General features: G+C 64.0%; 97 protein-coding genes and 2 pseudogenes (2 of these 99 only partly in view). 68 read left to right on the forward strand and 31 right to left on the reverse strand.

The window, feature by feature from the left end; translation table 11 throughout:
* From BLQ92_RS17970 to BLQ92_RS17990, 5 genes are all read right to left on the reverse strand, one after another.
* On the reverse strand, positions 1-589 hold the start of the coding sequence (locus BLQ92_RS17970; protein ID WP_090685879.1) for an efflux RND transporter periplasmic adaptor subunit. It extends 629 nt beyond the left edge of the window; the window shows 589 of its 1,218 coding nt (coding positions 1-589); its start codon is at positions 587-589; the stop codon falls past the left edge of the window.
* Positions 579-3,830: an efflux RND transporter permease subunit gene (locus tag BLQ92_RS17975; RefSeq protein WP_090685880.1), complete on the reverse strand. Its 3,252-nt coding sequence runs from the start codon at positions 3,828-3,830 to the stop codon at positions 579-581. The genes BLQ92_RS17970 and BLQ92_RS17975 overlap by 11 nt, the downstream gene beginning before the upstream one ends.
* A 235-nt stretch (positions 3,831-4,065) precedes the next feature.
* Complete coding sequence (locus BLQ92_RS17980; RefSeq protein ID WP_090685881.1) at positions 4,066-4,740, reverse strand: response regulator transcription factor; 675 nt, start codon at positions 4,738-4,740, stop codon at positions 4,066-4,068.
* A 28-nt stretch (positions 4,741-4,768) separates the two neighbouring features.
* A complete protein-coding gene (locus BLQ92_RS17985; protein ID WP_090685882.1) occupies positions 4,769-5,692 on the reverse strand; it encodes a LysR family transcriptional regulator in 924 nt (307 codons plus the stop codon).
* 308 nt (positions 5,693-6,000) lie between these two features.
* The gene (locus tag BLQ92_RS17990; protein WP_090685991.1) at positions 6,001-6,369 is read right to left on the reverse strand and encodes a hypothetical protein; all 369 of its coding nucleotides are present in this window, start codon (positions 6,367-6,369) and stop codon (positions 6,001-6,003) included.
* Positions 6,370-6,652: 283 nt separating this feature from the next.
* On the opposite strand from BLQ92_RS17990, the gene galU reads away from it, so the two are divergent.
* Entirely contained in the window at positions 6,653-7,546 is an 894-nt protein-coding gene (gene galU, locus BLQ92_RS17995) for a UTP--glucose-1-phosphate uridylyltransferase GalU (protein ID WP_090685883.1), read from the forward strand.
* A 38-nt stretch (positions 7,547-7,584) separates the two neighbouring features.
* Here the strand turns inward: galU and BLQ92_RS18000 are convergent, their stop codons facing one another.
* Positions 7,585-8,037, reverse strand: coding sequence for a GDP-mannose mannosyl hydrolase (locus BLQ92_RS18000; RefSeq protein ID WP_090685992.1), 453 nt, complete (start codon positions 8,035-8,037; stop codon positions 7,585-7,587).
* Between the two features lie 154 nt (positions 8,038-8,191).
* A complete protein-coding gene (locus tag BLQ92_RS18005) occupies positions 8,192-10,732 on the reverse strand; it encodes a hypothetical protein (RefSeq protein WP_143016624.1) in 2,541 nt (846 codons plus the stop codon).
* Positions 10,733-11,771: 1,039 nt separating this feature from the next.
* Here BLQ92_RS18005 and BLQ92_RS18010 point away from each other — a divergent pair.
* From BLQ92_RS18010 to BLQ92_RS18050, 9 genes are all read left to right on the forward strand, one after another.
* Complete coding sequence (locus tag BLQ92_RS18010) at positions 11,772-12,770, forward strand: GlxA family transcriptional regulator (protein WP_090685885.1); 999 nt, start codon at positions 11,772-11,774, stop codon at positions 12,768-12,770.
* A 117-nt stretch (positions 12,771-12,887) separates the two neighbouring features.
* Positions 12,888-14,432 (forward strand): mannose-1-phosphate guanylyltransferase/mannose-6-phosphate isomerase, encoded by a 1,545-nt coding sequence (locus BLQ92_RS18015; protein WP_090685886.1) that lies wholly within the window; start codon positions 12,888-12,890, stop codon positions 14,430-14,432.
* Positions 14,433-14,595: 163 nt separating this feature from the next.
* On the forward strand, positions 14,596-15,984 hold the full coding sequence (locus tag BLQ92_RS18020) for an undecaprenyl-phosphate glucose phosphotransferase (protein WP_090685887.1): 1,389 nt from the start codon (positions 14,596-14,598) through the stop codon (positions 15,982-15,984).
* A gap of 94 nt (positions 15,985-16,078) precedes the next feature.
* On the forward strand, positions 16,079-17,176 hold the full coding sequence (locus BLQ92_RS18025; RefSeq protein ID WP_090685888.1) for a polysaccharide biosynthesis/export family protein: 1,098 nt from the start codon (positions 16,079-16,081) through the stop codon (positions 17,174-17,176).
* A gap of 83 nt (positions 17,177-17,259) precedes the next feature.
* Positions 17,260-19,491 carry a polysaccharide biosynthesis tyrosine autokinase gene (locus BLQ92_RS18030; protein ID WP_090685889.1) on the forward strand — a complete coding sequence of 744 codons (2,232 nt, stop codon included), beginning with the start codon at positions 17,260-17,262 and terminating at the stop codon, positions 19,489-19,491.
* Between the two features lie 141 nt (positions 19,492-19,632).
* The gene (gene gmd / locus BLQ92_RS18035; RefSeq protein WP_090685890.1) at positions 19,633-20,751 is read left to right on the forward strand and encodes a GDP-mannose 4,6-dehydratase; all 1,119 of its coding nucleotides are present in this window, start codon (positions 19,633-19,635) and stop codon (positions 20,749-20,751) included.
* Positions 20,752-20,816: 65 nt separating this feature from the next.
* Complete coding sequence (locus BLQ92_RS18040; protein ID WP_090685891.1) at positions 20,817-21,773, forward strand: GDP-L-fucose synthase family protein; 957 nt, start codon at positions 20,817-20,819, stop codon at positions 21,771-21,773.
* A gap of 1 nt (position 21,774) precedes the next feature.
* The gene (locus tag BLQ92_RS18045) at positions 21,775-22,920 is read left to right on the forward strand and encodes a glycosyltransferase family 4 protein (RefSeq protein ID WP_090685892.1); all 1,146 of its coding nucleotides are present in this window, start codon (positions 21,775-21,777) and stop codon (positions 22,918-22,920) included.
* Positions 22,921-23,025: 105 nt separating this feature from the next.
* On the forward strand, positions 23,026-24,384 hold the full coding sequence (locus BLQ92_RS18050) for a glycosyltransferase WbuB (protein ID WP_090685893.1): 1,359 nt from the start codon (positions 23,026-23,028) through the stop codon (positions 24,382-24,384).
* A 25-nt stretch (positions 24,385-24,409) separates the two neighbouring features.
* On the opposite strand, the gene BLQ92_RS18055 is transcribed toward BLQ92_RS18050, so the two are convergent.
* Positions 24,410-24,922 (reverse strand): hypothetical protein, encoded by a 513-nt coding sequence (locus BLQ92_RS18055; RefSeq protein WP_090685894.1) that lies wholly within the window; start codon positions 24,920-24,922, stop codon positions 24,410-24,412.
* A 278-nt stretch (positions 24,923-25,200) separates the two neighbouring features.
* Here BLQ92_RS18055 and BLQ92_RS18060 point away from each other — a divergent pair, with 278 nt between their 5' ends.
* Both BLQ92_RS18060 and BLQ92_RS18065 read left to right on the forward strand, forming a co-directional pair.
* Positions 25,201-25,830 carry a DapH/DapD/GlmU-related protein gene (locus BLQ92_RS18060; protein ID WP_090685993.1) on the forward strand — a complete coding sequence of 210 codons (630 nt, stop codon included), beginning with the start codon at positions 25,201-25,203 and terminating at the stop codon, positions 25,828-25,830.
* Between the two features lie 280 nt (positions 25,831-26,110).
* Entirely contained in the window at positions 26,111-27,859 is a 1,749-nt protein-coding gene (locus tag BLQ92_RS18065; protein WP_090685895.1) for a GMC oxidoreductase, read from the forward strand.
* Here BLQ92_RS18065 and BLQ92_RS18070 read toward each other — a convergent pair.
* Positions 27,797-29,014, reverse strand: coding sequence for a glycosyltransferase (locus BLQ92_RS18070; protein WP_090685896.1), 1,218 nt, complete (start codon positions 29,012-29,014; stop codon positions 27,797-27,799). The genes BLQ92_RS18065 and BLQ92_RS18070 overlap by 63 nt on opposite strands.
* Positions 29,015-29,056: 42 nt before the next feature.
* On the reverse strand, positions 29,057-30,472 hold the full coding sequence (locus BLQ92_RS18075; protein WP_090685897.1) for a hypothetical protein: 1,416 nt from the start codon (positions 30,470-30,472) through the stop codon (positions 29,057-29,059).
* A 490-nt stretch (positions 30,473-30,962) separates the two neighbouring features.
* Between BLQ92_RS18075 and BLQ92_RS18080 the strand changes: the two genes are divergently transcribed.
* Positions 30,963-32,129, forward strand: a complete 1,167-nt coding sequence (locus tag BLQ92_RS18080; protein WP_090685898.1) for an acyltransferase family protein — start codon at positions 30,963-30,965, stop codon at positions 32,127-32,129.
* 69 nt (positions 32,130-32,198) lie between these two features.
* Here the strand turns inward: BLQ92_RS18080 and BLQ92_RS18085 are convergent, their stop codons facing one another.
* The gene (locus tag BLQ92_RS18085; protein ID WP_090685899.1) at positions 32,199-33,449 is read right to left on the reverse strand and encodes a glycosyltransferase; all 1,251 of its coding nucleotides are present in this window, start codon (positions 33,447-33,449) and stop codon (positions 32,199-32,201) included.
* 135 nt (positions 33,450-33,584) lie between these two features.
* Here BLQ92_RS18085 and BLQ92_RS18090 point away from each other — a divergent pair, with 135 nt between their 5' ends.
* From BLQ92_RS18090 to rfbC, 3 genes are all read left to right on the forward strand, one after another.
* Entirely contained in the window at positions 33,585-34,832 is a 1,248-nt protein-coding gene (locus tag BLQ92_RS18090; protein WP_090685900.1) for an oligosaccharide flippase family protein, read from the forward strand.
* On the forward strand, positions 34,832-35,905 hold the full coding sequence (locus BLQ92_RS18095; RefSeq protein WP_090685901.1) for a glycosyltransferase family 4 protein: 1,074 nt from the start codon (positions 34,832-34,834) through the stop codon (positions 35,903-35,905). Before BLQ92_RS18090 ends, BLQ92_RS18095 begins: the two co-directional genes overlap by 1 nt.
* A gap of 128 nt (positions 35,906-36,033) precedes the next feature.
* Positions 36,034-36,585, forward strand: coding sequence for a dTDP-4-dehydrorhamnose 3,5-epimerase (gene rfbC / locus BLQ92_RS18100; RefSeq protein ID WP_090685994.1), 552 nt, complete (start codon positions 36,034-36,036; stop codon positions 36,583-36,585).
* Positions 36,586-36,627: 42 nt separating this feature from the next.
* On the opposite strand, the gene BLQ92_RS18105 is transcribed toward rfbC, so the two are convergent.
* Positions 36,628-37,524 carry a LysR family transcriptional regulator gene (locus BLQ92_RS18105; protein ID WP_090685902.1) on the reverse strand — a complete coding sequence of 299 codons (897 nt, stop codon included), beginning with the start codon at positions 37,522-37,524 and terminating at the stop codon, positions 36,628-36,630.
* Positions 37,525-37,614: 90 nt separating this feature from the next.
* Between BLQ92_RS18105 and BLQ92_RS18110 the strand changes: the two genes are divergently transcribed.
* The 4 genes from BLQ92_RS18110 to BLQ92_RS18125 all read left to right on the forward strand — a co-directional run bounded on the left by BLQ92_RS18110 (position 37,615) and on the right by BLQ92_RS18125 (position 42,036).
* The gene (locus BLQ92_RS18110; protein WP_090685903.1) at positions 37,615-38,493 is read left to right on the forward strand and encodes an alpha/beta fold hydrolase; all 879 of its coding nucleotides are present in this window, start codon (positions 37,615-37,617) and stop codon (positions 38,491-38,493) included.
* 46 nt (positions 38,494-38,539) lie between these two features.
* Positions 38,540-39,958 carry a 3-isopropylmalate dehydratase large subunit gene (leuC, locus tag BLQ92_RS18115; RefSeq protein WP_090685904.1) on the forward strand — a complete coding sequence of 473 codons (1,419 nt, stop codon included), beginning with the start codon at positions 38,540-38,542 and terminating at the stop codon, positions 39,956-39,958.
* On the forward strand, positions 39,951-40,571 hold the full coding sequence (leuD, locus tag BLQ92_RS18120) for a 3-isopropylmalate dehydratase small subunit (protein ID WP_090685905.1): 621 nt from the start codon (positions 39,951-39,953) through the stop codon (positions 40,569-40,571). The genes leuC and leuD overlap by 8 nt, the downstream gene beginning before the upstream one ends.
* 106 nt (positions 40,572-40,677) lie before the next feature.
* Complete coding sequence (locus tag BLQ92_RS18125; protein WP_090685906.1) at positions 40,678-42,036, forward strand: dicarboxylate/amino acid:cation symporter; 1,359 nt, start codon at positions 40,678-40,680, stop codon at positions 42,034-42,036.
* Here the strand turns inward: BLQ92_RS18125 and BLQ92_RS18130 are convergent.
* On the reverse strand, positions 41,999-42,991 hold the full coding sequence (locus tag BLQ92_RS18130) for an EamA family transporter (RefSeq protein WP_090685907.1): 993 nt from the start codon (positions 42,989-42,991) through the stop codon (positions 41,999-42,001). The two genes, BLQ92_RS18125 and BLQ92_RS18130, sit on opposite strands and share 38 nt — an antisense overlap.
* Before the next feature lie 70 nt (positions 42,992-43,061).
* Between BLQ92_RS18130 and BLQ92_RS40685 the strand changes: the two are divergent.
* From BLQ92_RS40685 to BLQ92_RS18145, 3 genes and pseudogenes are all read left to right on the forward strand, one after another.
* A pseudogene (locus BLQ92_RS40685) lies at positions 43,062-43,187 on the forward strand (LysR family transcriptional regulator); the annotation flags it as partial.
* A gap of 168 nt (positions 43,188-43,355) precedes the next feature.
* Entirely contained in the window at positions 43,356-43,790 is a 435-nt protein-coding gene (locus BLQ92_RS18140) for a hypothetical protein (protein WP_090685995.1), read from the forward strand.
* Positions 43,791-43,808: 18 nt separating this feature from the next.
* A complete protein-coding gene (locus tag BLQ92_RS18145; protein WP_244106396.1) occupies positions 43,809-44,183 on the forward strand; it encodes a hypothetical protein in 375 nt (124 codons plus the stop codon).
* A gap of 156 nt (positions 44,184-44,339) precedes the next feature.
* Here BLQ92_RS18145 and BLQ92_RS18150 read toward each other — a convergent pair whose 3' ends face one another.
* Positions 44,340-44,501, reverse strand: a complete 162-nt coding sequence (locus tag BLQ92_RS18150) for a DUF1328 family protein (protein ID WP_074265082.1) — start codon at positions 44,499-44,501, stop codon at positions 44,340-44,342.
* A 280-nt stretch (positions 44,502-44,781) separates the two neighbouring features.
* Between BLQ92_RS18150 and BLQ92_RS18155 the strand changes: the two genes are divergently transcribed.
* On the forward strand, positions 44,782-46,221 hold the full coding sequence (locus BLQ92_RS18155; protein WP_090685909.1) for a hypothetical protein: 1,440 nt from the start codon (positions 44,782-44,784) through the stop codon (positions 46,219-46,221).
* A gap of 8 nt (positions 46,222-46,229) precedes the next feature.
* On the opposite strand, the gene BLQ92_RS18160 is transcribed toward BLQ92_RS18155, so the two are convergent.
* The gene (locus tag BLQ92_RS18160; protein WP_176860769.1) at positions 46,230-47,654 is read right to left on the reverse strand and encodes a sensor domain-containing diguanylate cyclase; all 1,425 of its coding nucleotides are present in this window, start codon (positions 47,652-47,654) and stop codon (positions 46,230-46,232) included.
* Positions 47,655-47,787: 133 nt separating this feature from the next.
* Here BLQ92_RS18160 and BLQ92_RS40060 point away from each other — a divergent pair, with 133 nt between their 5' ends.
* From BLQ92_RS40060 to BLQ92_RS18205, 9 genes are all read left to right on the forward strand, one after another.
* Positions 47,788-48,036 (forward strand): hypothetical protein, encoded by a 249-nt coding sequence (locus BLQ92_RS40060; RefSeq protein ID WP_175772748.1) that lies wholly within the window; start codon positions 47,788-47,790, stop codon positions 48,034-48,036.
* Positions 48,037-48,729: 693 nt separating this feature from the next.
* Positions 48,730-51,564: a polysaccharide deacetylase family protein gene (locus tag BLQ92_RS18170; protein WP_090685912.1), complete on the forward strand. Its 2,835-nt coding sequence runs from the start codon at positions 48,730-48,732 to the stop codon at positions 51,562-51,564.
* The gene (locus tag BLQ92_RS18175; RefSeq protein ID WP_090685913.1) at positions 51,554-55,513 is read left to right on the forward strand and encodes a tetratricopeptide repeat protein; all 3,960 of its coding nucleotides are present in this window, start codon (positions 51,554-51,556) and stop codon (positions 55,511-55,513) included. The genes BLQ92_RS18170 and BLQ92_RS18175 overlap by 11 nt, the downstream gene beginning before the upstream one ends.
* A 118-nt stretch (positions 55,514-55,631) precedes the next feature.
* Positions 55,632-56,183: a penicillin-binding protein activator LpoB gene (locus BLQ92_RS18180; protein ID WP_090685914.1), complete on the forward strand. Its 552-nt coding sequence runs from the start codon at positions 55,632-55,634 to the stop codon at positions 56,181-56,183.
* 55 nt (positions 56,184-56,238) lie between these two features.
* Positions 56,239-57,732 carry a PelD GGDEF domain-containing protein gene (locus BLQ92_RS18185; RefSeq protein WP_175772747.1) on the forward strand — a complete coding sequence of 498 codons (1,494 nt, stop codon included), beginning with the start codon at positions 56,239-56,241 and terminating at the stop codon, positions 57,730-57,732.
* Complete coding sequence (locus BLQ92_RS18190) at positions 57,725-58,738, forward strand: hypothetical protein (RefSeq protein ID WP_090685915.1); 1,014 nt, start codon at positions 57,725-57,727, stop codon at positions 58,736-58,738. Before BLQ92_RS18185 ends, BLQ92_RS18190 begins: the two co-directional genes overlap by 8 nt.
* The gene (pelF, locus tag BLQ92_RS18195; RefSeq protein WP_090685916.1) at positions 58,735-60,363 is read left to right on the forward strand and encodes a GT4 family glycosyltransferase PelF; all 1,629 of its coding nucleotides are present in this window, start codon (positions 58,735-58,737) and stop codon (positions 60,361-60,363) included. Before BLQ92_RS18190 ends, pelF begins: the two co-directional genes overlap by 4 nt.
* Positions 60,363-61,736 (forward strand): exopolysaccharide Pel transporter PelG, encoded by a 1,374-nt coding sequence (gene pelG / locus BLQ92_RS18200; protein ID WP_090685917.1) that lies wholly within the window; start codon positions 60,363-60,365, stop codon positions 61,734-61,736. The genes pelF and pelG overlap by 1 nt, the downstream gene beginning before the upstream one ends.
* 21 nt (positions 61,737-61,757) lie before the next feature.
* Positions 61,758-62,687: an endo alpha-1,4 polygalactosaminidase gene (locus BLQ92_RS18205; RefSeq protein WP_090685998.1), complete on the forward strand. Its 930-nt coding sequence runs from the start codon at positions 61,758-61,760 to the stop codon at positions 62,685-62,687.
* Positions 62,688-62,696: 9 nt separating this feature from the next.
* Here BLQ92_RS18205 and BLQ92_RS18210 read toward each other — a convergent pair whose 3' ends face one another.
* Positions 62,697-63,347: a LysE/ArgO family amino acid transporter gene (locus tag BLQ92_RS18210; RefSeq protein WP_090685918.1), complete on the reverse strand. Its 651-nt coding sequence runs from the start codon at positions 63,345-63,347 to the stop codon at positions 62,697-62,699.
* A gap of 98 nt (positions 63,348-63,445) precedes the next feature.
* Between BLQ92_RS18210 and BLQ92_RS18215 the strand changes: the two genes are divergently transcribed.
* A complete protein-coding gene (locus BLQ92_RS18215) occupies positions 63,446-64,339 on the forward strand; it encodes a LysR family transcriptional regulator ArgP (RefSeq protein ID WP_090685919.1) in 894 nt (297 codons plus the stop codon).
* 52 nt (positions 64,340-64,391) lie between these two features.
* On the opposite strand, the gene BLQ92_RS18220 is transcribed toward BLQ92_RS18215, so the two are convergent.
* On the reverse strand, positions 64,392-65,342 hold the full coding sequence (locus tag BLQ92_RS18220; protein ID WP_090685920.1) for a LysR substrate-binding domain-containing protein: 951 nt from the start codon (positions 65,340-65,342) through the stop codon (positions 64,392-64,394).
* Between the two features lie 119 nt (positions 65,343-65,461).
* Here BLQ92_RS18220 and BLQ92_RS18225 point away from each other — a divergent pair, with 119 nt between their 5' ends.
* Together BLQ92_RS18225 and BLQ92_RS18230 are read left to right on the forward strand one after the other, a co-directional pair.
* Positions 65,462-66,634, forward strand: a complete 1,173-nt coding sequence (locus BLQ92_RS18225) for a M20 aminoacylase family protein (RefSeq protein WP_090685921.1) — start codon at positions 65,462-65,464, stop codon at positions 66,632-66,634.
* 56 nt (positions 66,635-66,690) lie between these two features.
* Entirely contained in the window at positions 66,691-68,112 is a 1,422-nt protein-coding gene (locus tag BLQ92_RS18230) for an MFS transporter (RefSeq protein WP_090685922.1), read from the forward strand.
* A gap of 91 nt (positions 68,113-68,203) precedes the next feature.
* Here BLQ92_RS18230 and BLQ92_RS18235 read toward each other — a convergent pair whose 3' ends face one another.
* Complete coding sequence (locus BLQ92_RS18235; RefSeq protein WP_090685923.1) at positions 68,204-69,448, reverse strand: MFS transporter; 1,245 nt, start codon at positions 69,446-69,448, stop codon at positions 68,204-68,206.
* Complete coding sequence (locus tag BLQ92_RS18240) at positions 69,445-70,425, reverse strand: PRC-barrel domain-containing protein (RefSeq protein ID WP_090685924.1); 981 nt, start codon at positions 70,423-70,425, stop codon at positions 69,445-69,447. The genes BLQ92_RS18235 and BLQ92_RS18240 overlap by 4 nt, the downstream gene beginning before the upstream one ends.
* Positions 70,426-70,952: 527 nt before the next feature.
* Here BLQ92_RS18240 and BLQ92_RS18245 point away from each other — a divergent pair.
* The 3 genes from BLQ92_RS18245 (at position 70,953) to BLQ92_RS18255 (ending at position 73,342) form a co-directional block, all read left to right on the forward strand.
* Entirely contained in the window at positions 70,953-72,335 is a 1,383-nt protein-coding gene (locus tag BLQ92_RS18245) for an NCS2 family permease (RefSeq protein ID WP_090685925.1), read from the forward strand.
* Positions 72,336-72,581: 246 nt separating this feature from the next.
* The gene (locus BLQ92_RS18250; RefSeq protein WP_090685926.1) at positions 72,582-73,007 is read left to right on the forward strand and encodes an ArsR/SmtB family transcription factor; all 426 of its coding nucleotides are present in this window, start codon (positions 72,582-72,584) and stop codon (positions 73,005-73,007) included.
* On the forward strand, positions 72,914-73,342 hold the full coding sequence (locus tag BLQ92_RS18255; RefSeq protein ID WP_090685927.1) for an SRPBCC family protein: 429 nt from the start codon (positions 72,914-72,916) through the stop codon (positions 73,340-73,342). Before BLQ92_RS18250 ends, BLQ92_RS18255 begins: the two co-directional genes overlap by 94 nt.
* A 75-nt stretch (positions 73,343-73,417) precedes the next feature.
* On the opposite strand, the gene BLQ92_RS18260 is transcribed toward BLQ92_RS18255, so the two are convergent.
* The gene (locus tag BLQ92_RS18260; protein WP_090685928.1) at positions 73,418-74,293 is read right to left on the reverse strand and encodes a helix-turn-helix transcriptional regulator; all 876 of its coding nucleotides are present in this window, start codon (positions 74,291-74,293) and stop codon (positions 73,418-73,420) included.
* A 162-nt stretch (positions 74,294-74,455) separates the two neighbouring features.
* Here BLQ92_RS18260 and BLQ92_RS18265 point away from each other — a divergent pair, with 162 nt between their 5' ends.
* Both BLQ92_RS18265 and BLQ92_RS18270 read left to right on the forward strand, forming a co-directional pair.
* Entirely contained in the window at positions 74,456-75,274 is an 819-nt protein-coding gene (locus BLQ92_RS18265; RefSeq protein WP_090685929.1) for a carbon-nitrogen hydrolase family protein, read from the forward strand.
* 267 nt (positions 75,275-75,541) lie between these two features.
* On the forward strand, positions 75,542-76,903 hold the full coding sequence (locus BLQ92_RS18270) for an APC family permease (RefSeq protein ID WP_090685930.1): 1,362 nt from the start codon (positions 75,542-75,544) through the stop codon (positions 76,901-76,903).
* A gap of 81 nt (positions 76,904-76,984) precedes the next feature.
* On the opposite strand, the gene BLQ92_RS18275 is transcribed toward BLQ92_RS18270, so the two are convergent.
* The gene (locus tag BLQ92_RS18275) at positions 76,985-77,167 is read right to left on the reverse strand and encodes a hypothetical protein (protein ID WP_090685999.1); all 183 of its coding nucleotides are present in this window, start codon (positions 77,165-77,167) and stop codon (positions 76,985-76,987) included.
* 190 nt (positions 77,168-77,357) lie between these two features.
* Positions 77,358-78,260: an NAD-dependent epimerase/dehydratase family protein gene (locus BLQ92_RS18280; RefSeq protein ID WP_090685931.1), complete on the reverse strand. Its 903-nt coding sequence runs from the start codon at positions 78,258-78,260 to the stop codon at positions 77,358-77,360.
* Between the two features lie 144 nt (positions 78,261-78,404).
* On the opposite strand from BLQ92_RS18280, the gene BLQ92_RS18285 reads away from it, so the two are divergent.
* The 8 genes from BLQ92_RS18285 (at position 78,405) to hutG (ending at position 87,998) form a co-directional block, all read left to right on the forward strand.
* Positions 78,405-79,292: a LysR family transcriptional regulator gene (locus BLQ92_RS18285; protein WP_090685932.1), complete on the forward strand. Its 888-nt coding sequence runs from the start codon at positions 78,405-78,407 to the stop codon at positions 79,290-79,292.
* 316 nt (positions 79,293-79,608) lie between these two features.
* Positions 79,609-81,132, forward strand: coding sequence for a histidine ammonia-lyase (gene hutH / locus BLQ92_RS18290; RefSeq protein WP_175772745.1), 1,524 nt, complete (start codon positions 79,609-79,611; stop codon positions 81,130-81,132).
* A gap of 40 nt (positions 81,133-81,172) precedes the next feature.
* Positions 81,173-81,868 carry a histidine utilization transcriptional repressor HutC gene (hutC, locus tag BLQ92_RS18295; protein WP_090685933.1) on the forward strand — a complete coding sequence of 232 codons (696 nt, stop codon included), beginning with the start codon at positions 81,173-81,175 and terminating at the stop codon, positions 81,866-81,868.
* Between the two features lie 65 nt (positions 81,869-81,933).
* A complete protein-coding gene (gene hutU, locus BLQ92_RS18300) occupies positions 81,934-83,622 on the forward strand; it encodes a urocanate hydratase (protein WP_090685934.1) in 1,689 nt (562 codons plus the stop codon).
* A 17-nt stretch (positions 83,623-83,639) separates the two neighbouring features.
* Entirely contained in the window at positions 83,640-84,245 is a 606-nt protein-coding gene (locus tag BLQ92_RS18305) for a HutD/Ves family protein (RefSeq protein WP_090686001.1), read from the forward strand.
* Positions 84,246-84,280: 35 nt separating this feature from the next.
* On the forward strand, positions 84,281-85,531 hold the full coding sequence (gene hutI, locus BLQ92_RS18310; RefSeq protein WP_090685935.1) for an imidazolonepropionase: 1,251 nt from the start codon (positions 84,281-84,283) through the stop codon (positions 85,529-85,531).
* A gap of 42 nt (positions 85,532-85,573) precedes the next feature.
* Positions 85,574-87,040 carry a formimidoylglutamate deiminase gene (locus tag BLQ92_RS18315; protein WP_090685936.1) on the forward strand — a complete coding sequence of 489 codons (1,467 nt, stop codon included), beginning with the start codon at positions 85,574-85,576 and terminating at the stop codon, positions 87,038-87,040.
* A gap of 145 nt (positions 87,041-87,185) precedes the next feature.
* Complete coding sequence (hutG, locus tag BLQ92_RS18320; protein ID WP_090685937.1) at positions 87,186-87,998, forward strand: N-formylglutamate deformylase; 813 nt, start codon at positions 87,186-87,188, stop codon at positions 87,996-87,998.
* A gap of 117 nt (positions 87,999-88,115) precedes the next feature.
* On the opposite strand, the gene BLQ92_RS40065 is transcribed toward hutG, so the two are convergent.
* On the reverse strand, positions 88,116-88,259 hold the full coding sequence (locus BLQ92_RS40065; protein ID WP_175772744.1) for a hypothetical protein: 144 nt from the start codon (positions 88,257-88,259) through the stop codon (positions 88,116-88,118).
* A gap of 258 nt (positions 88,260-88,517) precedes the next feature.
* Between BLQ92_RS40065 and BLQ92_RS18325 the strand changes: the two genes are divergently transcribed.
* Positions 88,518-89,183: a hypothetical protein gene (locus BLQ92_RS18325; protein ID WP_090685938.1), complete on the forward strand. Its 666-nt coding sequence runs from the start codon at positions 88,518-88,520 to the stop codon at positions 89,181-89,183.
* Between the two features lie 13 nt (positions 89,184-89,196).
* Here the strand turns inward: BLQ92_RS18325 and BLQ92_RS18330 are convergent, their stop codons facing one another.
* Together BLQ92_RS18330 and BLQ92_RS18335 are read right to left on the reverse strand one after the other, a co-directional pair.
* Positions 89,197-90,225 (reverse strand): D-alanine--D-alanine ligase family protein, encoded by a 1,029-nt coding sequence (locus BLQ92_RS18330; RefSeq protein ID WP_090685939.1) that lies wholly within the window; start codon positions 90,223-90,225, stop codon positions 89,197-89,199.
* Positions 90,226-90,384: 159 nt separating this feature from the next.
* A complete protein-coding gene (locus BLQ92_RS18335) occupies positions 90,385-91,239 on the reverse strand; it encodes a LysR substrate-binding domain-containing protein (RefSeq protein WP_090685940.1) in 855 nt (284 codons plus the stop codon).
* A gap of 154 nt (positions 91,240-91,393) precedes the next feature.
* Between BLQ92_RS18335 and BLQ92_RS18340 the strand changes: the two genes are divergently transcribed.
* The 3 genes from BLQ92_RS18340 to BLQ92_RS18350 all read left to right on the forward strand — a co-directional run bounded on the left by BLQ92_RS18340 (position 91,394) and on the right by BLQ92_RS18350 (position 96,368).
* On the forward strand, positions 91,394-92,617 hold the full coding sequence (locus tag BLQ92_RS18340; RefSeq protein ID WP_175772743.1) for an aspartate aminotransferase type Ic: 1,224 nt from the start codon (positions 91,394-91,396) through the stop codon (positions 92,615-92,617).
* Between the two features lie 91 nt (positions 92,618-92,708).
* Entirely contained in the window at positions 92,709-94,103 is a 1,395-nt protein-coding gene (locus BLQ92_RS18345; RefSeq protein WP_090685941.1) for an MFS transporter, read from the forward strand.
* Between the two features lie 168 nt (positions 94,104-94,271).
* The gene (locus BLQ92_RS18350) at positions 94,272-96,368 is read left to right on the forward strand and encodes a DUF3857 domain-containing transglutaminase family protein (protein ID WP_208449392.1); all 2,097 of its coding nucleotides are present in this window, start codon (positions 94,272-94,274) and stop codon (positions 96,366-96,368) included.
* Here the strand turns inward: BLQ92_RS18350 and BLQ92_RS40690 are convergent.
* Both BLQ92_RS40690 and BLQ92_RS18360 read right to left on the reverse strand, forming a co-directional pair.
* A pseudogene (locus BLQ92_RS40690) lies at positions 96,362-96,922 on the reverse strand (undecaprenyl-diphosphatase); the annotation flags it as partial. The gene BLQ92_RS18350 and the pseudogene BLQ92_RS40690 sit on opposite strands and share 7 nt — an antisense overlap.
* 78 nt (positions 96,923-97,000) lie before the next feature.
* A complete protein-coding gene (locus BLQ92_RS18360; protein WP_090685942.1) occupies positions 97,001-98,155 on the reverse strand; it encodes a branched-chain amino acid ABC transporter substrate-binding protein in 1,155 nt (384 codons plus the stop codon).
* A 73-nt stretch (positions 98,156-98,228) separates the two neighbouring features.
* Between BLQ92_RS18360 and BLQ92_RS39445 the strand changes: the two genes are divergently transcribed.
* Positions 98,229-98,615 (forward strand): hypothetical protein, encoded by a 387-nt coding sequence (locus BLQ92_RS39445; RefSeq protein ID WP_143016625.1) that lies wholly within the window; start codon positions 98,229-98,231, stop codon positions 98,613-98,615.
* 32 nt (positions 98,616-98,647) lie between these two features.
* Positions 98,648-99,070 (forward strand): hypothetical protein, encoded by a 423-nt coding sequence (locus BLQ92_RS18365; RefSeq protein ID WP_090685943.1) that lies wholly within the window; start codon positions 98,648-98,650, stop codon positions 99,068-99,070.
* 17 nt (positions 99,071-99,087) lie between these two features.
* On the opposite strand, the gene BLQ92_RS39450 is transcribed toward BLQ92_RS18365, so the two are convergent.
* The 3 genes from BLQ92_RS39450 to BLQ92_RS18375 form a co-directional block, all read right to left on the reverse strand.
* On the reverse strand, positions 99,088-99,459 hold the full coding sequence (locus tag BLQ92_RS39450; RefSeq protein WP_143016626.1) for a hypothetical protein: 372 nt from the start codon (positions 99,457-99,459) through the stop codon (positions 99,088-99,090).
* 83 nt (positions 99,460-99,542) lie between these two features.
* Positions 99,543-100,073 carry an OsmC family protein gene (locus BLQ92_RS18370; protein WP_090685944.1) on the reverse strand — a complete coding sequence of 177 codons (531 nt, stop codon included), beginning with the start codon at positions 100,071-100,073 and terminating at the stop codon, positions 99,543-99,545.
* A gap of 32 nt (positions 100,074-100,105) precedes the next feature.
* On the reverse strand, positions 100,106-100,921 hold the full coding sequence (locus tag BLQ92_RS18375) for a class I SAM-dependent methyltransferase (RefSeq protein ID WP_090685945.1): 816 nt from the start codon (positions 100,919-100,921) through the stop codon (positions 100,106-100,108).
* Between the two features lie 130 nt (positions 100,922-101,051).
* Here BLQ92_RS18375 and BLQ92_RS18380 point away from each other — a divergent pair, with 130 nt between their 5' ends.
* The 13 genes from BLQ92_RS18380 (at position 101,052) to BLQ92_RS18440 (ending at position 114,976) form a co-directional block, all read left to right on the forward strand.
* Positions 101,052-102,575 (forward strand): winged helix-turn-helix domain-containing protein, encoded by a 1,524-nt coding sequence (locus tag BLQ92_RS18380; RefSeq protein WP_090685946.1) that lies wholly within the window; start codon positions 101,052-101,054, stop codon positions 102,573-102,575.
* A 332-nt stretch (positions 102,576-102,907) separates the two neighbouring features.
* On the forward strand, positions 102,908-103,240 hold the full coding sequence (locus tag BLQ92_RS18385; protein ID WP_143016627.1) for a hypothetical protein: 333 nt from the start codon (positions 102,908-102,910) through the stop codon (positions 103,238-103,240).
* Between the two features lie 129 nt (positions 103,241-103,369).
* Positions 103,370-103,762 (forward strand): DUF4087 domain-containing protein, encoded by a 393-nt coding sequence (locus BLQ92_RS18390; protein ID WP_208449390.1) that lies wholly within the window; start codon positions 103,370-103,372, stop codon positions 103,760-103,762.
* A gap of 357 nt (positions 103,763-104,119) precedes the next feature.
* A complete protein-coding gene (locus BLQ92_RS18395) occupies positions 104,120-104,851 on the forward strand; it encodes a class I SAM-dependent methyltransferase (protein ID WP_090685948.1) in 732 nt (243 codons plus the stop codon).
* Positions 104,852-105,001: 150 nt separating this feature from the next.
* Entirely contained in the window at positions 105,002-105,409 is a 408-nt protein-coding gene (locus BLQ92_RS18400; protein ID WP_090685949.1) for a YunG family protein, read from the forward strand.
* An 86-nt stretch (positions 105,410-105,495) separates the two neighbouring features.
* A complete protein-coding gene (locus BLQ92_RS18405; RefSeq protein ID WP_090685950.1) occupies positions 105,496-106,143 on the forward strand; it encodes an HAD family hydrolase in 648 nt (215 codons plus the stop codon).
* 133 nt (positions 106,144-106,276) lie between these two features.
* Entirely contained in the window at positions 106,277-106,957 is a 681-nt protein-coding gene (locus BLQ92_RS18410) for an HAD family hydrolase (RefSeq protein WP_090685951.1), read from the forward strand.
* Positions 106,958-108,000: 1,043 nt separating this feature from the next.
* Positions 108,001-108,948 (forward strand): choline ABC transporter substrate-binding protein, encoded by a 948-nt coding sequence (locus tag BLQ92_RS18415; RefSeq protein WP_090685952.1) that lies wholly within the window; start codon positions 108,001-108,003, stop codon positions 108,946-108,948.
* A gap of 29 nt (positions 108,949-108,977) precedes the next feature.
* Complete coding sequence (locus BLQ92_RS18420) at positions 108,978-109,661, forward strand: histidinol-phosphatase (protein WP_090686005.1); 684 nt, start codon at positions 108,978-108,980, stop codon at positions 109,659-109,661.
* A 42-nt stretch (positions 109,662-109,703) separates the two neighbouring features.
* On the forward strand, positions 109,704-111,329 hold the full coding sequence (locus tag BLQ92_RS18425) for a Na/Pi cotransporter family protein (protein ID WP_090685953.1): 1,626 nt from the start codon (positions 109,704-109,706) through the stop codon (positions 111,327-111,329).
* A 344-nt stretch (positions 111,330-111,673) separates the two neighbouring features.
* Positions 111,674-113,119: an IS1182 family transposase gene (locus BLQ92_RS18430; RefSeq protein WP_090685954.1), complete on the forward strand. Its 1,446-nt coding sequence runs from the start codon at positions 111,674-111,676 to the stop codon at positions 113,117-113,119.
* 965 nt (positions 113,120-114,084) lie between these two features.
* On the forward strand, positions 114,085-114,510 hold the full coding sequence (locus tag BLQ92_RS18435; protein ID WP_175772741.1) for a GNAT family N-acetyltransferase: 426 nt from the start codon (positions 114,085-114,087) through the stop codon (positions 114,508-114,510).
* A gap of 223 nt (positions 114,511-114,733) precedes the next feature.
* Positions 114,734-114,976, forward strand: coding sequence for a hypothetical protein (locus BLQ92_RS18440; protein ID WP_090685956.1), 243 nt, complete (start codon positions 114,734-114,736; stop codon positions 114,974-114,976).
* A 122-nt stretch (positions 114,977-115,098) separates the two neighbouring features.
* Here BLQ92_RS18440 and BLQ92_RS18445 read toward each other — a convergent pair whose 3' ends face one another.
* On the reverse strand, positions 115,099-115,343 hold the end of the coding sequence (locus BLQ92_RS18445) for a hypothetical protein (RefSeq protein ID WP_090685957.1). Its footprint extends 262 nt past the window's final position; 245 of the gene's 507 nt are visible here — the last part of the coding sequence; the start codon falls outside the window, past its right edge; the stop codon is at positions 115,099-115,101.

Below are 115,343 nucleotides of genomic sequence, written 5' to 3' on the forward strand. Positions count from 1 at the left end.
ACGGCGCGGTGATCCGCTTGAACGACTCCAGCGCTTCGAGGCGGTTGACGTTCGCCTGCGCGGCCGCCACGGTGGCTTGTTTAGCGGCGAGGTCGCTGGTCTTTTCGTCGGTGTCCTGCTGCGACACCGAGTCCTGCTTGAGCATCTCGGTCCAGCGTTTGGCCGTGGACGCCGCGAGCTTTTCGTTCGCCTGCGCATTCTGCAGATCGGCCTTGGCCTGCACCAACTGCTGGTCGAGGTCGGGCGTGTCGATCAGGCCGAGCAACTGGCCGGCTTTCACATGCGTGCCGATATCGGCGTACCACGCATGCAGATAGCCGGGCACGCGGGCATAGATCGGCGCGTTGACGAAGGCGGACAGATGACCCGGCAGGATCAGCGATTGCGTCGCGCCCTGGCGGTTCGGGGTATAGGCGACCACGGTCGGCACGGCCTGCTCGGCGGACCAGGTGGTCATTTCCTGCTTGGCGTGCACGCGGCTGAAGATGCCGGTTGTCACGACGCCCGCGGCGGCGAGCAGCACAACGATGCCGACCAGCTTCAGATGGCGCAGCCGCTTCGGCGAATTGATCTCGATCTCAGTGGACATGCATGACTCCGGTTTCGGAAGTAGGGTGATCTTTATCTTTGGCGGGAGGGTGCTTCGCCGCATCGCGACGGTGCACAAGGCTGAACACAACCGGTACGAACAGCAGGGTGGCGAAGGTCGCGCAGATCAGGCCGCCGATCACGGCGCGGCCCAGCGGTGCGTTCTGCTCGCCGCCGTCGCCGAGGCCGAGCGCCATCGGCGCCATGCCGATGATCATCGCGAGCGCGGTCATCAGTACCGGGCGAAAGCGCGTGAAGCCGGCTTCCATGGCGGCGACGAGCGCATTGCCGGTGACCGCGAGCCGTTCGCGGGCGAAGCTCACCACCAGAATGCTGTTGGCGGTGGCCACGCCCATGCAGAGAATCGCGCCAGTCAGCGCGGGCACCGAGAGCGGCGTATGCGTGGTGAACAGCATCCAGACGATTCCGGCGAGTGCCGCCGGCAAGGCCGTGACGATCACGAAGGCGTCGGACCACGAGTGGAAGTTGACGACGATCAGCATGTAGATCAGCACGATCGCGCCGATGAGACCGAGCGAGAGTCCGAGGAACGCGCTATTCATCGTCTCTACCTGGCCACGCAAGGTGACGATCGAACCCTTCGGCACGTCTTTGGCGGTCGCGTGCAGGATGTGCTGGACATCCGCGGCCACCGCGCCGAGGTCGCGCCCCTGAGTGGTCGCAAACACGTCGTAGAGCGGCTCGATGTTGTAGTGCGAGACGACCACGTCGCCCACCCCGCGCTCGATCGTGGCGATGCCGCCGAGGATCTGCGACTGGCCGTCCTTGCCGGTGACAGGCAGGTTGTTCAGTGCCGAGAGCGATTCCATCCGGTATTGCGGCGTTTGCGCGACGATCGGATACGACACGCCGTTATGCGGATTGAGCCAGTAGGTCGGCGACACCTGGCTCGTGCCGGAGAGACTCGCCACCACCGAATTGGTGACGTCCTGCTCGGTGATGCCCAGTTGATCCGCCCGCGAGCGGTCCACCGAGACGGTGAACTGCGGATACGTCGAAGCCTGCTGGATGCGCGTATCGGCAATGCCCGGGATCAGGCGCATACGGCGCATCACTTCGCTGGCATAGCGATGGTTGGCGTCCTGATTCGGCCCGGCCACCTGCAGGTCGATCGGTGCGGGCGAGCCGAAGTTCAGAATCTGACTGACGATATCGGCAGGCAGGAACGAGAAGGTCGTGCCGGGGAATTCGCGCGGCAGCAGCTTGCGCAAGGTCTTGACGTAACCGGCGGTGGGCGCATGATTTTCGTTCAGCGAAATCATGATGTCGCCGTCTTGCGGGCCCGTGGTGCCGCTATTGTTGTAGGTCAGATTGATACCGCTATTGGGCAAACCGATATTGTCGATGATGCTGCCCAGTTGATCGGGCGGCACCACCCGGCGCACGGCGTTCTCGACATGGTCGAACTCGGCGGCGGTGTCTTCGATGCGCGTGCCGATCGGCGCGCGGACATGAATGGCGATTTCGCCCGAATCGATGTCCGGAAAGAAGTTACGGCCAAGCCACGGCGCGAGCAGGAACGAGGCGCCCACCACGATCAGAAAGCCGGTCACGAAGCGCTTGCGGTTCGTCAACGCGAGACCGAGCACGATGCGGTAGATGCCGCGCACGCGTTCGAAACGATGTTCGAAGCCGCGCTGAAACCGCACCAGCGGATTGCGCGAAGGGGGCGCATGGTGATGGCCGTCGTGCGACTCCATCATGGCCGCCAGTTCGCCGGAGGCATGACCGCCCGAGGCATGCGGGCGCAGCAGGTACTGCGCGAGCATCGGCACGAAGGTGCGCGACAGCACGAACGAGGCGACCATCGCGAAGATCACGGCCTCGGCCATCGGCACGAACAGGAAGCGGGCGATGCCGTTCAAAAGCAGCATCGGCACGAACACGATACAGATACACAGCAGCGAGACGAAGGCCGGCCCGACGATTTGCGCGGCGCCGTCCATGATCGCGCTCCTGACGTCCTTGCCTTGCTCGAGGTGCCAGTTGATGTTTTCGATCGTAACCGTGGCGTCGTCCACCAGAATCCCGACCGCCAGCGCGAGCCCGCCCAGCGTCATCACGTTGAGCGTTTCGCCCATCGCGGAGAGACCGGCTATCGCTGCCAGCACGGCAAGCGGAATCGACGCCGCAATGATCAGCGTCGAGCGCCAGCTACCGAGGAACAGCAGGATCATCAGCGAGGTCAGCGCCGCGGCGATGATGCCTTCGCGCGCCACGCCGCTGACGGCGCCTTTCACGAAGGTCGACTGATCGCCCATCGTGACGAGTTTGAGTCCGGGCGGCAGCGTCTCCTCGATGCGCGGCAGTTGCGCCTTCACGCCCGCGATGATGTCGAGCGTCGAGGCCGAGCCGTTCTTCAAGATGCTCATCAGCACCGCACGGTGGCCGTCCACGCGCACGATATTCGTCTGCGGCGGATAGCCGTCGCGCACATGGGCGACGTCGCGAATGTAGATGGTTGCGCCGTCCACGGTCTTGATCGGCAGGTTGTTCAGGTCCTGCAGCGCGAGCGGGCTGTTGTTCAGCTTGATGTTGTATTCGAAGCGGCCGATCTTCTCGGTGCCGGCGGGGATGATCTGGTTCTGTTGCGCCAGCGCGTCGGCCACATCCTGAGCGGAGAGCTTCTTCGCCTGCAGCGCTTGCGGGTCGAGGTCGATCTGCACTTCACGGGTCTTGCCGCCGTACGCAGTCGGAATCGCCACGCCGGGCACGCTCAGCAGTTGTGGGCGAATGAAGTTAGTGGCGTAATCGGCGAGCTTCTGTTCGTCGAGCGTGTTGCTGGTGAGCGCTAGTTGCAGCACCGGCACGGTGGAGGCGTTGTAGTTGAGAATCTGCGGCGGCGTCGTGCCAGGCGGCATCTGCTTCAAGACGGTTTGCGAAACCGACGTCACCTGTGCGGTGGCGGTGCGAATATCGACGGTCGGTTGAAAGAAAATCTTGACGATGCCGTAACCGCGGAACGATTGCGACTCGATGTGCTGGACGTCGTTGACGGTGGTGCCGAGCGTGCGCTCATAGTAAGTAACGATGCGCCCGGCCATGTCGTCCGGTTGCAGGCCCGCGTAGTTCCACACCACGCTGATCACGGGGATACGGATGTCGGGAAAGATATCGGTCGGCGTGCGCAGTGCGGATAGCGGGCCGATCAACAGGATCAGCAACGCAAGCACGATAAACGTGTAAGGGCGCGTTAAGGCTAGCCGGACAATTTTTAACATCGAAAGCTGCTCCGTTCGTGCGTCAGTCGCTTAGGGCAAGTCCGGATGGTGGATTGCCCGATGTCGGTATTCTGGAGAGCAGGCCCTAACACGCGGCCACTAAAAGAATGAAACAAGTTTTAGCTGGGCGACATCACGAACAAGGCGCCGTTGCAGCGCCTGAAGCGCCGCGTCCTGCATGCAGAACGGGCGCTTGATCAGGGGAAGAAATGACGACCGCGAGTGCGCTTGCGCGTCAACCGAACAGATAGCCGGAGCCGCGAATCGTGCGGATCAGCGGGCGCTCGCCGGGCGTGTCGACTTTCTTGCGCAGACGGCCCACGTGCACGTCGATCAGGTTGGTGCCCGGATCGAAGCGGCAACCCCACACGGCCTCGAAAATCATCGTGCGCGTCAGCACCTGGCCGGCGTGACGCATCATGAATTCGAGCACGCGGAACTCGGTGGGTTGCAATTCGAGTTCGCGCTTGCCGTGGGTAACGCGGCGGCGCACGAGGTCGAGTTCCAGCGCGCCGGTGCGCAAAAAGGTTTCGGCCTTCGCATTACGCGGCCGGCGGCGCAGCAGCACCTCGACGCGCGCAAACATCTCGTCCGCCGAGAACGGCTTGGTCAGATAGTCGTCGCCGCCGGCCCGCAGCCCTTGAATGCGGTGGTCCACATCGGACATTGCGCTCATCACCAGCACGGGGGTTTCCATGCCGACGCCGCGCATGGTGGCGACAATCGTCAGTCCGTCGAGGTCGGGCAGCATGCGGTCGAGCGTAACGACGTCGTATTCGCCGGCCATCACCTTGGCCATGCCTTCGCGGCCGGTGCGCGCTACGTCGACCGAGAACCCGCTTGAAGTGAGCGTGCGTACGATGTCGTCCGCGATCAGTTCATCGTCTTCGATCGTCAGTATCTTCGGCATAGTTCGCGATAGGTTTTATTACAGTCCATCAAGCCACGACCCGCAGCGCAACAGGCTTGTCGGGCGCGCGATACTGGCTCACCGCGAAGTCGATAAAACTGCGCACCTTCATCGACAGATAGTTGCGGCCGGAGTAGAGGATGGACACATGACGCGGGCCGCCGTTCACTTCGTACTGTTCGAGCACGGGTACGAGCGTGCCGTGAGCGAGGTCGTCGGTGACGGATGGCAGCGGCAGCAGGGCGATACCCATATGGTTGAGCGCGGCGACGCGCACCATCGCGCTGCTGGTGGCCGTTAGCGCGCTGCCGGTGTTGACGCGGTAGACCCCGTTGGCGTCCGCGAATTCCCAACTGCGCGAACTGCCGTCGGAAACGGTCAGCAGGCCGTGCCGGTTCAACGCGGCCGGGTCGCGCGGCGTGCCGTGACGGGCCAGATAGGCGGGCGAGGCCACCGTGACTTCCTCCATGCTGGTGAGCGTGCGGCTTACCAGGGTGGAGCTGGCCAGACGCCGGTCGTCGGAGAAGCACACGTCGAAGCCGCCTTCGACCATATCGATATGCGTGTCGTAGGTGGTGACGTCAAAGTCGACGCGCGGATGCAGCGTGCGATACGAAGCCAGCAGAGTGCCGAGGCCCGAGGTGGCGAAGGTCATCGGCGTGGCGATGCGCAGCGTGCCGCGCGGGTCGCGCGTGGTCTGCACGAGGTTCGACTCCATTTCATCGAGCTTCTCGATAATGGTGCGGCAGCCGTCCAGATACTCCTTGCCCACTTCGGTGAGCGACAGGCTGCGCGTGGTGCGGTTGAGCAGGCGCATGTTCAGATGTGCCTCGAGCATGCTGACACTGCGCGTGACGGCGGCTGCCGACATGCCCAGTTGTCTCGCGGCCAGATTGAAGCTGGCGAGATCGACTACGCGTGTAAAGACACGCATCGCTTGGAGCTGGTTCATGGGCTGACACTAGGAAAGGACGATGCGTGCATCATGGACGCTCGCGGCTAACACGGGGCAGCCAGCTTGATTAAGTCTTTTTTAATTTTATGCAATGTTCATGAACTGCGTGGGGCGCCTAGCGCGCTTGCCACACGTTGCGCGGGTCGCCTTGCAAAAGCGACAGGCAAAAAAAGAGCGCGGCCTAAGCCGCGCTTCTAAGGAGATCTTGAAAAAGACCGCAGTGACGCGGACAACAAAGTATAGATCGCAGCCTGCTAGCTGGGAGTGCGAACTTTGAAATACATTGCTGCGCGAAATGGAATGAATCAATTCATCAACGCATGCGCCTCTTCCGTTTGCAGCGCTTCGAGATGTTTGCCCAAGGCTTCGTTGAGTTTGGCGAGAGAGGGCGTGGGCAGCGCGAAACCGGCCCAGCCGAGACCCGTGTGGCGCATGAACAGCACAGCGCCGTCGTAGAGCGGATGCTTTTCGGTGTGCCAGCAAGGGTCCATTTCGATCACATATTGGTGTGTGCGCGACGGCTCCTTCGGCACCTCGGGTCGCATCGCGGCGCGGATCAGGCTCAGACGCTCGATCACCGCGTCGACTTCTTGCGCGCCGAGCAGCACGGCGTTTTGATCGATTGCGACCCGGACTGCGTTGTCGCCGTACTCGTTCATCATCTCGATGGTCATCGCCATGTCCCGACTCCTCAGACGTATTTCGATGCGGAAATTATGGAGCGGGGCCGCGCTGCGAAGGTTGAAAGAGGGCAATCGTTTGATGAAACTTTGTTTAAGGAGCGCGTCCGTCCCACATGGCGCCACTTCGGGATAGGGTCAGGAACGGCGGCAAACGGCGACATGTTGGCAGGCGGCCTCGACGTCTGAAGAATAGTCTCGAACTCATTTAGCGGGAAATCCGGCTTCAGGCAGCATGCAACCGGGACGATTCGTCACAAAAGGGGAGTGAAGAAAAATGCGCAACGTTCATAAGGCGGTGTTTCCGGTCGGTGGGCTCGGTACGCGGTTTCTGCCCGCCACCAAGGCGAGTCCCAAAGAGATGCTGCCGGTGGTCGACAAGCCCTTGATACAGTATGCGGTCGAAGAGGCGATCGCCGCGGGCATGACGGAAATGATCTTTGTGACCGGCCGCGGCAAGCGCGCGATCGAAGATCACTTCGACAAGTCGTACGAGATCGAAGCGGAACTGATGGCGCGTGGCAAACAGGAACTGCTCGATCTGGTGCGCGGCATCAAGCCGAGCCACGTCGACTGCTTTTATGTGCGCCAATCCGAACCGCGCGGCTTGGGGCATGCCGTGCTGTGCGCGGAGAAACTGATCGGCGACGAGCCGTTTGCCGTGATGCTGGCGGACGATCTGATCGACGGCCGTCCTCCCGTGCTCACGCAGATGATCAGCGTGTTCGATCACTATCACTGCTCGACGCTCGGCGTGGAAGAGATCGAGCCGCAGGACACGCGCTCGTACGGCGTGATAGAAGGCAAGGCGTGGGACGACCGCATCTTCCGGATGTCGGGCGTGGTGGAAAAGCCGGAACCGGCGCTGGCGCCCTCCAATCTCGGCGTCGTAGGGCGCTACGTGCTGACGCCGGGCATCTTCGATCATCTGCGCAAAACCCGGCCCGGGGCCGGCGGCGAGATTCAGCTCACCGATGCGATCCAGTCGCTGCTCGCCGACGAACAGGTGCTCGCCTATCGCTATCGCGGCACGCGCTTCGATTGCGGCAGCAAGATCGGTTACCTGAAAGCGACCGTGGAATTCGCGCTCAAACACCCAGAGGTGAAAGCGAGCTTCGAGGCGTATCTGAATGCGAAGCTCGCGGCGGACCATCCGGAGCTGACGCTGTGAGGTAAGGGCGCACGGGGCGCACAGGGCGCAGGCGGCGCTCAGCGAAAATACGCCTTGGTATTTTCATGCACGTCGGGGCAGACCAGCAGCTCCGACGGCGCCATCCATACATAGTCGCTGTGTTGTTCGAAGCGCCCGATCGGCGCGGCATCGCGCAGCACCAGCATATAGCCGAGCACCACGTAGTGGGTTGAAATATCGGCTGCGCCGGCAAAATTGTCGTCGTAGTGGTGTTCGAACACGCCACGAAAACAAGCCGTGCTCTGCGAGACATTCTCCAGCCCGAGTTCCTCGCGCACGATGCGGCTAAAGGCGCCGTTCAGCGATTCGTCCTTGCGGATCCGCCCGCCCGGCACGAACCACGTGCCGCGCGCCGGCCGGTTGACACGCCGCCCCAGCAGCACGCGGCCACGATCGTCGACGACGATCAGGTCGATCGAGATGAGCGGCGTAAGGCGGACGACGTCGAGAAATTCCGGTCGCGCAAGCATGGGCTCGTTCAACTCCTGATTCATGTGGCGGGTTGCGCTCGTCATCCCGGTCTCTGCGCAATGACGCGGTGCGTTCAGTCTAGCGTCTCGCGCTAGCGCGCCCGTGTGCCGCACCCCTGCCAAATGCGCCGAAGTCTCTGCGAGCGAGGACAAATCACTGGGCGACATAGCCCGTCGGGACGGTGACGTTGGCTTTCGCCACGCTTGCATTGGCCGAGATCACATAGATCGGCGCTTCGGTGAGCGTGAGCGCGGCGATGCCGTTGCTATAGGAAAGGCTCGACGGATTGCCCATCATGTCGAGCACGCTCACCTGGCCGGAGGTGCCCGGCGCGTCGACCTGCAGGCTGTACGGCATCTGATAGGTCGAACTGAAACCCTTGCTCGCATTCCAGACGGCATTGTTGTGGGTCCACAGCGCGGTGATTACCGCGCCGCCATTCAGTTGCTGGAACGCATACGCATAGACGCCGGCCGGTACGCCATTCACCGGCCCGAGCGTATTGGTGCCGTCGATGATGCGCGTCATCGCGGCGGTCACCATGGCTGCCGGTTTGGGGCTGATCGCCGCCGGGCCGAAACCGCCTTGCTGGTCGGCCAGATCGAAGAACAGTCCGTAGCCGATCTGCCCCGGAAAATCCGTCGCGTAGAACAGATAGGTCACGTCGGCGCCTTCGCCGAGCAGAATCAGGTGGGTGCGGGCCACCAGCGCCCCTTGTGCGTACAGGACATTCGGGGTCGGCGAATTCGGGCCGTACTTCGAGCCGATGTCGTAGCTGATGCCGGTTTCGGTGACGAACAGGCGCGCGCCGGGCTTGAGAGTGGTGGCAATCTGCTGGCGCAGCGCCCGCATGGTGGCCGGCAGCGATTGCGCCGCCTTTGCCGGGTCGGGATCGCCGACGAGCCGCTCGGGCGGGTGCGAGGGCGAGGTGCCGACGTCGTAATAGCCGTGGATCGACACGCCGTCGAGATAGCGGGAGATGCCGAGCGGCGCGAGCCGTTGCAGCCATTGCGTATTGGTGGCGACCGAGGCGTTGGTGGTGCCCATGATCACCGCGTCGGGATCGGTTGCGTGAATCGCTTCCCAGGTGGCCTGATAGAGCGCGACCAGATTGGCGTCGGTGTCGCGCCATGGCAAGCCGCTGTTGTAATCGGGCTCCCAGGTCACCTGATAGTAGTTGCGCGACTGGTGCGGAAAACGTTGCGCGCGCACCTGGTTCGATTCCTGCCCGACCCGGTTCATGAAGCTCTGATACGCCGGCAGCGAAACGGGTAGATAGCTGTGGGTGGCCGCATGGGTGGGGCTCGCCCAGGCCGGAATGCCGTCGAGCTGGATCAGGCGCATCAGGTCGCCCGGGCGGAACACCGGCGCGAGCGGATACGCGGCGGCGTTGAAGGTGTTCGGCCCGTTCGGCTCCATCATGTACCAGTTGCGATTGTCGTTGACCCAGCGCAGCCCTAGATCGGGATAGAGCGGCCGGTAGCCGTCGCCTGAACAGCAGCTCTGGCCAGGCGTGACATACGCCGCGCCCTGGCCGCCGAAACGGTGTAGATCCTCGCGCGCGTAGGTGGGTGGCGCCAGCACGCCCGTCAGGTTCGGCAGCACGCCGAAGGTTGCCATGCCGGCTGGGCGCGTGCCGCGCGTCGGCAGACCGGCGCCCGCCGTGCTGAGGCTGGCCGACACGGCAAAGTAGCCGGCCAGCGTGGAAATGCAACTTAGCGACACGACTTGTGGACCGCTCGCCACCCCGAACTGGCCGGAAGCGCGCACGTTGCTCCATGCGTCGAGGATCTGCCAGTCGAGCGTGTCGCTCTGATTCGCCCGAGTGGTCAGATTCACCACAAAGGGGCGGCCGTTGGCGAACATGCGAGTGCCGTCGCTGCCGGGCGTATCCGCTTCGACCAGGGCGCCGTTCGGCGCAGTATTGACGGGGTCGGACGGCGCGCTGCAGGTCAGCGCGTTGCCGCTCGGCGTAGCGGTGAGCGACGGCGCGCTCGGCGTGGCGGCGATGCCGCTGTCGTACCAGCAGCGCTTTTCGGTGCCGGGCGCGGGATCGCCGAACACGCCATTGTCGCAAGGCGTGCCGCCGTTAAAGGTCAGGATCACGTATTGTGTATCGCTGCCGTATTTGACCGCATGCGTACCCGAAAAAGTGCATACGCCGTGCTCGGCGGCGCAGGCCGTCCACGTGATCGCGGCGTGCGAGGTCGCAATGGCGGTGGCGGGTGCGCCAGACGTTGCGCCAGACGTTGCGCGCGCCCCCGTGTGCTCCACGGCGGACGCCGGCGCCATGGCCGGTGAGTTCTCGGCCGTAGCGCCGGGATGCACGATCCAGCAGTGTTTCGGCATGCCAGGCGAAGGGTCGCCGAACACGCTGTTGTCGCACGGCTTGCCGCCTGTCAGCGTGAGCACCACATAGTGGCTCGGCGTGCCGTAGCGGATCTGCTCGGTGCCGCTGAAGCTGCAGAAGCCGTGCTCGTCTGCGCACAGCGTGGTGGCCGTCGTCCCCGCAGCCGTGCTCGACGGAGCCGGCAGAGCGGCTGCGGCCGCAGCGCTCGCCGCCTCGTTGTGCGGACTGCAGGCGGCGAGGGCGAGCGCAACCAGCAGTTGTAGTGTGGCCAGCCAGCCTCCCGCACCCCGGGCAGGGCGCACGGGGCGTGCGGCATCGAGCTTCGGGGCCGGCGGGTGTCTCATGATGAGTCGACCAATGACTGACGGCAGCGTCACGGCCAGCATAATGGATACGGACCTGGCATACCACGACAAAGCCCAGGCCATGAGAGCAAAAAAGTCGTACGTCATGCGCGTTCCTCGCCTGCCTGCTGGCAGTGCTGACGCAGGATGCAATGGTGTGATCGTACGATCTTTGCAGAGTAAGAGCTACGCATTTACGCTGGCGTAATTAGTATGAACTGCGAACTATCGGACCGAAATGTCAAGCGCTGTCCGAAAGCACCAGGCTAGCTCCGCCACGCGTTCATATCGCCGCGCGTATGCGCAGCGCCGCGGCAATGCGCAAAGGACAATAGATCAGACGTATGGAATTAACGTGCCGTTTCAGAATTGAAACACTTTCGTCAGTCGCAGCCTTTGTATCGCTTTGTATAGTTTTGAAACAACTTTGCTGGCGGGTTGTAAATAGGCTATTTCAGAGCATTCGCTAAAATAACCAATGCCGGGTTTCTTCGCCCGTGTCGCGAAAGGCGATCCGCAGCCACCCATCTAATTTCACGTTTGAAACATTTTTAGCTGTTTGGCGGGGCGCCGGAACCGGCCGGTGCCCGCAACCCCGCCTTGCGTCAAGGATGGTACGAGGCATGCTTGCTGCGATGCATCATAAAGTTTCACTCAGGCCATCGTACGAGGATTCTCCTAAAGAACTCCTGCCGCCCGCAGCGCAACATCGCCGTCCCCGGTGATTTCGCCTGCCGTACTGGCTTGCGCTCGTCCAGCAGACCGAAGATTCGTCGGATGTTTAGTGCGCCCTCGAAATACCAGGCGTAACTGGATTTCAAACGGATCAAAGTCGCGATTAGCCAAGCTGTTGTACGTTCGCACCAAATTTCCAATTTGCGAATTTATATATAGCGACGCAATCCGCCAACATCGCGCGCATTTCGGTCACTGCCATCAACGGCGATTTTCGGCGTGGATATGATGCAGTGCAATGCTATTAAAAGGTTAGAAAATCAGAAGATTCGGTTCGCAACGCATGACATGGTAGGGGAAGATCATGCCGCATATGTCCGTTGATACTGCGAGAATCACCTGGCTGCACACGCCTAGTGTGAATGTGCGATGTGCGGCGCGCCGCGTCGGCATCCTGCTATTCGACCGCTTCGGCCTGCTGGGAGCAGGTATCGTGGCCGAAATGTTCCATACCGCCAACGAAATCGCCACCGTGCATGCCGGCGATGATCCCCCCTACGAAGTGCAGTTCCTGTCGATGGAAGGCGGTAGCGTGGCCAGTTCGTCGTCGGCGCGGATGTGGACCGATGGCATCGATGCACGCTACAGCATGGGCTTCGACGTGCTGTTCGTGGCCGGCGGCTACGGCGCCAACGTGGCGGCTCGCGACGAGCACCTGCTGGGCTGGCTGCGCTCGGTGCGCGCCCGGACCCGCACGATCGAACCGATTGCAGAAGGCCACATGGTGCTCGCGGCGGCAGGGCTTGCCGAGCACGACGACCTGCGCCATGCGAGCCCGTATCTGCCGCACGCTTCGAGCGACAGTGCGCTGGGCGAGTCCAACGATCGGCACGATGCGAGCAAGAGCGCGCTGATGTTCATCAAACGCGATCTCGGCCTCGATGTGGCCCGCAACGTGGCGGACCGCGTGATGCCCGGCATGGGGGCGGCGTTGATGCCGCGCCTCGCCGAAGGCGGCACCATGAGCGTCGGCGAGAAGATCCGTCAGGCGGCCCGCTGGATGGAGGCCAACTGCGACCGGCCGGTGTCGGTAGCCGATGCGGCGCACGTGGCGGCCATGAGCGAGCGCAATTTCCTGCGCCGCTTCAAGCACGAGATGCACGTCACGCCGTCGGATTATCTGCTGCAGGTGCGCTTGCGCATCGCCTGCAATTTCCTCACGGAAACTGAATTGCCCGTGGACAAGATTGCACGGCGCAGCGGCACCGGCAACGGCGACCGTCTGGCGAAGATCTTCCGCAAGCGCATGGCCCTCTCGCCGACGGAATACCGCGCACGCAGCCGTACCGTCACTCAGGAATAGGCACGGCAGGCTCGCGCGAGGCCAGTGGGCTACGCCCCCCGGATTGAGGGCGCGAATCTCGAGCGATGCGAGCGTAAAGGGAAAAGCACGTCCTATTTAGTAATAGGAGTACTAAAAATGGTAAATGCGTACCGGGATGACGCCGATCAAGACGGCAGCACCGGCGACGGCGCCGACCGGCTCGCAGCGAGCGAGCCGCGGGAGAGTTGTCTGAGCATTGCCCCTGTGATCCTCGCCGGCGGTTCGGGAACCCGGCTCTGGCCGCTGTCGCGCGAGCACTATCCGAAGCAGTTGATCGACGTGATCGGCACGCATTCGCTGCTGCAGGACACGGTGCGGCGCCTCGACGGCTTTCCGGCGCAGTGGACGGTGCGGCCCATGCCGATCATCGTCTGCGGCGACGAACATCGTTTCGTGACGGCCGAGCAGTTGCGCGAAAGCGGCGTCGCGGCTCACCTGGTGGTGGAACCGGCGCGGCGCGATACCGCTCCCGCTTTGACGCTCGCCGCCGCGCTGGCGGCGGCCGACGGCGAAGACACGATTCTGGTGGCGATGCCGGCCGACCATGCCATGCTCGACAGCTGCGCCTTTCAGCAAGCGGTGGCGCAGGCGGCGCTGCATGCGCAGCGCGGCGCGATCGCTACGCTCGGCGTGCCGCCGACACGGCCCGATACTGCATTCGGCTATATCCGCCTCGGTACCGAAATCGAACCGGGGACTTATCGGATCGACCGTTTCGTCGAAAAGCCCGCGCTCGAACTCGCCGCGCAGTATGTCGCGTCGGGCGCGTACTGGTGGAACAGCGGCATCTTCGTGGTGCGTGCGTCAGTGTGGCTTGCGCTCGTCACGCGTCTGCAGCCTGCCATGGCGGACGCCTGTCTTGCCGCGGTCACCAATGGCCACGCCGACGGCCCATTCTTCCGGCCGCAAGCCGAAGCGTTTGCGAAGGCGCCGTCCGATTCGATTGACTATGCGGTGATGGAGCGGCTCGGCACCGCCGGTCCGGCAGGCGAGCCGTTCGAAGGCGTAGTGGTGCCGCTGGTGGCCGGCTGGTCCGATCTGGGTTCGTGGGATGCCGTGTGGGATGCGCTCGACAAGGACGCCGCCGGCAACGTTGCGCGCGGCCGGGTGCTGTTCGAAGGCGCGACCTCTTCGTATGCCCACTCCGAAGGACGCCTCGTGGCCTGCGTGGGCACCAACAATATCGTGGTCGTCGAAACCGCCGACGCTGTGCTGGTAGCCGACCGCTCGCACGTGCAGGACGTCAAGGGGCTGGTGGCGCGCATCAAGGCCCAGCATTCGCCCGAAGCGGAGGAACACCGCAAGGTGCATCGCCCATGGGGCTTTTACGATTCGATCGATCACGGCGACCGCTTCCAGGTGAAGCGCATCGTGGTCGACCCCGGTTCCCGGCTCTCGTTGCAGTTGCACCACCATCGCGCCGAACACTGGGTGGTCGTGCGCGGCACGGCGATGGTCACACGCGGCGAAGATCGCTTTCTGATGAGCGAAAACGAGTCGACTTATATCCCGCTCGGGGTGCGGCACCGGCTCGAGAACCCCGGCAAGGTGCCGCTCGAAATTATCGAAGTGCAATCGGGATCGTACCTCGGCGAAGACGACATCGTGCGCTTCGACGATACGTACGGCCGCTGCAATTGAGTCTGGCCGATCTGGCAAGCGCGGCCGGCAAAAGCGGTGGGTAAGAGCATTGGGAACAGGCAGTCGGTTGGGAACAGGCAGTGGGCAGGAGTGGTTGGCACGAGCAGTTAGCAAAACCTAGTGGGCAAAAACCGTTTCAATGCAGTTGGGTGGGGAGAGAAAAATGATCAAGCCTGAAGCATTGGCCGCGCGCCTCGTGGATGTCGTGCTGGTCGTTTCGGGCGCGGCTATCGCGTCCCATATACGCTTCGACGAAATCGGGCAGAGCAGCTTCTATTACGCCTTCGTCGCGTTCTCGGCGGCGTTTGCACTCGCGCTTTTTCCCGCCTTCGGTGTTTATGAATCGTGGCGCGGCCGCTCGAAGATAGGTCTGGTGGGGCAGGTGTCGCTGGCCTGGCTGACCGTGCAGACCTGTGCGCTGGTGCTGATGTTTACCTTGCACCGCAGCGACTTCGTCTCGCGCCTGTGGTTTGCCTACTGGACCGGTACAACCGGGGCGCTGTTGATCTTCTCGCGTGTGGCCGTGCATCGTGTGCTGGCCCGGGTGCGCCTCGCCGGTATGAATTTGCGCCAGGTGGCGGTGGTGGGGCGCGGCGCGCATGCGGCGGCGCTGGTGCGCAAGATCGACGGCTGCACCGCAGCAGGCTTTCGTACCGCGGCGGTGTTCGACGTGGCGCACGACACGCCCGTGCTCAGCGCCGTGATTCCTTCAGTGCCGTCCTTCGACGACTTGCACAGCTTTGCCGACTACATCCGCGCCCAGGACGTGCACGAATTGTGGCTGGCGCTGCCGCTCTCGGAAGAGCACACCATTCACGAGTGCGTGAAAGAGCTGCGCGACGACCTCGTCAACATCCGCTTCATGCCCGACCTGCGCAGCGTGGCGATGTTCGAGAGCACGATGATCGACCTGCTCGGCGTGCCGGCCATCAACCTGGTGGCCTCGCCGCTGTCACAGACCTCGCAGTTGCAAAAGGAAATGTTCGACCGCCTGTTTGCAGCTGTCGCGCTGATCTCGCTCGCGCCCTTGCTGCTGACGATCGCGATTGCGGTCAAACTGTCCTCGCGCGGGCCCGTGCTGTTCAAGCAGAAACGCAAGGGCGCGGATGGCCGCGTCTTCACCATCTACAAGTTCCGCTCGATGCGCCTGCATACCGAGACGCCCGGCTCGCTCGCCCAGGCGACGCGCCACGACGCCCGCATTACCCGGGTCGGCGCGTTCCTGCGCCGCACCAGTCTCGACGAGCTTCCCCAATTCTTCAACGTGCTACGCGGCGATATGTCGGTCGTCGGGCCGCGCCCGCACGCGCTCGAGCACGACGATCTGTACCAGAAGGTAGTGGCGGGCTATATCCAGCGCTACCGGATCAAACCGGGCATTACCGGCTGGGCGCAGATCAACGGCTTTCGCGGCGAGACCGACAAGATCGAAAAAATGGAGCGGCGTGTGGAGCATGACCTGTATTACCTCGGCAACTGGTCCTTTGCGTTGGACATGCGCATCATCGCAGCAACAATCGTCAAGGGCCTGGTGCATAACAACGCTTATTGACGCAGTGAGGGAGACTAACATGTGTCGAATAACAAAAGCAGTGTATAGGGCCGTTCTGGTGCACACGGCAGTTCAGCGTGCGCGCGTGCTTGGCATGATGGCGGCGTTTGCAGTCTTGACGGCGTGTTCGGTTGTGCCTGGCCAGCGTATGGTTCAACCGCCAACCCTGCCGGTTAGCAATACTGACGATGGCAAGGCCACTGGGGCCGAACAGATTCCGATCACCGATATTACGCTGGCGACCGTCCAGCAGGAGCAGCAGACCATGGTGAGCGGCGACGGAAACGATCTGGCGCCGCTATTCGCCGAGTCGGGCCCGTACAAGATCGGCCCCGGCGACGTGTTGCAGATCACGGTGTGGGACCACCCGGAACTGGCCGCCGCACAGGGCCAGCCGGTTGCGCCCACGCGTCCATCGGATGCGGCGTTGGGCTTTCTGGTCGACCATGAAGGCAACCTGCAGTTTCCGTATGTCGGCACGCTGCACGTGGCCGGCGACAGTGCCGAGCAGGTGCAGCGCAAGATCACAGCCGATCTCGGCAAGGTCATGGTGAAGCCGCAGGTCACGGTGCGCGTCGCCTCTTACCGCGCCTCGCAGATCTATATCGACGGCGAAGTGCGCGCGCCGGGCTCGCAGTCCATCAACGACATCCCGATGACCTTGACCGAGGCGATTAACCGGGCGGGCGGCTTTGCGCCGAGCGCGGATCAAGGCCATGTGGTGATCGTGCGCGGCGACAAGACCTATTACGTCAATGTCGCGCAGATGCTGCACAACAACCAGAACCCCTCGAGGATCGTGCTGCAGAACGGCGATCTGCTGCGTATCGAGGCGCGTGAAGACTACGGCGTCTACGTGATGGGCGAAGTCAACAAGCCGGCGACGGTGCTGCCGATGAAGAACGGCAAGCTTTCGCTCGGCGAGGCGATCTCGCAGGCGGGCAGCCTGAATAACACCACGGCCGACGCGAAGGAACTCTATGTGATTCGTGGCGGCCCCGGCCTCAAGCCGCAGGTCTGGCATCTCGATGCCACTTCGCCGGTCTCCATGCTGCTCGCGAACCAGTTCGAGCTGCAGCCGAAAGATGTGGTGTATGTGGACGCGGGCGGGCTGGTGCGCTTTAACCGTGTGCTGAACCTGTTGTTGCCGTTGGTCAATGCAGGATTGACCGCGGCGATCGTTACGAAGTAAGCCGATGCCGGGAACGTTGGGGAATGACGGACCCGGCGCCGTGCGCCGATTCAACGCAATTGTTGTGCGGGATTGATGACACCATGGCTACTAATTTCGAAAACCGATATGTCGATGTCCAGAGCAGTGACGAACTACGCCTGTCGGACTACCTGGCGGTGATCTCGCAGCATTGGCGGATGATCCTCGTGGTCACGCTGTCGGCCTTGCTGATCGGCACCCTGGTGGCATTCGTGCAGACCCCGGTGTACCGTGCCGACGCCATGATCCAGGTGGAAGACACCGCCAACGATGGCAACGGCAACGCCAACGGCAACAAGGACGCGCTGCAGACGATGGCGTCGATCTTCGACACCAAGGCGGTGACTTCGGCGCAGATCGAGTTGATCCGCTCGCGCCTCGTGCTGGACGAGACGGTGCGCAAGCTGCATCTGGACATTACTGCCGTGCCGCGCCATTTCCCGCTGATCGGCAATCTGCTGGCGCGCTGGCGCGGCGGCGACGGCCTCGCCGCGCCGCTGTTCGAGATGCCGCAGTACGCATGGGGCGGCGAGCAGATCGCCGTGACGCTGTTCGATACGCCGAAGGAAATGTACGGCAAGCCGTTCGTGCTGACCGTGCAGCCCGACGACTCCTTTGCGGTGACCGACGAGAAGGGCGCCGAGGTGTTGCGCGCGCGGGCCGGGCAACTGGCGGTCGGCACCACCTCGCAGGGGCCGGTGCGTCTGCAGGTCGATCAGTTGACCGCCCGTCCGGGTACGCAGTTCGAACTGGCGCGCGCCTCGACGCTCGATACGGTGAACAAGCTGCAAAAGGAACTCAACGTGGTTGAGACGAGCGTGCAGTCCGGCATCATCGCCGTGACGCTCGAAGGCGGCAATAGCGAGCTGACGGCGGCGGTCGTCAACAGCATCGCCCGCCAGTACGTGCAGCAGGATATCGACCGCAAGTCGGCCGAGGCGGAGCACACGCTCGCCTTTCTCGACCAGCAGTTGCCGCAACTGCGTACCGAGCTCGACCAGGCCGAGCAGCGTTACAACACCTTCCGCAACAAGCAGGGCACGGTCGACCTGAGCGAGGAAAGCCGTCTGCTGCTGCAGCAGATCGTGGAGAACAAGACCAAGCTGGTGGACCTGCAGCAACAACGCGCCGAACTGGCGACACGCTTTACCGCCGCTCACCCCGCGGTTGCCGCGCTCGACGCGCAGATCGCCCAGTTGCAGGCGGTGCAGGGCGGACTGACGCATAACGTCTCGACCCTGCCGGACACCGAGCAGACCGCGCTGCGGATGTTGCGCGACGTGCGCGTCGATACCGAGCTTTACACAAACCTGCTCAACAGCGCGCAGCAGTTGCGCATCATCAAGGCGGGCCAGGTAGGTAGCGTGCGCGTGGTCGACTACGCCGAACCGGCCGACGACCCGGTGCGGCCGCAACGCTTGCTGCTGATCCTGATCAGCGGTGGTCTCGGCCTCGTGCTCGGCATCCTCGCGGCGTTCACACGCAAGACGCTCTATGGCGGCGTGCAGAACACCACGGAAATCGAGGCGCTGCTGGGCGTGCCGGTCTGCGCGGTGGTGCCGCGCAGCAACCTGCAGCTGCGCGTGCAACGTAACGTCGGCCTGCGCCGCGCGGGTGTGCATGTGCTGGCCGCCCAGGCGCCGGACGACGTCGCCGTAGAGGGCGTGCGCAGCCTGCGCACCACGTTGCAATACGCGCTGGTGTCGGCGCGCAATAACGTGGTGATGCTAACCGGCTCGCGGCCGGATGCGGGCAAGTCGTTCATGTCGGTCAATCTCTCGGCGCTGGTGGCGTCGGCCCACAAGCGCGTGCTGCTGATCGACGGCGACATGCGGCGCGGCGATATCCACAAGCACTTCGGCCTGCCGCATACGCCAGGGCTTGCCGATGTGCTGAACGGCGCGGACCTGCAGGAGTGCGTCCTGCGCGACGTGCTGCCCGGCCTCGACGTGCTGACCAAAGGCGGCCTGCCAGGCAATCCGTCCGAACTGCTGATGAGCGACCGCTTCCGCACGCTGCTCGAACACTTCTCGCGCGTCTACGACCTCGTGATCGTCGATACGCCGCCGGTGCTGGCGGTGACCGACGCCGCGCTGATCGGCAAGCACGCGGGCACCACGCTGATGGTGGTGCGGCACGGCCGCCACCCGGCGATGGAAATCTCCGAAGCGCTCAAGCGTCTTGTCAATGCGGGCGTCAACCTGCATGGCGTGCTGCTCACCGACGTGCCGCCACCGAAGCTCAACCTGGGCGGCTACACCGGCTACTACGGCTACGAAAGCCGCGCGGATTGAGTGGCTGCCGGCAGCGCGCAGTAAAGCAACACAGCGCAGTGAAGCAGGATCGCGAAGGACAGCAAGACCGTTTTCTACGCACGTGCGGAGGACCGCCGCACGCGCAGCACTGCAGTCAAACGCTTCGACGAGGGGAACACAATGGATCGCAAGGTCGCTTTGATAACCGGTGTAACAGGGCAGGACGGGTCATATCTCGCCGATCTGCTGCTTGCCAAGGGCTACGAAGTGCACGGCATCAAAAGGCGCACGTCGCTCTTCAATACCGACCGGATCGATCACCTGTGCTGCGATCCGCACGTGGCCGACCGGCACTTCTTCCTGCACCACGGCGATCTGACCGATTCGTCGAGCATCGTGCGCATCATTCAGCGCGTGCAGCCCGACGAAATCTACAACCTGGCGGCGCAAAGCCACGTGGCGGTCTCGTTCGAGGAACCCGAGTACACCGCCAATGCGGACGGCCTCGGCACGCTGCGGATTCTCGAAGCCATGCGCATTCTCGGGCTGGAGAAGAAGACCCGTTTCTATCAGGCGTCTACCTCCGAGCTGTATGGGCTCGTCCAGGAAGTGCCGCAGAAAGAGACCACGCCGTTCTATCCGCGCAGCCCGTATGCGGTCGCGAAGCTGTACGCCTACTGGATCACCGTCAACTACCGCGAAGCGTACGGCATGTACGCCTGCAACGGCATTCTCTTCAACCACGAATCGCCGGTGCGCGGCGAAACCTTCGTGACGCGCAAGATCACCCGTGCTCTCGCACGGATCGCGGTGGGCCTGCAGGACGATATGTACCTCGGCAATCTGTCCGCGCTGCGCGACTGGGGTCACGCGCGCGACTACGTCGAGATGCAGTGGATGATGCTGCAACAGGACGAGCCGGAAGACTTCGTGATCGCCACCGGCCAGCAGTTCAGCGTGCGCGAGTTCGTCCAGGCTGCGGCCGCCGAACTTGGCGTGACGGTGCGCTTCGAAGGCGAGGGCGTCGATGAAGTGGGCGTGGTCGACAAGGTGGAAGGCAAGGAAACCCGGCTCTCGCGTGGCGACGTCGTGGTGCGCGTCGATCCGCGCTACTTCCGGCCCACCGAAGTGCAGACCTTGCTCGGCGATCCTTCCAAGGCGCACGCCAAGCTCGGCTGGAAGCCGGCGACGCCGTTCCTGGCACTGGTCAAGGAAATGGTGCGAGCCGACTACCAGATTGCACGCCGCGATGCGCTGGTGACACTGGCCGGTTTCAAGGCGCTCGAACATCACGAATGAGCTCACGCCCAACCTCACACCCAACGTCACGGATAGCGTCACGGATCAATTCAAGGGAAACGGCTATGGACAAGAGCGCGCGCATCTTCGTCGCCGGCCATCGGGGTATGGTCGGCTCGGCACTGGTCCGCCGGCTGCAGGCGGACGGTTATACGGACATCCTGACAAGAACCCATGCCGAACTGGATCTGCTCGACCAGGCGGCAGTGCAGCGCTTTTTTGCCACCGAGCATGTGGATGTGGTCCTGCTGGCCGCGGCCCGGGTGGGAGGGATTCTCGCCAACGCCACGCAGCCGGCGGACTTCATCTACCAGAACCTTGCGATTGAGACCAACGTCATTCACGCTGCGTATCAGGCCGGTGTGGTCCGCCTCGTGTTCTTCGGCTCGTCGTGCATTTACCCGAAGGCCTGCGCCCAGCCGATCGAGGAGGAGTACCTGCTGAGCTCCGCGCTCGAAGCCACCAACGAGCCGTATGCGATCGCCAAGATTGCCGGCCTCAAGCTATGCGAGGCCTATAACCGTCAGTATGGCACCCGCTTCGTCGCGTTGATGCCGACCAACCTGTACGGCCCGAACGACAACTACGACCTGCGCAATAGCCACGTGCTGCCGGCGCTGATCCGCAAGGCGCACGAAGCGAAGCTGCACGGCGATCATGTGCTGACCGTGTGGGGCACCGGCACGCCACGCCGCGAATTCCTGCATGTGGACGATCTGGCCGCTGCCACCGTGTTCGTGCTCGAACGCGAGGTGGCCGATGGCCTGTTGAATGTGGGCGTGGGCGACGATCTGTCGATCCGCGAAGTAGCCGAGCGGGTTGCCGAGACGGTCGGCTTCGACGGCCAGATCGTGTTCGACACCTCGAAGCCGGACGGCACCCCACGCAAGCTGCTCGACGTGTCGCGTCTGGCGCGAATGGGCTGGCAGGCGCACATCGGTTTGCGCGAAGGCATCGAAGCGACCTATCGCGACTTCGTGGCGCGCTTCGGCGCGGCTACGCTCTCCGAAGGGACGGTGTGAGATGGCTAACGGCACCGTCACGATCTTTCATAACGTGGTCTGGTCGCGCCACAAGGCCGTGGTATTTTCGGCGCTGCATGCGATCTCGGCGGCAAGCCCGATCAAATATTCGATCGTGCAGATCTCCGAGACCGAGCACTTCCGGCTCGGCTTTTCCGAGGTCGACTATTCGTACCACCGTTATCCGATGCGCACGCTGTTCCACGGCTGCTACGAGGACGTGCCGGCCTGGCGGATGATGTACCGCCTCACCATGGAAGTCCTGCGCACGCACGCCGATCTGGTGGTGCTGCCCGGCTACCATCGTCCGGAGTACTGGGCGATGCTGTTCGCCTGCATTGCGACCGGCAAGCGCCGCGCGGTGTTCTGCGATTCGACCGGCCGCGACCGGCCGCGCCGTCTGCTGACGTCGATTCCGAAGCGCGTGTTCTTCTCGCTATGCGACGGCTACTTCGGTTTCGGCGAGCGCAGCCGCGAATATCTGATGTCGCTCGGCGCCAAGCGCGAGCGCATCTTCGTGCCCTGCCAGGCGGCGGCGCTACCGTGGTCGTTCGTGCCGGAGCGCGCGCTCGACGAGCGTCTGCATGCGCGGCGTGCTCGGGATCCGGTGTTTCTGTTCGTGGGACGGCTCTCGCAGGAGAAGGGCATCGATGCGCTGCTCGAAGCGTTTGCCGCGATTCGCCGGCGGATTCCGCAGGCGAAGCTGCGCATTGTCGGCACCGGACCGCAGGGCGAACAGTTGCAGAACGACGTGAACGAGCGTGGCCTCGCCGACGCGGTGTGCTTCGTCGGCAGCCTGCAGGACGAAGGCCTGTCGCGCGAATACTTCGGCGCCTCGTGCCTCGTATTGCCTAGTTTCAGCGAGCCATGGGGGCTTGTCGTCAACGAGGCCTTGAACCACGGCTGTCCCGTGGTGGTGAGCGACAACTGCGGCTGCGTGCCGGAACTGGTGATCGACGGCGTGACCGGCTACGCGTTCCGCTCGGGCGACGGCGCGTCCTTGCATCGCACCATGTTGAAGGCGCTGGAGGCGTTTGCCGACACCGGCCAGACCGCTCGCGCGTGCATGGAGGTGATTCGCCGCTTCGATCCGCCGAATGCTGCTTCGAATATCGCCCGCGGTTGCGCCGTGATGCTTGCGGCCTAGCTTGATGACGAGGACGCTGGAACGCTTGATGTGGTGCTGGAAGGGTTGGACAGAGTGGCGTGCTGGCGCCGGCGCGCGCAGCACGGTGTGCTGATTGGGAGGGGTATGAAAATTCTACTTGTCGGGCTCAACTACGCGCCGGAGCTCACGGGGGTCGGCAAGTACAGCGCTGAGATGGCGGAAGCGCTGGTCGCCGACGGGCACGAAGTGCGCGTGGTGTGCGGACCGCCCTATTACCCGCAGTGGCGCATCGCGGCAGGTTTCAGCGCGTGGCGCTACCGGCGCGAGGCGCGCAACGGTGTGCAGCTGCAGCGGGTGCCCCTGTGGGTGCCGGCGAGACCTACTGGTTTGTCGCGCCTGCTGCATCTGGCGAGCTTTGCGCTTGCCTCGCTGCCGGCGCTGGCTGCGCAGCTCGCGTGGCGCCCCGAGGTGGTGATGAGCATCGCACCAAGCCTGATGAGCGCGCCCGGCGCCTGGCTCGTCGCGCGTCTTGCCGGGGCACACTCGTGGCTGCATATTCAGGACTACGAGGTGGATGCCGCGTTCGACCTCGGCCTCGTTCGGGGCACCCACGCCCGGCGTATGGCGCTGGCCATCGAGCGCCGGCTGCTGACCCGCTTCGACGTGGTGTCGAGCCTCTCGGCGAAGATGGTCGAGCGCGCCATCGCCAAGGGCGTCGATCCGCTCAAAACTTATTGCTTGCCCAACTGGGTGGACACGCGGGCCATCGTGCCGCTCGCGCATGCCCGCTACTACCGCAAGCTGCTCGGCCTCGACAAACGAGCTTTGCCGCAGACCGTGGTGCTGTATGCGGGCAATATGGGTTCGAAGCAGGGGCTGGAGATTCTGGCCGCCGCTGCAGCCGAACTCGCCGGACGGCCCGACATCAGTTTCGTCTTCTGCGGCAACGGGCCGGCGCGCGCGATGCTGGAGGCGCGTTGCGCCGGCTTGGCCAACTGCAGCTTCATGGCTCTGCAGCCTGCCCGTCAACTGAACCAGTTGCTCAACCTCGCCGACATTCACGTGCTGCCGCAGCGCGGTGGCGCCGCCGATCTCGTGATGCCCTCCAAGTTGAACGGCATGCTGGCGAGCGGCCGGGCCATCGTTGCGATGGCGTGCACCGGCACTGAACTGTATGAGGTGGTGGCGCCGCGTGGTGTGGTCGTGCCGCCGGAGAACGTGGACGCGCTGGTGGAGGCGATCGAGGCGTTGGCGGCCGATCCGCTGCGGCGCGCGGTATTGGGTGCCGCTGGGCGCGAATATGCCGAACGCAGCTTGTCGAGCGCGAGTGTGCTCGGCGACTTGAGCCGCAAGCTACGCGAGCTATGTGGTGAGGACAGTGCGGCAGTGCCCAGCAGCGGCAGTACCGGCGCCACGGGTACGAGTGATACCAGCGGTACGGCAGGCGGTTTAGCGCGCGAGAAACTGGCAGGAGCGCCGCTGGAGCCGACCCAGGTGGACTGAACGTAGTTGAGCGTAGTGCGGTGGCCTACCAGGGCATCTTGTAGATGTCGTGACGCGCGGCGCCGCTTGCGGTGCCGTTGCCATAGAGCTGCTGAGCCGCATTGACCGGCGTCTGCGTAAGCGCCGCTGTGCCGGTGCCACGCGCACCCACACCTGGTTTGCCGGCATTCGCGGCAGCGCCGATTGCCGGTCCGCCCGGCTGCGGCGTGCCCGGATTGGTGAGCATGTGTTCGACCGGCGTGACGCCACGGCCTTGCGGATTGGCCGCCGCTGCCGGGACATTTTGATCCTGGCGGTTGTCGGCGGTCTGGGCGCTATACACGTCGCCATACGCGGCCGGGCCGCCGAGCAGCAACGAGTCGCCCGTGCCAGCGTTGAGCGGGCCGCCGCCGTTGCCGGCGCGGTTCGCCGCGGCGGCCGCGCCTTCTGCTTCGGCAGCTGGGGCATCGCCGTAGGTGGCGAGTGCCTGGGCATGCGTGGCGCCACAAGCGAGGGTGAGAGAAAAGGAGAGCGCGATGCGCAGGGCAAGAGCATTCATGAGTGGGGGTGTCCTGGCTTGTCACGGAGTGGCGCACGCAATCGCGCTGCGTCATCCTAATGGTAGTGTCAACCGCATTGCGCCCCTTGGGAGATGCCAGTCGAAAGCCGACAAAGCCTGTGCGACTCAAGCCAATCGGCGCTAGCAAAAACGAAACCCGGGTGAGGACTGTGCACAATTTCTTACACGATGCTACAAGGCGAAAAAGCGCCTGACAGCGACAGTGGACGACTGCCCACGCAGAGGACAGCGGAATGCAAGTGGAGCGCAATATTCACATGAAACGCGACGAACTCGATGCAGCGCTGGAATGGCAAGCGGATGCCGCTACGGCGGCTTCGGCCACACCGCGCGTGATCGATCTGAGCCTTGCCGGCAAGGGCAATTATGTGCGGCGCGTGAGCCGCCTCACTGAGGCCGTCTGGTTCGTGATCGAGGCCTGTGTCATCAACAACAAGCTGGTGCCGTTCTCGGCGCTGCGCGTGGCGCTGTTGCGCCTGTTCGGCGCGAAGATCGGGCCGAACTGCCGCTTCGTGCATCCGCTGCGCGTGAAGGCGCCATGGAATCTCGAAGTCGGTGCGAACTGCTGGTTCGGCATCGACGCATGGATCTACAACCAGGCGCCGATCCGCATCGGCGCGAACGTGTGCATTTCGCAGGGCAGTTTGCTCACGGCCGGCTCGCACGACTACGCCACCAACATGGATCTGCATGTGGCGCCCATCGTGATCGAAGATGGCGTGTGGATCGCCTCGAAATGCGTGGTGCAGATGGGCGTGACGATCGGCCGCTCCGCGCTCGTCACGCCGCTCTCCGTGGTGCATCGTTCGCTGGAACCCGAGGGCGTATATGGCGGCAATCCCGCTCGCTTCATCAGGAAGCGCTTCGCGCAACAACGCGTGCCGTAATGCGCGATAGCGAACACCGCTATTCGCAGGACGCGTGAAAGATAGCTGGCAGTACTTGACGTATCCGGACCGGTTCAGCCCGGGCGACAGCAGACCGCCGCAAGCGGCATGTCGGAAAGCAGCGCAGATGAGCCTGAACATGTACTACGGGATGCCGTCGCGGGCCAGGCGCCGGTGTTGCAAGTATGTGAACCGGGACGGCTACGGCGAGGCTTGAGAACCGTGGGTGGCTGGCGTGAAGTGCCGGTAAGGCGGCTGCACAAGAATCACGGGAGCGGGGATGTTCATCGACAGCCGGGGTGTGGAAGAGCGGTCAGTCATCGAGACCACTGTTTGCATTATCGGGGCAGGCGTGGCCGGTATTACGTTCGCGCTCGAAATGGACAAGCTGGGCATCGATACCTGCCTGCTCGAGAGCGGCGGCTACAAGGCCGATGACGAAACTCGCGACCTGTATCGCGGCGAGAATGTCGGCATTCCCTATACGTTTGCGGATGGCAGCCGCAGCCGCTTTCTCGGCGGCAGCAGCAACTGCTGGGGCGGCTGGTGCCGCCCGCTCGATCCCTGGGATTTCGAAAAGCGCGACTGGGTCCAGGATAGCGGCTGGCCGTTCGGTCTCGAGGAACTCAAACCGTACTACGAACGCACCCATGGCCTGCTCATGCTCGGGCCGCAAAATTTCGATCCGGCCTACTGGGAAGCGGCAATCGGCCGTGCCGACGTGCGCCGCCACCCGCTGCCGAGCGGCAACGTGCGCGATACCATCTCGCAGTTCAGCCCGCCCGTGCGCTTCGGCAAGCTGTATCGCAGCGAATTGCTGAAGTCGCGCCACGTGCGCGTGTTTCTCAACGGCAATGCGCTCGATATCGAAACCGATGGCGAAGCGCAGAACGTCTCCCGCATCCAGGTCGGCACGCTGAGCGGCCGGCGTTTCGCTGTGGCCGCGAAGGTGTTCGTGCTGGCTACGGGCGGTATCGAAAACGCCCGGCTGCTGCTGGCCGCCAACAAGGTACAGGTAGCGGGGCTAGGCAATGGCCACGATCTCGTGGGCCGCTATTTCATGGATCATCCGCGCATCATGTCGGGCAGCATCGACTTCAACCCGGCATGGGCACGCAACAAGCTATACGACATCAAGTACCACTACCAGAACGATGCGGTGAAGGCGCACGGTCAGCATATCTCGTCACAGTTCGCACTGACTCAGGAGGTGCTCGAACGCGAGAAGCTGCTCAACGCGCGCGTATGGTTCTATTCGATGTTCTACGGCGAAAACACGGCTGGCGCCGAGGCCTTGATCCGCTGCAAGCAGGCTCTCCTGAAGAAAGACCAGCCCGGTTGGAGCCTGCGCCACGACCTCGTGACGATGGCCATGCATCCGGTCGAGGCGGGGTGCTTCGGCGCCGCCCGTCTGTTCCAGCCGCGCGCGCTGATCACCGACGTGAAGTTTCAGACCATCGTCGAAGCCGAACCCAATCGCGATAGCCGCGTGACCTTGTCGACGCAGCGCGACCGGCTTGGCATGAATCGCGTCAAGGTGGATTGGCAGTTGACCGAACTGGTCAAGCGCACCTTCGATCGCACCAATGCGCTGCTCGCCCAGGAGATGCAACTGGGCGGCGTGGCGAGCGTGACGCTCGATGCGCCGCTCGAAGGACGGGCTTGGCCCGGGCAACTGGAGGGTACCTGGCATCACATGGGCACTACCCGCATGCACGATTCGCCGCGTCACGGCGTGGTGGACCGCGATTGCAAGGTGCACGGCATTGCTAACCTGTATGTGGCCGGCAGTTCGGTCTTCCCGACGGTCGGCGCGAATTTCCCGACCATCACCATCGTGGCCCTGACCTTGCGGCTCGCCGAGCATATTGCGGCAGCGCTCAAGGGCCGCGACGGGGCGCAGCCGGCGAGCCTGGGTACGCTGACCCCGGCGCCGGCGGCCGGCGGCGAGCCGGTTGGGGAGAAACTACCGTTCGCGGCTGAGGTACGGCCGATGGGTGAGGACCTGCTGTTCCTCGCCAAGAAGTGAAGGGCGCCCCTGCTGCAGGACGCGCAGCAGATCGGCCGACATCGCCTCCACCGTGAAATGCTGCTCGAAGCAGTGCAGCGCTTGAGTACGCATTGCGGTCGCCGCCGCCGGGTCGAGCTGCAGCCAGCGCGTGAGATTGGCGAGCGTGCCTTCGACACTATCGGGCGCGGCGAAACCCGCGCCATCCGCTTCGACCTCGCGCCAGATATTCACCTTGTCGGAAATCAGCACGGGTAGCCCGCAGGCGAGCGCCTCGGCCACCGCAATGCCGAAGTTCTCCTGATGCGACGGCAGCACGAAGGCCTCGCTCGCGTAGAACGCCCCCCACTTTTCGTCGCCTTGCAGCATGCCGGTCCATGTGACGCGTTGCGCAATGCCCAGTTCGGCGACCAGCGCTTTCAGGGCCGGCGTCCACTCGCTATTGTCGGGGCCTGCCATCACGAGGTGCATCGACGTATCGAACTCGCAGAGCGCCGCAAATGCCTTTAACAGCAGATCGCAGCCTTTCTTCGGATGGATGCGGCCGAGAAACAGGAGCAGTCGCCTCTCGCGCAAGGCCGGATGTGCCGCATGGAACGCTGCGCGCAGATCGGTGGCGTCGGCGGCGGGCGGCCGGTTCGTGCCGAACGCCACGACCTCTTCGTTGGCACGATAAAGCCTGAACGATTCACGAGCGAGCCGGCGCTCGTCCTGCGCAGTAAAGAGCACCCGCGCCGCGTCGCGCAGCACCCGGTATTCGGCCCACGGCCAATAGAGACACTTCTTCAGATGCTTGAGCGGATAGGTGCGCTTGAACCAGGGATCGAGCATGCCGTGCGGAAACACGTAATACGGCACGCCGCTGTGCCGCAGCGCTTTCCACGTTGCATACCCGGGGTATTGCCAGAGGCCGTTGACGATCACCGCGTCGAATTCGGCGACGTGGGCCTGCAGCCACGGCGCGAGCTTTGGCGTGTAACCGTAGGAGCTGCGGGCGGGTCCGAGCGCATGCACGGGTAGCGGAAAGCTGGCGAGCCACGGCGCGGCTGGATCGTCGACGCTCACCACCTCGACCCGATGGCCGAGCGCGGTCATGCCGAGACCGCTTTGCCGCACGCATTCGGTGGGGCCGCCGGTGCGGGGATCGAGCGAAGGCAGCAGATGCAGTATCTTCATGGCGCGCTCATCAGGACATCAGCAGGACACTTGGCGGGGCTTTCATGGCTGGGCTTTGCCGTGCAGGCCGGGCTGCACCTGGGCGAGACCCGGCCGTCCTTCGAGACTGCCGTGCGGCCATTGCGGCGTGGGCGACATGCTCGGCACGCGGTGCGGGCGACCGACGTGGCGGGCTGCGCGCACCCGCATGGTCTGGGCGATGCGGGCATAGGTAGCCACGAGCATGCCGAGCGCGACACCGAACACGAGCCCCGAGAAACGCGGCCCTAGCGGGTTGCCGCCAATCGAGATGGCCGGCAGGGCGGCGAGCAGCAGGATCGAGCGGCCGAGCACCGGCAGATACAGCAGGTTTGGCATGCGCCGTCGCCATTCGCGATGCGCGAGCGTGCCTTTATAGAGCGCGTAGAGGATCGCGAGCGGCATGCCGATACCGAACAGCAGCCCGCCCGCAAACAACTGATAGACCCAGAAGTTGTGGCCTGCCACCCATTCGCGGATGGCGAAGAAATCCTTCGCGCTCATCTGCCCCTGGAGGTCGGGCAGGAAGTTCGGCGAATAGCGGTACAGGTGTCCATATCCTTCGCCGGCCAGCAACGCGACCGACGACGAAGTCACCTGGTCGTACTGGTTCTTCATTTCGGCAAGGCGCGTAATGGTGGTCGGATCGACGCCGGCTTCGGTCTCTCTGGAGGCGAAGATGCGCTGGGCCCAGTGGGCCGATACGGTCGGGAACAGCGCGGCGACACCGGCCACCGTCACGCAGATCAGCAGGCCCATCACGATCGCGCGGGTGGCTGCGCGAATCAGATGCCGCAGCGAGGTTGCGCTCAGCCACGTCGCGAGCAGGAACAGCAAGGCCGTGCCGAGCAGTAGCGAGCGCGTCACGCTCAGCAGTTCGATTACGAGGGTGGCGAGAAACAACGCCAGAGCGAAGCGTGTATAGCGCTTGGCGACGACGAATTCGTGCAGCAGCAGGGCCTGCAGGCCGAGGAAGGTGACCGAGACGATACGGAAGCGCACCTTGTCGAGACCACCACCGGTGGCGACGCCGTACGCGAAGCTGAACGCAAGCGAGATGACCATGGCCCATAGCAAGGCCTTTTCGATCTGCGCGAGCCGCACGTCGCTCCACGGATGGCAGGCCACGGCATAACCGAGCAGAAACAGCAGGAACGGCAGCAGCACGCGCAGATAGTTGCCGACCTGGTTGCCCTGCAGGGCCTGCGTGAAAGCGCTGCCGAGAATCGTCAGCAGCAGCGCGAAGGTGACGACCTTGCGCATATGCGAGCGGTGCTCGAAGCGCGGCGCGATTAACAGCAGAAGAAAGCCGGCCCCTACCGAAGGCACGACGAGCAGAATCTGCGCGAGATGGCTGGCAGTGTCTTCGGAGGCCTTGAAGTCGAGTGCGAGGGGCGTGAGGAATAACCAGATCCACACGCCGGTGAACTTGTTGCGCACGATTGGGTTCTCCTTACGTGCCAGCCGCGCGGCGCGCAGCGTGTATCGCAAACGGGTAGCGGCATGAGGGAGACCGTCGCGCCTCGCGCGACGTGGAGGCGCCGGGCGGCTGCGCGCCGGACGCCATGCGGGCCTACGCCGCTGCGGCAGCCGGTTGCGGCGCGGCAGAACGTAAGGTGTGCAGACGGGTTATCGCATGGGTTTTCCCATGGCACCCGACTCCCCCAAAATCATTGATTCGAATATAGCAGCGCGTTATTCGGCGTTTGCCGGCTCGCGGCGGCGGCGGCGTCTAGTGGCTAGTGTTCGGCGTGAATCGACTGACGCACGAGTTGCGCTTTATGGGGCAGCGTTGGACTTCGCCAACAGTGGGCATGCATGGCCGGGAACGGCGTGATGTTGGCGGATCAAACCGGACCTCTCACAAGAAGATAAGAGGACAGATGGCGGAAATGGGTTTGAACACTTCAATTCCGTAGCGGGGGAGATCATGCGCTGGTTCGGCACAGGCAATTCGAAGGGACCCCAACGCTCGATCGAGCTGGATTTCATTCGGGGCATCGCCATCATCGCCGTGATGGGATTTCACTTCCATACGGTGCACACGGGCAGCACGCTGATTGCCGTCATTGAATACCCACTGAAAAGCTTCGGCAAGGAAGGGGTCAACCTGTTCTTCACGTTGAGCGGCTTCCTCGTAGGCGGGCTGTTGCTCAAACAGTATGCCAAGGTGGGACACATCGACGCACGACGCTTCATCATCCGGCGGATCTTCAAGATCTGGCCCGCTTACTACGTGCTGATCCTGTTCCACGTGTTCGCCGGCCGTCATCCCACCAGCACGTTCCTGCTGCAGAACCTGACCCATATGCAGAACTATCTGGGTACTTCAATCACGCAGACCTGGAGTCTCGCGGTCGAGGAACACTTTTATCTGTTTCTGCCTGCGCTGCTGTCGGTGGTGGTGATGCTCAAGCTGCGCGCCAACGCGATCATTGCAACGCTACTGGCGATCTGTGCGATCGTGCTGGCGGCGCGCTGCGTGGTGGTGGCGAAGGGCGATCTCGACGCGGCGTTCTTCTATACGCAGTACCGGATCGACAGCCTGCTGTTCGGGGTGATCCTCGCTGCCGTCTACTGGATGAAGCCCGAGCTATACCGGCGCTTTGCCGCTCGCAAGAAGACGCTGATCGCGATGGTGGTGGCGCTCGTCGCATGGCTCGTGCTGGCGATCAAAGACGTTCCGCTCGACGAAAGCATCGGCTATACAGTTCAGGCGCTCGGCTTCTGCGCGTTGATCGTGCTGACCATCGAGTATTCGCACAAGCTGCGCGAGTCGTGGCTGTTTCGCGCGGTGGCCTGGATCGGGGTGTACTCGTATGGAATCTATCTGTGGCACTCGCTGGCGCTCGCGCCTGGCGACATGCTGATCCGCAAGTTCGCGGCGCTGCATGTACCCGCGATTGCCGCGTGGGCGCCGGTGCTGATCGCGCAGTTCGTGATTGCCATCGTGATCGGCTATGTGACGACCCGCGCGGTGGAATTCCCGTTCCTGCGCCTGCGCGATGCGATCTTCCCGGCGCGCCGCAAGGGACCGAAGGGCGAGGGCATGCCGGAGGAACTGGAAGTGCCGGCAGTGGGCGGGCACGTTTTGTAAGCGAGGAACGCTCAGGTGAATCGCTAATGCCGCGTTGGTGTGCTTGCTCAGTAGGTCCGCTCAGTTTGCTCAGGTCGTAGCAGCGCCGGGGCGGCATTCGCTCGCGGTCCATACCTTCGGACTTTCGAGCAACGCCGACTGCAAGCTCTGCTTGAAATGAGCGAGCGTATTGCGTTCGAGCAGATGCGGGCCGTTCGCTGTACCGGGGCGCTGCCAGTCCTGCACGAGTAGCGTATCGAGCGCCTGATTGATCGAATCGGACGAGAGTTCGTCGAGCACCGGGCCGAGTTCGCCGTTGCGGCAAAACCAGCCTATCAGTCCATCCGCTGTCGCAATCAGCGGCTTGCCGAACCGGTAGGCCTGCACCAGCACGCCGCTCATCCCGTAGTGCCCTTTGTAGCCGAGCCAGATCACGTCGCAGGCCGAGAAGAGCGCCTGTTCGGTATCGGTATCGATGAAGCGGTCCATGACCACCGGCGCCGGGCTCAGTTGCGTGAGAGCCTTGAGCAAGGGGGCCCGCACGACCATGTCCTGGGCGCCGGCGATCACGAGAGTCGGGGCGTCGTCGCGGGCGGCGAGCGCATCGACGAGTTCGAAAATGCCTTTGCGTTCGCTGATGGCGCCGTACACCAGCACGAACTGGCCGTAAGCGGCGAGGCCGAGTTGCTCGCGCGCATTCCATGCGTCGAGCGGCGCCGTTTCGGGGCATGGGTCGGCCAGATACTGCACGGGCGCGGCGCTGGGTTCAGGGTGATTGGCGCACCAGTCGGCGAGTGTCGGGTCGATGGTGAGCAGGGTCTTCAGACCGCGCGTGCAGATCGCACGCCGAAACAATTGAGCTTTGAGCGCATTGACGAGCGGACGGCGCGGTGCGCGCACGCCGGCTTCATGATGATGAAAGGTGGCGCGCATCGTAATGCCCAGCCACGGTGTGCTGCCGAATGGCGAGCCGAGTAAAGGCAAGGCATAGAAGAAGTAATCGATGTACGGCACCACCACCTGCACCACGCGGTACTCGCGGCTCACCGTCTGATAGACATGCTGGAAGTGGCGAAAGAAGCGCACGTAGCTGAGTGAGCCAAGGCCGGGGCGGCTGGCGTCGGCGGGCGGGTCGACGAAGCTGATCTGCAGGTCCGCCGAGGCGTCCGTGCCGTTGCCGGCGGCGAGCCGTTGCGCAAGCGGATGTGTGGCGTTGGCCGAGGTCGTGACGATCACGCACTGATAGCCGGCCTCGACACACGCCTCTCCGGTCCACTCGGCGTAGCGCCAGCGATGACCGGAGAAGTCGGGTTCGATGACGAGGATAGTGTCTTTTGTCATACCCCAAAAGGTAACGAAAAACCTCGCCCGAGGCCCGCGCGGGGCCGATATCGGCTATGAGATGGCGGTCCCCGCATAAACAGCCGCGTTACCTTGTCAGGAATGGATTGCGCATGTAAAAAGGGGAGGGCATCCGTGAGATCGATCAGGGTTCCGCTTGTCTCGACGATGCCCGTATTCGACGGCAGCGCGGCGACCTGGGTATTGATCCAGCAGGTGGTTGTCCGGGGTCTGGTGGCGCTGAAGTTTCTCGCCATCGGCCGCATGCTTGGACCCGCGGCGATCGGCAGTGTGAGCGTGGCCTTGCTGGCGGTGGCCATTGCCGAGGCGCTCAGCGACACGGGTCTCGCCCAGGCCGTGGTGCAGGCCAAGGTCATGCCGAGCCGTGGGGAACTCGGCGCGGTGTGGACCACGCTGACCGCACGCGGCACATTGATTGCGCTGTTGTTGATCGCGCTCGCGCCCTTGATGAACGCGCAGTTTCATCTGGGCGGCTCGCTTGTGCTGCTGCAACTGGCCGCCGCGTTGCCGCTGATCCGCGGTCTCGCGTCTCCCGCGTACTACATGGTGCAACGCGAGCGGCGCTTCCAGCAACTGGCCGGCGTAGAAACCTCCGCGGCGTTTGCCGATTGTGCGATCGGCCTTGCTTGCGCATGGGGCGGCGCAGGCGCCATCGCGGTGCTGATCGGCATGCTCGTGGGCGAGGCGCTCAAGACCCTGCTCACCTGGACCACCATGGGGCCTCGGCCGCCGGTACGCTTTGCGTGGCACGGCATCGGCCACTACGTGAATTTCAGCCGCTGGATCTGGGCCGGCAGCGTGGTCAACCTGCTGCTCAACCAGTTCGACAAGGTGCTGGTCGCCAAACTGCTCGGCCCGGTCGCGCTGGGCGCCTATCAGATGTCGTCGAAGCTCGCGCAGATGCTGCTTGCCGATGCGGCCATCGCGCTCGGCCAGTACCTGTTTCCGACCTTCTCCGCGCACCACCGGCGCGAAGACGGTTCGGCAGCCAGACTGTTTGCCCGCTACATGATCGTCATCGTGACCGGCCTCGTGGCGGTGGTGCTGGTGCTGCGCTGGACCGCGGCGCCGCTGTTCATGCTGGTGCTCGGGCCGGCGTGGATGTCGGCCGTGCCGCTCTTCAGGATCTTCGTCATCAACATGGCGATCGGCGCGGTGATTGCCATGCTGGTCGCGTATCTGCGCGCCGTCGGCGCACCGAAAGCGGCCACTGAGGCCTCGGTGCTGCAGGTCATCGCGCTCGTTGTCATCGTGCCGCCGGCGACCCATCTGTGGGGTGTGACCGGTGTAGCGTGGGCGATGACGGTGGGCCTGAGCGGGAGCGCAGCCTGGATGCTCTATCGGATTCTGAAGAGGGCGTGATGCGGATTCTCCATCTGGTTCTGGCGCCGCGGCTCTCGGGCGCGGAAGTGCTCGCGAAAGACCTCGCGATTCATCAGCAGACGCACGGCGATACGGTGGGCGTGACCTCGTTGCTGCCGCAACATGACGACTTTACGGCGCTGCGCGGCGAGCTCGAAGCGCACCAGGTGGCCTGCCTGTTTCCGGCTGGCACTCACGGCAGCTTCGGCAAGCTGTGGCATCTGTATCACGCGATTCGCCGCTTCCAGCCCGACGTGCTGCTTGCGCACGCAACCATTCCGGCGTTCTATGCCCGCGCCTTGCCGGTGCGCGTGCCGGTGATCTATGTGATGCATTCGGCGGCCAACGACTTCGAGCGTTCGCTGTTTCGCCGCGTCGAGAGGCTGTTGTCGAGCCGGGCGCGGGCGGTGGTCGGCGTGTCGGAGGCCAACCTCAACGACTATGTTGCCGCCATCGGCCGTCATCCGCTGATGCAGGTGATTCCGAACGGTGTCGATACGCGCCGCTTCGTCTGCACGACCGGCGTCGACGATACGCGCGCCGGCGGCCCGTTGCAGATCGTGCAGATTGGCCGCTATAACGCGGTCAAGAATCAGCTGCAGTCGGTGAGCGCGTTCGCCGAGGCGCTGCAAGCGGTGCCCGAGGCGCGGCTGCTGCTGGCCGGGGTCGTCGAAGATCCCGCCTACTTCGCGGCGGTAGAGGCGCGCGTGCGCGAGCTGGGACTCGAGACGCGGGTGACGGCGGATGGTCCGCGCGGCGACGTCTCACGCCTTTTGACGGAGTCGAGCGTGTTTGCCATGCCCTCGCGCTCGGAAGGGCACAGCATTGCGTTTCTCGAAGCGCTGGCAACGGGTATTCCGGTTGTCGCCAGCAAGATCGACGCGTTCGCTTTTGCGCGTGATTTTCCCGGCGTGCAACTGCTCGATACCGCCGACACCGGCGCCTATGCGCAGGCGCTGGTCGCGGCGCTGCGGCAGCCGCGTGTGGCACGTCCGCTGGCGGGCCTGACGCTCAACGACACTGCTGAGCAGTACCTGGCGATTACCCGCCGGGTGGCAGGGGCGCTGGCATGAGCACACGCCATTCACAACCGGCACGGCTGGGCGCCACGCATGGCGCGAGAAGCGTGGCCGAACGGCTTGCCAGCCGCAGCGCCCGTCCGCGCCGCACCAAGGTGGCGCCTACTTACGGGGCGGGTGTCATGAGCATGAAGGTCACGCGCACGGCGCTCCCTGAAGTGAAGATCGTCGAATCGGAATTATTCTGCGACGAGTCGGGCAGCGCATTCGAGACCTTCAACGCCGACGATTTTGCGCGCCAGGTGGCCGCAGGCGTCGAGTTCGTGCAGGACGATCATTCGCGCTCGCGGCGCGGCGTGTTGCGCGGCCTGCATTATCAGATCCAGCATCCGCAGGGCAAGCTCGTGCGGGTCGTGGCGGGCGACGTGTTCGACGTGGCGGTGGACATACGCCTGAGCTCGCACAACTTCGGCAAGTGGATCGGCGTGCATCTGAGCGCGGACAACCGCCGCCAGATGTGGGTGCCGCCGGGGTTCGCGCATGGCTTCGTGGTGATGTCGGAGATCGCCGAGTGCCTGTGCAAGGCCACCGACTACTGGTATCCCGAACACGAGCGCAGCCTTTTGTGGAGCGACCCGGATATCGGCATTGACTGGCCGATCGAGTTTGCGCCGATTCTGGCCGCGAAGGACGAGGCCGGTAAGCGCCTGTATGAGGCGGAGTATTACGCATAAGTTCGCTACCTCGGTGCTCGCCACTCCGAGGCCACGCTCCGCTCAAAGCCCCGTTGCGCGCAGCCGCTCGCCGACGAACTCGATAAACGTGCGCAGTTTCGCCGACAGCCGGTGCCGCTCCAGATACACCGCATAGATATCCGCATTCGGCAGCGCCCAGTCCGTGAGCAGCGGCACCAGCTTGCCGGTCTGCAGATACTCGCCGATCTCCCACTGCGAACGCACCACGATGCCGCGGCCATCGAGCGCCCAATTGAGCACCGTGTTGCCGTCGTTGCTGCTTAACGGGCCATTCACCTTCACGGTCTCGTCCTTCTTGCCGCGCGCGAAATGCCACGTGCCGTAGGCCGACTCGTTCTCGCGCAACACGATGCAGTCGTGCTGGGTCAGGTCGTGCGGGGCGAGCGGCGCGTGCCGCCGCTTCAGATACGCAGGAGACGCGCACACCAGACGCCGGTTCTTCAGCAACAGCCGCGCGTTGATGCGCGCATCGGGCACCTCGCCGAAGCGGATGCCCAGGTCGAAGCCCTGGTCCTGCAGGCTGACCGGCCGGTCCGTCAGATGCAACTGAATCTCCATACCCGGATAGCGCGCGATGAACGCCGAGATCGCCGGGGCGATATGCGCGCGTCCAAAACCGAACGATGCATTCACGCGCAGCAGCCCAGCCGGTTCGGCGCGGCTCTTCGTCACCAACTGTTCGAGTTCGGCCAGCTCCGAGAGAATCCGCGAGCCGTTGCCCAGATACAGCTCGCCCTCGCTCGTCAGGCTGACGCGCCGCGTGGTCCGGTTCAGGAGCCGCACCCCCAGGCGCCGCTCGACCTGCGCAAGCCGCTTGCTGACCGACGGCGTGGTGACGCCGAGTTCGCGGGCGGCGGCCGTCAGGCTCTGCTGGCGCGCCACCAGCGCGAAAAAGCCAAGGTCGGAAAGGCTGTCCATTGTTGCCTCGCAGTTAAAGATAGATTGCTTTGGTCGACACCATATCGTACCGGGCAGCAATTAAACTACCTCAAACCACGGGAGATTGCTGTGTTTGAACACTTCACCGATGCAAGCACCGTCGTCGACGGCATCAAGATTCACGCGTTGCGCGGCGGCGCGGGGCCGGCCCTGCTGCTGTTGCACGGCCATCCGCAGACCCATGCGATCTGGCACAAGGTTGCACCGGCGCTGGCCGAGCATTTCACGGTGGTGGCGGCGGACCTGCGCGGCTATGGCGACAGCGGCAAGCCGGCCGGTCACGCCGATCACAGCAACTATTCGAAGCGGCGCATGGCGCAGGATCAGGTGGAGTTGATGCGCTCGCTCGGCTTCACGCAGTTCGCCGTGCTGGCGCACGACCGCGGCGGCCGGGTGGCGGCGCGCATGGCGCTCGATCATCCGGAAGCGCTCACGCGGCTTGTCACGCTCGATGTCGCGCCGACTCTCGCCATGTATGAAAACACCTCGTTCGAATTTGCGCGCGCCTACTGGCACTGGTTCTTTCTGGTGCGGCCCGCGCCGTTTCCGGAGACGCTGATTTGCGCCGACCCGGACCTGTATCTGAAGCAGACCATCGGGGCGCGCAGCGCCGGCTTGAAGCCGTTCACGCAAGAGGCCTACGCCGAGTATCTGCGCTGCCTGAGCGACCCGGCGACCGCGCACGGCATCTGCGAGGACTACCGCGCGAGCATCACGATCGACCTCGAGCACGACCGCGCGGATCGTGCCGCGGGCCGCACGATCGCCTGCGATCTGCTGGCGCTGTGGGGCGCCGACGGCGTGATCGAAAAATGTTTCGACGCGCTGGCCGAGTGGCGCCCATGGGCGCCGCAGGTGAGCGGCGGGGCCTTGCCTTGTGGCCACTACATCGCGGAGGAGGCACCCGAGCTGCTGCTCGAGCGGGTCTTGCCGTTTCTTCGCGGCTAAGCCTCGCGCTTGCCGTTCGACAACCTCTTTGTGTTGGTAGGCCATCATGTCAAACCGAACGCTGTACCAGAAGCTAGTCGATTCGCATACCGTAACATCGCTCGATGAACAGAACGTGCTGCTCTACGTCGACCTGCATTTGATGAACGAGTACACCAGTCCGCAGGCGTTTGCCGCGCTCGCGGCAAAGCAGCGCGCCGTGCGCCGGCCGCGCCAGCAACTGGCGGTGGTGAGCCATATCATCCCGACCCACGCGGAAACGCCGCGCGTGATTCGCGATGCCGCCTCGCTGCTGCAAGCCAACAACCTCGCGCGCAATTGCGAGCGCGCCGGCATCCGCCTGCTGGCGGCCAACGATCCGTTGCAAGGCATCGAACATATCGTTGCGCCCGAGCTGGGGCTGATTCGCCCCGGCATGGTGGTGCTGTGCGGCGATAGCCATACGACGACTTACGGAGCGCTCGGCGCGCTGGGGTTCGGCATCGGCACTTCGGAAGTCGAACACGTGCTCGCCACCCAGACGCTGGTCTACCGGCTCGCGCAGACCATGCGCATCGTGATCGATGGGGCCTTGCCGTTCGGCACCGCGTCGAAGGACCTGATCCTGTGGATGATCAGCCGGATCGGTGCACAAGGCGCACGCGGCTATGCGGTGGAATTTGCCGGCTCGACGATTACCGCACTCTCGGCTGAAGCGCGCATGACGATCTGCAACATGACGGTCGAGGCCGGCGCCCGCGCTGCCTTGATCGCACCAGACGCCACCACTTTCGACTATGTGCGCCGCCATGCCACCTCGCTTGACGAGGCCGCATGGGCTGCGGCGCTCGCGGATTGGCGCGAGCTGGCGTCCGACGAGGACGCCCCGTTCGATGCCGAATACCGCTTCGACGCACGTGAGATCGCGCCGTTCGTGACGTGGGGCACGAGCCCCGACCAGGCCATCGCAGTGGACGCCGCTGTGCCGGACGAGGCGGCCCAAGCCACCCCGGAAGCCGCCGCGGCGCTGCGCCGTGCGCTCGACTATATGGGGCTCGTGGCCAGCCAGCCGCTTATGGGGACGCCGATCGACCGGGTCTTTATCGGCTCGTGCACCAACGGCCGCATCGAGGATTTGCGGATCGTCGCAGCGCTTGCGCACGGACGCCGGGTTGCGCCCCAGGTGCGGGCGATGGTGGTGCCCGGCTCCGGCAGCGTGCGCCGCCAGGCGGAAGCGGAGGGGCTAGCGGCGATCCTCACCGAGGCGGGTTTCGAGTGGCGCGAGCCCGGTTGCTCGATGTGCCTTGCGATGAACGACGACGTGCTCGCCGACGGCGAGCGCTGCGCCTCGACCACTAACCGCAATTTCGAGGGCCGCCAGGGGCGCGGCGGGCGGACTCATCTGATGAGCCCCGCGATGGCCGCCGCCGCCGCCTTGACCGGCCGCATCACCGATGTCCGTACTCTGGAGCCGCACCATGACTAAGCTCACTTCGATCGAGGGCAGCGCTGCGCCGCTGCCGCTCGACAATCTCGACACTGACCAGATCATGCCCAAGCAGTTCCTGCGCATCATCGACAAGGCCGGTTTGAGCGAGGGTTTGCTGTACGACCTGCGTTTCGACGCCGAGGGCGTACCGCGCGAGGACTGCGTGCTCAATCAGGCGCGCTATCGCGGCGTGCGGATCCTGATCGGCGGCGCCAACTTCGGCTGTGGCTCGAGCCGCGAGCATGCAGTATGGGGCCTGCAGCAGTATGGCTTCGCGGCCGTGATCGCGCCGAGCTTTGCGGAGATTTTCTACTCCAACGCCATGAACAATCGCCTGCTGCTGGTCCAGCTCGAGCGCGCCGAGGTCAACCAGTTGCTGGCCCTGAGCGCGGCTTCGGCGGGCGAGGCGGCTGTGCTGCGCATCGATATCGAGCAGCAGAAAGTCTTCACCGCTACAGGACAGGTGTTTTCGTTTCCGCTGGGCATGCGCCATAAACGCATGGTGATCGACGGCATGGACACGGTGGACCTGACGCTAGCCGCGCTGCCCGAGATCGAGGCGTTCGAGCGCACGCATTTCAGCCGCAAGCCGTGGGCGGCGGTGATGTAACGCGCACCCGCAGTAAACAGCACTTAGGCATTGAGCAGCCCTGCCGCGCCGTTCCGACACGGCGCCGCGGAGCAGGGCATCGTTTTGCCCAAAAAAAGGAGGAGACATGCAGCGCAAACCGTTCTACCAGATTCTCTACGTGCAGGTTCTGCTGGCGATCGCAGTCGGCATCCTGCTCGGCCATATTGCCCCAGCGGGGGCTATTGCGATGAAGCCGCTTGGCGATACCTTCATCCGGCTGATCCGCATGATTATCGGCCCGGTGATTTTCTGCACCGTGGTCACCGGCATTGCCAGCATGCGCGATATGAAGAAGGTCGGCCGGGTGGGCGGCAAGGCCTTGCTGTATTTCGAAGCGGTGTCGACGCTCGCGCTCGGCCTCGGTCTGCTGGCGGCGCACCTGCTTGGCCCCGGCAAGGGCTTCAATGTCGACCCCGCCACGCTCGACGGCAGCACGGTGTCCGGCTACGTGAGCCAGGCGGCGCATGGCGAGGGCGTGGCGGGCTTCCTGTTGCACATCGTTCCCGAGACCTTTGCCGGGGCTTTCGTGCAAGGCGATATCCTGCCGGTGCTGTTGATCGCCATGCTGTTCGGCGCTGCGCTCTCTCTGTTGGGCGACGCAGGCAAGCCGGTCGCCAACCTGATCGAGGCGCTCTCGAAGACCTTCTTTCGGATCGTCCAGTTGATCACGCGGCTCGCGCCGCTCGGCGCGTTCGGGGCAATGGCCTTCACGATCGGCCGGTACGGCATCGGCTCGCTGCTGCCCATGCTCAAGCTGATCGGCGCGTTCTATCTGAGCGCCTTCGTTTTCGTGATCGTGGTGCTCGGCGCGATCGCCCGTCTGTGCGGGTTCAGCATCTGGCGCTTTCTTGCCTTCATCAAGGACGAACTGTTGATCGTGCTCGGCACCTCGACCTCGGAGGCGGCGCTGCCGCAACTGATGGAGAAGCTCGAGCGGCTCGGTTGCCCGCGGGCGATTGTCGGGTTGGTGGTGCCCACTGGCTATTCGTTCAATCTGGACGGTACCAATCTATATATGACGTTGGCGGTGCTGTTTCTCGCCCAGGCCACCAATACGCATTTGAGTCTCGGCGAGGAGGCGACCTTGCTTGCCGTGACGATGCTGACGTCGAAAGGTTCGACGGGAGTCACAGGCGCGGGTTTCATCACGCTGGCGGCAAGCCTTTCGGTGGTGCCCACCGTGCCGGTGACAGCGATGGTGCTGATTCTCGGCATTGACCGCTTCATGTCCGAATGCCGGGCCTTGACCAATATCATCGGTAATGGCGTCGCGGCAATCGTCGTAGCGGCGTGGGAGAGGGAACTGGATCGGGATCGCTTACGCGCCGCGCTGGGGCAGCGCCGCTTGCGCGCCGAGGATGACGGCATTAGCGCCGCACCTGCTGCATCCACCGCCGACGCGGCGTTCACGGCGCCGCCAGCACCACCCCCAAACTGGCGCTGACGACCAGCAGCATGCCCGCTAGTTGCGGCAGTGTCAGCGGCTGACGCAGCACGACGAAACCGGCGAGCGCGCCGATGGCCGGTTCGATACTCATCAGGATGCCGAACGATGAGGCGCGCATATGACGCAGCGCAATCATCTCCAGCGCGTACGGCAGCAACGGCACCAGCACCGCGAGACCCGCGGTGGCGCCGAGTTGCGCAAGCGGGATGTGGCCGCCGCTTTCGACAAGGCCGAATGGCGTTGCCACCACGGCAGCGGCGAGCAGCGATACCGAGAGTCCTTCCAGACCTGGGAACAGGGTGCCGGTCTTCTTCATCAGCACGATATAGCTGCCCCAGCCAAGCGCCGCGCCGAGCGCCAGCAGCACGCCGAGCGGGTCGCCGACCCAGCCGGCGCGATCGTGCGCGAGCAACAGAACCCCTGCGATGGCGAGCACCGGCCAGACGAGCGCGCGCAGACGGCGCACGCCGAAGGTGGCGACCGTGAGCGGGCCGAGGAAATCGATCGCGACTGCCAGACCCAGCGGAATGCGCTGGAGCGCTGCGAAGAAGCACAGTGTCATGCCAGCCATCGCGACGCCTAGCGTACCGGCGGCAAGCCAGTGCGAGCGCGCATAGCTGCGCAGTGGCGGGCGGACGATCAAGGCCAGTACGACGGCGGCCCAGCATAGCCGCAGCCAGGTCGTGCTGAACGAGCCGTAGGCCGTCATCGCCGGGGCGGAGAGGGCGGCGCCGAACTGCACGCTGGACATCGACAGCATGGCGAGCAACGCGGCCAGGCCGCCGGCGCGCCTTGACCCGCCACTTGCTGTTGTAGAGGGCTCAGCGGGCGTGGAAGGCGTGGAGGCCGGTGTGGCCACAGCACCGTGAGCCTCGTGCGTGTCGCGAGTACCATGGGTGCCTTCGGCGCCATGCACCCCAGGAGCGGGGACGAGCGTGTTGTTGTCCTGCATGGCAGTCTCTTCGAATGGAGTGCGCTCATCATAACCATGCTCGCGGCAATAAGATAAGCTGATAATTCTTATGCCGACATCAAGGGCCTTGATAATGAGGGATCTGGATAGCAGCTTGCTGCGCGCCTTCGTGACCGTCGCGGAGACCGGCGCAGTCAGTGCCGCGGCCACCCGCCTTGCGCCTACCCAGGCCGCCGCCTGCAGGCCTTGCAAACCTGTCTTTGCGAGGAGCTGCAGCTCGGCGAGACAGTGCCGCAACCCGCCTGAGGCTGCGCACGCCCGCCGCAGTTTTTACGAGATTTTTTCTTGCGGGCGCTCCCCGGCCAAACCTACACTTCAGGCAACCTGATGAATGTGGATGGTCATGGTGAATCAACGCGCAGCCCAGCAACAGCCTGTCCGGATCGACTATGTGCGGCACGGCCTTGGCCGTATCGAGCTGCGACGCTTCGATCCGGCGCGCGATTCGTTCGATGCGCTCACAACCATGTTGCACCGTGCGTTCGAGCGGCTGGGCGCAATGGGCCTGAACTGCACCTGCGTCGATCAGAGCGCCGCTGTCACCCGCTCGCGGGCCACGCGCGGCTATGCGGAGCTTGCCCTCGATACGCCGCAGCCCGCCGCCCATCTGGTCGCGTTCTATCGCGGCCATGGCTTTCGCATCGTCGGCTTCCTGCGCTTTGACGGCAAACGCTACGACAGCGCGATTCTCGCCAAACCCGCCGTGGCTGCGCGCAGCCTTGCCAGCTGGTCGCAACGGCTCGAACTGCCGCGCCGCCAGATTGCCTGTGCAGTATGAGCGTCCATGCGCGATCCCTTGAATAAACTCGCAGAAGGACAGAAGAAACAGATGGTGCGCCCAAGACCGGGGATGATGTTCCGAGGCATGCTCAAGGTCGTGTTAATCGCGATTGCGGCGAGCCAGATCCTGACCACCGCATTCACATTGTTGGCACACCAGATCGATCCGGCGCTCTCGCCGGAGATTATCTCGGTGTTCGGCTTCGTGACCTGCGGCCTGGTATCGATGTGGTTGCAAGCCGACGCGCGCCGTGCGTTCGGCTTTGCCAAGGAGAAGGGCTTTGTCGCCGCCGCGCGCGACGGCCAGCCCGGACCGCGGATTGCGGCTGATTGTCCGCGGCGCTGGCTGGTCGTGCTGCATATCGAACTGAATCCTGCCGCGGCTGCTTAGCGAGTGCCCGGCATCGCTCTGACGAATGCCTTCGCCTCGCAGCGCCCGGGCCGCAACAATTGCAAAAGGGAGTGGCAACTATTGCAATGAGCGGCGGCCCTGAGGCGGTTTCTTTTGCCGTTGCCGCTCCGTTCATGGGACGCGGCTAACCTGGCTTCAGCGTCTGACCACCCCCATCAGCAAGGTCACGAGGAAGATCACGATAAAGATAAAGAACAGGACCTTGGCGATCTCAGCCGCGCCGGCGGCGATGCCACCGAAGCCGAACACCGCGGCGATGATGGCAATGATGAAGAAAATTGCAGCGTAGCGAAGCATGGGCGTCTCCTCGTTGGATGACTGGAATGACTGCAGCGGCTGTTAATGGGTCCGCGTTGCGCCGCTACGGCGCAGCGCCGTCGCTGCCGCCGTGCCTTTAACAGCAACTCGTGTGCCTGTCGACGCGGTCTGCCTTGCTGCGGCGCGACGCGGTTCGGCGCCTGAGCGCAATGCCGTGCGCTCGGACAAGGCCGCTCGAGTCGGTGTTGATCGAGCCGGTTACCTAAAGTAGTCAAGCTGGGTGCCGATATCCGATGAGTACCTTTCCGGATCTCGGCTCATGCTTTTTCGCAAACCCGTCGCAGCACTTGCGCTGCTCACCTCGCTCACAGCCACTACGGCCTTTGGCGTCGGCATGGATGCCGATGAGCCCACGCAGCCGGCGCCCGCTCTACAACAGCCGGCCCCGGGGGCAGTCAAAAGCGCTTTCGTGGCGCGTGTCCGGCTGCTGCTGACGCGGGTTGGCGTCGACCCGGACAGCGCGAACGGTAAAGCAATCCTCGCCTGGGCGGGTCCTCTGATAAACGATCCCGATTGGCTTGCGGTCTTTACCCAGCCCCATGGCGTGGGCAAAAATCCGTTCGATTTCAACAAACTCGCCTTGGCGCCGGCTGCGCGTCTGCAGGTGTTGAAGGATATTGCGATCCTCGCGCCCTCCATGCCTGCCAATTCGTTCAACGGTGGGCAACCGAGTGCGGCTCAGTACAGCGCATTTCTCAACGCACTTTCTCCCGAAGGTGTCAGTGCGTTGGAGAACCTGCTCGATGTGATGGTAAAGCAGCACGATACGATGGATCCGGCCGAGCACTACAGCACTGCCGAGTTGATTGAAATGGAAAGCGGCTTCGAGCAGGCGGCGGACGCGGCATGGACCAAACGGAAACTGGCAGTGCCCGCTGGTAAAGGCAGCGCGATCAATGGTCAAGACGTCGGACTCCTCGCTGATGTGATCGTCGGTCTTCCCGAGCCGTTACGAACCCGCGCGTCCTGGTCGTTCTTTCCGGTGGCGAAAGCGAGCGGGCAAGCCATGGGTTCGATCACGGCGGGTGTGCTTGCCGACCCCTATCCGTACCTCGCAGAAACCTTCGACGATCATTCGTTGCCTGCCGCGATGCGTGCACGGCTTCCTGCGGACGGTGCGCGGCCGCTGGCTTTCAAGCGCCTCGTCATTGAGGGCACCTGGGTCGAGGCGAAGCATCCGGATAGCCCGCATCCCTATCGGGCGGTTTACCTCAATCTCCATGACAATGGCGTCGTCGACGAGGCGTTTCAGCCGCTCGTGAATGGTGATGGCAAGCCGGGCACGGGCCCGGCCGACTTCAGCATGAGCTACGGTCTGGTGACCTTGCGTTCGCAGAGGGTAGGCTACGGGAAGGATCTGAAGCCGATTGCACAGGTGCTGGACAGCTCCACCGTCGAGATCGGCAGCCGGGTGCCGGCCGAGGGTGAGCAGGTTGAGTTTCCTGCCGAGCAGCCCTCCGCTGACGAGGTCAAAAGCGTGCGTTGTCTGGTGGGGAAGAAGCGGCCCGCTGCGGCGGTTTTCCCGATCCTGCGGGGCGACGCTGTCGATCTGAGCTGCACGCAGGTTGCCGAACACGGTGCGGATTCGCAGGAAAAAGCCGTGTGGCTGCTGGACTACGGCATTACGGTCGTGACCTCGTCCAGCGACGAATACGATAGCCGCTTCGATATCAAGAGCGTGTCGATCTCGCCGCGCTAGATTCGCAGTTAGTGGGCGTGGACTGAAGCTGAGGAAGCCGAAGAACCCAATGTATGTGGTAGCGGCGCCGGGTGCCAGACATTCACGCGATTGCGACCCGCTTCCTTGGCGCGGTACAGCGCCGCATCGGCGTGCGCGAGAAGTTCGGCGGCCGGGATCGGCTCATTGGGAGGAGAGGTCGCGACACCGATCGATACGCTCACGCTGCCCACCTCGGTGAACGGCGCGGCGACCCCGAGCCGTGCGACCGCTGCATGCAATCTATCGGCAATCCGCGCAGCCATCTCGCGCTCGCAATCCGGTAGCACGATTACGAACTCTTCGCCGCCGAAGCGGGCCACAAAGTCGTCGTTGCGCGGCAGATCGGCCTGCAATGCGCCGGCCACCGAGGCGAGGCATTCGTCGCCGTGCAGATGGCCGAACGTATCGTTAAAGCGCTTGAAGTGGTCGATGTCGACCATCAGGATCGATAGCGCGCGTTGCGCCATGTTGGCCTGGGCGAGCGCCACCGGGTAGCGCTCCTCGAAGTAGCGCCGGTTGAAAATGCCGGTCAGGCCGTCGCGCGACGCGTATTCGGCAAGCCTCGCATTGGCTGCATGCAGCTCGCGGTAAAGATGGCTGATCTCCCAGATCAGCACACCGAGCACGGTGCTCGACGCCAGCACCGATTCGAGCCGCGCGACATACCAGCCTACGCTGTAGCGCTCGTTCGCCACCAGCGTCACGATCACGTCGCCGAAGCCGGCGAACAGCGCCACGCCGAGCCACAGTTCGAGCAGGGTTCGCAAGCGCGTGGTGTTCACCAGATAGAGCAGCGCGCCGGCGCTCAACACCACGATGCCGATGCCCGACGGGCTATGCCGCAGCCGCTGGTAGGACTGGCTGTCGACGAGCTGGGGCAGCGCCACGGCGCCGTGAATGGCCAGCGTGCATAGCAGCAGCGACAGACACACCGGGCCGCCCACCAGCACGAAACCGGCAAGGCGGAGTTTGGCGCGCGGCAGCGGGTTGGGGAAACGTTGCCGCACGTACAGCGCAGCGAGGATCAGCACGGGCGAGCCGCCATGCCAGAAGGCCCAGATCCAGACCGCGCTTTGCGGCCCGGCACCGAGCAGGCCGGTCGGCGAAAACACGCCGGGGAACACCAGCAACTGGATCGCCACCGTCACCGCGGTGTAGCCATACGCGCCCGCCAGCGCGCCGAGAAACGGCCCACGGGTGATCAGGAATTGCGTCCACAGCAGATAGGCGGTGAGGCCTTCAGTGGTGAACACCGCCATCGCAAACAACGGCAGGAAGGCCGCCACTTTGGGCGCGGCGAGACTGGCCACCGGCAGCACCGCCAGCACCACGCACAGGATCAAACCTGCCACGCCACAGGCCGCAATGCGATGGTGGCGGCTGACCGCCAGACTCATGATGCTGCTGTTCATGCGGCGCTTGACTGGATGGGTAAGAGAAGTGTTGAAAGGCATGTGAAAGGCTTTCGGGAGGCCTAACGAAACATACCCAAGGCGCATTCTATCGGCAGGATTGCGGTTTGGGCGCGGCTTATAGACTGCATGGGTGGATTTTGCCGTCGACTGTTGGGCGATTGCCGCAAGTGCAACGCGCCTGCCTGCCGAGATCCAGGCGCGGCGCGTGGGCGCCGGGGTGACAGCAACACTGCTGGCGCAGCATGGCATCCAGGTGTTCGCGCCGTCGCGGATCGAGAGGCTGGCCGCGGCCCTTGCGCATGACGAAGGTACGGCAGTTGGTGCAGCAGTCGGCACGGCAGAGGACGCAGCAGAGGACGCCCCAGGCGCCGCTGCCTGAGATCGCCCCCGTTACGGCGCAGCAATTGCGCCGGCAGGCCAATTTAAATGACTGGGAAATGACGGCGAAATGGGCTGGTTTGGTCGTGCGGATATTCCCGCGTAAAAGAATAATTAACGTCTTGCGAAGTCTTTTGCGATAACGTTTGCGCGCTTTCTTAACAGCAAGCGAATGAATCGACCGTGCGGTACCCAACGCACGCATTCGAATGTTAAATATAGTCAAATCAATGTCAGAAATGTTAGATCGACTCGCTTCGGGAAAACGTTTGCGTTGACCCATTTCTCCCGATTTATCTCATAACGCGCTGTCAACCCTTTGATATAGTTGAGATTGACTGATGGCTTTTCGAAAAAATAACAATTCATAAATTCGCCGGACGCGATAGAATGCGCGCCGATTCACTATGCCGGTTTGTGCGTTGTGCACTACGATCAATCCCGTCAGTAGCAGCGCGAATCTGACCACTTGTTTTTCCCGTATTTAGGGAAGCTTGCCGGTAAATGTCGGTGGCGTTTGAAGTCGGATCGGTAGATTTGGCCTGATTTGTAAGGCCGTGTATCGCCGGTTGCCAATAAAACATCCAAAGCGATCATAAGAAATCAGATGCGAATGAGGATTGCGCCGATATACGGCGTGCGAGTGGGGCCCCTGGGGGTGGCGCTGCTCGCGAGGCGAGTTGCAAGGCGCGCGATGAACGAGGGGTGGGCCCGTTTTAACAGCCCGCGCCGCGTGAAGCCGTCACCGGACCGCACACTGTGGACACGTGCGGCGCGTTGTTGCACGCCTGTGCTGGCGGCGCTCGCCGTCCTCGGGGCGGCCGCGCCGTGGCAGGGCGCTCACGCAGCCGATGCGCCCTCGAGTGTGGCCGCAGGGGCCGCCCATGCGCCGCAGCCGAATCTCGCCTTCTTCTACGCGGCCAACCCGCCAGTCGATCTGCTGCAGGCCTTCGATGCGGTGGTGCTCGATCCCGCACGCGGCTTCGACCCGGCGGCGCATCCGCTGGCGCATACCGTCTGGCTGGCCCGCATGCGTCCCGCCGACCCCGCCGCCACGCCTGAGCAGGTCGTCCAGTCGGTCGAGCCGTTGTGGGCGCGCGGCTACCGCGGCTTCCTGCTCGACACGCCGCCGGCGATTGCCGCAGCCGAGGCAATTCGCGCCGCGCATCCCGAGGCGCGCCTCGTGATCGCCGGGCCCAACGCGCTGCAGGCCGCCGCGCCGCACGCGAAAGCGCTCTACGCGGTGGTGGGCGACTCGCTCGTGCGCGGCCTCAACGACACCGGCAGCTCGCCGGTCGAGGTGCCGGAGGCGGCCCGTGCGAGCCGCCTCGCCGCAGCGCGCAGCTTCACGCAGCAGACCGGCGTGCCGGTCGTCTCGCTCGAATATTGCCCGCGCACCGATCGCGACTGCGCCCGCAACACGGCGGCCCAGGTGCTCGCGAGCGGTGGTGCGGCTGGGGGCGGGCCCGCAGTTACCCCCGCAGTGATTCCCTACGTGACCAGCGTTGCCCGCGATATCGTCGGCGTGGGGGCGATCGAAGTCCTGCCACGCAAGATTCTCGTCGTGCAGGACCGCGACATCAAAGATCCGCTCGATGCGAGCATCGGGGTGCGCAACCTCGCTACGCCGCTCAACTACCTCGGCTACGACGTCGAATACGCCGACTTCTCCAAACCGTTGCCGGCCAACATCACGCCGGACCGCTATGCCGGCGTGGTCGCCTGGCTGCAGGGTAATGCCTTGCCCGAGCCGCAGGCCTGGCAGCGCTGGGTCGCCGCGCGCATCGTCGACCATGTGCCCGTGGTGTTCCTCGGTCAGTTCGGCTTCGATCCGACCGGCGCGATCGGCGATGCGCTCGATCTGCAGGCCGTGCCGGGCACGATGGCCGCGCCGGTGAACGTGATCGCCCGCGATCCGATGATCGGCTTCGAGATCGATCCACGGCCCGATCCACGCGACCTGCTCGGCTTGCGGGTCGGCGTGAAGAGCCACGCGTTGCTGCGCGTGTCGGCCAACGGCGCGCTCATCGACCCGGTTGCGCTCACGCCCTGGGGCGGCTATGCGCTGGATCCGTACACCTCGGTGTCGCTCGACGGCATCGGTCAGCAACGCTGGGCGATCGAGCCGCTCAAGTTCCTTAGCGCCGCGCTGCGTCTGCCAGGCATGCCGTCGCCGAGCGTCACCACCGAAAACGGCCGGCGTCTGCTGATGACCCATGTCGACGGCGACGGCTTCGCCTCGCGCGCCGAGTTCCCCGGTCCCGACTATTCGGGCGAAGCGCTGTACGAGCAGATCTTCACGCGCTACAAGATTCCGATGACGCTCTCGGTGATCGAAGGGGAGGTCGGGCCGACGGGGCTGTATCCGAAGATCTCGCCGCGGCTCGAGGAGATTGCCCGCAAGATGTTCGCGCTGCCGTATGTGGAGATCGGCACGCACACCTATTCGCATCCGTTCCAGTGGGAAGACGTCGACAGCAGCGGCGCGAGGGTGGACCGCGGCGGCGGCGATGCGGCGTTCTCGCTCAACATTCCAGGCTACAAGTTCAATATCGACCGCGAAGTGAGCGGTTCGATCGACTACATCAACTCGCGCCTCGCGCCCCCCGGCAAGAAGACCGTCGTGCTGCAATGGTCCGGCGACTGCCAGCCGCCAGGCATCGTGGTGCGTAAGGTGTACGAAGCAGGCGTCTACAACTTCAACGGTGGCGACACCGTCATCACGAAGTCCGCGCCGAGCTGGACCCATATCGCGCCGATCGGCGTCGACAAGGGGCCGGGCGCCTATCAGGTGTACGCGCCGAACCAGGACGAGAACGTTTATACGAACGACTGGCAAGGCCCGTTCTATGGCTTCACGCGCGTGCTCGAAACCTTCGACATGACCGAGCGGCCGCGCCGCTTCAAGCCGATCGATATCTACTACCACATGTATAGCGGCACCAAGGTGGCGTCGCTGCGGGCGCTCGACCAGATTTACTCGACTGTGCTGACGCAACCGGTTCTGCCGGTGCATGTGACCGACTACATCCGCAAGGTGCTCGACTGGCGCTCGTTTGCGGTGGCGCGCGAAGTGGGCAGCCGCGCTGGCTGGGTGGTGCGCGGCAACGGCGAAGTGCGCGAGCTGCACTGGCCGGGCACGAATGCGCCGCTGCTCGACGGGGCGTCCGGCGTAACCGGTTACGCCGCCGGCCCGGACGGCACCTATATCCATATCGATGGCGGTGCCGCGCGTTTTGCTTTCGGCGCCAATGGTGCTGGTTGCGGTGGTGCGCGCGCTCTGCCGTACATCGCCGAGGCCAATGGTTTCGTGCGCAACTTCCGCTCCACGGCCAACGGCATGAGCTTCGAGTTCGGCGGTTACTACCAGCCGTTCGTCACGCTGGCCAACGCGCAAACCTGCAGTGCGAGCGTCGACGGCAAGCCGGTGGCGGCGCGGCGCGACGGTGCGCTGCTGCGTTTCGACACCCCGGGTGTAGCGGCCCAGCAGGTCGTCTATCAACGCGTCGAGATCGCCTGTGGACACTAGCCGCCCGCGCATTGCCTCGCCCTGGCTGGTGCTGCTGCTCGCGGCCGTGGTGGTGCTGACCTTCTATGCGACCTATCCGCATGGCGGCCTGCGTGAACGGATGACCGCGGCAGCCGAGCCGAGCGACCTGAGTGCGGCCTATCTGGAAGCCTGGTTGCGCGTGCAGCCGGACAACGCCGAACTGCTCACCACGCTTGGCGCGCAGTACGCACAGCTAGGGCGTAACGACGACGCCGAGCGCATCGCTGAACGCATGGACGACCTGCATACCGATGCGCTGCATCGTGCCGCGACCATGTTGCGTCTGACGGTGGCCGAGCAGGAGGCGTTTGCGATTCCGGCCGCCGATCCGCGCCGGGTGGCGGCGCTCGCGAAGCTGCGCGTGCAGTTTGCCGCGGCGGCCGGCCTCGCCTGGGATAACACCGAGCTGGAGATTCTTGCCGCCCGTGCTGCCGCGATCGGCGCGCCGGAGTTGGCGGTGCAGTTGTACACGCGCCTCGCGGCTCAGGATCCGCAGGGACGCCAGCGCTGGAATGCCGAGGTGGCGAAGTATGGGCTGTGGGTCGGCCAATACCGTCGCGCCGCCGCTGCCTGGTTCCAGCAGCAGGCCGACGCAACGACGCGCGACGAGCAGCGCCGCTGCTTCATTGCGGGCATTCGGGCGCTGCAGTCGGGCAACTTGCTGGTCGAAGCGCTGCAGGCGGCCGACGAACACGTCGGTACGCTGGCCAACGACCGCGATACGCTGATCGTGCTGCTGAACCTGGCGCGTGCTGCGCAACGGCCGGATAAGGTCGATCAGTATGCGAAGGCGCTGATGAAATACACCAGCGTGCAGCCGCGCGAATCGCGTGGTGGGTTCGCGTTGGCGTCGCTGGTGTTGCGGGGAGGGCGGCAAGCTCAGCATGCACCTGAGGCTTATGCGTATATGGATGGCCCGCAAGGCGGCAGCGGCATGCGGCCTTGGGCAGCGGTGCGGGTGCTGAGGGCTGCGGTCAGTGTCGCGGCAAGCGGCAACCAGGCGAGTTCGAGCGCAGCGAGCGCCACCGCTGCGGCCTCCGCCGCTCCCGCCGACGTCGATGTCGCAAGCCTTGTCTACCAGTCGTTCCTCGAATCGAGCGACCTCGACAACGCGCAGAAGGTCGCCGCCGCGCAGGTCGCCAAGGACCCGCATTCGGCCGTGTGGCTCAAGCGTCTCGCCCAGGTGGCCGAATGGAACCGCGCGGCGCCGCTCGCGCTGCAGTCGTGGCTCGGCTATGCACAGGCGTCGAACGATCCGCTCGGCTGGAGCAACGTGCTGCGCCTCGCACCGATGCTGAACGACGACTCGGCCTATCTCGCCGGACTCGTGCATGCGTCGAACGCGTCGCCGGGCGACCTGAAGCTGGTCGACTCGGTGATCGCCACCTACGAGCGCCTCGGCCGCCCGGACGACGGCATTGCCTTCCTGCAGGCGCATGTGCGCGACCCAGGCAGCCACGCGATCGACGAACGCATGGCGATCCTTGCCGAGCGCGCCGGTCACGACGATCAGGCGCTCGCCATCTGGCGCAAGCTCCAGGCAAGCGAGCCCGGCAACACGACGTACGCGCTGCACGCGGCGAGCATCCTGTATCGCCAGAGCAAGTACGCCGAGGCGCTTGCCGCGCTGGAGCAATCCCGTGCCGGCGCGCGCGACGAGGACGTGCTGTTCTGGCGCAACGAAGCGCAGCTTGCGCGCCTGCTGCAACAGGACAAGGTGGCGAACGACGCCTACAAGCATCTGCTCGCAAGCGGCGCAGAAACGCCCGAAGACCTGAGCGCGATGACGTACTTCTACGACGCGTATCCGCTCGACGCCGGCCGCACCGCGCAGTTGCAGTACGAGCGCGACCACACGCCGCGCGCGCTGCAGGTCGCGATCTATTACTACACCGACGCGCAGGCGCTGGACCGCATCGCTGCCTTGCTCGATAGCCTGACGCCCGAGCAGCGCGCCGCGGCCGAGCAGTCGTCGGGCTTTCTTGCCGTGCGCGCCGAGTACTACCGGCAGACCGGCCGGCCGCTCGACGCTCTGCACGATCTGGAGCGCGCCGTGGATCTGCCCGGCGCCACGCCGGAGGTGCGTGCGGCGCTGATCTGGACGCTGGTCGACTACGGCAGCGACGCCGAGTTGCGCAAGGTGCTGGCGCGCTGGCGCGACGATGCGGCGCAGAACAGCATGCTATGGGGTCCGTTCGCTGCGGCGGAACTGCGCAGGAACCGGCCGGTCGCGGCGCTCCAGTATCTGCGCCTGCAGTCGGCGCTGATGTCGCGCGACCCGCTCTGGTTGCTGACGCTGGCCGACGCGCAGGAAATGGCCGGACGGCCCGATCTCGCCTGGTCGTTGCGCCGCAAGGTGTGGCGCCAGATCGAACTCGACGAGCAGGCGGTGCGGACCGGCAACGGCGGCGCCCAGGCGGCGCTCAAGCGGCGCGTCTCGCAGGATGCCGAAACGCGCGAGCAGTTGCGTGGCCGGCGTGTCTCGCTGGCCGCGATTTTTGCCGACGCCGATGTGTCCCGAGGACTGCTTGACGATCTGCTGAAGCACGATGGCGGCCGCGCCGGCAACGTGGATAACGCCGCGGTGCGCCGCACGCTGCTCGGCGATGCGCCGGGCCTGCCGCCCTCACCACCCGCGCCCGCCGTCAAGGCGCCGGACGATGGGCGCCTCAAGTCCGCGGTGGCGAAGGATGTCGCTGTGGCATGGGCCTTGTCGCACGAGGCCAATCCGCTCGCCAAGCGCTGGCTCGCCGAGCAGTACCTCAACCGGCTCGCGCAACCGGCCGACTCGCAGCTCGCGATCGCGCTGGCCGAGGGCGACACCGCAAGCATGGAGCGTCTCGTCGACAAGGAGGGCGCGCGCCTGCCGCTGTACGGCCGCATCGACGCAACCATCGCGCTCGACCGGCCGGGCGAGGCCGAGCAACTGGCCTTCAATGGCCTCGACGGCGCGCCGGAAGACACCGAACTGCATACGCGTCTCACCGAGACGGCACTCGGCTGGCCGCAGTCGCTCGGCACCACGGTGGACGATTACGTCGAACATCCGCTCGATTACGTCGAGCAGACCGTAAGCGGCAGCATGAAGGTGGCGGACCACTACATGATCGGCGTGACCGGCACGCAACGTTACCAATGGTCGGCCAATCAGACGCTACTGGTGAACGTGCCGGGTGTGGACCGCGCGCTCGATTTCTTCCTCCGCCGGCAAACGCTCGATACCGCGTTACAGGTGACAGGCGGCCGGCGCGAAGGGCTCGACAGCTTCTATACGCTCGATGTCGCGGGCGAGCTCGGCCGCAACTCCAGCTTCACCCTGACGGGCAGCGCCGGCCGCGACCAGACCGCGACCGAGTCGCAGGCGCTGCTGGTGGGCGGCATGAAGGACAACCTGATCGGCGGCTTCAACTGGCGCATGACGCCGCGCATCTACGCGTCGGGCACGGTCGAGGCGGACCGCTTCTACAGCCAGGCGCGCGATTACCTGGGCAGCGGCGTGCTGTCCTCGGGCGAACTCGGCTACAAGATCCGCACCGACTATCCGGACTTCACCGTGCGGCTCGCCGGGGCGCGCGGCGAATACGGCGCGAGCGGGGCTGCCGACGCGCTGATCTCGCGTCTCTCGCCGCTGAGCGCCGGCCCGACCAGCGCCGCCACCTTCATGCCGCAGACCTATGCGCAGTACGGCCTGTTCTTCGGCTTCGGCAACGACCTGCTCGATCAGTACACGCATCGCTGGCGGCCGTTCCTCGATGTCGGCATCGTGCATAACTCGTTGCAGGGGTGGGGGCCGCAGGTCAGCGTGGGGGTGGCCGGCAGTGTGTTCGGCGGCGACCATGCGGCGCTGTACCTGGAGCATGAAAGCGTGTCGCAGGTCGGCTCGGCGCCGATCACGGTGATCGGCGCGCGGTATCGATGGTTCTACTGATAGAGCGAAGCGGCTGCGCCTGGACCGTGTGGCGCATTCGGCAAGACCGCCTGGATGCTCCCGGTGCTTGCGGCAGGGCAGCCGGAATACATATCGACGTTATCTGAGGAGTGCTTCAATGAATGGATTCAAGGGCGGTAAGCGTCTGGCTTGGTGGGGTATGGCGGCGGTGGCCGCGTCGGTGCTGTTGGCGGGCTGCGGGACGCTCAAGCAAACCGCTGCGCCGACGCTTGGCGCAGGCGACACGGTGGCCGTGGGGTCGATCGCGAACTATACGGAAACGCCGTCGGCCGGCAGCAGCGCGGCCTCGATCGCGGCCAGCGTGCTGCGTGCGAACGGCTTGAAGGACGTGCGCTTCGCGCCTGTCGAGGCCGGTTCGAGCGCGCTGTTCGACACCGCCCAGCGTGAAGGCTCGGAGCAGAAGCTCGAATGGGCGCAGTCGCAGCAGGTCAAGTACATCCTGACCGGTGCGGTCGAGGAGTGGCGTTACAAGACCGGCGTCGACGGCGAGCCGGTGGTCGGTCTCACGCTCGAGCTGATCGACGTGGAGTCGGGCCACGTGGTCTGGAGCGCGACGGGCGCACGCAGCGGCTGGAGCCGTTCGAGCCTGTCGAGCGTGGCGGCTTCGCTGATCGGCAGCGTGCTGGCGCCGCTCGCGCCGCGCCATTGAGCCTGTCTGCCGTAGCTCGTTGCTTTGCATTCCGCCATGTCATAAGGAAAGGGCCGTGAATACCGCTGCCATGCCACCTGCTTCTGCTGCCGCGAAGACGCGCACCTCCAACCCGTTCGGCAACCTGGGGCGCGTGCGTCGTTTCGTGATGCCGGCCGTGACGCGGCCGTTCGCCATTGTCGAGACGGTCGTGCTGATTGCGGCCGTGGTCGGCATTAGCTGGCTGGCGGACCATCGCGATCCCTTGCTGCTGCATGCAGGCTTTCCGTGGTTGTGGTTCGCGCCCTTGATCGTGGCGCTGCGCTACGGCACCTTGCCAGGTTTGCTGGCAGGCGCGATGCTGCTTGGCGCGTGGAAGCTGTTTTATCCGGCTACCGACCCCTGGCCGGTGATGGTGTTTGTCGGCGGCCTGCTGCAGACCGTGATTGCGGGCCACTTCGGCGATACCTGGGGCCATCGCGCCGCCCGCGCTTCGACCATCAACGACTATCTGAACGACCGGCTGGTGGCGATCACCAACAGCCACTATCTGATGCGCCTGTCGCACGAGCGGCTCGAGAAGGATCTGCTGTCGAAGCCGACCACGCTGCGCGATTCGATTACCGAGCTGCGCCGCCTGTCGGTGACGCCGGACGAGCTGGGGCAGAACGCTGCGGCAGCGAGTGCAGGCTCGGCCCACGCCGCAAACAACAGCGGACCTGCGGAAAACACCGAACAAGCCGGCCAACCTGGGGCAAGCGCTGCACCGCTGCGCGCGTTGCCAGGCGCGCACGGCCTGCTCGAATTCGTCGCCCAGGTCTGCCAGATCGAAGTTGCGGCGCTGTACCCGGTGCGTAACGGCCGGCTCGGCAGCGAGGCCGCCGCGCGAGTGGGCGACGACTTCGAACTGGCGCCCAATGATGAATTGGTCACGCACGCCATCCGCACCATGAGCGTCGCGCATCTGAAAACCGAGGACATCCCGGCCGCGCAATCGCAGTACCTGGTATGCGCGCCGCTGGTGAGCGCCGACGGCCAGTTGCTGGCGATGCTCGTCATCAAGCGCATGCCGTTCCTCTCGCTGAACTTCGACAACCTGCAACTGCTGCTGGTGCTGCTCGGCTACTACGCGGACGGCGTGGAGCATGCGAGCCTGGTGGAGGGGATTCTCGCGGCCGTGCCTGGTTGTCCATACGACTTCGCGCTCGACCTCGGACGCCTCACACGCCTGCAGCGCGACGCGGGCATCGCCTCGTCGATGGTGGCGCTGGCGTTCCCACGCGACGAAGCTGGCGACTCGCTGTTCGAACACGTGATCCGCCGCCGCCGTGCGCTCGACCTGATGTGGCCGGTGCAAACCGTCTCGCAGTCGGTACTCGTGAACCTGATGCCGGCCACCGACACGACCGGCATCGACGGTTACCTGGCGCGCATCGAAACCAGCCTCTCGGCCCAGTTCAATCTGGATCTGGAAAGCGCGCGCATCGGCGTGCATACGCTGCACCTGGGCGCGATGGAGCCGGGCCCGGCGCTGCATCGTCTTCTGAAGCGAAGCGGCCTCGATGTCTAAGCCCATCTCCGCCATCGTCAGCGTACCGCTGTTCGCCGGCTATGTGCTGGTCGAGTACCTGACGTATCTGAGTGTCGTGCACACGCCGCCAGGCGTCGATCCGCTGCTGGCCGGCTTCACGGTGCAAGCGCTGGTGGCGCTCGTGCAGGCGCTGCTGTTGCGGCAACTGCTGCCTTTGCGCTACCGCGAGCCGCGCCTGTGGACGCTTCTGCTGCTGTGGGTGCTGTGCACCTTCGTGCCGCTTGGCGGTGGACTGGTGTTACTGGCGAGCTGTATCTGGGCCGCGTGGTTTCCGGGCGTGCGGGAAAACAATCTGCTCGCCGACGTGCCGCGTCCCGAGTTCGTCACCTATCTGGTGTCGCGGGTCTCGCACGGCGGCGGCGCCCGTTTGCAGGCGCGCCTGGTCAACACCCAGGTATCGTCCACCGACCGCCTGACCGCACTCGTCGCGATCCAGAGCATGCCGACCCGCACGACAGGCACCTTGCTGCGCGACCTGCTGGCCGACCCGATCGAGGACGTGCGCCTGATCGCCTACGGCACGCTCGACCAGGCCGAGAACGAGATCATGCAAAAGATCTTCACCACCGGCAAAGCGCTCGAACAGGCCCAGGAAGACAACGAGCGCCACGCGATTAACCGGCGCCTCGCCGAACTGTATTTCGAACTGGTCTATCAGAACCTCGTGCAGGGCGCGGTGTACCTCCATACGCTCGAGCAGGCCGACCGCTATGCCCGCGCGGCGCTCGCCACCGACGAGAAGGATGCGGCGCTGTGGCTGATCCGTGGACGCCTCGCGCTTGCCGAAGGGCGGCCCGATGAAGCGGGGCAGTATATGGAACGCGCCCTTGAACTGGGCTTTCCGCGCGAACGGCTGATTCCCTGGCTTGCCGAAGTCGCGTTCCTGCGCGGCGAGTACGGCCAGACCGGCCAGTTGCTCGCGACGCTCGGCAACGCGGCTGCGCTGCCAACGCTCAAACCCACTGTGACTTACTGGTCGTCATGAAAGAGTCCTTGATGCGGCGCGCCGCCGATGCCGATGTCTGCCTGCTGCTGGAAGGCACCTTTCCGTTCGTGCGCGGCGGGGTGTCGAGCTGGGTCAATGAGATGCTGCGCGCTTATCCGGAGAAGCGCTTTGCGATTGTCTTCATCGGCAGCCGCGAAGAGGACTATAACGGCGCGGCCTACGCCTTGCCCGACAACGTCGTGCATCTGGAAACCCACTATCTCTACGAGGCGGCGCCGGCCGATTCGCGCCGGCCGCGCGAGCTCGAAGGCGATGCAGCGGCGTTCGCCAGATCGGCCGAGCTGCACGCGGCGTTGCGCGATACGCGCGGCGCCGACGTGGGCGCGCTGATGGCCGAGATGGTGCCGACCCTCGGCGAGCAAGGCACGCTCAACGAGGCGCAGTTTCTGGCGAGCCGCCAGTCATGGGAGTTCATCGTCCAGCAGTACGAAAGGTACTGTACCGACCCGTCGTTTACGGACTACTTCTGGACCGTGCGGATCATGCACAAGCCGCTGTGGCAGCTGGCGAACGTGGCCGAGAAGCTGATCCCGGCACGCGTCTATCACACGGTTTCGACAGGCTATGCAGGCTTTCTGGGCGCGCTGCTGCACTACCGCACCGGGCGCCCGCTGCTGATCTCCGAGCACGGCATCTATACCAAAGAGCGCAAGATCGACCTGCTGCAGAGCCAGTGGATTCGCGACAACCGCGGCGCGTTCGAGCGCGACATCTCGCGCATCAGTTATTTCCGCGAGTTGTGGGTGCGCTTTTTCGAGGCGATCGGCAAGCTCGCCTACGACGCCGCCGACGAAATCGTCGCGCTGTATGAAGCGAACCGCCAGCGCCAGGTCGCCGACGGCGCTGCCGCCGAGCGCACCCGCAGCATTCCGAATGGGGTGGACGTCGACGGCCTCGCGCCGCTCGTCGAGCAACGCGTGGCGGGGCCGCACCGGGTGGTGGCGCTGATCGGCCGGGTGGTGCCGATCAAGGACATCAAGACCTTTATCCGCGCCATGTTTGTCGCTTCGCGCAGCATGCCCGATATCGAAGGCTGGATCATCGGACCGGAAGAAGAGGATCCGGCTTATGCGCTCGAATGCCGCGCGCTGGTGGAGAGCCTGGGTCTTGCCGGCAATGTGAAATTCCTCGGCTTTCAGCGCATCGACGCGGTGCTGCCGAAAATCGACGTGATTGCGCTGACTTCGATCAGCGAGGCCTTGCCGCTCGTCGTGCTGGAGGGCTTCGCGGCCGGCATCCCCTCTATTACGACGGACGTCGGCTCCTGCCGCCAGCTGATCGAGGGTTTCAGCGAGGAGGATCGTGCTTTGGGGCGCGCCGGCGCGGTGGTGCAGATCGCCAATCCGGCGGCCTTCGCGCAGGCCGTGGTGGCGCTGCTGAACGACGACGAGCGCTGGCTCGCGGCGCAAGCTGCCGGCCTCGCACGGGTGCGCCGCTACTACACCAAGGCGCAGATGACCGGCAGCTACCGTACCTTGTACGACCAGCTCGCCGCCGCGCCGGACGTCAGGCGCGGGGCGCGCAATCCTGCCTCGGGCGGCTGCCCGGTGCAGCACGGCGCGCCGGCGGATCAACGCGCCGCTCAAAGCGGGGAGACACGTTAATGGCCGGGATTGGTTTCGAACTGCGCAAGATCCTCAAGCACGAGACGCTGTTCGGCGTGGCGCGTGCTTACGCCTATGCCGGTCTGATCAGCTCGGGGCCGCTGATCCTGTCGATCTTCGGCATCCTGATCATCGGCATCATGAGTCTTGCCTTCGTGATCCCGAAGTACGCGATCGTCCAGTTTCAGGTCTCGGTGACCTATCTGATCTCCCTGAGCCTCGTCCTGACCGGACCGCTGCAACTGTCGTTCACGCGCTTCATCTCCGACCGTCTGTTCGAAAAGCGCGACGATCTGGTGCTGTCGAACTACAACGGGGTCGTGCTGGTCAGTACGATCGCGTCCGGGGTGCTCGCGTTTGTCGCGATGCTGCTGTGGTTTCGCAGCACGCCGCTGGCGTACCGCGTGCTCATGGTGGCGGGCTTCGTGGTGGTCAGCAACATCTGGATCGGCGTGATTTTTCTCTCCAGCGTCAAGCAGTACCGGCAAATCCTGTTCGTGTTCCTGATCGGCTACGGCTGCACGGTGGCGTTCGCCTTGCTGCTGAACCGGCATGGCATCGTCGGGCTGCTGGGCGGCTTCGTCGCAGGGCATCTCGTGCTGCTGGGCGGACTCTCGGGGCTGATTTACCGCAACTACCGCAGCGGCCGGCTGATCTCGTTCGAGGTGTTCAACAAGCGTTTCGCCTATCCGACGCTGGCGCTGGTGGGCCTGTTCTTCAATCTGGGCGTCTGGCTCGACAAGCTGATGTTCTGGTACGCGCCCGGCACCGGCTCGCCGACCATCGGACCGCTGCATGCCTCGGTGATCTACGATATCCCGGTGTTTATTGCTTACGTGTGCGTGATGCCCGGCATGGCAACGTTTCTGGTGCGGATCGAGGCGGATTTCGTCGAGTATTACGACGCCTTCTACGACGCCGTGCGCAGCGGCGCGACGCTGCGCCATATCCAGGACATGCGCGACATGATGGTGGGCAGCGTGCGCGCCGGTCTCTATGAAATCATCAAGATTCAGGCGGTCGTGCTGTTGCTGATCGTCGCGTTCGGACAAAACGTGCTGCAGGCGCTGCATATTTCGACGCTCTATATGCCGCTTCTGACGGTCGACGTGATCGCCGCGAGCCTGCAGGTGGTGCTGCTGGGCTTGCTGAACGTGTTTTTCTACCTTGACGCGCGCCGCACGGTGCTCAAGCTGTGCATCGCGTTCGTGGCGCTCAATGGGCTCTTGACGTGGATCACGCTGCAAATGAGCCCGAACGCCTACGGTTACGGCTTTGCGCTGGCGCTGCTGATTCTGGTGGTCGGCGCAGTGCTGACGCTGGATCGCAAGTTCGCCAAGCTCGAATACGAAACCTACATGCTGCATAACTGATAAGGCGAGATGCGAATGTTCATGACGCGGACTCTTTGCCGCTTTGCCGCCTGGGTGGCGTGTTTCGGCACGGCCGCGGGCCTCACGCCGCTTGCCCAGGCTCAGGCGGGGGCCGGTGCCGGTGCGGCCAGTAACGCCGCGCGTGCGGCCGCGGCTTCGCTGCCTTCGGTGGCGTTCTTCTATGGCGAGCAGGTGCCGGTCGAGGCGCTGTCCGCCTTCGATGCGGTGGTGGTCGAACCGGATAGCGGCTTCGATCCGGCGGCGCAACAGGGCGGGCGCACCGCGTGGTTTGCGTACGTGAGCGTCGGCGAAGTGACGCCGCAGCGGCAGTATTACGCGGCCATGCCGAAAGAATGGCTGGCCGGTCACAACGCCGCGTGGCAGTCGAAGGTGGTCGATCAGGATGCCCCCGGCTGGCCGGCGTTTTACGTCAAGCAGGTGATTGCACCGCTGTGGCACAAAGGCTATCGCGGCTTCTTTCTCGATACGCTCGATTCGTACCAGTTGATCGCCAGGACCGATGTGGCGCGGCAGCGCCAGCAGGCGGGACTGGTTGCGGTGATCCGCGCCATCAAGGCGCGTTATCCGCAGGCAAAGTTGATGTTCAACCGTGGCTTCGAGATCTTGCCGCAGGTGCACGATCTGGTCTATGCGGTCGCCTTCGAATCGCTGTACAGCGGGTGGGACCAGGGCAAGCAGCGCTATACCCAGGTGCCGCCGGCCGATCGTAGCTGGCTGCTCGGGCAGGCGAAGATCATTCGCGAGCAGTACGCGTTGCCGGTGATCGCGATCGACTACTGCGCGCCTGGCGATGAGCAATGCGCGCACGAGACGGTGCAGAAGATCTGCAAGGACGGGCTCGTGCCGTATGTGGCGGACGGGGCGCTGCAGACGGTTGGAACAGGGCGCGCGGGGATCTGCGCTGACGAGGCCGGCGGCGTGCAGCCGTGAGTGCCCCGTCTATCGCAACTGCGTGACCGCAAGCAGCAGGATCATGCTGCCGATCGCGCCATCCAGCACGCGCCAGGCCATGGCGCGGCGAAACAGCGGAGCGAGCGCACGGGCGCCATAACCGAGTCCGACGAACCACACTGCGCTAACGGCCATCGCGCCGAGTGCGAAGGCGGCCCGGCCGCCGGCTGCCTCGCGGGCGCCGGCCGTGCCGATCAGCAGAAACGTGTCGAGATAGACGTGCGGGTTGAGCCAGGTGAAGGCGAGCGTCATCAGGACGATTGGCATCGCCCGTTGCGCGGACTGCACCGGTGCGCCGTTTGCGTTTGCCGAGGCCGGCTGGCCCGGCGCTTCCACCTCCATCGCCGCGTGGCCGGGCCGCACCGCGCGGCGCAACGCATTGATGCCGAACCACGCGAGGTAGGCGAGCCCCACGTACAGCATGGTATGGACGAACACCGGATAGCGTTCGACCAGCACTGAGGCGCCGCCGACGCCCGCGGCGATCAGGATAAAGTCCGACACCGTGCACAGCAGCACGATCTTGCCGACATGCGAGCGCATGATGCCCTGGCGCAGCACGAAGGCATTCTGCGCCCCGATGGTGACGATCAGCGACGCGCACAGCGCCGCTCCGTGGGAAAAAGCGAGCCAATCCATAAGCGATCCAGTAGACGGGTGAGACGAATTAGCGCTAGTCTGCGGTTTTGCCTCTCATAAGAGAAGCTAAATCAGTTAATGCCGATTAAGGAACGCTAATGCTCGACTATGCCTTGCTCGATGCGCTGGCCGCCGTGGTGCGCCACGGTTCGTTCGACCGGGCCGCGAGCGAACTGAACGTGACGCCCTCGGCGGTGTCGCAGCGCGTGAAGCTGCTGGAGGAGCGGGTGGGCAGCGTGCTCGTCAAGCGCGGGCAGCCGTGCGTGGCGACCACCTCCGGCGCGCTGCTGTGCCGGCATACCGAACGCGTGCAATTGCTCGAGTCCGAATTGACGGGACGCCTGCCGGCAATGCCGGGGGCATTGGTCGAGCCGTGGCCGACCTTGCGGGTCGCGGTCAATGACGACAGCGTCGGCACATGGTTCATCGACGCGGTCGCGGGGTTTTGCGTGGAGCGCGAGATGCTGCTCGATCTGGTGATCGACGATCAGGATCACACGGCGCAGCGGATTCGCGACGGCAGCGTGCAGGGCGCGGTGACGACGCAGGCCGAGCCGGTGCAGGGTTGCCGTTCGGTGCGGCTTGGGCGCATGCGTTATCTGGCGGTGTGCGCGCCGGATTTTTACGAGCGTTACTTCGCCGAGGGCGTCACGCGCGAGTCGTTGCGGCGCACGCCGTGTGTCGACTTCAATCCGAAGGACCAGTTGCAGAAGCGTTTCATGCGCCGGATCACGCGGGCGGAGGTCGATCCGCCGCTGCACTGGATTCCGCACGTCGCGGGCTTCCTGCGAGCCTGTGCGACGGGGATGGGGTGGGGTTTGTGCCCCGAACGGATGATCGCGGCGCAACTGGAGAGCGGCGAGCTGGTGGATATGGCGCCGGGCAAGCCGATTGACGTGGATCTGTACTGGCAGAGCTGGCGCCTGTCGATTGGCTGGCTGGACGACTTCGGCACGGTGTTGCGCAAGCGCGCGGCGGACCTTCTGGATTGAGACGAGCGATGCGTTGAGTTGGACCGAAGTGCAGGCTCAACACGCGCATGCGCTACAGCAGCAACTCGATCGAATGAAACAGCCTGCGCTGCTCGGCATCTTTCGAGCGCGCCCCTTCGTCGATCACTTCGCGCAGGCAATCGAGAAAGCACGCGGCAGCCGGGCTCGTCGGCGCGCCGCGCCGCGAGGTAATGCTGACGATGGTCTCATCCACGGTCTCGCGCAGCGGCAGCGCCCATAGATTCTCCTTCGCACTGCTGACCTCCACCAGCGGCCACGGAAAGATGCTCAGCATATCCGTATGCGCCAGCAAGCCCAGCACGATTGCCAGCGAATGCGCGAGGTGAATCGTATGCGGCACCTTCATGCCGCGTTGCCGGAACAGATTGTCTGAAATCGACTCGCGGCTTGCCGGATCCCAGTTCAGCACCCATTCGGCGTCTTCGAGTTCGAGCAAGGTCCGGCAGCCGGCCTTCGGATGATCGCGCCTTGCCACCACCGCCGAATGGGTCGAAAACAGCGGCACGTTGTGAAACTCCGATTGCGGCGAGGCAGGCGGCGGACGCCCGATCGAAAAGTCCAGACTGCCGTCGCGCAGACGTGGCTGCACGACAGCCAGCAGCCCTTCGAAGAACTCCAGTTGCACCTCCGGCATGCGCTGGCGGAAACGCTGCACCGTCAGCGGCAGGAAGGTCAGCGCAACCCACGGCGTGACGCCGATCGACAGCTTGCCAGCCGCCGCCCCGCGCAAGGCCTCGATTTCCGCCTCGGCCCGCTGCAGTTGCCCGAGCACCAGCCGGGCATGCACGACCAGCGCGCGGCCGAACTCGGTGAATGCCACGCCGCTCGCGCTGCGAATCACCAGCGGCGCCTGCAGGGCGGCTTCCAGTTCGCGCACCGCCTTGGTCACGGCGGCTGGCGAGAGCCCTAGCGTGCGCGCCGCTGCCCGGATACTGCCGGTATCCGCTATTGCCGCCAGGGTACTGAGTTGATGGAGTTTCATCTGATCTAAACAAGGGGAGGGTGGCAACCAGTGGTTGCCGCCGCAACGATTCTACGCCTGCCCGTCGAATATCGGCGTCGCTATCCTGCGTTCACGCATTCATTGACGGAGACAGCATCGTGAACACCATGGCCATTCCGGCGGGCATCGCCGATCTCGAAGAAGAAATGATCGCCCTGCGCCACCGGATCCACGCGCACCCTGAGCTAGCGTATGAGGAATTCGCCACCGCCGATCTGGTGGCCGAGCGTCTGCAGGAGTGGGGCTATACGGTGACGCGCGGGCTGGGGCAAACCGGCGTGGTCGGCCAGTTGAAAGTCGGCAACGGCACGAAGCGCCTCGGCTTGCGCGCCGATATGGATGCCTTGCCGATCCACGAGCAGACCGGCCTGCCGTATGCCAGCAAGATCCCCGGCAAGATGCACGCATGCGGCCACGACGGCCATACGGCGATGCTGCTCGCAGCGGCCAAGCACCTCGCCAGCACAAAGTCGTACGACGGCACCTTGAACCTGATTTTCCAGCCGGCCGAAGAAGGCCTGGCCGGTGCGAAGAAAATGCTCGAAGACGGCCTGTTCGACGCGTTCCCCTGCGACGCGGTGTTCGCCATGCACAACATGCCCGGCTACCCGACCGGCAAATTCGGCTTCCTGCCGGGCTCGTTCATGGCGTCGTCGGATACGGTGATCGTCAAGGTGACCGGACGCGGCGGCCACGGCGCGGTGCCGCACAAGGCAGTCGATCCGGTGGTCGTCTGTGCGCAGATCGTGCTGGCGTTGCAGACCATCGTCTCGCGCAATATCGCCCCGCTCGACATGGCGATCATTACCGTCGGTGCGATCCATGCCGGCGAAGCGCCGAACGTGATTCCCGAAACGGCCGAGATGCGCCTCTCGGTGCGCGCGTTGAAGCCCGAGGTTCGCGACTATCTGCAAACGCGCATCACCGAGGTGGTGCAGGGGCAGGCCGCCGTATACGGCGCGCAGGCCGAGGTCGATTATCAGCGGCGCTATCCGGTGCTCGTCAACGACACCGCCATGACCGGCTTCGCGCAGCAGGTGGCACGCGACTGGCTCGGCGAGGCCGGCCTGATTCCGAATATGCAGCCGCTTACCGGCAGCGAAGACTTCGCGTTCCTGCTCGAACGGTGCGCGGGCAGCTATCTGATCATCGGCAATGGCGACGGTGAGGGCGGCTGCATGGTGCACAACCCGGGCTACGACTTCAACGACGATTGCCTCGCGACGGGCGCCGCGTACTGGGTGCGCTTGACCGAGTCGTTTCTCGCTTGATGGCTTGATCGAGGGGTCGAGTTGCGCAGTAGCAGGACATATGGAAGGAGACACAAATGGACTATCCCACCGTACCGCACCCGCCAACTGGCGTACCAGAGCTGGCTCATGACGGCCGTGCAGACGATGCGCCCGCAACGGCGCCGTCCCATGGCCGCGTGAGCCACGCCAAAGCCATCGCTGCGATCACCCTCGGCAACGGCCTCGAGTTCTTCGATTTCACCGTCTATAGCTTCTTCGCCACCATCATCGGCAAGCTGTATTTCCCGGTCGAAGGGCAACTCGCGCAACTGATGCTGGCGGTCGGCACGTTTGGGGTGGGCTTCATCATGCGGCCGGTCGGTGGCGTGGTGCTCGGCGCGTATGCGGACCGGGCCGGCCGCAAGGCCGCGATGAGTCTCACGCTGTGGCTGATGACGCTCGGCTCGGCGATCATCGCCTTCGCACCCACCTATGCGGCGATCGGCGTGGCGGCGCCGCTGCTGATCATTCTCGCGCGGCTGATTCAGGGCTTTGCCCTGGGCGGCGAGGTTGGCGCCTCGACCTCGCTGCTGATGGAGTACGGCAGCGACAAGACGCGCGGTTTCTACGGTAGCTGGCAGTTCGTGAGCCAGGGCATGAACACCGTGTGCGGCTCGCTGCTCGGGGTCGCGCTGGCGGCCTGGCTGTCTACCGCCGCACTGGAAAGCTGGGGCTGGCGCGTGCCGTTCGTGATCGGCATGGCGATGGGGCCGATCGGCGTCTATATTCGTCGCCACCTCAAGGAAACCTTGCCAGGTGCGGCAGATAGCGAGGATGAAACCTCGCACGCGGGAAGCACGAACAGCCCGGCCGTTGAAGATGCCGCACCTGGTGTGGCCGCGCACGCGCAGCCGGCGCGCGAAATCTTTCGCTCGCACCTGGGCGCCATTACGACCGGTGTCGTGACGACGATCGGTGGCACGGCGGCGAACTATATCGTGTTGTTTTACCTGTCGACGTACGCGATCCGCATCCTCCATTTGCCGATGTCGCTCGCACTCTGGGCCTCGTGGGCCGCCGCCTTCGTCACCGTGATCCTGTCGCCGTTTGCTGGAGCGCTCTCCGACCGCGTCGGCCGCAAACGCGTGTTGTGGATCTCGCGAGTCTTGCTGATTGCCGTTGTTTATCCCGCGTTCATGCTGATCAATGCGCATCCGACGGTGCCCGTGTTGCTGGCGGTCGTCGCTGTGCTGGCAGTCTTGGTGACTTTCACCGCGGTGCCGAACATCGTGATGTTGCCGGAGATGTTCCCGCGCGAGATTCGCGCAACCGGGATGTCGATTGTGTACTGCCTCGGCGTGTCGATTTTCGGCGGCTTCGCGCAGTTCTTCGCGACGTGGCTGATCCAGTTGACGGGTAATACGCTCGCGCCCGCGTGGTATCTGATCGGCTGCGGGCTGGTGTCGTTGCTGCCGCTGCCGTTTATCCGCGAAACGGCGGGCAGGCCGATTGACTGAAGAGTAGGGCGCAAAGAACAAAGGCCAGTGTCGCTCACACGACGCTGGCCTTTTCTTCGTCCACTGCAACGGACGATCCTCAGCGCATCACCTACCGCGCCTCCGGCACGCCCTCCGCCTGCTCCAAGGTCTCGCTATCACGCGTCTCCGGCATTGCCGCCCACACGAGCAGCACCGCCAGCGCACCCGCCGCCGCGAGGCCGAAGAAGCTGACCGTATTGCTGAAGCGATCGGCAATGAACCCCGCCGCCGCCGTGCTCAAGGTCGCGCCGATCCCGGCCGCGAGGCCGAACAGGCCGATACACAGGTTGTAGCGTCCCTTGCCGCCCGCCACGTCCGCGGCGATCAGCGGCAGCATCACGCCGAACACCGCAGCGCTGATGCCGTCGAGCATCTGCACCGGCACCAGCAGGTAAGGGCTGCTCACGCCGGCGAACAGCAAGGCGCGAAGCGGCAGCGCCGAGAAGCCGAACAGCAGGATCGGCCGGCGGCCCCAGCGTTGCGCCGAGCGTCCCACCCACGGCGACATCATCGCCACAATCGCTTGCGGCACGATGATGCACGCGGCAATCACGAGCTGCACGTTGTCGCCCATGCCAGCGGTCACTTCACCGGCGGCGAGGTTAAGCATCGCCGCGTTGGAGAGGTGGAACAGCACGATACAGGCCGCAAACACCAGCATGCGCTTGTCGCGCAGCAGCTCGCGCAAGCTCTCGCGCTTTTCCGCCGCATCCGGTTCCGGCGCGGCCTGCGGCAGCGGGTTCACGGTACCGGTGTGCTGCACCATGCTGAGCGCAACCAGCGCCGGCATGGCGAGCGCGGCGGTCAGCCAGAATACAGCGCGCGACGAGAAGTACTCGCCGAACAGACCCATCAGTCCGGCTGCGACCGCACTGCCGATCGACGCCCAGCGCGCGTTGCGCCCGAGCCGGTCGCCGAGGTTCTGGCGCCCGACCAGCGCGAACGAGATCGCCGCCATGGCCGGCACCAGCATGCAACTGGCGAAGCCGTGGAAGACTTCCGCGGCGATCACGGGCAGCACGGTCGGGCTGCTGGCGAGCAACACCGCGGACAGGATGATCGCGAAGATCGCCCACGCGGCGGCGCCTTTCTTGTTGCGCATCGCATCGACGGCGGCGCCGGCCGGCACCTGGCTCACCATCGCGCTGATCGTGCCGACCGACAGCGCCATGCCGATCTCGCCCTGGGTCCACTTGTGCGACGCGAGGTACGACGCAATGAACGGACCGAACCCCGTCTGCACGTTGGCGACGAAGAAGTTCATCCAGTCGAGCGCGCGCAGGCTTCGCGCGGTAACCATCTGGCGGCCTATCATCGGGACGCCCGTGCGGTTGATGCCGCCGCTGAGGATGACGAAGCGGGGGCGGGTGGGGGCGCGGGCGGCGCCGGCGACACGGCGCGAATCGGCTCGCCGGACGCGTACGGCGGCGACGCGGCAATTGCCGCATCGCTTAGGTCCATCAATGGATAGAGCGCCTTGTCGCGGACCGCGAAGCGCAGCGCCGACCAGTTGGCGGCAATCGTGCGGCGGTCGGTGCTAACCATGCCGCTGACGTCGAGCACTACCGCTTGCGGCTGCGCATTGCCGTCGATCAGCACGTCGACCACGCGGCCGACTTTCGCGCCGTTAGGCCGCTCCACGGTGGCGTCGAGCAAGGGTAGGCGCGTCGCGGTCGCGGTGCCGGCAGCCGCCGCTGCGGCCTTGGCGCGGTCGGGCGCAGGCGCCTGGCCGGGCGCCAGGTTCAGCGTGATGGTTGCGGCTTTGGCGCTCGGCGTGAAGCGGAACGCGCTCCACGGGAAATTGACCTTGCGGTCGCCGACCCCGAGGAAGCCCTGCAGGTTGACGATCATTTCGATCGGCCGGCCGCTCGCATCCGTGACCAGATCGACGGCGCGCCCGACGACCTTGCCGTCGGGCTTCTGCACTTCGCTGTCGAGCAGCCCGTGCGCCTGGTTGCGATCGATCAGCCGCGTCACGATGAGCGGCGCAGGGGCGGGCGGCGGCGGCGCGGGCGTGGCTACCGGCGGTGGCGGCGCTTCCTTCTTCGGCGGCGGCGCGGCGGGGCGCTTGGGCTTCGGTGGCGATTCGGGTTTGGCTGTTTCCGTTGGCGCCGTCGTCTCAGGCGGCCCGGCTACGAGCGCGGTGCTGGCGGGTTCGATGAACTCCGGCACGGCCTCGGTGATCGGCGCCTGCTGCGGTCCGCGCAGCAGGCTGCAACCCGACAGGGCCATAGCCGCAAGGACGAGAAGGATCGGATAACGGAAAGCTGGACGTGGAAAACCGCCACTCATCAAGAAGGACTCCATGGGCGAGAGCGAACGGTGCGAAGGATGGGCCGCACCGGCCGCTGCTGCAATTGAAACGGCGTATGCGTCAGAGTTTAACCCGCAGCGCGGGGCGCTCCGGTCTGGGGCCGCATGAAAGCCGTGTGCGACAACCGCGTGACAGGCCGTAGGTGTAAACACGCGGGCCGAACCCGCATGCCGCCGTGCCTTAAACGATATAAGCATCGTGACATGACCGGCATGCCATTCATGCGATGGGAGACATATTTGTATTCGCCTACATTTCGGGACAGCAAACGACGAACGGTGCTAACGCGGGCCTAAACCCCACAGGTTTAACCCGACACGTAGGTGCCCGATTGTAAGGGATGTCGGGAATCTTCGGACGAAAGCGGACCGGCCTGAAACACAGACTGTCCGCGTGGACGAACGTTCAAACCTTGCCCCACCACATTACATAAACGCAACGAGACGAACCTGATGACAGCCGGTGCCCCGGCTGTTTCAGCATGCTGATAAAGGAGGCACTCATCATGATGGAACCCACTGCCCAGCCGATTTCTGAAGTCGGCGTCGAAACCTTCGTTTCCAAGGGTTTTCTCGACCGGTACTTTGAAATCTCCTCGCGCGGCAGTTCGCAGCGTCAGGAAATCATCGCCGGCGTCACTACGTTTCTAGCGATGGTTTATTCGGTCTTCGTCGTGCCTGGCATGTTCGGCAAGGCAGGGTTCGACACCAGCGCCGTGTTCGTGGCCGTGTGCCTGACCACCGCCTTCGGCTCGCTCTTGATGGGCATCTGGGCCAAGCTGCCGATCGCGATCGGCTGCGCCATCTCCCTCACTGCGTTCACGGCCTTCGGCCTCGTGCTCGGCAAGGGCCTGCATCCGACGGTCGCGTTGGGTGCGGTGTTCCTGATGGGGATCGTCTTCACCGGCATTTCGGTGACGGGCGTGCGCTCGTGGATTCTGCGCAACCTGCCGACCGGCGTCGCGCACGGCACGGGGATCGGCATCGGCCTGTTCCTGTTGCTGATCGCGGCCAATGACGTGGGCCTCGTGGTGAAGAACCCGGGTGCCGGCCTGCCGGTTTCGCTCGGTCATATCACCGCGCTGCCGGCGCTGATGTCGGTGGTGGGGCTGGCGGCGATCTTCGGTCTGGTGCGCCGTCGCGTGCCGGGTTCGATCCTGATCGTGATCGTCGCGATCTCGGCAATCGGCCTGCTGATCGATCCGGCGGTGACGTACCACGGCGTGTTTGCGCTGCCTTCGCTGAGCGCGCCGGGCCATGCCTCGCTGATCGGTGCGATGGACATCAAGGGTGCGCTCTCGCTGGCGGTGCTGCCTAGCGTGCTGGCACTGGTGATGACGGCCGTGTTCGACGCCACCGGGACGATTCGCGCTGTCGCCGGCCAGGCCGGTCAACTGGATGCCAACGGCCGCATCATCAACGGTGGCCGCGCGCTGACCGCTGACTCACTGAGCTCGATCTTCTCGGGCTTCCTCGGTGGCGCACCGGCGGCGGCTTACATCGAATCGACGGTCGGCGTGGCTGCTGGCGCGAAGACGGGGATGGCTGCGGCGGTGGTCGGCCTGCTGTTCCTCGTGGTGATGTTCTTCTCGCCGCTCGCCGGTCTGGTGCCTTCGTATGCGACGGCGCCGGCGCTGATGTACGTTGGCCTGCTGATGCTCTCGAGCGTGAGCAAGCTCGATATGGACGACATGGTCGATGCAATGTCGGGTCTGGTGTGCGCGGTGTTCATCGTGCTGACCGCCAACATCGTCACGGGCATCATGCTGGGTTTCAGCACGCTGGTGATCGGCCGCATCGTGAGCGGCGAGTATCGCAAGCTGAACGTCGGGACGGTGGCGATTGCTGTCGTGCTGGCCGCGTTCTACCTCGGTGGCTGGGCAATCTGAGCGGTGCGCTTGCCGGAGTAGTTGGTCGTGCCAGGTTTTGACGCGCGAGTGGGGCAGGGTCAAAACCGTCCTGCTTGCGTGTGCAGCGAATTGTATCTCCACCCTTAACGCGGCCTGTCGCAGTGTTTTGCACTGTGATGCGCCGCGTATCTTTTTTCCTCCGCGTCATTCCCCGCATCATTCCTCCGCATTATTCCCTCACATCGCTTCCTTGACATCCGTCGTTGCCCGACTACACTAAACCATATGGTTAAGTTTTCGGAAGCCCTTCTCGATCGCACGTTTGCCGCGCTCGCCGACCCCACGCGGCGTGCCTTGCTCGCGCGCCTGTCCAGCCACCAGGATCTATCGGTGAGCGAACTCGCGCAGCCGTTCGAGATGTCGTTACCAGCGGTGATGAAGCATCTCGACGTGCTGTCCGAGGCCGGCCTCATCACGCGCACCAAGACCGGCCGCACGGTTGCGTGCCGGTTGTCCGCGGGGCCGATGGAGCAGGCCATGCAATGGCTGAACCGCTATGAACGCTTCTGGACCGAGCAGCTCGATCGTCTCGCAACCTTTGTCGAACAGGAGGACCCATGTCCACCCAACCCAGTCTCACGCTCCAGCGCCGTCTCAACGCCTCGCCCGCCAAAGTCTTCGGCGCCTGGACGCAGCCGGCGCAAATCCTGAAGTGGATGCACCCGAGTGGCAACGAGATGATCGACGCCGAAATGGACGTCCGTGTCGATGGCCGCTATCGGCTCGTGATGCGCTGGGCGGACGGCGAGGCGCATGAAGTGGGCGGCCGGTATCTGGAGGTGGTGCCGGACGCGAAACTGGTGTTCACATGGGCGTGGCGCTCGACGCCGGAGCGTGAGTCGTTAGTGACGGTCGCTTTGAAGCCCGACGGCGACGGCACGCTGCTTACGCTGACGCATGGACAGTTCCTTGACGAAGATGCGCGCGACAAGCACGCAATCGGCTGGGCGGCCGGGCTCGATGGACTCGAGCGCTACTTTGCCTGACCACTGAGGAAGGAGATGCAGATGGAACCGCATAGCACTGTCTCGAGAGAGGAGTGACTGGTCGCGCGTGCGGCACTAGGGTCCTCGATGCCCGGCTTCGTAGAACAGCGCAAACAGCTCCGATTGCGAATTGATGTTGAGCTTCGTATAGATATGCTTTTTGTGAGCGCGCACGGTCTCGAACGAGATGGACAGCTTCTCGGCAATCGCCCTTGTCGAGAAGCCGCTCAACGTCTGCATTGCCACTTCCACTTCACGCGCCGTGAGCGGGGCGCGCCCCGCGGCCTGAGCGACTTGCGCGAAGCGTGCCGCATACGTCGGGGTCTCGTTCGGCTGTAGCGCGGGGCTGCCGCCTGGCTCGGTCGCGAGATCCGATTCATTCGCTTCGTTCGTCTCCGTAGCGCTCACCGCTGCAGACAGGCCGAACATCTCATGCGGCAAACGCTGCCGCATCAATGCCAGCACCCAGGGCGCGCACAGCGCGAGCACAGCGAGATCGCGTTCGTTATAGCGGCGCGTCGCACCCAGCGAAAACGCCAGCGTATGGCGCGCGTCGATCATGTAGTTGAAGTGCACCTCGTCGCCGACAATGTTCTTCCTGAAGTAGCGCTGGTAATACGAGGTCATCGTGAAGTTGTCCGGCGCGACGTCGGCCAGCGTGACGAAGCCTGACGCCGGGCGCTCGCAGGCGTCGATGTAAAACGGATCGAGCTGATAGAGCGCTTCGAGATAGTCCTGAAACATCACATCGACGGCGCCATCGGGCGTGGGCGATTCGGCGCATACGAGCGGCGCTTCGGCGGGTGCGAAACGCAGCGCCACCCAGTTGTCGAAGGCAACGTAGCGTTCCAGCGCTCGCGTGAGGCGCGTCCAGAATTGCGTACTGTCGAGCGCTTCGATGACGGCGCCTATTTCGCGGTGAAAGGCGAGGTCGCGCCAATCGAGTTCCATGCCTGCTCCGTTGAGGGTAACCCTGCCGGGTGATTCCCTGATAAATATGTCTGGTGATAATAGCCCCAAGCGCAACGCTCGCGGGCTGAAACAAAAAAGCCCGCGCATGCGAAGTAGATACGCAAGACCTTGCAACCAATTTGCATGGGACCGGAGACAGACATGCAACTCGAACTAGCGCAGATCCCCATTGTGGATGGCGCGACCGATATCAATGTGCAACGCGTGCTGGAGGTGATCGGCAAGCGTGCGGCCGGCACCGATCTGATCGTGTTTCCCGAGACCACGTTGTCGGGTTTCCCGACCCGCGACACGGTGGCCGACGTGGCCCAGCCGCTCGACGGCGCCGCCTTGACCCGCGTGCGCAATGCTGCTCGCGAGGCGGGCGTGGCGGTTGCGGTAGGTCTCGCCGAGCGCGACGGCAACCGCTTCTACAACACCACGGTACTGATCGACGAGCAGGGCGAACTGGCGCTGCGCTATCGCAAGACGCATCTGTGGGCCTCCGATGTCGGCGTGTTCGAAGCGGGCGACCGCTACGAAGTGTGCAGCTTCAAAGGCATGATCGTCGGCCTGCTGATCTGCTACGACATCGAATTCCCTGAGACCGCGCGTGCGGTCGCGTCGCTCGGCGCCGATCTGCTGATCGTCACCAACGGCAACATGGACCCGTTCGGCCCGGTGCATCGCCGTGCCATCGTGGCGCGCGCCATGGAAAACCAGATGTTCGCGGCGCTAGTCAATCGCACGGGGACGGGGGACGACAACCTGACCTTCCCCGGCGAGTCGGCGCTGATCGATCCGTTCGGCGAGGTTGTATGCGAAGCGGGTACGGGCGAGACCGTCCTGCAGGCGACGCTCGATGCAGCACGGCTGGAAGGCGCACGCGAACACTATCGCTATCTGCACGACGCGCGTATCGCGCTCGATCTCAAGACACTCGACGACGAAAACGGCCAGCGTGCCCGCCTGATCCGGTAGCCGGACGCGCCGGGGCGCCTCGACCTGCAGCGGCGGCGTTGCCGGCATGTTGCCGCGGCACCGCGCAGACCAGCCGCCGCTGCGCTTTCAGTCGCGAAGGTGAGCGCCGCTCTAGCGGGTTTCGTCACACCAGAAGTTGCCACACCTAACCTGTTTCACCAACCGGGTGACGCGGCTCGTCCGTATCACGCATAACCACTTGCAGCACCGTCCGTTCGTCTGGCCAGGCTGGCCGGCGAGTATCGGCAACCATGTTGGAGACATTGCATGACGACCTCATCGCCCGCCGAACGCGCGGGCACCCAAACTACGCACCTCAAGCGCACGCTTGGCCTGCCGTCGGTGTTGCTGTTCGGCCTCGCCTATATGGCGCCGTTGATCGTGTACGGCACCTATGGCGTGCTCGCCAGCGCAAGCGACGATACCGCTGCGCTCGCCTATCTGATTGCCTTGATCGCCATCGTGTTTACCGCGCTGAGTTACGGCAAGCTCGCGCGACTCTTCCCGGTCGCCGGTTCCGCGTATACCTACACACGCAAGACGTTTAGCGCGCATCTGGGCTTCATGATCGGCTGGGCGACGCTGCTCGATTACTTCTTCCTGCCGATGGTGATCTGGCTGATCGGCGCGGCTTATCTGAGCGCCGCGTTTCCGAACGTGCCGAGCTGGCTGTGGATCGTCGCCTTTATCGTCCTGACGAGCGCGCTGAATATCCTCGGCATCGAACTGGCGAACCGCTTCAACATCGTGCTGATGGTCGTGCAACTGGCGATCGTCGCGCTGTTCGTGGTGCTGTGCTGCCACTACGTGACGGCGGCGATGGGGCCGGGCGGCCTGATTTCCGCCGAACCGTTCTTCAAGCCGCACGTGCCGTTCTCGGCGACCATGGCGGGGGCCGCGATTGCCGCGTACTCGTATCTCGGCTTCGACGCGGTCTCGACGCTGACCGAAGAAACCATCGAGCCGGAGAAGACCATGCCGCGCGCGATCGTGCTGATTGCGCTGATCGGCGGGGCGATCTTCGTGATTGCCGCTTATACGGTGCAGCTCGCGCATCCGGGTGCGGTATTCAAGGACCCCGATTCCGCCGCTTTCGAAGTGGCGCGCAAGGTGGGTGGCGATATCTTCGTGACGGTGTTTCTGGCCGGCCTGATCCTCGCGCAGTTCGCCTCGGGCATCTCGGCGCAGGCGAGCGTCGGACGGCTGCTGTATGCGATGGGCCGCGATGAAGTGCTGCCCAAGCGGATCTTCGGCTTCGTGCATCCGAAGTTCAAGACGCCAGCCATCAACATTGCGATTGCCGGGGCAGTGGGGCTGATCGCGTTGAAGCTCGACGTGGCGACCTCTACCTCGTTCATCAACTTCGGCGCGTTTCTCGCGTTCACCGCGGTCAATCTGTGTGTGGTGCGGCAGTACTTCCTTGCCAGAGGCACTGCAAAAACCATGGGCATGCTCGGCGGCCTGCTGTTCCCGCTGCTGGGGGCGCTTGCCGATCTGTGGCTGCTGGTGAGTCTGGAGAAGACGGCGCTGGTGCTGGGCGCGATCTGGTTCGTACTGGGGCTCGTGTATCTCGGCTGGCTCACGCGGGGCTTCCGTCGTGCGCCGCCGGAGGTAGCGGTGGTGTTGTAAGCGGGTGGGCAGTGCGGCATGTGCGACGACATGCCAAGGGTGCCGGCGGCGCTGCCTCGCCTGGAGGCAGCGCCGTTGTTTCTAAAGGGACATTTCGAAGGCAGGCTTGAGGAACAGCTCGATTGCCATGACGATCAGTCCCATCGCCCCCGCGGCGAGCGTCAGCGTGCCGTATTCGTCGTAGCGCGCGTCATAGAGGCACGCCACGACGAACAGGATCGCGAGGAAGTTGGTTAGCCAATCGAAGTTTAGCGCGACGTTCATCGAGGAATCCGGGCTCAAGGGGCGGCTCGCTTTGTCGAAGCGGCCCATTAATTGGGCGCGATTCTAGCGGCTTGAGCTTACGGATTCGCAACAACGCTGCTTACACCGATGACGCCCTGGAGGGCGCCCTGCTGGACTTCTCCTGGGCGCATCTCAGAGACGCCCGTTGCGACGCGCCTCGAAGACCCCTCTAGCGAGACATCATCTCTTCTTCGATCCACTCAAGCACGGAAGTCCGCTGCGCTTGCCAGCCGAGCAGCTTGCGCGCCCGCTCCCCGCGCACCCGGCTATTCGAGCCGAGTCCGTAGTTCGCCATTTCATAACCCCATTCCTGTTCGGCGTCCTTCAGCGGCCAGTCTTGCGCCGGGCCCAGTTTCATCGCACGGGCAAGCGCGGCAGTCATATCACGGAACGACGCTTCGCCACTTTCGACAAAATAGAACGTGCCGGCCGGGGTCTTCTCCAGTGCGAGGCGATAGAGCTCGACCACGTCGTCGATATGCACGTTCGACCAGATGTTGCCGCCGCTACCGACGTGCCGCACGATGCCGCTTTTCTGCGCCTGGCGCACGAGACGCGGCAATTGCACGCTGGCGCTGCCGGCGACCTTGCCGTGCCCATAGATCAGCGTATTGCATAGCACTGCCGAGCGGATGCCTCGCTGGGCCGCTGCGAGCACCAGCCGGTCGATGCCGACGCGCGCCGCTTTATCGGCAGTCGGTTCGGGCAGCGCGTCTTCGCGATAGATCGCCGCCGCCCCCGCTTCGCCGCCCGAGGCATCGCCGACGATGCTCGAGCCGCTCGTATGCAGAAACGGTTTGCCGGAGCCGGCGAGGCCTTCGATCAGCGCTTCCACTGCAGCGCGATGATCGCTGCTGGCGGCGTTGATGACGGCGTCGGCGGCCTGCGCTTCGGCGATCAGCAGTGCGCGGTCGTCGAGCGTGCCAATGACGGGTTCGATGCCGAGGCGCTGCAATTCGGCGGCGTGTTCAGGGTTGCGGATCAGACCGCGCACGGTGTGCCCGGCGCGAACAAGGCCTGCGGCGATCGAGCCGCCGATAAAACCGCTGGCGCCGGTAATGAAAATCTTCAAGACGTTCTCCTGGGTGCTGGGACAGCCGTAATGGCTGGAATCGCTGCAATCGTTGGATTGGCGATGGCATGCAGGCAGTATCCGCCGTCTTGATTCTGGCAAAAAGCGTGTTAGTCTCAAATGAATCTTGATTTCAAGTCAATAATGAAGACTTCCACCGACGAGCTCCTGGTCTTCGTGACCGTGATCGACAGCGGCTCGATCACGGCCGCCGCCGAGAAACTGCAGCAGACCGTCTCCGGCGTGAGCCGCGCCCTGACGCGGCTGGAGACCAAGCTGGACACGGCCCTGATTCGCCGTACCACGCGGCGGCTGCAGCTCACGGAAGAGGGTGCGCTGTACCTTGGCCGTGCGCGGGCGATTCTCGATGCGATGGAGGAGGCCGAGCAATCGGTCGCCCGGCGGCGCGACCGGCCCTCCGGCCGCTTGCGGGTGGATGCGGCCTCGCCGTTCATGCTGCATTGCATTGCGCCGCATATGAAGGCGTTTGCCGCGCTGTACCCGGAGATCCGCCTCGAGCTGACCAGCAATGAACGGATCGTCGATCTGCTCGAACAGAAGGTGGACATTGCGATTCGCATCGGCGCGCTGCAGGATTCGACGCTGCATGCGCGCGCGCTCGGCAGCAGCAAGCTGCGCATCGTGGCGAGTCCGGCGTATCTGGCCGAGTGCGGCGAGCCGGAATCCGTGGAGGCGTTGCGCGCGCATCGCCTGATCGGTTTTACCGCGCCCGAGCATTTGAACCGCTGGCCGTTGCGCAACGCGGGGCAGGCGTCGCTGAAGATCGCCCCGGCCATGACAGCGTCGAGCGGCGAGACGATTCGCCAGTTGGCGTTGAACGATGGCGGCATTGCGTGCCTCGCCGATTTCATGACCCTCGCCGACGTCGCCAGCGGGCGCCTCACGCCCATTCTCGAAGACCTGCTGGAGGACGAGCGGCAGCCGGTCAGTGCGGTGTTTTATCAGAGCGCCGCGCTGGCCGGCCGCGTGCAGGCGTTCCTCGATTTCATCGGGACGCGGCTGCAACTCTAATTGCGTGCTGAGCGCCGTCACCCGGCTGCCGCCCCGCGCCGCCCGCCAGACCGCCTCTCTTTTTGTCCGCTTGCCACGCAATCTGTTGGACGTGTATATACAAGTCATAGCCGGATGACGGCGCCTGCCTGCGCCCATCTCCGGCGCACGAACGCGCACCGGGCTCGGGGAATATCTGCGAAAACCATGCCAGTTAAGCACGGGGTGGCTAATGGAAACCCCTAACCCCGGATCATTAAAAATAAGTTGTATATACAAGCTGTCGCCGCTAGACTTCTCTTAACTTGTATAGACAGGACTCTTCCAGGAACCTCCCATGATGATGCTCAAGCCCGGCCACCTGACTCTCCCGCAACTGCGCAAGATCGCCCGTGAACAGGTCACGCTGCAACTCGATCCCGCCAGCTTTGCTGCTATCGACGCCTGTGCACAGGCCGTTGCCGACATCGCCGCGAAGGGCGAGCCGGCCTACGGCATCAACACGGGTTTCGGGCGTCTCGCCAGCACCCATATCCCGCGTGAACAGCTCGAACTGCTGCAACGCAATCTGGTGCTCTCGCATGCCGTCGGCGTGGGCGAGCCGATGTCGCGTCCGGTCGTGCGCCTGCTGATCGCACTCAAGCTGTCGAGCCTCGGCCGCGGTCACTCGGGCATCCGCCGCGAAGTGATGGACGCGCTGATCACGCTGTTCAACGCCGACGTGCTGCCGGTGATTCCGGTGAAGGGTTCGGTGGGCGCCTCGGGCGACCTCGCGCCGCTCGCGCATATGTCGGCCACGCTGCTCGGCGTGGGCGATGTGATCGCCAAGGGCGAGCGCATGGCTGCGACCGAAGGCTTGCGCCTCGCCGGCCTGAAGCCGCTCACGCTGCAAGCGAAGGAAGGTCTGGCGCTGCTCAACGGCACCCAGGCATCGACCGCGCTGGCGCTCTACAACATGTTCGCAATCGAAGACCTGTACCGCACCGCGCTGGTGGCAGGCGCGCTGTCGGTGGACGCGGCGGCCGGTTCGGTCGCGCCGTTCGACCATCGCATTCACGATCTGCGCGGTCATCAAGGCCAGATCGAGGCAGCGACGGCTTACCGTTCGCTGCTCGAAGGCTCGGGCATCAACCTCTCGCACCGCGATTGCGGCAAGGTGCAAGACCCGTACAGCCTGCGCTGCCAGCCGCAGGTGATGGGCGCGTGTCTGGACCAGATGCGCCACGCCGCCGACGTGCTGCTGATCGAAGCGAATGCTGTGTCGGACAACCCGCTGATTTTCCCGGACACCGGCGAAGTGCTGTCGGGCGGTAACTTCCACGCCGAGCCGGTGGCCTTTGCCGCGGACAACCTCGCTCTCGCCGCAGCCGAAATCGGTGCGCTCGCCGAGCGCCGCATCGCACTGCTGATCGATTCGACGCTGTCCGGTCTGCCGCCGTTCCTCGTTCGCGACGGCGGTGTGAACTCGGGCTTCATGATTGCGCACGTCACGGCTGCTGCGCTCGCTTCGGAGAACAAGACGCTTGCGCATCCGGCTTCGGTCGATTCGCTGCCTACCTCGGCGAACCAGGAAGACCACGTATCGATGGCGACGTTTGCTGCGCGCAAGCTCGGCGACATCGCGGAGAACACCGCCAACATCCTGTCGATCGAACTGCTTGCCGCCGCACAAGGTGTCGACCTGCGCGCGCCGCATCAGACCAGCCCGAGCCTGCAGCATGTGATGAACACGGTGCGCCATGAAGTCGCGCACTACGAGATCGATCACTACTTCGCGCCGGATATCGCCGCAGTCACGCGTCTGGTGCAGAACGGCACGATCGCCGCGCACAGCCCGTTCGCGTTCCCCTCGGAACAGTGAGCAGGCGCACGGCATCCAGGGCACTTACGGCAAACCCAGCATGAACGCACCGGCCTATCAGGGGATCAAGGACTTCATCCTCGCCCGCATCCACGCGGGCGAATGGGGTGAGGGCGACCAGGTCCCTTCGGAAAACGAGCTCGCCCGCGAGTTCAACGTGGCGCGCATGACGGTCAATCGTGCGCTGCGCGAGCTCACCTCCGAGCAGGTGCTCACGCGCGTGCAGGGTTCCGGCACTTTCGTTGCGCGGCCGAAGTACGAGTCGACGCTGGTGGCGATCCGCAGCATCTCCGACGAGATCGTGGCGCGCGGTCATCGCTACCAGGCGAAGGTGCTGCACATCGGCGCGGCGATTGCCGACGAGGCGCTCGGCGACGAAATGCAGGTGAGCGCGGGGAGCCCGGTGTTTCATTCGCGCGTGCTGCATTTCGAGAATGACGAGCCGGTGCAGCTCGAAGAACGCTGGGTCAACCCGGCGGTCGCGCCCGAGTATGCCTTGCAGGACTTTACCAACACCACGCCTAACCAGTACCTGGTGCGCGTCGCGCCGCTGCAGCGCGTCGAGTACCGCATCGAGGCGCTGGCGGCGGATGCCGACACGCGCCAACTGCTGACCATGGATGAACTCGAACCATGCCTCGTGCTGCATCGGCGCACGTGGTCGCAAAGCCTTGTGGCGTCGGTGGCCAATCTCTGGCACCCCGGCAGCCGTTACCGTTTCACCGGACACTTTTGAATTCGTTGTTTCGATCCGAGCCTTTTACCTGATCCCCGAGTACTTTCCAGCCTCCGAGAGCCACCATGAACAACCCCAAGCACATCGACCCGCGTCTCGACCCGACCCGTACCATCCGCGCTCCGCGCGGCGCCGAGAAGACCTGCAAGAGCTGGCTCACGGAAGCCGCTTACCGGATGATCCAGAACAACCTGGACGCGGAAGTCGCGGAGCATCCGCATGCGCTGGTGGTGTATGGCGGCATCGGCCGTGCTGCGCGTAACTGGGATTGCTACGATCAGATCCTCGCCTCGCTGAAGGACCTCAACGACGACGAAACGCTGTTGATCCAGTCGGGCAAGCCGGTCGGCGTGTTCAAGACGCATGCCGATGCGCCGCGCGTGTTGCTGGCGAATTCGAACCTCGTGCCGCACTGGGCGACGTGGGAACACTTCCACGAACTCGACCGCAAGGGCCTGATGATGTACGGCCAGATGACGGCGGGCAGCTGGATCTATATCGGCAGCCAGGGGATCGTGCAGGGCACCTACGAGACCTTCTTCTCGGTGGCCAACCAGCATTTCAACGGCGACCCGAAGGGCCGCTGGATTCTGACCGGCGGTCTGGGCGGCATGGGCGGCGCACAGCCGCTCGCGGCGACCATGGCGGGCTTCTCGATGATCGCCGTCGAATGCGACGAGACGCGCATCGATTTCCGTCTGAAGACGCGCTATGTGGACCGCAAGGCGAAGACGCTCGATGAGGCGCTCGCCATCGTCGAAGATGCGAAGAAGGCCGGCAAGCCGGTCTCGGTCGGCCTGCTCGGCAATGCGGCCGACGTGTTCGCCGAGTGCGTTACGCGCGGCATCACGCCGGACTGCGTGACCGACCAGACCAGCGCGCACGATCCGATCAACGGCTACCTGCCGCAAGGCTGGAGCGTGGCAGACTGGCGCGAGCGTCAGAAGACCGCGCCGGACAGCATCATCCAGCCGGCCAAGCAATCGATGGCCAAGCAGGTGCAGGCCATGCTCACGCTGCAGGAGCGGGGCGCCGCCACGCTCGACTACGGCAACAACATCCGCCAGATGGCGCTGGAAATGGGCGTCGCCAACGCCTTCGATTTCCCGGGCTTCGTGCCGGCGTATATCCGGCCGCTGTTCTGCGAAGGCAAGGGTCCGTTCCGCTGGGTTGCGCTGTCGGGCGATCCTGAGGACATCTACAAGACCGACGCGAAGGTCAAGGAACTGATCCCCGACGATAAGCACCTGCACAACTGGCTCGACATGGCGCGCGAACGCATTGCGTTCCAGGGCCTGCCGGCGCGGATCTGCTGGGTCGGCGTGAAGGATCGCTATCGTCTCGGCCAGGCCTTCAACGAAATGGTGAAGAACGGCGAGCTGAAGGCGCCGGTCGTGATCGGCCGCGATCACCTCGATACCGGTTCGGTGGCAAGCCCGAACCGCGAAACCGAAGCGATGAAGGACGGTTCGGATGCGGTCAGCGACTGGCCGCTGCTCAACGCGCTGCTGAACACAGCAGGGGGCGCAACGTGGGTGTCGCTGCACCACGGCGGCGGCGTGGGCATGGGCTTTAGCCAGCACTCGGGCGTGGTGATCGTTGCCGACGGTACGGATGCAGCCAGCAAGCGTCTGGGCCGTGTGCTGTTCAACGATCCGGCCACCGGCGTGATGCGTCATGCGGATGCCGGCTACGAACTCGCGCAGGAAACCGCGCGTGAGGCGGGCCTCAATCTGCCGATGCTGGGCCGTTGATCGTGGCGCAAGGCAGGTTGGCTGGCACCACCTTGCTACGCGGCGCCGAGCTGGTGGCGGCGCCGTGGAAGAACGGCGGCGGCGTCACCCGTGAGGTGACGGCTTATCCGCCAGGCGCTAGCCTCGATGCGTTCCTCTGGCGCGTGAGCATTGCGGATGTCGCGCAAGCCGGGCCGTTCTCGCGCTTCGAGGGCATCGACCGGACGCTGGTGCTGCTCTCGGGTGCGGGTATGCTGCTCGATGAGGCGAACGGGCCGACCCACGCGTTGACGCAAGCGCTTGACATGGCGCACTTTGCCGGCGAGACCGCGATCGACGCGCGGCTGGTCGACGGCGCCACGCGCGATTTCAACCTGATGGTGCGGCGTGGTGCAGCGAAGGGCGAAGTCGAGGTATGGCGGGGTGACGCAGAGGGCGCCGGTAGGGCAGAGCAGTTGCACGAGCTTTCCGCTGACGTCGTGCTGCTGTTTTGCGCCACGGGTTCGCTTGAGGTGACCTTGGGCGATGCCGCTGCTGTGACGCTTGCGACCGACGACACGCTGCGTATCGACGCGCCGCAGGCACTCACTTGCAAGCTAGGCGGCGCGGGCGCGTTGCTCGCCATCCGCCTCCATTACGCTTGAATTTACAGACCGCAACAAGCTGCAACGGGCACGCGATGAAGCAAACCGTCTGGCATCACCTCAAGCTCTGCCCGCAGGGCGATCCTCATCACACGCTGGCCGATGCCGCGCTCGCCGTGCGCGACGGCCGCATTGCATGGCTTGGCGCGGCGAGCGACTTGCCGGCTGAGTACGCCACCTGGCCGCGCGAGGACCTCGGCGGCGCGTGGGTTACACCGGGTCTCGTCGATTGTCATACGCATCTGGTCTACGGCGGCCAGCGCGCCGACGAGTTCGCGCAGCGCCTCGCCGGGGTCAGTTACGAAGAGATCGCGCGGCAGGGCGGCGGCATCGTTTCGACGGTACGCGCGACACGTGCCGCCGATGAAGAAACCCTCTTGCGCCAGGCGGCGGCACGGCTCGAACCGCTGCTCGCCGAAGGCGTCACCGCCATCGAAATCAAATCCGGCTACGGCCTCGATCTCGCCAGCGAGCGCAAGATGTTGCGCGTCGCGCGCCGTCTCGGCGAGCAGTATCCGGTATCGGTCTATACGACCTTTCTCGGCGCGCACGCGCTGCCGCCGGAGTTCGCCGGACGGGCCGACGACTACATTACGGAAGTCTGCGAGCGCATGCTGCCCGCGCTGGCCGACGAGGGCCTGGTCGACGCGGTCGATGTGTTCTGCGAGCGTATCGGCTTTTCGCTCGCGCAAAGCGAGCGTGTCTTCGCCGCGGCCGAGCGCCACAAGCTGCCGGTGAAGATGCATGCCGAGCAGCTGTCGAACAGCGGTGGGACGGCGCTGGCGGCGCGTCACCGCGCCTTGTCGGCGGATCATCTCGAGTTTCTCGACGAAGCGGGCGTGGCCGCGATGAAGGAGAGCGGCACGGTCGCCGTGCTGCTGCCGGGCGCGTACTACTTTATCCGCGAGACGCAGTTGCCGCCGCTCGAGCTGTTGCGCCGCTATGAAGTGCCCATCGCGATTTCCACCGACAGCAACCCCGGCACCTCGCCCACGACCTCGCTGCTGTTGATGATGAACATGGCGACCACGCTGTTTCGCATGACCGTGCCCGAAGTGCTGCAAGGCGTGACGCAGCACGCGGCGCGCGCGCTCGGGCAGGCGGATCGCCACGGCACGCTGGCGGTCGGCCGGGCGGCCGATTTCGCGGTGTGGTCGGTCGATACGCTGGCCGAGCTGGCGTACTGGATCGGCCGTCCGTTGTGCGCGCACGTGGTGCGTGCCGGCGAGACGGTCTATACGCGGCACGACGCCGTGCCACAACTATCGGGTGCCCGGCGCGGCTAAGCCTGGCTTCACGCCCATGTCGAACTCCAGCAAGGTCTGAAGATGACTGACTTGAATCAAGCGCCGGCTACGTCGCCCAACCATGGGTCTACCAATGCGTCGTCCCACGCTTCTGCGCCGGCAACGAAGCGCGCCCTGTTCGCCGAGCATGCGTATCTGCCCGATGGCTGGCGGCGCAACGTGCTGCTGCAGTGGGACGCCACCGGCACGCTGACGCACGTGAGTCCTGACAGTGAGACCGCGCCGGAGGGTGTGGCGCGCGCCGCTGGTCCCGTATTGCCCGGCATGCCGAATCTGCATTCGCATGCGTTTCAGCGCGCGATGGCGGGCCTGACCGAGTATCGTGCGAACGCCACCGACAATTTCTGGAGCTGGCGCGACCTGATGTACCGCTTCGCAGCGAAGATCACGCCGCAGGGGCTCGCCGCCGTCGCGCAGTGGCTGTACATCGAGATGCTGAAGGCGGGCTACACGTCGGTCTGTGAATTCCACTATGTGCATCACACGCCAGACGGCAGCCGCTACGGCAACTCGGCCGAGCTGGCCGAGCGGGTGGTGGATGCGGCGCAGGCGAGCGGCATTGGCATGACGATGCTGCCGGTGCTGTACCAATACAGCGGCTTCGGGGCCCGCGAGCCGCGCGCCGACCAGCAGCGCTTCATCAATACGCCCGAGAGCCTGCTCGATCTGCTCGGTACGCTGCGCTCGGCACGTCCCGAAGGCCCGGCTTTGCGTTACGGCGTGGCGCCGCATTCGTTGCGGGCCGTCTCGGAGCAGTCGCTGCGCGCGCTGCTCGACGGTCTCGATACGGACCTGCCGGGTGCGCCAGTGCACATCCATATCGCCGAACAGACCGCGGAAGTCGACGCGTGCCTGGAGACTGAAGGCGCGCGGCCGGTGCAATGGCTGCTCGAGCGTTTCCACGTCGATTCCCGCTGGTGCCTCGTGCATGCGACCCACGTCGATGAGCACGAAACCCGCGCGCTTGCCCGTAGCGGCGCAGTGGCGGGCCTGTGCCTGACCACCGAGGCCAATCTCGGCGACGGCATTTTCCCGGCGCATACCTACCTCGATCAACAAGGGCGCTTCGGCATCGGTTCGGACAGCCATATCGGCGTCGACTGGCGCGCCGAACTGAGGCTGCTCGAATACGGCCAGCGTTTGTCGCGCCGGCAGCGCAATGTGCTGGCGGCGGAGGATGCGCCGTTTGTCGCCGACCGCCTGTTCGCCGCCGCTCTCGACGGCGGCGCGCATGCCACCGGCCGGGCGGTGAACGGCCTCGCGGCAGGGCAGCGCGCCGACTGGCTGGTGCTGGATGCGGCGCACGCGAGCATTGCCGAACACGCCTCCCAAGCGTGGCTGTCGGGCGTCGTGTTCTGCGAACATGGCGAGACGCCGATTCGCGATGTCTATACCGGCGGCGAGAAGGTCGTCGACAATCGCCGGCATCGCGATGAAGAGCGTGCGTACGCGCAGTATCGGGTGGCGCTCGCGGAGTTGCTCAAGTAACTGACGCCGCTCGGTTATGCCGCTGAACAGCGCCATAGGGTACGCCACTGAGTTACGCGGCTCAGCTACGCCACTGAATTACGTAAATCAGCGACTCGGGTAAGCTGTTGCAACCACACCCCGATCCAATTGATTCCGGACTGACATGACTGCTTCGAACACTTCGCCGGTTTTCTCGCTGCACGAGGGGAGCCTGCCGCTACTGATTTCGATTCCCCACGTCGGCATAGGCATTCCCGACGACATCGCCGCGACGATGACGCCCGCCGCCCTGCGCACCGAAGATTGCGACTGGCATCTCGACCGCCTGTACGCCTTTGCGCGGGACCTCGGCGCCTCGATCCTGATGCCGAGCCACGCGCGCTACGTGATCGATCTGAACCGCCCGCCCGACGGCGCGAATCTCTACCCGGGTCAGGACACGACGGGCTTGCTGCCGGTCGACACCTTCGACAAGGAGCCGTTGTACCTGGACGGGCAGTTGCCGGACGAGGCCGAAGTCGCGCGCCGCCGCGATGCCTACTGGAAGCCGTATCACGAGGCGCTGGCCGCGCACCTGGCGGCGCTGAAGGCGCGGCACGGCAAGGTGCTGCTGTGGGAGGCGCATTCGATCCGCTCGCAGGTGCCGCGTTTCTTCGAAGGACGCCTGCCGGATTTCAACTTCGGCACCTCGAACGGCGCGAGCGCCGTGGCGGGGCTGGCGGAGGCGCTCGCCGAGATGGTCGAGCGTCACGGCGGCTACACGGCAATTGCCAATGGCCGCTTCAAGGGCGGCTATATCACACGCCAATACGGGCAGCCCACCGAGGGCGTGCACGCAGTGCAGCTCGAACTGACGCAGATTACGTATATGGAAGAGCAGATGCCGTATGCGTATGACGAAACGCTCGCGGCGCAGGTTCAGCCGCTGTTGCAGGCGTTGGTCAAAACTGCGCTGGAGTACGTGACGGCCGCGTAAGCGGCGCGTTACAGAACACGCACAGGAACCTCTCGCAGCCGCCTCGCGCGCGCTTCAGCACCCGCAGGCGGACGCACGAGAGACGCGGCGCGAGCCGCGCCGCGTCTGGCGTTGCGATCAATAGTGGCAGTGGTTCTCCCAGTGTCCATGTACGTGGACCTTATGGCACACGCGATGATGGTGGTATTCGTCGGCGTGAGCCGGTGCTGTGACGCCGAGCGCGACAACGAGCATCGCGCAGGCAAGAATTGCTTTCTTCATCTCATTTCCCTTTTTCGTGGGTGAGGCGGAATCGCTCACCAGCACGTCATCAGCACAATCCGTGCCGCATAGGTCTGAACAATGCCGCGTGGCTTGTTCTATCGTGACAGTAATCCCATGCAAGATGGTTGCTGCGGGACATACCGGTTGCGTGTCGTATGACGAAGCGACTACCCTTTCATCAAATGACGCCTGCGGGCCGCGAGTTCGCACAGTCGTCGCAGACTAATCGGGCGAGAAGAGATGGAAGACCCAGCAATGGAAGATTCCGACGAGTCCCTGCTTCCGATCTGGCGGGCAAATCTGGTGGTGCTGACCCAGGAGGTGGGGGCGGCCACGCGGCTTGCGCGGATGATGACGTTCTCCGCGAGCTATCTGAAACTGATGCTGTCCGGCCAGCGCGAGTTTAGCGAGGAGTTCGTGCGCGGTATCGAAGCGGTGACAGGCTTGCCGAACGGCTGGATGAACACGCCGCACGATGCGCACGAGATTCCCGCCAACGCACGCGAGGCGATCGACAACGAAATGCCGCTCACACGGTTTCGCGGCACGGCGCATCCGGTGCGCAAGAAATCGGTGTTGCGCCCGCCGGAACCGATTTTCGGCCAGCCAACCCCGGCGCGCCGTCTCGAGGAGGAGATGTTCGAGGCCGAGGTGCATCGGCGTCAAGCCCACTTTCGCAAGGTGCGCGATCTGGCGGTGCAGGATGTGCGCCGTTTCGAGCGGCATCTGGCGAGTCCGCCGGTCGAGCTGGCCGCTTTGCGGGCCAAGGTGGAGGAAGTGATCGCCGCCGCCGATCTGGAGGACACCGATCACGCCGATCTCACGGGCCGGCTCGAGCAGATCGAAAAACACCGCCATCTGCTGCTGCGGCATGTGGAGAAACTACAGGCGCTGCTGGTACGGTTGGGCGAAAGCGAGTGAGGCGGCGCGGCGATTACTTGCGCGTGCGATGCCGCTCGATGGCGAGCCGGCAGATCCGCTCGCACAGTTCGCCGAAGCCAATGCCGCGCGCCTGCGCCGACTGCGGCAGCAGGCTGGTGGCCGTCATGCCCGGCAGCGTGTTGACTTCGAGGCACCACAGGACGCCGTGGTTATCCAGCCGGAAGTCGGTCCGGCTATAACCATCCAGTTTCAAGGTGCGATGGGCCCGCAGCGCGAGCGCACGGGCGTTCTCAGCAATGTCTTCCGGCAGGTCGGCCGGAAAGATCTCGCGCACCGCGCCGGGCTGGTACTTCGCCTTGTAATCGAACACCGCGTCCGGGTCCATGACGATTTCGCCCACGCTGAGGGCTTCATCGCCGAGCACGCCGACAGTGATTTCCCGCCCGGCGACGAATTGCTCCAGCATCACTTCGCTGTCGTACGAACCGGCCAGTTCGATCGCCGCGGCCAGTTGTTCAGCGCTACGCACCACGGAAAGGCCGACCGTCGACCCCTGGCTGTTCGGCTTGACGACGAGCGGGTAGCCGATTTGCGCGCCGGCGGTCTCGGCGTCGACCGGCGCCATCAGCCAGCGAGCGGTGGCAATCCCCGCGCTCACGAAGAGACGCTTGGACATGTCCTTGTCCATCGCGATTGCGCTACCCAGGTGGCCGCTGCCGGTATAGGGCAGTTCCGCCAGATCGAGCATGGCCTGGATGGTGCCGTCTTCGCCGGTGCCGCCGTGCAGGGCGACGAACACCACGTCCACGCCAGCCAGCGTCGCCGCCTGCAGCGCGTTGTTCTGGTCCGCGCGGATCATCGCCAGCGCTTCGGAGGCGGGCGGCGCTTCATTGACGCGGGCGCTGAGAAAGCGCACTTCTTCTTCGCCGCTCAGCAAGCCGCGCGACGTATCGATGGACAGCACTTCGTGTCCCGCCGCACGCAACGCACGCACCACCTGCGCGCCGCTGGCGATCGAGACTTCTCGTTCCTCGCTGGTGCCGCCGAACAGCACAGCAATTTTGAGCGGGCTGGTTTGCATAGCTACGGGCCTTCAGTTCGTGGGTGTGGCGGGGTAGGTCGTGAGTTGCCGGCGGCGCAAAATTGCGGCGGACACGGGGCGTTATTTTACAGGCGTAGCGTGTGGCGGATGAGCAATCCTTGTCCGCAGTTCGCCTCAGTGGTCACCTGACCGCGCACCTCACAGCCGCAGTTCGCTGAGGATCTGTTCGGCGAGAAAATCGCAGGGCGGGCGGTTCGAGCGCGCGCTGCGGGCCAGCACGATTTCCAGCTCCGGCAACGCGGGCAAGCCGTGCGGGCGGCCCAGCTGCATGAAGTGGCCGGGCACGGCGCAACGCGCGAGCGGAGCGACGGCGAGCCCGGCCTCGACCATGCTGAAGAGGCCCATCAAACTCGGGCTTTCATACGAGGTGCGATAGGCGATCTTGGCGCGCTCGAGCGCATGAATCGCGTTAGCCCGTGCCACGCTGCCGGCGCCGAACAGCGCCACCGGCAAGGGCCGCTCTTTCCAGATCTCGCGCCCGCTCGCCGCGGCGCCGGCCCACACCATCGGTTCGAAGCGGATGAAGTCGCCGCTCAGATTCTTCAGGCGGGTCACGCAGGCGAGATCGATCTTGTTGTCCTTGAGGAGTGGCGCGAGCGCGTGACTCGGCAGGCCGATCACCTGAATCTCGACTTTCGGATAGCTCGCCGAGAACTTGCGCAGCACGGCTGGCAGCAGCGAGGCCGCGTAATCGTCCGGCACGCCGATCGCGACACGCCCCTTCACCTCGGGATGCACCATTGACGCCCAAGCCTCGTCGCGCAGGGCCAGCATGCGGCGCGCATAGGCGAGCAGCACCTGGCCGTCCGCGGTGGGCGTGACGCTGCGCGGGCCGCGCACGAACAGCGGCTTGCCGAGCGCGTTCTCCAGCGTGCGGATCTGCATGCTGAGCGCGGATTGCGAGCGGTGCACGAGCGCCGCGCCGCGTACGAAACTGCCGGCATCGGCGATGGCGACGACCATCGACAGTACGTCGAGATCCAAGGCTTTCATTGGTATCAGAAAAGCTTATCGAAACGTTCAATATAACGCGTTTGTCTGAATGCATGGTGCTCGGCATACTGGCTGCGTTCCTGCGTGGCCGCGGCTTGTGTGCTGCGGCCACCTTTCTCAAACGATGTCCGTACAACGACCGGAGACCATCACGATGCCGATGACTTACGACGCCTTCAAGCAACTGGGCATGCGCCTCGACATGTCGCGCGGCAAGCCTGCGCCCGAGCAACTCGACCTGTCTCGCGCGCTGCTCGACGAGGCGGGCACGGCAGGCTTTATGTCGCGCGACGGTATCGACTGCCGCAACTATGGACATGTGCTCGGCTTGCCCGAGGCGCGCGAGTTCGGCGCGGCGCTGCTTGACGTGCCGACGGCTCAGGTGGTGGCTGGCGGTAATTCGAGCCTTGAGTTGATGCATGACGTGCTGGCCTTCGCGATGCTGTTCGGCGTGCCGGGCGGCACGGCGTGGAGCAAGCAGGACGATATCGCCGTGCTATGTCCGGTGCCTGGCTACGACCGGCACTTTGCGATCTGCGAGGCGCTCGGCATCCGCATGATCAACGTACCGATGCATGACGACGGCCCCGACATGGACTTCGTCGAGGCGCAGGTGCTGCACGATCCCGCCATCAAGGGGATCTGGTGCGTGCCGCTCTATAGCAACCCGAGCGGTGCGATCTACTCGGCGCAGGTGGTGCGGCGCCTCGCTGCGATGCCCGCGGCGGCGCCGGATTTCCGGTTGTTGTGGGACGACGCCTACCGCTTCCATCATTTGACGGCGCAGCGGCATACGACGCCCAACATACTCGAAGCCTGCGCTGCTGCCGGGCACGAGGACCGCGCGCTGGTGTTCGCCTCGCTCTCGAAGGTGACCTTCGGCGGCGGCGCGCTGGCCTTCCTCGCCGGCTCGCCGCGCAATGTGAGCTGGTGGCAGCAGCGCGTCTCGCTGCGCACGATCGGGCCGGACAAGCTGAACCAGTTGCGTCATGTGCGGTTTTTGCGCGATCGCGCCGGTCTTGAGCGCTTGATGGAGCGTCATCGCGCGCTGATGAGCCCGAAATTCGCGGCGATTGCGGCGGCGTTCGGGGAGCACCTGAGTGGCTTGGACGGCGTGACGTGGAACGAACCCGCGGGAGGCTACTTCATTAGCCTCTACACGCCGCCAGGGTTCGCAAAGCGCACCGTTGCGCTCGCCGCCGAGGCGGGCCTCGTGTTGACGCCGGCTGGAGCGGCCTATCCACATGGGCGGGACCCCGAGGACCGGCATCTGCGGATTGCGCCTACCTTTCCGGCTCTCGATGAGGTGCGGCTCGCGGCACAGGGGATTGCGCTTTCGCTGCGGCGGGCGCTCGAGGAAGGCGCCGTTGCGGGGTAATACCCTAGCGCGCTGAAGCGAAGCGGGTTGCGACCGCATTGCGCACGCACGGCGTTGTGCCGCCGCCGTGTTTTACGGTAAAAGGGAGCGCATGACCGATCGCTCCCGACTCATTCCCATTATCGTTGCCTGTCCGCTGTTCCTGCAGAACCTCGACACGTCGATCATGGCGACGGCCTTGCCGTCGATTGCCCGCTCGCTGCAGGTTCAGACGCTGCATCTGAACCTGGCGATCACCTCCTACCTGCTAAGCCTCGCGGTGTTCCTGCCTGCGAGCGGCTGGCTCGCCGACCGCTTTGGCGCGCGCCGTGTGTTCTGTATGGCGATCGCGCTGTTCTCGCTGGGCTCGGCCTTATGCGGACTGGCGCAAACGCTGTCGCAACTGGTGCTGTTCCGCGTCCTGCAGGGCATGGGCGGCGCGATGATGGTGCCGGTCGGGCGCCTGATCCTGCTGCGCAGCGTGCCGCCCGCGCGGATGGTGGCGGCGATGGTGTGGTTCACCGTGCCGGGCGCCATCGGCCGGCTTGCCGGGCCCTTGCTCGGCGGCCTGGTGGTGACGATTACCTCATGGCGCTGGATCTTCCTGCTGAACATCCCGTTCGGCGTGCTCGGTGTGCTGATGGCACTGAGCTTTATCGACGATACCCATGAACCGGTCTACGAGCGCTTCGATCTGGCCGGTTTCATTCTGCTTTCGAGCGGGCTCGTCGGCCTCGTAGGCGGTCTCGACACCGCTGGGCGCGGGTTGGTGCCGCAGACGGTAACCTTCGCGCTGGCGGGACTCGGCGCGCTGTCGATCTTCGCGTACTGGCGCTACAGCCGCCGCATCGACGATGCGATCATCGATCCGGGCCTGTTGCGCTTCAAGGCTTACCGGACCGCCGTGGTGGGCGGCATGCCGCTGCGCATCGCCATCGGCGCGTCGCCATTTCTGCTGCCCTTGATGCTGCAGCTCGGCTTTGGCCTCTCGCCGCTGCAATCCGGTTCGCTCAGCGTGGCGACGGCGGTCGGTTCGCTGAGCGTGCGTGCGGTGATGCAGCAGGCCATCCGGCGCATTGGCTTTCGCACGCTGCTGATCGGCGCGACTTCGCTGACCGGCTGCTTTTACGCCTGCTATGGATTGTTCCGGCCGAGCACGCCGCATCTGCTGATCTTCGTCGTGCTGCTGTTCGGTGGCCTGTTTAATTCGCTTGGCATGGTGACGCTCAACACACTCGGCTACTCCGATATGCCCAAGCCGATGATGAGCCGCGCCACGGCGCTATCGAGCATGGCGCAGCAACTGTCGATCAGCATCGGCGTGGCGTTCGCCGCGTCGCTGCTGGCCTTGACCGCACATCTGCATGGCGGCAGCGCGGCGTATCTGACGGCGCGCGATTTTTCGCCGGCCTTCGTCGTGGTCGGCGCGCTGACGCTGTCCTCGTTGTTCTTCTTCACCAGGCTCTCGCGTGACGAAGGGGCCGAGTTGCGGCAGCACGCAGGGTAGTGGGTTGTGTGCGGTGCGTACCGTGCATACCGTGCATACCGTGCGTTAGGCCGCGCAAGAGTCGTGCGGCGGCAAACCGGCTGCGGCGCCGATGTGCTACAACCACAGTACCGGACGGGACGAGGTGCGATCTTGAGGACAATTGCCGCACGGCGCTGGTGTGCCGCGATGACGTGGGCGATCTGCGGCGCTTGCGCGGTGGCGGGGGCGGTGGCGTCCCCGGTGTCCTCAACGTCCCCGGCGCTTGCGATGTCCCCGGCGCCGTCAACGTCCTCAACTTCGCGCCCGGACGACCAACCCGCAAGCGACGACCTCGCCCCGTCCACCATCGAAAGCGACGTCCACTACTTCGTGATCCAGAAGGACGGCTCGGTCGAGGAGCGCGACGACACCGTGCTGCGCGCCAACACCACGAGCGGCGTCGACGACATCGCCCAGCGCTATGTGTGGTTCAACAAGGATATCGAGCAAGTGCAACTGCTCGCCGCCGAGGCCATCGACTCCGACGGCGCCGTGCACCCGGTCGGCCCGGACGGCATTCGCGACGTGCAGGAGCCGCGCTCGGCCGGCGCGCCGACTTTCGAGGACGGCGTGTTGCGCACGGTGATCTTCCCGGGCGTGGAACCGGGCTCGCGGATTCATCTGGCGTTTCGCAAGATCCGCAGCAAGCCGCTGCAGGCCGGCACCTTCGCGTACCTCGTCGAGCCGACCCGCGATCCGGTCGAACTGCAACGGCTGATCTTCGACCTGCCCGCCGACGTGCCGCTGTATGCCGACGCGCGTGGCTACGTAGAGCTGCCGCCGGTAACGGAGAATGGCCGCACGCGTTACGAGTTCGACTACCGGCACGGTCCGTATGCGCCTGTCGAAGCGGGCGCGGTGGGCTATGAAACGTGGGGCGACCGGCTGATGGTTTCCACGGTGCCGGACTATGCGACCTTCGCTGCGCGCTACAAGGCCCCGGCCATCGATCCCACCATGAGCGATCCGGCCATCGTGCAGCTTGCGCAGTCGCTGACGGCAGGGACCGCCGACCCGCGCGACAAGGCGCGCATCCTGTACGACTGGGTGCGCCTGAACGTGCGCTACGTGGCGCTGTTTCTCGGCGAGACGGCGGCGGTGCCGCATAAGGCGACCGACATCCTGCGCAACCGCTATGGCGACTGCAAGGATCACGTGGCGCTCTATAGCGCCTTGCTGGCGGCGGTCGGGATTCGCAGCGAAGCGGTGCTGCTCAACCTCGGCCCGTACTACACCTTGCCGGATGTGCCGGGCTACGGCGAAAGCGCGATCAATCACGCGATCGTCTGGATTCCGCAGCTCTCGCTGTACGCCGACACTACCGCGGGCGGTATCGCGTTCGGCTATTTGCCGCTCGTCGTAATGGACCGGCCGGTGCTGCTGGTCGACGACGGCGTCATGTCGCGCACGCCGGCCACGCAGTCGCGCAGCCGCTCGGTGCGCCTGCAGATCGACGTCGACGAGAGCGGGGCGGCAGCCTACGCGTACCGGGTCGAAGACACGGGGGCCACGGCTGAACTGGAGCGCAACGTGTTCCGCCGTGCCACCCTGCAGCGCGCTCAGGCGATCGCAGCGAGCCGTCTGTTGCAAACAGGTTTGCACGGCACCGCGCAATTGCGCACCAGCGATGTTGCGACAACCGTGGGACCGTTCACCACCACGATCCACGGCGCGCTGCAACACTTCACATGGGCCGACGGAACCACCGCCTTGCCGGCGCTGTCGAGTTTCGCGGGGGGGATTGCGAGCCAGGTGCAGTCGTGGCTGGCCGAGCCGCAGCGCACCCAGCCGTGGGTCTGCGTGGGCGGCGACTTCGACGAGACCTCACAGATCAGCTTGCCCGCTACGGTGCGTGTGACCGATCTGCCGGTCGACGCCAGCGTGCAGGACCGCTTCTTCGATTACGCCTCGCACTACGTGTTCGATCCTTCGACGCGCGTGCTGCAGATCACGCGCCGCCTGCATGCCGATTTCGGCCATCAGGTCTGCTCGGCGGATGTGTTCAATGAAGCCCAGGCCTCGCTCGTGAGGATCGAGCGCGATGCCTCGTCGCAGGTGGTTGTGCGCGCGACGCCGCCGGTTTACCGCTTCGCGCAGCCGAGCCGGATCAATGGGGCGAAGGTGAACCGGTACAGCCGCTCGCTCGCGCCGAACAGGGTGTCGAACACGCGTCCTTCGCAAAGTGCGACGCCGCTCGCGCCGATCAGCGCGACCAGCACGGCGCCGAGCATGTCGAGGGGGTAATGCACGCCGAGATAAATGCGAGCCCATGCCATCGGCAGGCCGAGTAGCGCCAGCACGAGGCCCGTCAGGCGAATCTGCGGCAAACCGTGCCGGCGATGCGCGGGTACGAGCAGGCTGAAGGCGATCGCCCACCAGAGCGTGAGGTGGTCGCTCGGAAACGAGGAATCGGGGGCATGCTCGAGCAGGTTGGTGCCGATGCCAAGGACGAAGGGCCGTGGATGCGGCCACGCCAGGCCGATCGCGTAACTGATGAGAAACGCCAGCAGGGCGCTGAGCGCGGCGCGAAACGCCGCGCGCCGCCACGGGCCGCGACCGCACAGCCACGCAGCGACGAGTCCGCATGGAATGACCCAGATCAGATATTCGGCGAAGAACCACGCCGTGGTGACGAGCGCCGGGCGCGCCGGCAGGCTTGCATTGATGATCAGGAAAAGCGTGCTGTTCAGGTGTTCGATGTAATCCATTGCATCCAGGCGACCGGCGGCGTCAGTTTGCCGGTTCTTCAGTTGTCTCGGCTGGCTTGCGGGTCTCGTCGTCATGGACGAGACCCGCATGAAAGCAGGGCGTAAGGCTATCAGACCTGCTGCTTGCCGAAGGGTTCAACCAGCCAGGGGCCGATGCGAATGCGCGCCTTAGCTGCCGCCGCCCTTGGTCACGATCGGCACCCACGTGCCGCCCTTGACCTGATACAGCGTGGAACCCGCGTTCTTCAGCGAACCGTTCGGCTCGAACGCAATCGGACCGGTCACGCCTTCGAAGCTGATCGCCTTCAGCACCGGACGATACACCGCCGGCGACGACGACTTGGCCTGCTGCATCGCCTTGATCGCCGCCCACGCCGCGTCGTAGCCGAACGGCGCATACGAGAGGATGTCGACGCCAAAGCGCTTCTTGAACTTCGCCGAGAAGTCCTTGCCGCCCGGCAACTGCGCGAGCGGCCGGCCGTATTCCCAGGCCATCGCGCCGTCGGAGGCATCGCCCGCCAGCTTGATGAACTCCGGATCCATCACGCCGCCGCCGCCCACCAGTTGGGCGGTGAGGCCGAGCTGCTTCATGCGCTTGGCGACGCCGGCAGCCTGGGTATCGAGGCCGCCGAAGAAGATCAGATCGGCGTTGGCCGCCTTGATCGCGGTGAGCTGGGTGCTGAAGTCGACCGCCTGATTGTTGGTGTATTCGTGCGCGACGATGTTGCCGCCGTGTGCCTTCACCGCCTTCTCGAACTCGTCTGCCTCGCCCTGGCCGAAGGCGGTGCGGTCGTCGAAGATCGCGATGCGCTTGGCCTTGGTCACTTCGACTGCGTAGACGCCTGCGTTGCCGGCGTTCTGCGCGTCCGTGGAGATCACCATGAAGGTGTTGGCAAAGCCGCGCCCGGTAATGATCGGGTTGGTGGCGGCCGGGTCGATCACCGGCGTGCCGGCCGTTTCATAGATCTGCGAGGCCGGAATCGTCGTGCCCGAATTGAAGTGGCCCACCACCACCGAGACGTTGGCATCCACCAGCTTCTGCGCCGCCTGCACACCGACGCGCGGGTCGGCCTGATCGTCCTCCGAGACGAGCTGGAAGTTGGCGACCTGGTCGCCCACCTTGATCTTTTGTGCGTTGGCTTCCTCGATGGCGAGCAGCGCGCCGTTTTCTAGGTCCTTGCCGTAGCCGGCGTTGACGCCCGTCAGCGGCGCCGCGAAACCGATCTTCACCGGCAGGTCGTCCGCAAAGCCGGACAGCGGCGCGACCGCGAAGATCGCGCCCAGCATCACAGCGAGGGGTTTCAGCGTGTTGCGAAAACTCATGGTCTCTCCTTGCTTCGACAGTTCAAGTTATGAAAATCGCTAAAGGCGTCAATGGCAGCTCGATGCGTGCGGCATGGTCTCCTTTAATGGGGTCCGTTCAGGGTACGGACGATCGTATGCCGGAAACAATGCTGGAAAACACTGGGAAGGGGGCGCTGCGGGCAAGCCCTGGGGATGCGCGCCGCTTCCGTCATTTGTTCTTCAACATGGCGCGAATATAGAAAGCCAATTTGCGACCGTCTTGGCAGTTCGCGGCGCTTTGGATGAGAATTTCAGCATAGCCGCCGAATCGGGCGGGCGGCAGGCGGGTGTTAAGCGGATGGTGCGTGCGGATGCCGGCACACGTGGGGGCGCGAGGCTGCTGGCTGGAGCGGAAGAGGGGATGCTACGAATCGCGCGCCAACGCGCCAAAATCCGTGTCGTCGCGAACATTCAATTTTGTGAGCATATGACAAATTGAACTCGGTACCCGAACGATGGAGTCTCACTAAAATGATAGTAAAAGAAAAAAGCTCTATCCCACTTCTAGAGGCGGAAGCGCCACTACCAGTCAAAATAGCGGTTTTGCTGTTTGCACTTGTCTGGGTCGGGCAGATGCATTTTTTACTCCCCCATCTTTTATACGACTTTCGCCAAGGTCTCTATGCGTCTCAGGTACAGCAGAAGGCCATTGCAACCTTGGGTCTCTGGCTTGCCCTAAATGCCACGTTGATGCTTGCAATGGTCTATCAAAAGAACTGGGCCAGGATTACACAAGCGCTATCGACAATGGTTGGGCTACTACTCATTGTGTGGGAGGTTATTTTTAGAGCCGAATTTAAGCCTGGTATCTTGTATTTCTCTAATGCGGTGGCGACTGTTCTGCTCTTTCTGCCTTCCGCCGACGCCTGGTTCAAGAAGCGTCCGTATTCGTAGTCCGCTATGGTTCGCTCTCAGCCGCTCGCGGTCGCGGGAGGCTGGCGTGAATCGATGCGAATCGTATGGGTCAGCACGCGGCCACTTGCTGCCATTCGCCAGTCCCACGAAGCCGTCACTCGAATGGCTGGTTTGTTCGGAAACCAGCCCGATAGCCCACGAGTACTTTTCGGCCGGAGCCGGACTGCCGGAACCCGACGCTCGCAGCGGTATCCGGCAAGCGGAACCGGAGTGCCTCGCTCCGAGTCGAGACCGGCGAAGTCAGCCGCTGCTGCGTCGACTCCGTTGGCGACATAGGTGCGTCTTGCCGTGGAGTGGCGCATCCTGAACTCAGCCCCCACCTGGCCGGCGACCTCATCGGCAGCGTCTGCCGCGCGATCGATCTCCATGAGGCGTAATCTCGAATCCGACTTGCTAGAGGGGCTCCTCAAGGTAGCGGCTGACATCAACCGACGGTGGGCGCGTCGACTGGTTATTGCGCGAAGGTAAAACGGGTCTGGACCGGTGGCGGCTGGCGCAGCGTCTGCTGGACCACGCAGCAGCGCTCGGAGGCGGCGCACAGTCTGTCCAGCAGTTCGGCCGGCGTCCCCTCCAGGGCAGCCAGCGAGACCTCGCAGACCAGAGTCTGGAATCCCACCGGGACATCCGCCTGCATCGCCAGCGTGCCGCGCACATCGACAGTGCCGGTGACGCGGACTTCCAACGCGGTCAGCGTGATGCCGAGCAGGTTGGCCACCATGCGGATCGACGAGTCTTGGCACGCCGCCAGCGCGGCGCAAAGCAGGTCGCCGGGGGTCGGCGCGTCGTGAGGGCCGCCGAGCGCGCCATGCACGCCCACGGGCACCGCCACGTCGCAGCCATCCATCGGTTCCACCCGCGAATGGAAGGGGTCTGACGGGTCGACGCCGACGGCGCGCGCATGGTCGACGACCAACGCCGCCACGGGCGATTCGCGGTACAGGCGGCGCAGCGGCGCCTGACTCTCTTGGACACTGAGTTTCATGGCCTGCCTCCTGCAGAGTGGGCGTGCCGCCTTCAGCGGCGGGTGATGACCACTTCGAGGTATTCGCTCGGCACGACCAGCGACCGCGCGCCGGCGCGATTCAGGCGCTGCAGCAGGTCGATGATGTCGCGCTCAAGCGTCGCGGCACCGTCGGCAGGCAGCGCGGCGAACGCCTTATGCACCGGCCCATACCACGTGCGGAAGACCTCGATGAAGTGCTCGGGCGAGCGGTAGCGGAAGCAGAATGTCCGCGGCGTTGCGCGCACCTCGCCGACAGCGTCGCCGAACAGCTCACGCAGGTGCGCCGGCACACCCCAGGCCGACGGCGGCTTCAGTCCGGCCGGCGGCGGCAGGTGCCGGCCGAGTGTCTTGAAGAGCTGGCCGATGAAGCCGTCCGGCGTCCAATTGGCCAGGCCGATGCGGCCGCCGGGCCGGCACACGCGCAGCATCTCGGCTGCCGCCCGGGGCTGGTCGGGCGTGAACATCACGCCGAAGGTCGACAGCACCACGTCGAATGAGGCGTCGGCAAACGGGAGCGCCTCGGCGTCGGCGGCCTGGAAGGCGATGTTAAGGCGCTCGGCGCGGGCGCGCTCGGCGCCCCGATCGAGCAACGCGGCGACGTAGTCCGTCGAGATGACGCGGCAGCCGCGCCGTGCGGCGGCAAGGCTGGCATTGCCATTGCCGGCGGCGACGTCGAGCACGCGCTCGTCCCAGCACAGGTCGCAGGCCTCGGCGAGCGACTCGCCGACCCCTTGCAGAGTGGTGCCGATCACGGCATAGTCGCCACAGGACCACGCAGCCTGCTGGCGGGTCTTGACGGCGGCGAAATTGACGGGGGTGTTGTCCATGGTCGTGTCCTCGGCGGAAGTGGCGGGGTGGGTGCGGAACGCGAAGACACTGTGCGCCCGGGTGTCCGGCCGCGTCCTTTAACGTTCTGCGCCACGCTGCTAAAAGTCCCTAAACACGAAAGCCGATCACATGCAGGACGCCTACTTCTTCGACCGCGGCGAGTTCCGGCCCACCGAACGGCTGCTGCTCGTCGACGGTGCGCCGGTGGCCGTCGGCGCGCGCGCGTTCGACCTGCTGGCCTGCCTGCTTGCGCACCGCGACCGCGTGGTGTTGAAGAGCGAGTTGCTCGAGGCCGCCTGGCCGGGATTGGTGGTCGAGGAGAACAACATTTCGGTGCAGGTCTCGGTGCTGCGCAAGCTGTTGGGCGACAAGGCCATCGCCACCGTGTCTGGCCTCGGCTACCGCTTCGCGATGGAGGTCCGTATCGGGGTTGCCTCGGCGCCAGGTGCACCGCTGGCACCCTGTGCCGCCACGAACCGGCCGACGATCGCGGTGCTGCCATTCAACGTGCTGGCCGACGATCCGCGCATGGTCTTTCTTGCCGAGGGGCTGGCCGAGGATGTGATCGCGCTACTGGCGCGAGTGCCCGGCTTTCGGCTCATCTCGCACGCCTCGTCCTTCGCCTTCCGCCCGCACGACGCCAGCCTGACCGAGGTTGCCCAGCAGCTCGGCGTGCGCTTCGTCGTCGAGGGCAGCCTGCGGCCCACGGCCACCGCTGTTCGCATCACGACCCACCTGACCGACGCGCAGACTGGGCATGTGCTGTGGAACGGGCGGTTCGACTGCTTCCACGCCAAGATGGCCGATCTTCAGGAGCAGATCGCGCGCGGCATCATCTCCGAGCTCGAACCCGAGCTGACGCGCGCAGAGATCGCCCACATTCGCCGCCAGCGGCCGGACAACCTCGACGCCTGGGCGCACTACCATGAGGCCGTCGGCGCCATCGCGCTGCAGGGCTGGAACGAAGACGGCATCGGCGAGGCGCGCGCACGGCTGCGCGCCTGCCTGGCGCTCGACCCGCTGTTCGGCCTGGCGCACGCCCACTACGCCATGCTCACCGCGCTGGCGCGGAACATCGGGTTGCTGCCCGAGGCAGCGGCCGGGTCGGCCGCTGCCGACGACGCCCAGCAAGCGGCCGAGCGCGCCGTCGAGTTAGACGACGGCAGCCCCGAGGTCCTCGGCTTGGCCGGCTGCGCGCTGTGCGACCTCGGGCAACTCCCTCGCGGCATGACAATGCTGCGGCGCGCGCTCGAGTTGGACCCGAGCAACGCCCAGGCACATGTCGCGCTCGGCGCCGCATTAATCCTCACCAGCGAGTTCGAGGCCGGTTTTGCGCGCATGCGCCTCGGCATGGCGATCAGCCCGCGCGATCGTCGCCTTGGCTTCTGGGGTTGGGCGCTCGGCGTGTTCCTGCTGCGCGCTGACCGCGCCGCCGAGGCGTTGGCCGAAGCGCTCGCGTCGAGCCAACGCGACCCTCGATTCCACTTTGCACGCGTGTTGCAGGCCGCCGCGCTCGACCGCCAGGGGCAGACCGACGAGGCACGCATCGCGCTGGCCGAGGCCCGGCGACTGCGCACCCGGCTCTCACTGAACGAGATCGCACTCACCCACGGCCGGCGCGTGGCCGAGCAGTTGGGCCAGTACTGGGATTGACTCCGTCGCAACCCCTATGCATCGAGCGACCTGGGGTGATGTTGAGGAGACGCCTCAACGGCCGCGTCAAGCTCAACGCCTGAGTCGATCGGGACCGGCCATGAACGGACCTTCGACGCGACCGACGAATAGTCGATAATCGGCAGCGTTGGCTACGACCGAGACAATAAGCAGAATGAAGTTCTTCCGGGCTACAGTCACTTTAGATGATGTGTCGGGCGTGACTACCACGCGAACGAAATACGGACCGTACACCGAATTCAACTTCACCGCCGATGGTCGGCTTCAATATGCATGTTCAAATGCGCGGGACTGTCCGTGTCGAGAATGGCATGATCGTCACCGCTGTACTACGGGACCCAGACAACTGGCAGACGTTGGAAGGTTGGCTTAACCATCAGAGCGGTTGCGTCGAAGGCGTTTCACCGGTTTGGTCTCTGCGCCTCGCAGCGATTTTGTTCAGCACGCTTTTCGTAGCCGTTGTCATTTTGGGGTTTGTTTGCTGGTCCGTTGAGGGTGAGCATCCCCTCGCCATCGCGATGAGTCTAGTCTTCGGCTTTGCGGCGCTGATACCCGTCGTCGGCTGGTACCGGGGAATGCAAGTGTGGGATGCATTTGCGCGCGCGCATCTGGATCGGACGCCCGGTTTTGAGAGATTTGACTAACCGCCTCGGGTCGCCTCGTGCCTTTTGCATGAGACGCACACCCGGGGCGATCGTCGACCTCAGCCGTGGGGCGCTGGCCGGCCATGAACCGAGGTTCGACAGTGCCGTTCAGATTGTCGACAATTGCCGATGAGTGAAGAGAAAATCCTGATGACAAATCTTTTTGTGGTGTTGCTCGGATTAGGAATGGCGTTGGCAACCTCCGTCGCCGACGCGCAAGGTACCGTTGAGAAGCGCTGTGGCTGGCTCCAAAATCCAACTCCCGCCAACTTTTCGTTACGGGACCGAAGTGGTGAATGGACAATTTCGGAACAAGGTGGCTATCAGGCTCCAGGGATCGAGAAGATGCCGGACATGACGACGAAAGGATGGGTCGTGACCAACGCTGGACAGCACGGGTACGGCTGCGCCTGCCTTGATGTACAGGTCGATGAAAAGTCAGGCCTTGTGACACGACTGGTATCTGCTCAGCCGCTACCACTCAGACGATGCAAACTCGATCCGAAATTGCCACCGCCTTGACTCGCCATCGTGCAGCCGCCAGTGCTGAATTCCCGCGTGGGGCAGGGAGACGCGACCGGCGCTTCCTCGCTTCCCGAAGAATGTTCACCGGGGTACGAGTGATGACGTCGGGAATCATTCGCAAAACAACTGCAGTGGCGAAGAGAATGAAGGCACTCGAGTTTTCATGTCGTGGGGGACGTCTCACGGGAATGTGGGTTGGCCGCTCCTGTCGAACGCAGCCGTATGAAATTCGGGCGGCCCATGCCGTTTGCATCGGACTGTGATCGGCCAGGTTCGGTCGATCGACACCGGCGTCCAGATCGTCAACAATTACCAGAATTCCTCCTTCGACGTCGAAGCTAACGGGTGACAGACATGAACGAATCGACGCAGTCCATCGGACGTGTAGCCTATTCCGAGTTTGCAGAGCGCTATGCAGCAGCGGTTACGACAAAGCCACACAATGCACTCTACGAACGCCCCGCAACGATGTCGCTTCTCGGTGATGTCAACGGTTTGCATGTTCTCGATGCGGGATGTGGACCAGGCATTTGCAGCGAACATCTCGCGCGAAGCGGCGCAACTGTTCACGCATTCGATGTAACACCACAGATGGTCGAACTCGCACGCCATCGATGTGCCCAAGTTCCGGTCGAAGTTGTGACAGGAGACCTTGCTGCTCCACTCGACTGGCTTTCTGCCCAATCGTTCGACAAGATTTTGTGTTCGCTCGCTTTCGACTACGTGGAAGACCTTAAGCCGGTTTTCAGCGAGTTCCGAAGAGTCGCGCGAAGCGGAGCGACATTGGTGTTTTCTATGGCGCACCCTATGCGCGACTGGATGGATGAACGGACCCGTGGCGAAGAGGCATACTTCACAACCTCTCGCTTCGGTCTATATTGGTCAGGCTTCGGTGAGCCGAAACCCTACGTGCAGGCTTACCGCCGGCCTCTTTCCGACATCCTCAACGGATTGACTGAAAGCGGCTGGCTATTGGATCGCTTTGTCGAACCCCAACCGCTCGCCGAGATGCAAGCGGTGTCGGAACGTCTGCACTCGGAGCTATCGCAAGCCCCCGCATTCATTTGCGTGCGTGCACGCTGCTAGCGACCGCTGGTGGATGGGGTTTGGCGCGGGCAAGAGCGGACGCTCGACACGAGTATCCGAACCGCAGACAACATGCCGACTCTCCACTGGATGATCGGGGGGTAATTTCTCGAAGGCGCGCTGGCGCAGTACGATAGATCGGATCTAACTATGATGCGCAACCCGGATTTCATGCTTTGCCTTCGCGAAGCACTAGCCGCCTCTTGGGACAAACGAACCGCATACTTAGAGGTTGAACAAGCGGAGAATCTTGCCTTGGGGCAGTGCTATCCAACGTCACGTGTGGTGCAGCACTACTACCCCGAAACCGAAATCATAAAAGGGAAAGTCTGTACCGGCGAAACGACAGACGTTCATTTTTGGAATGCGCTTCGTGTCGGCGATGACTGGTACCACATTGATCTAACCTGGCAGCAGTTTCCGGCCGGTTCAAGTATTCAAGAGTTCGTAGTCGTCGACCGTCAGGAATTGCATGATAGTGAGTCGACGATGCAGCGCTGCGCGTTGTTGTTGATGAGGGTTGACGACTATCTAAATGCGCGCTTTCCCGGTGCATGAGACGGCACTCGGCCCAATATCTGCCGTTCGACGACGCTGCATAGATCGTCAATCAGCGCCCCAGTGTTCAACTTCACCTGCCACCTATGACCATTAGAGCCGTGTTCTTTGATGTCGGCGAAACCCTTATCGATGAAAGTCGTGATTGGGGCGGATGGGCTGACTATCTTGGCGTGTCCCACCTATCATTTTTTGCCACACTAGGCGCCGTCATCGAGCGCGGGGAGCATCATCGAACTGTGTTCAAGATTGTTCGACCAGACGTCGAATTTTCGGAATTGCACCGCCAACGCCGAATGCAAGGAAAGGCCTATTCGATCACACCGAATGATTTCTACCCCGACGCGATACCCTGTTTGGCACGTTTGCAAAATGACGGCGTGCTCATTGGTATCGCCGGAAATCAACCCCTTGAAGCGGAGCAGGCGTTGCGCAAGCTAGGCGTTCCAGCCGACATCGTGGCGTCGTCTGCTTCGTGGCATGTGGAGAAACCCGCCCCGGAGTTTTTCGAGCGCGTGATCGCCGCGACAAATGGACTTGCCCCGTCAGAGATCGCCTACGTGGGTGATCGGCTCGACAACGATATTGAACCAGCGCTCCGAGCCGGCATGGTTCCAGTTTTCATACGCCGTGGGCCGTGGGCACATGTGCAGTTGGCGTCCCGGCGTTTCCAGGTTCCGCCTCACATCATCGACGAACTGACGTCGCTGCCGGAGCTTCTGCGTGGTCTGTAACTTTTCCGGCCGGAATCGATCTTCGTTTCGCGAACCATGAGGCCTTCATGTCAATAGACCGCCGGAGACTGCTTTTGCAACGCTGCGTTTGATACAGTGCGGTCTCTCGACGGGAGTACAGGGAGTGAGGCAGATGATCTTTTCAGCGGCGATCTTCGACATGGACGGCCTGCTGGTCGATTCAGAGCGCGCGATCATGAACACGTGGATCACGGTGGGATTGGGCCTTGGGATCGCATTGTCGGCGAGCGATTATCTGCGGATTGTCGGAAGGTCGTCTACGGAATGCGAAATGATCCTGACAGAGTTGCTCGGTGGGGCGGCTACATTTCGGGAGGCGCTGGCGCGAGTCCGGCAGCACTTGAGCAGGCCATCCGTGCATCCGATATTTCCGCTGAAATCTGGAGCACGAGCGCTGCTGACTGAGTTATCGCGAGCAGACATTCCATGCGCTGTGGCGTCCTCATCTCCCGTGGATGAGATTAGATCGCGCCTTGGGCGTGTAAGCGTGCTGCAATTTTTTAAGACGATCGCTGGTGGTGACGAAGTCGATCATGGGAAACCCGATCCGGCGGTCTACAGACTTGCAGCCCATCGGCTGGGCGTGCCGGTGGATGCTTGTTTAGCCTTTGAAGATAGCGATAACGGCGCGTACGCCGCTGCTAGTGCCGGTATGGCAGTCGTCATCGTTCCGGACCTGAAGCCGCCGGCTGCTGAGATCGCCGAATTGAGCTTTCGGGTATTAGGGAAACTCGACGTAGCGATTGAACACGTTGCCGACTGGTTCACGACGCGCGATACAAAATTTGCGTGAACGTCCGTTGTCGAGAAAGTTGGTTGACCGCTTCGGGTCGACATGAGTCCGTCGACAGACATTCGGGGCTCTGAATCTTGCGACGCAGCACAAAACACCAATGTCGGCCAGGAGTACGAATACCGTTTCCACCTTGCGTGCATTGAAATGTAGCGGATTGCTGCACTCGAAATCTTCCTGCGACCCGCACGGCACGGCGCCAAGGGTCCGGCGTCGCCTGCATCAAAACCGGCGACCCAAGCGATGCCCGCAGGCGGGGATGGGACTGCAAAAAGTAAGGCTGGTTTCCGAGCGCTGACAGCTAGGTATCGTCCGCTCGCTATGGATATACGCTCCTCGCCACCAACAAAGGCACGCGGGCTATGGCCATATTCTTCCATGCTGGAAAAGTGGGTTTCGTGTTTTTGCCGGGGGACCCTGCTGGGTGCCAGAGGCTGGCCGCAGACTCGGACGTGAAATTTATCGACGCTGCCCGAGAGCAATGTGGCATCGAATTGGTTGGTGCAACTCACAACCCGCCTGAAGGACCTTAGAAAAGCCTTATCTGGAAAGGCACGCTCACCAACGAGCCTCGCCTATCACGCATTGGGCTTCGCGGGACAGAAATCCGGTTTGCCAGCGATGAACAACTGAACGGTTCGCCTACGGGTGGATCGCGCGTATCGCAAGCAAAGGGTACCTAAGGGGGCGTTTGGCGACGATCGCCTGTCGCTGATGTGCTCTATCCGTGTTCTGCTGCGTCCCCGACAAAGGCACGGCGCCTGGAGCGCGCACCGGAGGTTGCTACCTCGGGACCGACGACCGCCATGCGACCGTCATCGCAGGGCGCTGATGTCGCACGTGAAATGATCCGTGTCCGAAATGCGATGCTGATGGAGGCTGCAGCGCGGTTAGGATGCTCTCTGTGTATATTTTTGCAAATATGTATTTTTGCGGATTTAAAAATATGCGCTTTTCCAGCCGCGCCGAGCCCGGTCCAACCTGGTCCGCAAGCATGGGCGTCCGTTGTTCTGCACCGACTTTTCCCTTAAGGAGTCAGCCTGATGAAACGCGTTGTCCAACTTGCGGGTACGTGTCTCGCATCCCTCTGCCTTCTCAGCGCAGCACGTGCGCAGGATCCGGAAACCTGTCGCAGCGTGACGTTCGGTGACGTCGGCTGGAGCGATATCGCTGCCACCACCGGCGTTGCGACCGCGCTCCTGCAGGGACTCGGCTATCAGCCGGCCAAGACGATCGCGTCGCCGCCGATCGTGTTCGCGGGGATCAAGAAAAAGCAGATCGACGCCTTCCTCGGCTACTGGGATCCAAGCATGACGTCGACCGTCGTGCCGTTCGTCCAGGCCGGCGCGGTCAAGGTGCTGGAGCGCCCTAATCTCGTCGGCGCGAAGTACACGCTGGCGGTGCCCTCCTACGCGGCCGACGCGGGCCTCAAAAGCTTCGCCGACATCGCGAAGTTCAGGGCGCAGCTCGACGGCAAAATCTACGGCATCGGTGCGGGCAACAACGGCAACGCGCTGGTCCAGAAGATGATCGATACGAACCAGTTCGGCCTCGGCGGCTTCAAGCTGATCGAATCGAGCGAGGCCGCGATGCTGGTGCAGGTCGGCCGGGCGGTCAAGGACCACAAGATGGTGGTGTTCCTCGGCTGGGAGCCGCATCCGATGAACGTCGAGTACAAGATCACTTACCTGAGCGGCGGCGACGATGTGTTCGGCGCGAACTACGGATCGGCCAAGGTCTTCACGGTGTTGCCGACCGATTACCAGGCGCGTTGCCCGAATGTCGGCCGGTTCATGGCCAACCTGCAGTTCACCACCGACATGGAGAACCGGCTGATGGTGCCGATCATGGACCACGAGGACCCGGTCACAGTCGCCAAGGCTTGGCTCAAGGAGCACCCGCAGGTGCTCGACCAATGGCTCGACGGCGTCACGGCGTTCGACGGCAGCAACGGGGTGACTGCGGTCAAGCATTCACTCGGCATGCAATGACGCTGAACGAACACCAGGAGGACTCTCACTTGACTCGCGATCTTGCGCTGTTCGATCTCGACCACACGTTACTGCCGCTTGACAGCGACCAGGAATGGAATCGCTTCCTTGTGAAGCTTGGCGTGCCCGGCAGCGAGCAACATGCGCACGATGTCGACCGCTTCTACGACGCGTACCAGGCCGGCACGCTCGACATGGATGCCTACCTGCGCCATGTGCTCGGGCCGCTTGCCCTGTACTCGCGCGAACAGCTGGACGACTGGCACGGGCAGTTCATGCGCGAGATCATCGCGCCTGCGTTGCGGCCCGAGGCGCTGGCACTCGTCAAGCATCATCGCGACGCGGGCGACCTGTGCTGCATCGTAACGGCTACCAATTCCTTTGTGACGGGGCCGATCGCGAGTGCGATCGGCGTCGATCATCTCCTGGCGATCGACCTCGCCACTGACGGTGATCGGCCGGATGGGCGCTACACGGGCGAGTGGGTTGGCGTGCCGAGTTTCCGGGAAGGCAAGATCACACGCACGCAGGCGTGGCTTGCATCGCTAGGCAAGAGCTTCGCGAATTTTGCACGCGTCTGGTTCTACAGCGACTCGGCGAACGACATTCCTTTGCTGGAGCACGTCAGCCATCCCGTCGCGACGAACCCGGACGAGCGGCTGAGGCGCGTTGCCAGCGAAAGAGGCTGGCGGATCCTTGAACTGTTCGGATAGGCGGATGCGGCCGGGCCAACCCACAAACGCGCGGAGAATAACGTGATCTCGATCCTGCTTCACCTGGCCGGCGGCGTCGCCCTGCTGACCTGGGGACTGCACATGGTGGAGTCTGGCCTGATGCGCGCATTCGGCGCCACACTCAGGCAGTTCATGGCGAACAGTCTGGGCAACCGCTTCAACGCGTTTTGTGCGGGGCTGACGGTAACGGGTGCACTCCAGAGCAGCACCGCGACCGGTATGATCGCCACGTCGTTCGCCGCGCGCGGCCTCATGAAGCCCGTTACGGGGCTTGCCGTCATGCTTGGCGCTAACGTCGGCTCTACGCTGATTGTTCAGGCGTTTTCGCTCGATCTCAGCTGGATCTCGCCCGCGTGCCTCGTTATCGGCATGGCCCTTTTCGAAAAGGGCAAAGGCTCGCAAAGCCGCGATCTCGGCCGCGCATCGATTGGCCTCGGACTCATGCTGCTCGCGCTGACGATGCTCGTCGAGACGATGCGCCCGGCGGAGGCCGCACCGGCGCTGCGGACGGTACTCGACGCGCTGGCTGGCGAGCCCGTGCTGAATGCGGCCATCGCTTGCTTACTGACATGGGCAGCGCATTCGAGCACACCGGTCGTGCTGTTCGTGATGTCGCTTGCGAGTTCGCATGCCGCGCCGATGGCCAGCGTGGTGGCGCTGATACTCGGCGCGAATATCGGCAGCGCTCTCAATCCGTATTTCGCGGGCGCGAAGGGTGACGACAGCAGCCGAAAACGCCTGCCGGCGGGCAACCTGCTGCTGCGCGGCGGCGTCTGTCTCGGCCTGCTGGCGATCACGGGACCCATTGCCAGACTGCTCGACGGCCTGCCCGGAGACCGGGGCCATCTGGTCGCCGATTTCCACACCGGGCTGAACGTCACGATAGCCGTCGTTTTCATCGGCTTGATCGGACCGGTCGCGACATTGCTCGAACGCCTGATTCCTGACGCCCCCCAGGCAAGCGACCCGGACGCGCCGCGTTACCTCGATCCATCGGTGCTGGGTACGCCGTCTGAAGCGCTCGCCTGCGCGACCCGCGAAGTCATGCATATGGGTGACATCGTTGAGGACATGCTTAAACGCAGCATCCCCGTGATGCTGGCGGACGATCGTGGCTCGGTGGCCGATCTCACGCGGCGGGACGACGCCGTGGATAGGCTGCACGAGGCGATCAAGCTGTATGTCACGGATGTGACGCGCGAACATTTGAGCGACGTCGACGACCAGCGTGCAACGGCGATCATGACGTTCGTGATCAACCTCGAACACATCGGCGATATCGTGGACAAGAACCTGATGGAGCTGGCGCAGAAGAAAATCAAAGGCAAGCTCCGGTTTTCGGCAGAAGGCACGACGGAACTGCTCGCGCTGCACCAGTCGGTGGTCGACAGTTTTCACCGGGCGCAGACGCTTTTCGTGTCGGGCAATCCGCAGACGGCTGAGCGACTGCTGGAGGACAAACTCGTCGTGCGTCAGTTGGAACGGCGCGCGGCCGACCAGCATCTGGTCCGTCTGCGCGAGGGCAGGGCAGACAGCCTTTCGTCCAGCTCACTGCATCTGGACGTGCTGCGTGACCTGAAACGGATTCACTCGCATGTTTGTGCGATTGCGTATCCGCTGTTGCAGCGTGATGCGCTCTGCGCGTGAATCCCAGGCGAGGCCAAGTTGCGCTATTACGGGCATCGGTTCCCGAAGGCGGTCATCAGTTGCGCAGTGCGCTGGCATCCCCGGGTCCCGTAGACCGCATTAAAACTGTCACTTCGCGTGGCTGTGGCGCCCCCATCGTGATGCATGCGGCGTGGCGAATTCGAAAGGAGTTTGTCACCAGCCGTGCCGCACAAAGATATCGCTGGTTCAGGTCGGGAAGCGTGGCTGGGCGTCGCGCTACATTAACCAGAAACGCTGGTTGACGAAGGTCTCAGTCCGGCCCAGGGTGTGTGGAAACGCACTCATCGCCTAAACTGAATTAACGCATGGAGACCGGGTGACTCATGAAGCGATTCGTTGAAGTCGATGACCGCAAGCAGGTCGCACTACTACCGGAATGCGTCGATGACTACATCGGCCAGGACAACCCAGTCAGGGTCATCGATGCCTTCGTCGACGAACTGGACCTGACGGACCTTGGTTTAAACGGTACCACACCGGCGCGCACGGGCCGCCCGTCCTACCACCCAGTCGTGATGCTCAAGATCTATATTTACGGGTATCTGAACCGCGTACCCTCCAGCCGGCGTCTTGAACGCGAATGCCAGCGCAATGTCGAACTGATGTGGCTGACAGGACGTCTGGCGCCAGACTTCAAGACGATCGCCGACTTTCGCCGCGACAACGGCCCGGCCATTCGCAACGTATGCCGTCGTTTTGTCGAACCGTGTCGCGGACTGAAGCTGCTATCGGGCGACATGGTGGCAATCGACGGCAGCAAGTTCAAGGCTGTGAACAGCCGTGACAGAAACTACACTGCTGGCGAGATCGACAAGCGTCAGCAGCAGATTGAGGAAAGCGTCCAGCGATATCTCGACATGATCGAAACCGCAGACCGGATCAGTCCGACAGGTTTCGATGTGAAGACAGTGCGCCTGTACGAGAAGATCGCGCTCTTGCGTCAGCGGATGCGTGAGCTCGAACAGATCAAGAAGCAGTTGAAGAGCGAGCCGGACAAACAACTGTCGCTGACCGACCCGGATTCCCGCTCCATGACCAGTGGTGGCAAAAGAACCGGCACGGTCGGCTACAACGTTCAGGCCGCGGTGGATACGAAACATCATCTGATCGTCGAACACGACGTGACAAATGTCGGAAGCGATCACGGGCAACTCTGCAGGATGGCTGTGTCGGCGAAGAGGGCGATGGGCAAGCCGAAGCTGAAGGTACTGGCTGACCGGGGCTACTTTAGCGGTCCGGATATCCGCGCGTGCGAACTGGCAGGGATCAAGGCGTATGTTCCGAAACCACTCACCTCGGCATCAAGGAAGAAAGGGCTCTTTACCAAGCGCGACTTCGTCTACGTTGCAAGAAACGATGAGTATCGATGCCCCGCCGGCGAGCGCGCAATTCTTCGATTCATGAGCGTTGAGCATGACATGAATCTGCAGGTGTACTGGCCCAGCGCATGCCCGCGTTGCCACCTCAAGGAACGATGTTCGCCCAGCGACTATCGCCGCATCCGACGCTGGGAGCACGAACATATACTTGAGGCCATGCAGCGGCGGCTTGACCGCAAACCCGATGCGATGACGATCCGCCGAAGTACTGTCGAGCATGTATTCGGCACGCTAAAACACTGGATGGGTGCCACACACTTCCTGACCCGGGCGCTCGGACGAGTGAGCACCGAAATGAGTCTCCAGGTATTGGCGTACAACCTGAAGCGCGTCATGAATATACTTGGGGTTGCCGGGATGATGAAGGCGATGAGGATGGCTGGAAGCTGAAGCCCTGAGGGGCTTCTCGCGCTCGCGATGTTCGATTAGCGCAAGTTCGACGCATCTAACTTGATCAACCCGACCGGCAACCTCGCCCGCGGCGGAAAAAATGGAGTTTCCACACACCCTCGGCCAGTTTGAGCCGTTCGACTTCGACTCCCGGATCGTCAACAATTGACCCAAGGTCGCAACAAACAGAGCGCGGATGAAATCGATGACCATCAGAGATACCCGCTGCGTTTTTGATCGATTAGCTTGTCCGGATGGAGCTGCGTCACCGTAAATTTCCGGCCTTTCCCGTGCCAAGCGAATCCTCAACACTGCATTCGACGCGAGCCGCAGTGGTCACTGATCCATTGTTCGTTTACACAAGCCATGAGCACAAACAAGAAATGGTTGATCGCTGTTGTCAAGATTGCTATTGGAGGAATGGCGGTACTGCTTGTCTCTGTGTGGCTTTGGGTATCGTCCACATCCGGTAGTGCGCCAACGAATCCCCGTCCTGAGACCGGAAACGTCGTCCCGTTTAATAACCACGGCAAAACTGTCTACGTGACCAGGTGTGAGGATCGGATTATCGTTTGGTGGCCCGCTGGCTTTGCATTCCTGCTTCTTGTGGGAGTTCGGTCCAAAAAGTGGATCGCGTCAATGGACCGACGCTGATATCGACGAGTGCGCATCCCAGGAGGGTGTCGATCGCCGTAGCTTGCTTTGTACGGCTTTGGTCGGCATGAATGGCCGCTTCCGGGTAATCCGTAGGTCCCCTGTGGGTCGCGCGCTGCCGATCGCAGCCTGGCGCGGTTGAAGCTGCGTATGCCGATTGCATGACACGGCACGCGGCCAGGAGCGGACGGTCGACCAATGGGTCCAAATCGGTGACAATTGGCATCTACTACACGTTCAGTTGATGCCGCACGATGAGTATCACACTACGACCGGATACCTCTGACGCCTGCGCAATTCGATTACGCTCGATGTCTGAAGGCGTTGTTGACAGGCAAGCGCTATTCGCGCTCTACAAACTCTCGCTTCACGAACATATCGACCAGACATTCGGTTGGGACGAGAACTTCCAGCAAGAGCGATTCAACATGTCCTATCGCGATCCTGATTTCATTTCGGTAACCCTAGGATCGGTAACGGCGGGGTATCTTGCGCTAAAGGATGAGATCGAGGAAGTTCATTTGTCGTTGTTGCTTCTGCAACCGGAATATCGCAGTCGCGGGATTGGTCGGCAAGTGATGCAAACGTTGTTGTCTCGCGCGTCCGAGTCCGGCCGGGCATTGACGCTGTCTTGTTTTTTGTGCAATCAAGGGGCAATGCGGTTCTATCAGAACCTCGGCTTCTGCGTCGCGACAAAAGATGAGCACTTTGTGACGTATCGATCTCCCGTATCCTAATTGAGCAACCGATGTCCTGGCTTCAGAGAAATTGTCCCGCAGGCCGATTCGCATGCTGTCGACCACAGCATTTCAAAGCACGCGCCGCCTGTGTTCATCGCGTGAGACAGCAGCCGGCCAAAAAGAGACGTTCGACGGGTTGACCAGAATCGCCGACAATCCACCATCCGGCGATTACCCTCTGCTTGGAGCGGCCCTATGACGACGGGATCGAAGAAAGAAAATGACTACAGATACTGATCGCCTGACTCTTCAAGAGGCATATCTTTCGATGTTTGAGTTCATCGTCGAGCTCTACCAGCGAACGAGATCTGACGATCTGGGCGCGATGCTAGGTGATTTAAGCCTGCTTGCAGATGGAACAACCGCCGATCCCGCCGCGTGGGGAGACTGGCTTAAGTGCGTCGAGAAGGCCCGTCGCCGCGGGGTTGATGCGAGCTTGGTGATAACTCCACCACCTCTCTGACAATGAGCGGGCAATGACAGCGCTCTGGGGCAAACGCCTAATTTCGGCCACTTTCGGACGTTCGACGTCGTGGCCTGAATCGTTGACACCTTCAAGACCAAGTTGACTGGATGCGCCGTCCGCTACCTTTTCAATAGGGCCGCGTAGTAGTCGGCGATGTTGTCCTCCGTCCCCTTTGTGATCCGATTGAATACTCGTCCCCATGGCCAGAAGCTGGAACCTGAGGTGGTTCGCAGACCCGGGAATCGGCTTCCGCCAAGGGTGACCATACCCCACTCGCCACCATGATTGCGGCGATACACCTCTCCGACGTAACTTCCGTAGGCTTTCGCAAATGACATGACTTGTTCGTCCGTTGGCTTGGGAC

The sequence above is a fragment of the Paraburkholderia phenazinium genome, from assembly GCF_900100735.1.
GTDB classification, from domain to species: domain Bacteria; phylum Pseudomonadota; class Gammaproteobacteria; order Burkholderiales; family Burkholderiaceae; genus Paraburkholderia; species Paraburkholderia phenazinia.

What these genes read in the sequence shown, in the direction of transcription:
- BLQ92_RS18370 (WP_090685944.1), bottom strand. Translation starts at nt 100,073, where the DNA reads ATGAAACTCAGTGTCCAAGAGAGTCAGGCGCCGCTGCGCCGCCTGTAC.
- pelG (WP_090685917.1), top strand. Translation starts at nt 60,363, where the DNA reads ATGGCCGGGATTGGTTTCGAACTGCGCAAGATCCTCAAGCACGAGACG.
- BLQ92_RS18040 (WP_090685891.1), top strand. Translation starts at nt 20,817, where the DNA reads ATGGACAAGAGCGCGCGCATCTTCGTCGCCGGCCATCGGGGTATGGTC.
- BLQ92_RS18245 (WP_090685925.1), top strand. Translation starts at nt 70,953, where the DNA reads ATGATGGAACCCACTGCCCAGCCGATTTCTGAAGTCGGCGTCGAAACC.
- BLQ92_RS18070 (WP_090685896.1), bottom strand. Translation starts at nt 29,014, where the DNA reads ATGAAGATACTGCATCTGCTGCCTTCGCTCGATCCCCGCACCGGCGGC.
- BLQ92_RS18205 (WP_090685998.1), top strand. Translation starts at nt 61,758, where the DNA reads ATGACGCGGACTCTTTGCCGCTTTGCCGCCTGGGTGGCGTGTTTCGGC.
- leuD (WP_090685905.1), top strand. Translation starts at nt 39,951, where the DNA reads ATGACTAAGCTCACTTCGATCGAGGGCAGCGCTGCGCCGCTGCCGCTC.
- BLQ92_RS18435 (WP_175772741.1), top strand. Translation starts at nt 114,085, where the DNA reads ATGTCTGAAGGCGTTGTTGACAGGCAAGCGCTATTCGCGCTCTACAAA.
- BLQ92_RS18260 (WP_090685928.1), bottom strand. Translation starts at nt 74,293, where the DNA reads ATGGAACTCGATTGGCGCGACCTCGCCTTTCACCGCGAAATAGGCGCC.
- BLQ92_RS17990 (WP_090685991.1), bottom strand. Translation starts at nt 6,369, where the DNA reads ATGACCATCGAGATGATGAACGAGTACGGCGACAACGCAGTCCGGGTC.
- pelF (WP_090685916.1), top strand. Translation starts at nt 58,735, where the DNA reads ATGAAAGAGTCCTTGATGCGGCGCGCCGCCGATGCCGATGTCTGCCTG.
- BLQ92_RS18155 (WP_090685909.1), top strand. Translation starts at nt 44,782, where the DNA reads ATGCTTTTTCGCAAACCCGTCGCAGCACTTGCGCTGCTCACCTCGCTC.
- BLQ92_RS18065 (WP_090685895.1), top strand. Translation starts at nt 26,111, where the DNA reads ATGTTCATCGACAGCCGGGGTGTGGAAGAGCGGTCAGTCATCGAGACC.
- BLQ92_RS18345 (WP_090685941.1), top strand. Translation starts at nt 92,709, where the DNA reads ATGACCGATCGCTCCCGACTCATTCCCATTATCGTTGCCTGTCCGCTG.
- hutC (WP_090685933.1), top strand. Translation starts at nt 81,173, where the DNA reads ATGAACGCACCGGCCTATCAGGGGATCAAGGACTTCATCCTCGCCCGC.
- BLQ92_RS18170 (WP_090685912.1), top strand. Translation starts at nt 48,730, where the DNA reads ATGAACGAGGGGTGGGCCCGTTTTAACAGCCCGCGCCGCGTGAAGCCG.
- BLQ92_RS18415 (WP_090685952.1), top strand. Translation starts at nt 108,001, where the DNA reads ATGAAACGCGTTGTCCAACTTGCGGGTACGTGTCTCGCATCCCTCTGC.
- BLQ92_RS18330 (WP_090685939.1), bottom strand. Translation starts at nt 90,225, where the DNA reads ATGCAAACCAGCCCGCTCAAAATTGCTGTGCTGTTCGGCGGCACCAGC.
- BLQ92_RS40065 (WP_175772744.1), bottom strand. Translation starts at nt 88,259, where the DNA reads ATGAAGAAAGCAATTCTTGCCTGCGCGATGCTCGTTGTCGCGCTCGGC.
- BLQ92_RS18350 (WP_208449392.1), top strand. Translation starts at nt 94,272, where the DNA reads ATGACGTGGGCGATCTGCGGCGCTTGCGCGGTGGCGGGGGCGGTGGCG.
- gmd (WP_090685890.1), top strand. Translation starts at nt 19,633, where the DNA reads ATGGATCGCAAGGTCGCTTTGATAACCGGTGTAACAGGGCAGGACGGG.
- BLQ92_RS18010 (WP_090685885.1), top strand. Translation starts at nt 11,772, where the DNA reads ATGCCGCATATGTCCGTTGATACTGCGAGAATCACCTGGCTGCACACG.
- BLQ92_RS17985 (WP_090685882.1), bottom strand. Translation starts at nt 5,692, where the DNA reads ATGAACCAGCTCCAAGCGATGCGTGTCTTTACACGCGTAGTCGATCTC.
- BLQ92_RS18405 (WP_090685950.1), top strand. Translation starts at nt 105,496, where the DNA reads ATGACCATTAGAGCCGTGTTCTTTGATGTCGGCGAAACCCTTATCGAT.
- BLQ92_RS18265 (WP_090685929.1), top strand. Translation starts at nt 74,456, where the DNA reads ATGCAACTCGAACTAGCGCAGATCCCCATTGTGGATGGCGCGACCGAT.
- BLQ92_RS18375 (WP_090685945.1), bottom strand. Translation starts at nt 100,921, where the DNA reads ATGGACAACACCCCCGTCAATTTCGCCGCCGTCAAGACCCGCCAGCAG.
- BLQ92_RS18390 (WP_208449390.1), top strand. Translation starts at nt 103,370, where the DNA reads ATGAGTGAAGAGAAAATCCTGATGACAAATCTTTTTGTGGTGTTGCTC.
- BLQ92_RS18160 (WP_176860769.1), bottom strand. Translation starts at nt 47,654, where the DNA reads ATGAACAGCAGCATCATGAGTCTGGCGGTCAGCCGCCACCATCGCATT.
- BLQ92_RS18000 (WP_090685992.1), bottom strand. Translation starts at nt 8,037, where the DNA reads ATGCTTGCGCGACCGGAATTTCTCGACGTCGTCCGCCTTACGCCGCTC.
- BLQ92_RS18240 (WP_090685924.1), bottom strand. Translation starts at nt 70,425, where the DNA reads ATGAGTGGCGGTTTTCCACGTCCAGCTTTCCGTTATCCGATCCTTCTC.
- BLQ92_RS18285 (WP_090685932.1), top strand. Translation starts at nt 78,405, where the DNA reads ATGAAGACTTCCACCGACGAGCTCCTGGTCTTCGTGACCGTGATCGAC.
- BLQ92_RS17980 (WP_090685881.1), bottom strand. Translation starts at nt 4,740, where the DNA reads ATGCCGAAGATACTGACGATCGAAGACGATGAACTGATCGCGGACGAC.
- BLQ92_RS18325 (WP_090685938.1), top strand. Translation starts at nt 88,518, where the DNA reads ATGGAAGATTCCGACGAGTCCCTGCTTCCGATCTGGCGGGCAAATCTG.
- hutU (WP_090685934.1), top strand. Translation starts at nt 81,934, where the DNA reads ATGAACAACCCCAAGCACATCGACCCGCGTCTCGACCCGACCCGTACC.
- BLQ92_RS18365 (WP_090685943.1), top strand. Translation starts at nt 98,648, where the DNA reads ATGATAGTAAAAGAAAAAAGCTCTATCCCACTTCTAGAGGCGGAAGCG.
- BLQ92_RS18255 (WP_090685927.1), top strand. Translation starts at nt 72,914, where the DNA reads ATGTCCACCCAACCCAGTCTCACGCTCCAGCGCCGTCTCAACGCCTCG.
- BLQ92_RS18025 (WP_090685888.1), top strand. Translation starts at nt 16,079, where the DNA reads ATGATGGCGGCGTTTGCAGTCTTGACGGCGTGTTCGGTTGTGCCTGGC.
- BLQ92_RS18020 (WP_090685887.1), top strand. Translation starts at nt 14,596, where the DNA reads ATGATCAAGCCTGAAGCATTGGCCGCGCGCCTCGTGGATGTCGTGCTG.
- BLQ92_RS18380 (WP_090685946.1), top strand. Translation starts at nt 101,052, where the DNA reads ATGCAGGACGCCTACTTCTTCGACCGCGGCGAGTTCCGGCCCACCGAA.
- BLQ92_RS18150 (WP_074265082.1), bottom strand. Translation starts at nt 44,501, where the DNA reads ATGCTTCGCTACGCTGCAATTTTCTTCATCATTGCCATCATCGCCGCG.
- BLQ92_RS18015 (WP_090685886.1), top strand. Translation starts at nt 12,888, where the DNA reads ATGGTAAATGCGTACCGGGATGACGCCGATCAAGACGGCAGCACCGGC.
- BLQ92_RS18410 (WP_090685951.1), top strand. Translation starts at nt 106,277, where the DNA reads ATGATCTTTTCAGCGGCGATCTTCGACATGGACGGCCTGCTGGTCGAT.
- BLQ92_RS18060 (WP_090685993.1), top strand. Translation starts at nt 25,201, where the DNA reads ATGAAACGCGACGAACTCGATGCAGCGCTGGAATGGCAAGCGGATGCC.
- BLQ92_RS18190 (WP_090685915.1), top strand. Translation starts at nt 57,725, where the DNA reads ATGTCTAAGCCCATCTCCGCCATCGTCAGCGTACCGCTGTTCGCCGGC.
- hutG (WP_090685937.1), top strand. Translation starts at nt 87,186, where the DNA reads ATGACTGCTTCGAACACTTCGCCGGTTTTCTCGCTGCACGAGGGGAGC.
- BLQ92_RS18050 (WP_090685893.1), top strand. Translation starts at nt 23,026, where the DNA reads ATGAAAATTCTACTTGTCGGGCTCAACTACGCGCCGGAGCTCACGGGG.
- BLQ92_RS18340 (WP_175772743.1), top strand. Translation starts at nt 91,394, where the DNA reads ATGCCGATGACTTACGACGCCTTCAAGCAACTGGGCATGCGCCTCGAC.
- BLQ92_RS18130 (WP_090685907.1), bottom strand. Translation starts at nt 42,991, where the DNA reads ATGCAGGACAACAACACGCTCGTCCCCGCTCCTGGGGTGCATGGCGCC.
- BLQ92_RS18005 (WP_143016624.1), bottom strand. Translation starts at nt 10,732, where the DNA reads ATGAGACACCCGCCGGCCCCGAAGCTCGATGCCGCACGCCCCGTGCGC.
- leuC (WP_090685904.1), top strand. Translation starts at nt 38,540, where the DNA reads ATGTCAAACCGAACGCTGTACCAGAAGCTAGTCGATTCGCATACCGTA.
- BLQ92_RS18235 (WP_090685923.1), bottom strand. Translation starts at nt 69,448, where the DNA reads ATGATAGGCCGCCAGATGGTTACCGCGCGAAGCCTGCGCGCGCTCGAC.
- BLQ92_RS18440 (WP_090685956.1), top strand. Translation starts at nt 114,734, where the DNA reads ATGACTACAGATACTGATCGCCTGACTCTTCAAGAGGCATATCTTTCG.
- BLQ92_RS39445 (WP_143016625.1), top strand. Translation starts at nt 98,229, where the DNA reads ATGGTCTCCTTTAATGGGGTCCGTTCAGGGTACGGACGATCGTATGCC.
- BLQ92_RS18140 (WP_090685995.1), top strand. Translation starts at nt 43,356, where the DNA reads ATGGTGAATCAACGCGCAGCCCAGCAACAGCCTGTCCGGATCGACTAT.
- BLQ92_RS18045 (WP_090685892.1), top strand. Translation starts at nt 21,775, where the DNA reads ATGGCTAACGGCACCGTCACGATCTTTCATAACGTGGTCTGGTCGCGC.
- BLQ92_RS18395 (WP_090685948.1), top strand. Translation starts at nt 104,120, where the DNA reads ATGAACGAATCGACGCAGTCCATCGGACGTGTAGCCTATTCCGAGTTT.
- BLQ92_RS18270 (WP_090685930.1), top strand. Translation starts at nt 75,542, where the DNA reads ATGACGACCTCATCGCCCGCCGAACGCGCGGGCACCCAAACTACGCAC.
- BLQ92_RS18055 (WP_090685894.1), bottom strand. Translation starts at nt 24,922, where the DNA reads ATGAATGCTCTTGCCCTGCGCATCGCGCTCTCCTTTTCTCTCACCCTC.
- BLQ92_RS18210 (WP_090685918.1), bottom strand. Translation starts at nt 63,347, where the DNA reads ATGGATTGGCTCGCTTTTTCCCACGGAGCGGCGCTGTGCGCGTCGCTG.
- BLQ92_RS18105 (WP_090685902.1), bottom strand. Translation starts at nt 37,524, where the DNA reads ATGGACAGCCTTTCCGACCTTGGCTTTTTCGCGCTGGTGGCGCGCCAG.
- BLQ92_RS17975 (WP_090685880.1), bottom strand. Translation starts at nt 3,830, where the DNA reads ATGTTAAAAATTGTCCGGCTAGCCTTAACGCGCCCTTACACGTTTATC.
- galU (WP_090685883.1), top strand. Translation starts at nt 6,653, where the DNA reads ATGCGCAACGTTCATAAGGCGGTGTTTCCGGTCGGTGGGCTCGGTACG.
- BLQ92_RS18335 (WP_090685940.1), bottom strand. Translation starts at nt 91,239, where the DNA reads ATGAAAGCCTTGGATCTCGACGTACTGTCGATGGTCGTCGCCATCGCC.
- BLQ92_RS39450 (WP_143016626.1), bottom strand. Translation starts at nt 99,459, where the DNA reads ATGGAGATCGATCGCGCGGCAGACGCTGCCGATGAGGTCGCCGGCCAG.
- BLQ92_RS18315 (WP_090685936.1), top strand. Translation starts at nt 85,574, where the DNA reads ATGACTGACTTGAATCAAGCGCCGGCTACGTCGCCCAACCATGGGTCT.
- BLQ92_RS18180 (WP_090685914.1), top strand. Translation starts at nt 55,632, where the DNA reads ATGAATGGATTCAAGGGCGGTAAGCGTCTGGCTTGGTGGGGTATGGCG.
- BLQ92_RS18080 (WP_090685898.1), top strand. Translation starts at nt 30,963, where the DNA reads ATGCGCTGGTTCGGCACAGGCAATTCGAAGGGACCCCAACGCTCGATC.
- BLQ92_RS18385 (WP_143016627.1), top strand. Translation starts at nt 102,908, where the DNA reads ATGATCGTCACCGCTGTACTACGGGACCCAGACAACTGGCAGACGTTG.
- rfbC (WP_090685994.1), top strand. Translation starts at nt 36,034, where the DNA reads ATGAGCATGAAGGTCACGCGCACGGCGCTCCCTGAAGTGAAGATCGTC.
- BLQ92_RS18250 (WP_090685926.1), top strand. Translation starts at nt 72,582, where the DNA reads ATGGTTAAGTTTTCGGAAGCCCTTCTCGATCGCACGTTTGCCGCGCTC.
- hutH (WP_175772745.1), top strand. Translation starts at nt 79,609, where the DNA reads ATGATGATGCTCAAGCCCGGCCACCTGACTCTCCCGCAACTGCGCAAG.
- BLQ92_RS18125 (WP_090685906.1), top strand. Translation starts at nt 40,678, where the DNA reads ATGCAGCGCAAACCGTTCTACCAGATTCTCTACGTGCAGGTTCTGCTG.
- BLQ92_RS18030 (WP_090685889.1), top strand. Translation starts at nt 17,260, where the DNA reads ATGGCTACTAATTTCGAAAACCGATATGTCGATGTCCAGAGCAGTGAC.
- BLQ92_RS18230 (WP_090685922.1), top strand. Translation starts at nt 66,691, where the DNA reads ATGGACTATCCCACCGTACCGCACCCGCCAACTGGCGTACCAGAGCTG.
- BLQ92_RS18220 (WP_090685920.1), bottom strand. Translation starts at nt 65,342, where the DNA reads ATGAAACTCCATCAACTCAGTACCCTGGCGGCAATAGCGGATACCGGC.
- BLQ92_RS18215 (WP_090685919.1), top strand. Translation starts at nt 63,446, where the DNA reads ATGCTCGACTATGCCTTGCTCGATGCGCTGGCCGCCGTGGTGCGCCAC.
- BLQ92_RS18360 (WP_090685942.1), bottom strand. Translation starts at nt 98,155, where the DNA reads ATGAGTTTTCGCAACACGCTGAAACCCCTCGCTGTGATGCTGGGCGCG.
- BLQ92_RS18400 (WP_090685949.1), top strand. Translation starts at nt 105,002, where the DNA reads ATGATGCGCAACCCGGATTTCATGCTTTGCCTTCGCGAAGCACTAGCC.
- BLQ92_RS18085 (WP_090685899.1), bottom strand. Translation starts at nt 33,449, where the DNA reads ATGACAAAAGACACTATCCTCGTCATCGAACCCGACTTCTCCGGTCAT.
- BLQ92_RS18095 (WP_090685901.1), top strand. Translation starts at nt 34,832, where the DNA reads ATGCGGATTCTCCATCTGGTTCTGGCGCCGCGGCTCTCGGGCGCGGAA.
- BLQ92_RS18275 (WP_090685999.1), bottom strand. Translation starts at nt 77,167, where the DNA reads ATGAACGTCGCGCTAAACTTCGATTGGCTAACCAACTTCCTCGCGATC.
- hutI (WP_090685935.1), top strand. Translation starts at nt 84,281, where the DNA reads ATGAAGCAAACCGTCTGGCATCACCTCAAGCTCTGCCCGCAGGGCGAT.
- BLQ92_RS18430 (WP_090685954.1), top strand. Translation starts at nt 111,674, where the DNA reads ATGAAGCGATTCGTTGAAGTCGATGACCGCAAGCAGGTCGCACTACTA.